General features: G+C 66.0%; 90 protein-coding genes, 4 tRNA genes and 2 pseudogenes (1 of these 96 running past the window's edge). 45 read left to right on the top strand and 51 right to left on the bottom strand.

Annotated elements, in window-relative coordinates; translation table 11 throughout:
- Together AB0L63_RS08250 and dusB are read right to left on the bottom strand one after the other, a co-directional pair.
- Positions 1 to 1,502, bottom strand: partial view of an LCP family protein gene (locus AB0L63_RS08250; protein WP_364496438.1) — the 5' portion only. Its footprint begins 358 nt before the window's first position; only the first 1,502 of its 1,860 coding nucleotides appear in the window; it begins with the start codon at positions 1,500 to 1,502; its stop codon lies off the left edge, out of view.
- 547 nt (positions 1,503 to 2,049) lie between these two features.
- On the bottom strand, positions 2,050 to 3,198 hold the full coding sequence (dusB, locus tag AB0L63_RS08245) for a tRNA dihydrouridine synthase DusB (protein WP_364496436.1): 1,149 nt from the start codon (positions 3,196 to 3,198) through the stop codon (positions 2,050 to 2,052).
- Positions 3,199 to 3,280: 82 nt separating this feature from the next.
- On the opposite strand from dusB, the gene AB0L63_RS08240 reads away from it, so the two are divergent.
- A complete protein-coding gene (locus AB0L63_RS08240; RefSeq protein WP_364496434.1) occupies positions 3,281 to 3,553 on the top strand; it encodes a hypothetical protein in 273 nt (90 codons plus the stop codon).
- A gap of 194 nt (positions 3,554 to 3,747) precedes the next feature.
- Here AB0L63_RS08240 and AB0L63_RS08235 read toward each other — a convergent pair whose 3' ends face one another.
- From AB0L63_RS08235 to AB0L63_RS08185, 11 genes are read right to left on the bottom strand one after another with little or no spacing between them, the layout of a single operon-like run.
- Positions 3,748 to 4,248, bottom strand: a complete 501-nt coding sequence (locus AB0L63_RS08235; protein WP_364496431.1) for a DUF4442 domain-containing protein — start codon at positions 4,246 to 4,248, stop codon at positions 3,748 to 3,750.
- Between the two features lie 24 nt (positions 4,249 to 4,272).
- Positions 4,273 to 5,742: a polyketide synthase gene (locus AB0L63_RS08230; protein WP_364496429.1), complete on the bottom strand. Its 1,470-nt coding sequence runs from the start codon at positions 5,740 to 5,742 to the stop codon at positions 4,273 to 4,275.
- Between the two features lie 17 nt (positions 5,743 to 5,759).
- The gene (locus tag AB0L63_RS08225; RefSeq protein WP_364496426.1) at positions 5,760 to 11,936 is read right to left on the bottom strand and encodes an SDR family NAD(P)-dependent oxidoreductase; all 6,177 of its coding nucleotides are present in this window, start codon (positions 11,934 to 11,936) and stop codon (positions 5,760 to 5,762) included.
- Positions 11,933 to 12,940, bottom strand: a complete 1,008-nt coding sequence (locus tag AB0L63_RS08220; protein WP_364496423.1) for an alpha/beta fold hydrolase — start codon at positions 12,938 to 12,940, stop codon at positions 11,933 to 11,935. The genes AB0L63_RS08225 and AB0L63_RS08220 overlap by 4 nt, the downstream gene beginning before the upstream one ends.
- On the bottom strand, positions 12,937 to 14,331 hold the full coding sequence (locus tag AB0L63_RS08215; protein WP_364496420.1) for an FAD-dependent monooxygenase: 1,395 nt from the start codon (positions 14,329 to 14,331) through the stop codon (positions 12,937 to 12,939). The genes AB0L63_RS08220 and AB0L63_RS08215 overlap by 4 nt, the downstream gene beginning before the upstream one ends.
- Positions 14,328 to 15,188 carry an SAM-dependent methyltransferase gene (locus AB0L63_RS08210; protein ID WP_364496418.1) on the bottom strand — a complete coding sequence of 287 codons (861 nt, stop codon included), beginning with the start codon at positions 15,186 to 15,188 and terminating at the stop codon, positions 14,328 to 14,330. The genes AB0L63_RS08215 and AB0L63_RS08210 overlap by 4 nt, the downstream gene beginning before the upstream one ends.
- Entirely contained in the window at positions 15,185 to 16,720 is a 1,536-nt protein-coding gene (locus AB0L63_RS08205; RefSeq protein WP_364496415.1) for an NAD(P)/FAD-dependent oxidoreductase, read from the bottom strand. Before AB0L63_RS08205 ends, AB0L63_RS08210 begins: the two co-directional genes overlap by 4 nt.
- Entirely contained in the window at positions 16,717 to 17,301 is a 585-nt protein-coding gene (locus AB0L63_RS08200; protein WP_364496412.1) for a hypothetical protein, read from the bottom strand. Before AB0L63_RS08200 ends, AB0L63_RS08205 begins: the two co-directional genes overlap by 4 nt.
- Positions 17,298 to 17,528, bottom strand: coding sequence for a hypothetical protein (locus tag AB0L63_RS08195; protein ID WP_364496410.1), 231 nt, complete (start codon positions 17,526 to 17,528; stop codon positions 17,298 to 17,300). Before AB0L63_RS08195 ends, AB0L63_RS08200 begins: the two co-directional genes overlap by 4 nt.
- Positions 17,525 to 18,481: a metallophosphoesterase gene (locus AB0L63_RS08190; protein WP_364496407.1), complete on the bottom strand. Its 957-nt coding sequence runs from the start codon at positions 18,479 to 18,481 to the stop codon at positions 17,525 to 17,527. Before AB0L63_RS08190 ends, AB0L63_RS08195 begins: the two co-directional genes overlap by 4 nt.
- A complete protein-coding gene (locus tag AB0L63_RS08185; protein WP_364496404.1) occupies positions 18,478 to 24,873 on the bottom strand; it encodes a type I polyketide synthase in 6,396 nt (2,131 codons plus the stop codon). The genes AB0L63_RS08190 and AB0L63_RS08185 overlap by 4 nt, the downstream gene beginning before the upstream one ends.
- 346 nt (positions 24,874 to 25,219) lie before the next feature.
- Between AB0L63_RS08185 and AB0L63_RS08180 the strand changes: the two genes are divergently transcribed.
- Genes AB0L63_RS08180 through AB0L63_RS08160 form a run of 5 tightly spaced genes read left to right on the top strand, consistent with a single transcriptional unit; the run spans position 25,220 to position 30,045 of the window.
- Positions 25,220 to 25,660 carry an SRPBCC family protein gene (locus AB0L63_RS08180; protein ID WP_364496402.1) on the top strand — a complete coding sequence of 147 codons (441 nt, stop codon included), beginning with the start codon at positions 25,220 to 25,222 and terminating at the stop codon, positions 25,658 to 25,660.
- Positions 25,660 to 26,385, top strand: a complete 726-nt coding sequence (locus AB0L63_RS08175; RefSeq protein WP_364496399.1) for an ABC transporter ATP-binding protein — start codon at positions 25,660 to 25,662, stop codon at positions 26,383 to 26,385. The genes AB0L63_RS08180 and AB0L63_RS08175 overlap by 1 nt, the downstream gene beginning before the upstream one ends.
- Positions 26,382 to 28,874, top strand: coding sequence for an FtsX-like permease family protein (locus AB0L63_RS08170; protein ID WP_364496397.1), 2,493 nt, complete (start codon positions 26,382 to 26,384; stop codon positions 28,872 to 28,874). The genes AB0L63_RS08175 and AB0L63_RS08170 overlap by 4 nt, the downstream gene beginning before the upstream one ends.
- A gap of 20 nt (positions 28,875 to 28,894) precedes the next feature.
- Positions 28,895 to 29,395, top strand: a complete 501-nt coding sequence (locus tag AB0L63_RS08165) for a hypothetical protein (RefSeq protein WP_364496395.1) — start codon at positions 28,895 to 28,897, stop codon at positions 29,393 to 29,395.
- 14 nt (positions 29,396 to 29,409) lie between these two features.
- Positions 29,410 to 30,045 (top strand): nuclear transport factor 2 family protein, encoded by a 636-nt coding sequence (locus AB0L63_RS08160; protein ID WP_364496393.1) that lies wholly within the window; start codon positions 29,410 to 29,412, stop codon positions 30,043 to 30,045.
- Between the two features lie 234 nt (positions 30,046 to 30,279).
- Here the strand turns inward: AB0L63_RS08160 and AB0L63_RS08155 are convergent, their stop codons facing one another.
- Positions 30,280 to 31,146, bottom strand: coding sequence for an SDR family oxidoreductase (locus AB0L63_RS08155; protein ID WP_364496390.1), 867 nt, complete (start codon positions 31,144 to 31,146; stop codon positions 30,280 to 30,282).
- 257 nt (positions 31,147 to 31,403) lie between these two features.
- Here AB0L63_RS08155 and AB0L63_RS08150 point away from each other — a divergent pair, with 257 nt between their 5' ends.
- The gene (locus tag AB0L63_RS08150) at positions 31,404 to 32,045 is read left to right on the top strand and encodes a hypothetical protein (RefSeq protein ID WP_364496387.1); all 642 of its coding nucleotides are present in this window, start codon (positions 31,404 to 31,406) and stop codon (positions 32,043 to 32,045) included.
- 123 nt (positions 32,046 to 32,168) lie between these two features.
- Here the strand turns inward: AB0L63_RS08150 and AB0L63_RS08145 are convergent, their stop codons facing one another.
- Together AB0L63_RS08145 and AB0L63_RS08140 are read right to left on the bottom strand one after the other, a co-directional pair.
- Entirely contained in the window at positions 32,169 to 33,131 is a 963-nt protein-coding gene (locus tag AB0L63_RS08145; RefSeq protein WP_364496882.1) for an acyl-ACP desaturase, read from the bottom strand.
- 641 nt (positions 33,132 to 33,772) lie between these two features.
- Positions 33,773 to 33,845: transfer RNA gene (locus AB0L63_RS08140), tRNA-Lys, on the bottom strand.
- Between the two features lie 848 nt (positions 33,846 to 34,693).
- Here AB0L63_RS08140 and AB0L63_RS08135 point away from each other — a divergent pair.
- From AB0L63_RS08135 to AB0L63_RS08100, 8 genes are all read left to right on the top strand, one after another.
- Complete coding sequence (locus AB0L63_RS08135) at positions 34,694 to 35,359, top strand: TetR family transcriptional regulator (RefSeq protein WP_364496384.1); 666 nt, start codon at positions 34,694 to 34,696, stop codon at positions 35,357 to 35,359.
- 93 nt (positions 35,360 to 35,452) lie between these two features.
- Positions 35,453 to 35,525: transfer RNA gene (locus AB0L63_RS08130), tRNA-Glu, on the top strand.
- 29 nt (positions 35,526 to 35,554) lie between these two features.
- Positions 35,555 to 35,628: transfer RNA gene (locus tag AB0L63_RS08125), tRNA-Asp, on the top strand.
- Positions 35,629 to 35,687: 59 nt separating this feature from the next.
- A tRNA-Phe gene (locus AB0L63_RS08120) sits at positions 35,688 to 35,761 on the top strand.
- 205 nt (positions 35,762 to 35,966) lie between these two features.
- Positions 35,967 to 36,170: a DUF6374 family protein gene (locus AB0L63_RS08115; protein WP_364496382.1), complete on the top strand. Its 204-nt coding sequence runs from the start codon at positions 35,967 to 35,969 to the stop codon at positions 36,168 to 36,170.
- Positions 36,171 to 36,738: 568 nt separating this feature from the next.
- Positions 36,739 to 36,966 (top strand): hypothetical protein, encoded by a 228-nt coding sequence (locus tag AB0L63_RS08110; RefSeq protein WP_364496379.1) that lies wholly within the window; start codon positions 36,739 to 36,741, stop codon positions 36,964 to 36,966.
- Positions 36,967 to 37,114: 148 nt separating this feature from the next.
- Entirely contained in the window at positions 37,115 to 37,300 is a 186-nt protein-coding gene (locus tag AB0L63_RS08105) for a hypothetical protein (RefSeq protein ID WP_364496377.1), read from the top strand.
- Between the two features lie 239 nt (positions 37,301 to 37,539).
- Positions 37,540 to 38,259 carry a polyprenol monophosphomannose synthase gene (locus AB0L63_RS08100; RefSeq protein WP_364496375.1) on the top strand — a complete coding sequence of 240 codons (720 nt, stop codon included), beginning with the start codon at positions 37,540 to 37,542 and terminating at the stop codon, positions 38,257 to 38,259.
- A 45-nt stretch (positions 38,260 to 38,304) separates the two neighbouring features.
- On the opposite strand, the gene AB0L63_RS08095 is transcribed toward AB0L63_RS08100, so the two are convergent.
- Together AB0L63_RS08095 and AB0L63_RS08090 are read right to left on the bottom strand one after the other, a co-directional pair.
- A complete protein-coding gene (locus tag AB0L63_RS08095; RefSeq protein WP_364496373.1) occupies positions 38,305 to 39,753 on the bottom strand; it encodes an HAD-IB family hydrolase in 1,449 nt (482 codons plus the stop codon).
- A complete protein-coding gene (locus AB0L63_RS08090; RefSeq protein WP_364496370.1) occupies positions 39,753 to 42,206 on the bottom strand; it encodes a glycerol-3-phosphate 1-O-acyltransferase in 2,454 nt (817 codons plus the stop codon). Before AB0L63_RS08090 ends, AB0L63_RS08095 begins: the two co-directional genes overlap by 1 nt.
- A 150-nt stretch (positions 42,207 to 42,356) precedes the next feature.
- Here AB0L63_RS08090 and AB0L63_RS08085 point away from each other — a divergent pair, with 150 nt between their 5' ends.
- Together AB0L63_RS08085 and AB0L63_RS08080 are read left to right on the top strand one after the other, a co-directional pair.
- The gene (locus tag AB0L63_RS08085; RefSeq protein WP_364496368.1) at positions 42,357 to 43,121 is read left to right on the top strand and encodes a DUF2127 domain-containing protein; all 765 of its coding nucleotides are present in this window, start codon (positions 42,357 to 42,359) and stop codon (positions 43,119 to 43,121) included.
- Positions 43,122 to 43,268: 147 nt separating this feature from the next.
- The gene (locus AB0L63_RS08080; protein ID WP_364496879.1) at positions 43,269 to 44,540 is read left to right on the top strand and encodes a salicylate synthase; all 1,272 of its coding nucleotides are present in this window, start codon (positions 43,269 to 43,271) and stop codon (positions 44,538 to 44,540) included.
- 137 nt (positions 44,541 to 44,677) lie between these two features.
- Here AB0L63_RS08080 and AB0L63_RS08075 read toward each other — a convergent pair.
- Positions 44,678 to 45,929: pseudogene (locus AB0L63_RS08075) on the bottom strand (AMP-binding protein).
- Positions 45,930 to 46,066: 137 nt separating this feature from the next.
- Here AB0L63_RS08075 and AB0L63_RS08070 point away from each other — a divergent pair.
- The 4 genes from AB0L63_RS08070 (at position 46,067) to AB0L63_RS08055 (ending at position 52,476) form a co-directional block, all read left to right on the top strand.
- Complete coding sequence (locus tag AB0L63_RS08070) at positions 46,067 to 49,573, top strand: amino acid adenylation domain-containing protein (protein WP_364496365.1); 3,507 nt, start codon at positions 46,067 to 46,069, stop codon at positions 49,571 to 49,573.
- A 39-nt stretch (positions 49,574 to 49,612) separates the two neighbouring features.
- Positions 49,613 to 50,491, top strand: a complete 879-nt coding sequence (locus AB0L63_RS08065) for an oxidoreductase (protein ID WP_364496362.1) — start codon at positions 49,613 to 49,615, stop codon at positions 50,489 to 50,491.
- A 121-nt stretch (positions 50,492 to 50,612) separates the two neighbouring features.
- Positions 50,613 to 51,083, top strand: a complete 471-nt coding sequence (locus AB0L63_RS08060) for a carboxymuconolactone decarboxylase family protein (RefSeq protein WP_364496359.1) — start codon at positions 50,613 to 50,615, stop codon at positions 51,081 to 51,083.
- 301 nt (positions 51,084 to 51,384) lie between these two features.
- Positions 51,385 to 52,476, top strand: a complete 1,092-nt coding sequence (locus AB0L63_RS08055; RefSeq protein WP_364496357.1) for a 3-deoxy-7-phosphoheptulonate synthase — start codon at positions 51,385 to 51,387, stop codon at positions 52,474 to 52,476.
- 38 nt (positions 52,477 to 52,514) lie between these two features.
- Here AB0L63_RS08055 and AB0L63_RS08050 read toward each other — a convergent pair whose 3' ends face one another.
- Positions 52,515 to 52,838 (bottom strand): hypothetical protein, encoded by a 324-nt coding sequence (locus tag AB0L63_RS08050; RefSeq protein ID WP_364496354.1) that lies wholly within the window; start codon positions 52,836 to 52,838, stop codon positions 52,515 to 52,517.
- A complete protein-coding gene (locus AB0L63_RS08045; RefSeq protein WP_364496352.1) occupies positions 52,819 to 53,400 on the bottom strand; it encodes a GNAT family N-acetyltransferase in 582 nt (193 codons plus the stop codon). The genes AB0L63_RS08050 and AB0L63_RS08045 overlap by 20 nt, the downstream gene beginning before the upstream one ends.
- 63 nt (positions 53,401 to 53,463) lie before the next feature.
- On the opposite strand from AB0L63_RS08045, the gene AB0L63_RS08040 reads away from it, so the two are divergent.
- Positions 53,464 to 54,384 carry a sigma-70 family RNA polymerase sigma factor gene (locus AB0L63_RS08040; RefSeq protein ID WP_364496349.1) on the top strand — a complete coding sequence of 307 codons (921 nt, stop codon included), beginning with the start codon at positions 53,464 to 53,466 and terminating at the stop codon, positions 54,382 to 54,384.
- Positions 54,385 to 54,433: 49 nt separating this feature from the next.
- On the opposite strand, the gene AB0L63_RS08035 is transcribed toward AB0L63_RS08040, so the two are convergent.
- Positions 54,434 to 54,637, bottom strand: a complete 204-nt coding sequence (locus AB0L63_RS08035) for a hypothetical protein (protein ID WP_364496347.1) — start codon at positions 54,635 to 54,637, stop codon at positions 54,434 to 54,436.
- A gap of 178 nt (positions 54,638 to 54,815) precedes the next feature.
- Between AB0L63_RS08035 and AB0L63_RS08030 the strand changes: the two genes are divergently transcribed.
- A complete protein-coding gene (locus AB0L63_RS08030) occupies positions 54,816 to 55,994 on the top strand; it encodes a pyridoxal phosphate-dependent aminotransferase (RefSeq protein WP_364496344.1) in 1,179 nt (392 codons plus the stop codon).
- Here the strand turns inward: AB0L63_RS08030 and AB0L63_RS08025 are convergent.
- Both AB0L63_RS08025 and AB0L63_RS08020 read right to left on the bottom strand, forming a co-directional pair.
- Positions 55,991 to 56,641, bottom strand: coding sequence for a trimeric intracellular cation channel family protein (locus AB0L63_RS08025; RefSeq protein WP_364496341.1), 651 nt, complete (start codon positions 56,639 to 56,641; stop codon positions 55,991 to 55,993). The genes AB0L63_RS08030 and AB0L63_RS08025 overlap by 4 nt on opposite strands.
- 34 nt (positions 56,642 to 56,675) lie before the next feature.
- Positions 56,676 to 57,320: a LysE family translocator gene (locus AB0L63_RS08020; protein ID WP_364496338.1), complete on the bottom strand. Its 645-nt coding sequence runs from the start codon at positions 57,318 to 57,320 to the stop codon at positions 56,676 to 56,678.
- A gap of 123 nt (positions 57,321 to 57,443) precedes the next feature.
- On the opposite strand from AB0L63_RS08020, the gene AB0L63_RS08015 reads away from it, so the two are divergent.
- The 5 genes from AB0L63_RS08015 (at position 57,444) to AB0L63_RS07995 (ending at position 62,673) form a co-directional block, all read left to right on the top strand.
- On the top strand, positions 57,444 to 57,884 hold the full coding sequence (locus AB0L63_RS08015; RefSeq protein ID WP_364496335.1) for a GNAT family N-acetyltransferase: 441 nt from the start codon (positions 57,444 to 57,446) through the stop codon (positions 57,882 to 57,884).
- Between the two features lie 292 nt (positions 57,885 to 58,176).
- Complete coding sequence (locus AB0L63_RS08010; RefSeq protein ID WP_364496333.1) at positions 58,177 to 59,835, top strand: DNA repair helicase XPB; 1,659 nt, start codon at positions 58,177 to 58,179, stop codon at positions 59,833 to 59,835.
- 49 nt (positions 59,836 to 59,884) lie between these two features.
- On the top strand, positions 59,885 to 60,553 hold the full coding sequence (locus AB0L63_RS08005; RefSeq protein ID WP_364496330.1) for a DUF3239 domain-containing protein: 669 nt from the start codon (positions 59,885 to 59,887) through the stop codon (positions 60,551 to 60,553).
- 39 nt (positions 60,554 to 60,592) lie between these two features.
- Positions 60,593 to 61,228, top strand: coding sequence for a LysE family translocator (locus AB0L63_RS08000; RefSeq protein WP_364496327.1), 636 nt, complete (start codon positions 60,593 to 60,595; stop codon positions 61,226 to 61,228).
- A 53-nt stretch (positions 61,229 to 61,281) separates the two neighbouring features.
- Entirely contained in the window at positions 61,282 to 62,673 is a 1,392-nt protein-coding gene (locus AB0L63_RS07995) for a M1 family metallopeptidase (protein ID WP_364496324.1), read from the top strand.
- A 3-nt stretch (positions 62,674 to 62,676) separates the two neighbouring features.
- Here the strand turns inward: AB0L63_RS07995 and AB0L63_RS07990 are convergent, their stop codons facing one another.
- Positions 62,677 to 63,492, bottom strand: coding sequence for a hypothetical protein (locus tag AB0L63_RS07990; RefSeq protein ID WP_364496321.1), 816 nt, complete (start codon positions 63,490 to 63,492; stop codon positions 62,677 to 62,679).
- A 316-nt stretch (positions 63,493 to 63,808) separates the two neighbouring features.
- On the opposite strand from AB0L63_RS07990, the gene AB0L63_RS07985 reads away from it, so the two are divergent.
- Positions 63,809 to 64,321: a hypothetical protein gene (locus tag AB0L63_RS07985; RefSeq protein WP_364496319.1), complete on the top strand. Its 513-nt coding sequence runs from the start codon at positions 63,809 to 63,811 to the stop codon at positions 64,319 to 64,321.
- Position 64,322: 1 nt separating this feature from the next.
- On the opposite strand, the gene AB0L63_RS07980 is transcribed toward AB0L63_RS07985, so the two are convergent.
- Positions 64,323 to 66,722, bottom strand: coding sequence for a helicase-associated domain-containing protein (locus AB0L63_RS07980; RefSeq protein ID WP_364496316.1), 2,400 nt, complete (start codon positions 66,720 to 66,722; stop codon positions 64,323 to 64,325).
- A 142-nt stretch (positions 66,723 to 66,864) separates the two neighbouring features.
- Between AB0L63_RS07980 and AB0L63_RS07975 the strand changes: the two genes are divergently transcribed.
- Positions 66,865 to 67,053, top strand: a complete 189-nt coding sequence (locus AB0L63_RS07975) for a hypothetical protein (protein ID WP_364496313.1) — start codon at positions 66,865 to 66,867, stop codon at positions 67,051 to 67,053.
- A 106-nt stretch (positions 67,054 to 67,159) separates the two neighbouring features.
- Here the strand turns inward: AB0L63_RS07975 and AB0L63_RS07970 are convergent, their stop codons facing one another.
- Both AB0L63_RS07970 and AB0L63_RS07965 read right to left on the bottom strand, forming a co-directional pair.
- A complete protein-coding gene (locus tag AB0L63_RS07970; RefSeq protein WP_364496311.1) occupies positions 67,160 to 67,786 on the bottom strand; it encodes a transglycosylase family protein in 627 nt (208 codons plus the stop codon).
- A gap of 366 nt (positions 67,787 to 68,152) precedes the next feature.
- A complete protein-coding gene (locus AB0L63_RS07965) occupies positions 68,153 to 68,395 on the bottom strand; it encodes a hypothetical protein (protein WP_364496308.1) in 243 nt (80 codons plus the stop codon).
- A gap of 201 nt (positions 68,396 to 68,596) precedes the next feature.
- Here AB0L63_RS07965 and AB0L63_RS07960 point away from each other — a divergent pair, with 201 nt between their 5' ends.
- A complete protein-coding gene (locus AB0L63_RS07960; protein WP_062988417.1) occupies positions 68,597 to 69,022 on the top strand; it encodes a cold-shock protein in 426 nt (141 codons plus the stop codon).
- Between the two features lie 196 nt (positions 69,023 to 69,218).
- On the opposite strand, the gene AB0L63_RS07955 is transcribed toward AB0L63_RS07960, so the two are convergent.
- The 3 genes from AB0L63_RS07955 to AB0L63_RS07945 all read right to left on the bottom strand — a co-directional run bounded on the left by AB0L63_RS07955 (position 69,219) and on the right by AB0L63_RS07945 (position 72,494).
- Positions 69,219 to 69,728 carry a DUF2771 domain-containing protein gene (locus tag AB0L63_RS07955; RefSeq protein ID WP_364496305.1) on the bottom strand — a complete coding sequence of 170 codons (510 nt, stop codon included), beginning with the start codon at positions 69,726 to 69,728 and terminating at the stop codon, positions 69,219 to 69,221.
- A 69-nt stretch (positions 69,729 to 69,797) separates the two neighbouring features.
- Complete coding sequence (locus AB0L63_RS07950) at positions 69,798 to 71,534, bottom strand: MFS transporter (RefSeq protein ID WP_364496302.1); 1,737 nt, start codon at positions 71,532 to 71,534, stop codon at positions 69,798 to 69,800.
- Between the two features lie 186 nt (positions 71,535 to 71,720).
- Complete coding sequence (locus tag AB0L63_RS07945) at positions 71,721 to 72,494, bottom strand: glutaminyl-peptide cyclotransferase (protein WP_364496299.1); 774 nt, start codon at positions 72,492 to 72,494, stop codon at positions 71,721 to 71,723.
- A 17-nt stretch (positions 72,495 to 72,511) separates the two neighbouring features.
- Here AB0L63_RS07945 and AB0L63_RS07940 point away from each other — a divergent pair.
- Positions 72,512 to 73,246: pseudogene (locus AB0L63_RS07940) on the top strand (DUF3027 domain-containing protein); the annotation flags it as partial.
- Between the two features lie 440 nt (positions 73,247 to 73,686).
- Entirely contained in the window at positions 73,687 to 76,818 is a 3,132-nt protein-coding gene (locus AB0L63_RS07935) for an ATP-binding protein (RefSeq protein ID WP_364496297.1), read from the top strand.
- A 116-nt stretch (positions 76,819 to 76,934) separates the two neighbouring features.
- Here the strand turns inward: AB0L63_RS07935 and AB0L63_RS07930 are convergent, their stop codons facing one another.
- Positions 76,935 to 77,549: a TetR/AcrR family transcriptional regulator gene (locus AB0L63_RS07930; protein ID WP_364496294.1), complete on the bottom strand. Its 615-nt coding sequence runs from the start codon at positions 77,547 to 77,549 to the stop codon at positions 76,935 to 76,937.
- A 128-nt stretch (positions 77,550 to 77,677) separates the two neighbouring features.
- Here AB0L63_RS07930 and AB0L63_RS07925 point away from each other — a divergent pair, with 128 nt between their 5' ends.
- Entirely contained in the window at positions 77,678 to 79,744 is a 2,067-nt protein-coding gene (locus AB0L63_RS07925) for a neutral/alkaline ceramidase (protein ID WP_364496291.1), read from the top strand.
- An 8-nt stretch (positions 79,745 to 79,752) separates the two neighbouring features.
- On the opposite strand, the gene AB0L63_RS07920 is transcribed toward AB0L63_RS07925, so the two are convergent.
- Positions 79,753 to 79,989: a DUF2530 domain-containing protein gene (locus AB0L63_RS07920; protein WP_364496288.1), complete on the bottom strand. Its 237-nt coding sequence runs from the start codon at positions 79,987 to 79,989 to the stop codon at positions 79,753 to 79,755.
- A 63-nt stretch (positions 79,990 to 80,052) separates the two neighbouring features.
- On the opposite strand from AB0L63_RS07920, the gene AB0L63_RS07915 reads away from it, so the two are divergent.
- Entirely contained in the window at positions 80,053 to 80,490 is a 438-nt protein-coding gene (locus AB0L63_RS07915; protein WP_364496285.1) for a MarR family transcriptional regulator, read from the top strand.
- 49 nt (positions 80,491 to 80,539) lie between these two features.
- Here the strand turns inward: AB0L63_RS07915 and AB0L63_RS07910 are convergent, their stop codons facing one another.
- From AB0L63_RS07910 to AB0L63_RS07900, 3 genes are all read right to left on the bottom strand, one after another.
- Positions 80,540 to 80,941: a YccF domain-containing protein gene (locus AB0L63_RS07910; protein ID WP_364496282.1), complete on the bottom strand. Its 402-nt coding sequence runs from the start codon at positions 80,939 to 80,941 to the stop codon at positions 80,540 to 80,542.
- Positions 80,942 to 81,362: 421 nt separating this feature from the next.
- Positions 81,363 to 81,530 carry a hypothetical protein gene (locus tag AB0L63_RS07905; protein ID WP_364496279.1) on the bottom strand — a complete coding sequence of 56 codons (168 nt, stop codon included), beginning with the start codon at positions 81,528 to 81,530 and terminating at the stop codon, positions 81,363 to 81,365.
- A gap of 58 nt (positions 81,531 to 81,588) precedes the next feature.
- A complete protein-coding gene (locus AB0L63_RS07900) occupies positions 81,589 to 82,794 on the bottom strand; it encodes a GNAT family N-acetyltransferase (RefSeq protein ID WP_364496276.1) in 1,206 nt (401 codons plus the stop codon).
- 326 nt (positions 82,795 to 83,120) lie between these two features.
- On the opposite strand from AB0L63_RS07900, the gene AB0L63_RS07895 reads away from it, so the two are divergent.
- Both AB0L63_RS07895 and AB0L63_RS07890 read left to right on the top strand, forming a co-directional pair.
- Entirely contained in the window at positions 83,121 to 83,924 is an 804-nt protein-coding gene (locus tag AB0L63_RS07895) for an RNA methyltransferase (RefSeq protein ID WP_364496273.1), read from the top strand.
- 10 nt (positions 83,925 to 83,934) lie between these two features.
- Entirely contained in the window at positions 83,935 to 84,246 is a 312-nt protein-coding gene (locus AB0L63_RS07890) for a DUF2537 domain-containing protein (protein WP_364496270.1), read from the top strand.
- Between the two features lie 106 nt (positions 84,247 to 84,352).
- Here the strand turns inward: AB0L63_RS07890 and AB0L63_RS07885 are convergent, their stop codons facing one another.
- From AB0L63_RS07885 to serC, 3 genes are all read right to left on the bottom strand, one after another.
- Positions 84,353 to 85,096, bottom strand: coding sequence for a hypothetical protein (locus tag AB0L63_RS07885; protein ID WP_364496267.1), 744 nt, complete (start codon positions 85,094 to 85,096; stop codon positions 84,353 to 84,355).
- Positions 85,097 to 85,406: 310 nt separating this feature from the next.
- The gene (gene sepH / locus AB0L63_RS07880; RefSeq protein WP_364496264.1) at positions 85,407 to 86,513 is read right to left on the bottom strand and encodes a septation protein SepH; all 1,107 of its coding nucleotides are present in this window, start codon (positions 86,511 to 86,513) and stop codon (positions 85,407 to 85,409) included.
- A 199-nt stretch (positions 86,514 to 86,712) separates the two neighbouring features.
- Entirely contained in the window at positions 86,713 to 87,837 is a 1,125-nt protein-coding gene (serC, locus tag AB0L63_RS07875; protein WP_364496261.1) for a phosphoserine transaminase, read from the bottom strand.
- A gap of 64 nt (positions 87,838 to 87,901) precedes the next feature.
- Here serC and AB0L63_RS07870 point away from each other — a divergent pair, with 64 nt between their 5' ends.
- Positions 87,902 to 88,651, top strand: a complete 750-nt coding sequence (locus AB0L63_RS07870; protein ID WP_364496258.1) for a hypothetical protein — start codon at positions 87,902 to 87,904, stop codon at positions 88,649 to 88,651.
- A 32-nt stretch (positions 88,652 to 88,683) separates the two neighbouring features.
- Here the strand turns inward: AB0L63_RS07870 and AB0L63_RS07865 are convergent, their stop codons facing one another.
- From AB0L63_RS07865 to AB0L63_RS07850, 4 genes are all read right to left on the bottom strand, one after another.
- Positions 88,684 to 89,274 carry an ATP/GTP-binding protein gene (locus tag AB0L63_RS07865; protein ID WP_364496256.1) on the bottom strand — a complete coding sequence of 197 codons (591 nt, stop codon included), beginning with the start codon at positions 89,272 to 89,274 and terminating at the stop codon, positions 88,684 to 88,686.
- Positions 89,271 to 92,036, bottom strand: coding sequence for an ATP-binding protein (locus AB0L63_RS07860; RefSeq protein ID WP_364496254.1), 2,766 nt, complete (start codon positions 92,034 to 92,036; stop codon positions 89,271 to 89,273). Before AB0L63_RS07860 ends, AB0L63_RS07865 begins: the two co-directional genes overlap by 4 nt.
- A 196-nt stretch (positions 92,037 to 92,232) precedes the next feature.
- On the bottom strand, positions 92,233 to 93,102 hold the full coding sequence (locus AB0L63_RS07855; protein WP_364496251.1) for a polysaccharide deacetylase family protein: 870 nt from the start codon (positions 93,100 to 93,102) through the stop codon (positions 92,233 to 92,235).
- Positions 93,103 to 93,458: 356 nt separating this feature from the next.
- Positions 93,459 to 94,607, bottom strand: coding sequence for a citrate synthase 2 (locus AB0L63_RS07850; protein ID WP_364496248.1), 1,149 nt, complete (start codon positions 94,605 to 94,607; stop codon positions 93,459 to 93,461).
- A gap of 225 nt (positions 94,608 to 94,832) precedes the next feature.
- Between AB0L63_RS07850 and pdxH the strand changes: the two genes are divergently transcribed.
- The 5 genes from pdxH (at position 94,833) to AB0L63_RS07825 (ending at position 99,030) form a co-directional block, all read left to right on the top strand.
- Entirely contained in the window at positions 94,833 to 95,537 is a 705-nt protein-coding gene (pdxH, locus tag AB0L63_RS07845) for a pyridoxamine 5'-phosphate oxidase (RefSeq protein WP_364496246.1), read from the top strand.
- Positions 95,538 to 95,594: 57 nt separating this feature from the next.
- Positions 95,595 to 96,878, top strand: a complete 1,284-nt coding sequence (locus AB0L63_RS07840; protein WP_364496244.1) for an MFS transporter — start codon at positions 95,595 to 95,597, stop codon at positions 96,876 to 96,878.
- A 156-nt stretch (positions 96,879 to 97,034) separates the two neighbouring features.
- Positions 97,035 to 98,339: a citrate synthase gene (locus tag AB0L63_RS07835; protein WP_364496242.1), complete on the top strand. Its 1,305-nt coding sequence runs from the start codon at positions 97,035 to 97,037 to the stop codon at positions 98,337 to 98,339.
- 42 nt (positions 98,340 to 98,381) lie between these two features.
- Positions 98,382 to 98,744, top strand: a complete 363-nt coding sequence (locus AB0L63_RS07830) for an FKBP-type peptidyl-prolyl cis-trans isomerase (RefSeq protein ID WP_364496240.1) — start codon at positions 98,382 to 98,384, stop codon at positions 98,742 to 98,744.
- A 64-nt stretch (positions 98,745 to 98,808) separates the two neighbouring features.
- Positions 98,809 to 99,030 carry a DUF397 domain-containing protein gene (locus AB0L63_RS07825; RefSeq protein ID WP_364496238.1) on the top strand — a complete coding sequence of 74 codons (222 nt, stop codon included), beginning with the start codon at positions 98,809 to 98,811 and terminating at the stop codon, positions 99,028 to 99,030.
- A 34-nt stretch (positions 99,031 to 99,064) separates the two neighbouring features.
- Here the strand turns inward: AB0L63_RS07825 and AB0L63_RS07820 are convergent, their stop codons facing one another.
- From AB0L63_RS07820 to AB0L63_RS07805, 4 genes are all read right to left on the bottom strand, one after another.
- Positions 99,065 to 100,237, bottom strand: coding sequence for a hypothetical protein (locus AB0L63_RS07820; protein ID WP_364496236.1), 1,173 nt, complete (start codon positions 100,235 to 100,237; stop codon positions 99,065 to 99,067).
- Positions 100,238 to 100,377: 140 nt separating this feature from the next.
- Complete coding sequence (locus tag AB0L63_RS07815; protein ID WP_364496234.1) at positions 100,378 to 102,219, bottom strand: ATP-binding cassette domain-containing protein; 1,842 nt, start codon at positions 102,217 to 102,219, stop codon at positions 100,378 to 100,380.
- A 47-nt stretch (positions 102,220 to 102,266) separates the two neighbouring features.
- Positions 102,267 to 103,454 carry a 3-oxoacyl-[acyl-carrier-protein] synthase III C-terminal domain-containing protein gene (locus AB0L63_RS07810; protein WP_364496232.1) on the bottom strand — a complete coding sequence of 396 codons (1,188 nt, stop codon included), beginning with the start codon at positions 103,452 to 103,454 and terminating at the stop codon, positions 102,267 to 102,269.
- 81 nt (positions 103,455 to 103,535) lie between these two features.
- On the bottom strand, positions 103,536 to 105,008 hold the full coding sequence (locus AB0L63_RS07805) for a cytochrome b5 domain-containing protein (RefSeq protein WP_364496229.1): 1,473 nt from the start codon (positions 105,006 to 105,008) through the stop codon (positions 103,536 to 103,538).
- A gap of 401 nt (positions 105,009 to 105,409) precedes the next feature.
- Between AB0L63_RS07805 and AB0L63_RS07800 the strand changes: the two genes are divergently transcribed.
- Positions 105,410 to 106,243 (top strand): LppX_LprAFG lipoprotein, encoded by an 834-nt coding sequence (locus AB0L63_RS07800; protein WP_364496226.1) that lies wholly within the window; start codon positions 105,410 to 105,412, stop codon positions 106,241 to 106,243.
- 408 nt (positions 106,244 to 106,651) lie between these two features.
- On the opposite strand, the gene AB0L63_RS07795 is transcribed toward AB0L63_RS07800, so the two are convergent.
- The 4 genes from AB0L63_RS07795 to AB0L63_RS07780 form a co-directional block, all read right to left on the bottom strand.
- Positions 106,652 to 108,040 (bottom strand): HAMP domain-containing sensor histidine kinase, encoded by a 1,389-nt coding sequence (locus AB0L63_RS07795; protein ID WP_364496223.1) that lies wholly within the window; start codon positions 108,038 to 108,040, stop codon positions 106,652 to 106,654.
- Positions 108,041 to 108,047: 7 nt separating this feature from the next.
- Complete coding sequence (locus tag AB0L63_RS07790; protein ID WP_364496220.1) at positions 108,048 to 108,764, bottom strand: response regulator transcription factor; 717 nt, start codon at positions 108,762 to 108,764, stop codon at positions 108,048 to 108,050.
- Between the two features lie 181 nt (positions 108,765 to 108,945).
- A complete protein-coding gene (locus AB0L63_RS07785) occupies positions 108,946 to 109,332 on the bottom strand; it encodes a hemophore-related protein (RefSeq protein ID WP_364496218.1) in 387 nt (128 codons plus the stop codon).
- Positions 109,333 to 109,478: 146 nt separating this feature from the next.
- Positions 109,479 to 111,545 (bottom strand): AMP-binding protein, encoded by a 2,067-nt coding sequence (locus AB0L63_RS07780; protein ID WP_364496875.1) that lies wholly within the window; start codon positions 111,543 to 111,545, stop codon positions 109,479 to 109,481.
- 347 nt (positions 111,546 to 111,892) lie between these two features.
- Between AB0L63_RS07780 and AB0L63_RS07775 the strand changes: the two genes are divergently transcribed.
- Positions 111,893 to 115,343, top strand: a 3,451-nt coding sequence (locus tag AB0L63_RS07775; protein ID WP_364496215.1) for an ATP-binding protein, incomplete at its 3' end; no start/stop codon positions are given.

The following is a 115,343-nucleotide window of genomic DNA, read 5'->3' as shown; positions in this document are numbered from 1 at the left end:
GTCTCCGAACCATTGGAGACCAGCAGCGATACCGTGCTCGGATCGACCGCGATCAGCTTCGGCGGTGCCGGCTGTGCCGACGGGATCGAACCGGGGGCCGGGGTCGACTTCTTCTCACCGGGCAGCGGCTGGTCATCGATGATGGCGCGGAAGATCGCCTTGATATCCGAATCACGCGGAATCTCGTTGCCGTAGGAGGTGGTGCCCGCGGTCGGGATGGTCAGGAAGGTGACCGCGCCCGCGTCGACCTTCTGCAGCGAACGGCCCAGGGTCAGCAGGTCGGTCGGTTGCACCTTATCGACGAAGGTGTGGGCGGTGAATGCGGAGATGAAGCCGTTCAACTTGGCGGGATCGAAGAGCACCCGGCTCGACAATGCGCTGCGCAGCAGCGAGGCCAGGAACCGCTGCTGCCGGTTGATCCGGTCGTAGTCGCTGCGTTCCTCGCCATAGACGTGTCTGGCGCGCACATAGTTGAGTCCGGTCTCGCCGTTGATGTGTTGGTGGCCCGAATTTTCCAGCACGGTGCCGAGGATGCCGTCGATGATCGGCTTGGGCGTGCAGACATCGACGCCGCCGACCTGATCGACCATCGCCTCGAATCCGGCGAAGTCGATGCCGATGAAGTGTCCGATGTTCAGGCCCGTCATCTTGCGGATGACATTGACCAGGCACTTCGGTCCGCCGAGCGCGTACACGGCATTGAGCTTGTCGCCCATGGCCGAGGGGAACACCTCATTGGTGTACTCGGCCTTGTCGTTGTCCCAGCCGTTGCACTGCGGCCGGGTGACGTCGAGATCGCGGGGGAACGAGACGACCACGACCCGTGAGCGGTTCTTGGGGATGTTCACCAGCATGACCGTGTCGGCGCGGGCGCCCTCGGCGTCGTCGACGCTGCCCGCGCCCACCTGGCCGTTGGCGCCCGCGCGGGTGTCGGTGCCGACGAGCAGGTAGTTCTCGTCGCCGAGCTGGGCGCCGGAGTCGAGCACGTCTTCTGGATGGTCGTCGAAGGCGGAAACCTGGGTGAAGCCATTGGCGGTCGAACGTAGATAGCTCCAGCCGCCGCCGGTGACCAGCAGTGCGACCACCGCAGAAATTGTCAGGGTGGCCCTGCCCGCGACCTGCAGCCGCTTATTGCGGCGCTGTCGACTCGCCGCGAGCCGCGAAAGGCCGACGCGAGTGGATGCGGCAGCGGTTTTCGGGGCATCAGAATCGGTGGTTGGCCAGCCGCTGGTGCGCGTCTTCGTGCGCGGGGTGTCCTCGATCGGGTCGATGATGTCGGTGACGACCTCGGGCGCCTCTTTCGCGCCGGATACGGTCGAGGCGCGGCGTTTGGCCGGACGCGCGGCCGTCGTCGGAGTGCCCGCGATGTCGTCGACGACCGGGGAGGCCCCGGACCGGCGGGCGGCGTCGGCCTTGGTGGCCGATGTGCGGGGTGCGTCGGCCTTGCGTGCGGCAGGGGTGCTCGACGTGCGGGGTGCGTCGGCGTTGCGTCCGGCAGGCATAACCGATGTGCGGGGCGGTGCGTCCGCTTGACGTGCGGATGGGCCGGTCGCTGTGCGCGGCGGAATATCGGCTTGTCGCGCGGCGGATTCCGGCGGCGTGGGAGCAGCCCGATTCGCGTGCGTGGGCGGCGTGTCCGGTGTCGTTGGTCGACGTCTGCGCCCGCTGCGTTCGTTGTCGACCCGCTGGACCAGGTCCTGAACGGTCAGCGGCGCCGAGCCGGAGTCGGGATCGTTATGTCGGGATCTGCGGGATGACCGTGCGCCGTCGCGGTCGGGGTAATCCTCCGTGGGAGGGCGCTCCCACGGGGCGCGACCTCCGGGCCGTGGCGACTGCCCGTGCCGATCGTCACCCACCTACGAACCTCGCTTCGTCTCTGCTGCCGTTCGGCCGCTTTCGACCGGCATGACCGATTCCGCCAATGATAACGATTCCGCCACGGTCAGCCAGCCCAGTGCGGACTCGACAGGCCGAGTTTGCCTTCGGCATACGAATGTGTGCTGGTCGGAGGGTACTCGAGGATCGGATAACGGTGCGATTGCGAAAAGGTCAGCCGCCGCTGTGCATCAGATCCGCGCCCGCGGGGACGGCCGGATCGTCGGGATCGTCGAGCCAGCCGTGCGGCAGCGCCACCTTGCCCGGCGAACCCTGGCGCCCGCGTGGGCCCTCGGCGTCGCGGGGGAACGGCGCGGTCGGGTCGAGTTCGCCGATGAGGTCCTGCAATTGAGTGAGGCTCGACACCGTGGCGAAGGAACGGCGCAGGTCCGCGCCGACCGGGAAGCCCATCAGATACCAGGCCATATGCTTGCGCAGATCGCGCATGGCCTTGTCCTCACCGAGGTGTTCGGCGAGCAGGGCGCCGTGCCGGTACAGCACCTCGCCGACGCGGCCGAGATTCGGCGCCTCGGGCAGTGCCTCGCCGCGCAGCGCCGCCTGCAATTCGGCGAACAGCCACGGGCGGCCGAGGCAGCCGCGGCCGACAACGACACCGTCGCAACCGGTTTCGTCCATCATGCGCACCGCGTCGGCGGCGGAGAAGATATCGCCGTTGCCGAGCACCGGGATCGTCGTGACGGCTTCCTTGAGCCGCGCGATCGCCGTCCAGTCGGCCTGGCCCGAATACCGTTGTGCGGCGGTGCGGGCGTGCAGTGCGACAGCCTGGGCGCCTTCGGCCTCGGCAATACGGCCCGCGTCGAGGTAGGTCAGGTGGTCGTCGTCGATCCCGATGCGGAACTTCACCGTGACCGGAACACCGGCCGGTTCGGCGCCGGAAACCATCGCCTTGACGATCTTGCTGAACAGCGTGCGTTTATACGGCAGTGCCGCGCCGCCACCCAGTCGTGTGACCTTCGGTACCGGGCAGCCCAGGTTGAGGTCGATGTGATCGGCCCAGCCCTCGCCGACGATGATCCGCACTGCCTCGCCCAGTGTGGCCGGATCCACACCGTAGAGCTGCATCGAGCGCGGATGCTCGTCCGCGTCGAAGGACATCATGTGCAGCGTCTTCTCATTGCGCTCGACCACCGCCCGCGCCGTGATCATCTCGCACACGTAGATGGACGTAGAGCTGCCGAACTCCCGGCACAACTTCCGAAATGCCAGGTTGGTGATGCCCGCCATCGGCGCGAGCACCACCGCTGGATCGACCTGGTAGGGGCCGATTCGCAGTTGTGGTCGGGTCTCGATGGCTGCAGTCACGGCTTCCAGTGTCGCACTCGGCAGGGGATGGCCGTCGTGGTGCACCGCTTCGCTCAGGAAGACCGGCGGAGGCACCTCGGCGATGACCCGGCTCGAAGCCGAGTACGGCCGGGTGCACCGAGCTCGCATCGCCTGGATTCTGTCCCGGATCGATGTACACGCCATTACTCGCGAAATCAGTGACGCCGCCGCCGAACTCCTTCGAGGTAACGGATTACACGGTCACAAGTACGCCATCGACGCCACTTTGGCCGCCATCGCCCGCGCCGGCGAGCGGCCGGTCACGATTGCCACCTCCGATCCGGAGGATTTGACGCTGTTGGGCGGCCCGGGGATCGAGATCATCAAGGTGTGACAGTAGCTTGCGTCGGCTACGACAACGATTGTCGGCGAGGAGGTACTCAACCGCTGGTTACGGGGATTGGCGATGGTTCGACGGTCTCGGTTGCACATGCGCGCGTGTGGGCGGCGGGTTGGGTATGGCCATAGTTCGCATCGACGTGATCAGAGCGAGAGTTCGCCGATGATGATCTCGACCGGTTCGGCCAGCTAGGCCGCGCGCACGTAAAGGCTCTGTGCTGCGCGGGCGACCAAAGTGCCTTCTGCGGAGTGGATTTCGGTTACGTGGGTGGTCACCGAACATCCCTCGGCTTCGATACCCGCGCGGATGATGTCGCTCTCAGCGGGGGTGAGTTCCATGGTGGCACTGACCGTTCCGCGCCCAGGGCACAAGAATTCGATGGTTCCCGTGGTATTCCAGATGTGGTGGCCGGGGCCGAGTTGGCCTGCCGCCATGACGGCGTAGAAGGGGTCGGTCATGGCGAAGAGCGTGCCGCCGAAGGCGGAGTGGTTGAGGTTGGAGTTCCAGGGGCGGACGCGGTGGGTGACCGTGATGGCGGTCCAGTCGGGGGTTACTCGGGTGACTCGAACGCCGGCGAAGAGCAGCGGTGGGTAGAGGTTCATCACGAGGCGGAAGCGGGCAGGGCTCGCGAGGGAGAGCGGGATGGGAGTGCGTTGCCGTCGGGGGAGTGGGGAATCCGATCCGGGCATGGCGCAGCCTTCCGTGTCGTTGGGTCAGGCGGGTACGGCGTATCCGGGCGGAGCGTCGCCCAGGAATGCCGGGACGCAGGGGACACGATTCCACTGTGGCCGGGGAAGGGCCGGGCGAGACGGGATCGGATCGGATGTCTGCGGGGCGGGGCCGACGATGATGTGGGCGTTGGTGCCGATGATTCCGAAGGAGCTCACGCCCGCCAGTGGGCCGGATTCGCTGGTCAGCCAGGGCATCGACCGATTGGAGAGCCGAATATCGTTGCCCTTCAGTTCGATTCGTGGATTCAAGGTCTCGAATTGCACCAGGGGCGGGACGGTTCGTTCACGGACCGACAACAGCGCCTTGAGCAGGCCGATCGCCCCGGATGCCGCTTCCAGGTGTCCGAAGTTCGTCTTCACCGAGCCGACGTGGAGGGGTTTGCCGCCATTGCGGGCGGCGAGCGCTGCCACGATCGCACTCATCTCGATGGGGTCGCCCAGGGCGGTGCCCGTGCCGTGGGCCTCGATCAGACCGAGATCGGCTGCGCCGCAACCGGCGTCGGCGAGCGCGGCTTCGATCACCCGGCGTTGCGCTTCGGCGTTCGGGGCGCTGAATCCGGAGGTGCGGCCGTCCTGATTCATTGCGACGCCGTGGATCACGCCCAGGATCGGGTCGTGGTCGCGTTCCGCGTCGGCCAGGCGTTTGAGCACGAGCAGGGAACAGCCCTCGCCGCGGACGAAACCGTTGGCGCGGGCGTCGAAGGTCCGGCACAGGCCGTCCGGAGAGAGCGAGCCGGTGCGGTTGATGGCGCGGGTGGATCCGGGCGCCAGGATGAGATTGACGCCGCCGGCCAGAGCGATGTCGACTTCACCGCGGCGCAGGGATTGCACTGCGTGCGCGACGGCCACCAGCGCAGAGGAGCACGCCGTGTCGAAAGCTACTGCGGGGCCGGTGAATCCGAAGGTGTAGGCGATACGACCGGGGGCGAAACTGTGGCCGTTGCCGAGTGCCCAGTTGGCGTCGGCGTGCTGGCCGGCCCAGTCGGTGTAGTCCTGGCGGCCGGTGATGCCGACGAAGGTGCCCACCTGTTCGCCGCGCAGCGTGGATGGGTCGATACCGCTGTCACACAAGGCTTCCCAGGCAACTTCCAACAGCAGGCGATGCTGCGGGTCGATTGCCTGCGCCGCACGGGGCGTGATACCGAAGAATGCCGGATCGAAATCGAGAGCATCATGGATGAAGCCGCCACGCAATGGCAGTTGGGCCCACTCGTCCTCGAACGGCCAGCGGCGGTGCATGGGCATCTCGCCGATCATGCCGCGGCCCTCGAGCAGGGCCGACCAATAGCCGTCGAGGTCGGAGATCCCGCCAGCCAGGCGCAGTCCGGCGCCGATGACCGCCGTCGGGCCCGTCTCGGAGCGCTGAGCCAGTTCGGCCCGCAATCGCTTGATGGTCTCGGTGGCGCGGCGCAGGGCGGCACCCTGCGGTGCGCCGGTCTCCGATTCGTCCATATTGTCTCTCCTGATATTCATGGGGCGGGCACCGGCGCTGCCAGCTGTTGTCCCAATGCGGTGGCGAGCGCCTCGGCCGTGCCGTAGGTCCACAGCACCGTCGGCGAAAGCCGCAGTGCGAAACTGGATTCGAGCTTGTTGCGCAGTTCCAGGCTCATCAGCGAATCCAGGCCAAGTGATCGCAGGGGCGTCTGAATATCGAGATCGGCCGGGGTCATGCGCAATACGCCCGCGGCGAGTTCGACGATCTTGCCAAGGACCAGACGGGGCCGTTCGGCATCGGCGACTTCGGACAGTGTCGAGCGGAACTCGCTCACCGCCGGTTGCGGGCCGGTCTCGGCGGTGCGCCGCAGGGCTTTCCAGCTGGGTTGCGCGGCGCAGTCGGGGTAGGCGTCGAACCAGCGGCGCGCGTCGAAGGACAGATAGCCGACGACCTGACGATCCTCGGCGAGGAATCCGCCGAGCGCCTCCCATGCTTCGGTCGCGGTAATGCTCTCCATACCGTGTGCGGCCAGCCGATTTCCTCGATTGTCCTGTGCAGCAGCCAATCCGATCTCGGCGAACGGGCCCCACTGAATGCTCAACCCCGGTCGGCCCTCGTGGCGACGGGCTACGGAGAGGGCGTCGAGGTAGGAGTTGGCGGCGGCGTAGGCAGCCTGACCCGGATTTCCGATGAGCGCCGCGGCCGAGGAGAACAGGACGAACAGGTCCAGCGGATCGTCGGCCGTCAGCTCGTTCAGATGCCGCGCACCGTCGATTTTCGGCCGCAGTACTCGTGCCATTTGGTCGGCGGAGAGCCCGAGCACGGTCGCGTCGTCGAGGATTGCGGCGGCATGGAAGATCCCGCGCAGCGGCGGAGCCTCGGCTCGAATCGAATTCAACACCGCGGCAACCGCTTCCCGATCGGAGACGTCAACCCGGCGACTGAGGATCGACACCTGGTCGGGCAGCATGTCGAGATCGAACTCCCGCAACGGAATCGGCCCGTCAGGAGCGTTGCGTCCGAGCAACACCACACATCCCGCACCGTGCTCGAGCAACCAGCGCGCGAGACTGCGTCCCAGCGCGCCGTGGCCTCCGGTGACGACATAGGTTCCATCCGCGCGGAATTGCCCGTCCGGCATGGGTTCCGGAGCAATACGGGAGACCGTATCCAGATGGTTGAGCACGAACTTGCCGATGTGATCCCCACGGGCCATGCGTCGCAGCACTCCTGGAGCCTCGGCCAGGGGGTGTACCGAGATGGGCAGCGGCGCGAGGCCGCCGTCTTGAACCAGCTGCCAGGCTCGAGACAAGGCCGCCGCGAACCGATCCGGGCGACGAGTCATCATTCCGGCCAGATCTATGGCCAGGAAGCCGATTCCCTTGGCGAAGGCGCGAGAACCCAGCCGCCGGTTCGCGTAAATGTCCTTTTTCCCGACTTCGAGGAAGCGGCCGTCCTCGGCGAGCACCTCGAGGCCCAGATCGATGGCGACGCCGGACAGGGAGTTGAGCACAACGTCGACACCCCGCCCGCTGGTCGCGGCAAGCACCTCATCGACCCAGGTCAGCGCACGGGAATCGAAGACGTGCTCGATACCGTGCTCGCGACGCAGATACTCGCGACGCTCGGCCGAACCGGCGGTGGCGAGCACCTGCGCACCGAGGTGGCGCGCGATCCCGATAGCGGCCAGACCCAATCCACCCGTTCCGGAGTGGATCAGCACCGTCTCGCCCGGGACAACGTGCCCCAGCATGGCCAGGGCGTACCAAGCCGTGGTCGTGACCATCGGCAGCGCCGCCGCGTCCTCGAACGGCATTTCGGCCGGGATCGGCGCGGTGTGATCGGCGCGTGCGGTGAGATGCGAGCCGATCGCACCGAATCCGCACACGATCACTCGATCGCCGACGGACCGATCGGTCACACCCGGGCCCACCTGGCGAACCACACCCGCGCCTTCGACACCGAACTCCCTCGCCCCGGCGGAGGCGTCCGGATAGGTACCCGCCGCCTTCATGACATCAATGAAATTGATTGCCGCCGCGGCGATTTCGACCATGATTTCACCCGGACCTGGCGTGCGCACCGATAGCGGCGCGAAGTGCAGGCCGTCCCAGCGCCGATCGGCAGCCGACCGCAGGCGGAAAGGCCGGTGCTGCGCCCGCCATGGCCGCGGCTGCGCACCTCCGGAGTGTTCGCCCTGCTCCAGCCGGCCGACGTAGCGACGCCCTGCCCGCAGCACTACCTGATCTTCGCCGGGCGCGGCCAGGAGTTCGGCGGCACACTCGTCGATCTCCCGCGCGCCCGCGATATCGACGAGGGTGGCGGACAGTTCGGGATGCTCTCGCCGCAGGACGCGGACGAAACCCCAGAACATCGCGCTCCCCGGATCGGGGCGATCATCGGATGTGGGTGATTCGGCATTCTCCGTCACGACGACCAGCCGCGGCGGTGTCGAGCCGGTGCTCGTCGCCGCTCGCACCGCTTCCGTGAGGGTCGCGAGCCGAGTTCGCTGGGCCTGGAGATCGCCCGAGGGCACGCAATAGACGAGCGTACCGCCCGCGTGCGCGGCACCGCCGTTGTGTACCTGCGCTCCGCGCCGGCGCAACGCATCGGCCAAGGCGGTATGCCAGGTCACGTCACCGTCCAGCACGATGTCGGCACCGCACCCGCGCGAGCCGTCGCCCTCGCGACCAGTCGTCTCCGAACGTTCGGCCGCATGCAGTACGAACCGGAACTCGCGGTCGAATCGGCGACAGACCGCATCGCCGCCGTCGATCGCGGCCAGTTGAAGCCCGCGGATCGTGGCGAGCGGGGTGCCCTGGTCGTCGAACACATGGATGTCCGCCGACGTATCGGAGCGCCGGACCGCGTACACCCGTGCGGTATCGATGAATGTGTCCGGCACGGCGTGCAGGCGCAGCTCCTGGACCGCCACCGGTACGACGGTTCGTGCGTCGTCGAACAAGGCAAGGGCCGCTTGCATCGCACTGTCGATCAGCGCTGTGTGCAACTCACCCCGATGCAGCTGCGCCCGGCATTGCTCGCCGAGTTCGATGTCGGCGACGACTCCACCGCCGACATGCCTGATCACCTGCACGCCTTGAAATTCGGGGCCGTAGTTCAATCCTCGCCCGGCGCACAACCGGTAGAACTCGGCACCGGAAACGTCAGCCTCGGGCTGTGTACCGCCGGGCAGCTCCGGGAGATCCATCGCTTCGACGGTGTGCATTACTCGGCCCCGGGCATGAGCGGTCCAGATCTCGGCCGTCGCGGCGAGTGAGCGGAGCTCGAAGCTCGCGCCGCCGGTAATGTCCTCGCGCAACGTCATATCGAGGCGCACCGGCGCGGCGGGCAACGTCAGCGCCTCGGTGAACCGGATGTCCAGCAGCGCCGCGGGCTGATGCCCGTATCGAGTGCGAGCGACCGCGATGGCGAACGCCATCATCATGGCGGCGGGCACCACGACCGCGGCCCCGACCCGATGGTCGCCGAGCCAGCCTTCGTGGTCGAGCGATATCGAGGTATCGGCCTGCCATGCACCGGATTCCATGACGCTGGGATACACCGGAGCCCGCAGTCCTTGCGCCCGCGTGCCCGCTTCGGATTCAGGCAGCCAGAACGAACTGCGCTGCATGGGATACGGCGGCAGCGTAACCGAGGCAGCGCGGGAGATATCGGCGAAGGGATGCAGCCCGCTCAGGTAAGCGCGGGCGCGACTGCGCTGCATCTCGGTGATCGGGTCCCGGTCGCGGTAGAGCGACGGTACCACCACCGGCGGGTGCGATCGGGTGGCGGATAGCTGTTCGAGAGCCGCGGTCAGCACCGGGTGCGGGCTGATCTCGATCACGTGGGTGACGCCGGAGTCGAAGGCAGACGTCATCGCCTCGGCGAACAGAACGGGGCGGCAGAGGTTTTCGATCCAGTAGTCGCCATCGACTGCGCCGGGTGCGCACGGCCGTCCGGTCACCGTGGACAGCATCTCGACCGATGTCGGTCCAGGTTTCACCCCGGCCAGCGCCGTCGACAGTGCGGGACGCAACCCCTCCATGTGCGGACCGTGCGAGGCGTAGTCCACCGCGACCATTCGGCAGAACACTCCGTCGGCCGAGAGGATCTCGTGCAATGCCTCGATGGAATCCCGATCCCCGGCAAGTACGCACGACATCGGACCGTTGTGCACGGCCAGTGTCACGGAGTCTTCGAAACCCGCTATCCAAGATGGAAGTTCATCGACCGGCAGTTCGACGGCCAGCATTCGGCCGGTGCCCGCCACGGCACGCAATGCGGCACTGCGACGCGCCACCACGAGCGCACCGTCCGCGAGACTCAGCGCACCGGAGAGGGTGGCGGCCGCGATCTCGCCCTGACTGTGGCCGACGACCAGATCGGGAACGATGCCCATGGCGCGCCACATAGCGGCGATACCGAGTGAAAGCGCCCACAGCACCGGCTGCACCTGATCGACGTGGTCGAGCCAATCCGGCCCGGCCGCACCGGAAATAACCGCGAGGGGATCCCAGTCGACGTGCGGTGCGAGCGCGGCGGCGCAATCGTCCACCATGGCCGTGAAGGCCGGGTCCGTGCCGTACAACGCCGTGCCGACGCCGTGCCATTGTGCGCCTTGTCCGGGGAAGACGAAGGCCACGAGACCGATTTCGCGGGTTCGCCCAACGAGGACCGCGGGATGCTCGGCAGCAGGGTCGTCGGCATGTCGCCGTAACTCCGCAGCCAGCCCGGCGGGCTCGGTACCGAAAACCGCTATGCGCCTGGGTAGTTGATGGGCTCGCCGGGCGAGGGCGGCCGTCACCGATCCGATTCCACTCGGATCGGTGTCCAGCAGGTCGGCGATGTCGTGGCAGCGCAGACGTAGCGCATCGTCGGTATGTGCCGAGAGGGGCAGGAACCCGAGATCAGAACCGGAAAGACGTGCTACCGCCGCGACTTCCGCGCGACTGAGCACAGCATGCGCATTGGTCCCGCCCCAGCCGAACGAGTTGACACCGAGATGTACCGGCCCGGCCTCGGGTAGGGCGAGGCGCTCGCGCACCACCGCCACATTCAGTGCGTCGAAAGCGATTTCAGGATTGAGCTCCCCCGCGTGCAGGCTCGGCGGGATCAGCCCGCGTTCCAGACACAGCACACCTTTGATCAGCCCAGCGATCCCGGCGGCGGCTTCCAGATGCCCGATATTGGTCTTGATCGATCCGATAGGCAGCGGCCCGGCAGCCGATCCACGCGCCTGCGCCAGCACCTCTCCGATCGCCGCGGCCTCAATGGGATCCCCTCGCCCCGTACCGGTTCCATGCGCCTCGACGTACGCCAGCCGATCGAGATCGAGTCCCGCGTCCCGGTAGGCTCGCCGCAGCAGATCCCGCTGCCCCGCCGTATTCGGCGTGACCAGGCTTTCGCCACCGCCGTCATTGTTCACCACGGTGGCGGTGACGAGCGCCCGCACCTGGTCGCCATCACGCACCGCCGCGCTCAACGGCTTGAGATACACCGCCGCCACACCTTCGCCACGAACGAACCCGTCCGCGTCCGCACCGAACGCGGCGCAGCGACCGTTGGACGACAGCGCCCCGAAATGTGTGAGCCCGATCGAAACATCCGGGGCCAGAATGAGATTCGCGCCGCCAACGATCGCAGATTCGACATCACCGGTGCGTATGGCCCGCACGGCGAGGTCGAGCGCTACCAGCGCCGACGAACATCCGGTCTCGACGACGAGACTGGGCCCGGTGAGGCCGAGCAGATACGACAGACGCGCCGCGATCACGTCGAGCGCGGTACCAACCAGACTGTGCTGGGTAGCGCCGATCCCCCGCTGCTTGCGCAGCGTCTCGTAATCGTGCCAGGACGCGCCGACGTAGACACCGGTCCGGGTGCCGCGCAGGGTATGACCCGGTATGCCCGCGTCTTCCAATGCACGCCAGGCGATTTCGAGCATGAGCCGCTGTTGTGGATCGATATCGGCCGCCTCGCGCGGCGAGATGCCGAACAGCGCGGCGTCGAACTCGTCTACCCCGTCGAGGAATCCGCCCACCGCCGGTACCCGCTTACCGCCGTCCAGGGGGGTGTCCGCATCCCAGCGCTCGGCGGGCACGGTACGGATCGCTGTACCACCGGAGCTCAGCAGCTCCCAGAGGGCGTCGACGTCGTCGGCCCCGGGGAATCGGGCCGCCATGCCGACGATCGCAATGGGCTCGTTCATGGATACCTTCCCGGTTCCGTCCCGAATCCGGCGACGATCGCCGCTGTGAGCTGCTGCGGGTCGGTGATTGGAGACCAATGGCCGGAGTCGATTTCGGTGAATGTCAGATGCTCGGCCGCGCCTTCGACGGCGCGGGTCTGGACCGCCGCACCGACATAGGGGTCGCGCGAGCCGTAGATCACGTGGATATCCGGCACCGCGAGTCGGCTGTAGGTGGGCGCGCTGATCCGGGAGGCGATATTGGCGCGATACCGATTCAGCGAGGCGCGGCCGTCGGCGGGCGGAACATGCGGTGGCGGGCCGCCTTCGAGCCGAACGAACCCATCCAGGACCGCCCCTGTGACACCGGTGTTCCACAGGACATCGGTGAGGACCGGCACATCCCACAGCGCGATGTAGGACGAGCGGACGGCTTGATCGACTACGGCTGGCAGGTCGGCGGGATCGCTCAGGGTACGCCGCAGCCACTGCCCCGACAAGTCGAGGTTGAAGCCGGAAATCGCGGTGAAGTCAATGACTTTCGCGGCGATCTCCGAAGTGGCAGCCGCTTCCCAGCCCTCACCGGCTCCCCAGTCCCAGCCGACCAGATGCACTTGCCGACCGGCAGCAGTGGCGTCGATAACCGCGGAGATATCGGCGGCCAGGACCGGGAGTGCGTAATCCTGCTGCTGCGCTGGGTGATCGCTTTCTCCATTGCCCCTGGTGTCGTAGGTGACCACGTGATAGTCCGGTGCGAGTCGGGCGACGACCTGGTCCCAGGCCCGAGCCGTGGACATATAGCCGTGCACCAAGACGACGGTCGGTGCTTGGTCACCGGCTGGACCATATTCGTGCACACGGAGCTGGACACCGCCGTCACCGCTCACCCAACTATCCGTCGACGCGGGTGCCGAAAGCAGCGGCGTGGCCGCGACAGCATCCGCCGATGCCACAGCGGCATTCGTGCCCAGTACCGCGCCCGAAGCCAGCATCCAGCACGCCACCCGCGTGATCGCGCGATTCATGCGACCCGTCCACCGGTGACGAACCCGCGCTCCCACGCGGTCAGCGGCGGCTCGGACCGCGCGGGCCGTCGCGGCCCGAGTAGTGCACCGGCGATTACCGCCGGATGCCCCATCGCCAGCGCGGGGCGGACCAGGAACATCACTTCCGAGACGACGGCTGCGACTGCGGGCCGCGTCGTCGCCGCCTGGAACACTCGCTCGCCGTAGCGCAATTGCACCCGCGCCAGCACGGAGGCCCCACGGCCCTTGGTGCCGCGGAACTGACGATCTTGGCTGGTCGCCATCTGCCAGGGATCCTGCGCCGCCCGACAGATCGACTGTTGCAGCCGGGCAGCGGCAGCCGGATCGACACCGCGCGCAGCGAATCCCGAACGCAGTACGTTCGCGCTACGCGCCGCCACTGAAAGTCCCTGGCCGTACACGGGATTCATTGCCGAGGCGGCATCTCCGGCTACCACCAATCCGCGAGGCCACGCACGCACCCGGTCGAATCGATAGCGCCTGTTGCACGTGCTGCGGGAAGTCATTGTGTCGCTGAGTGGTTCGGCTTCGGCGAGGAGTTCGCCGATCAATGGATGCGGCACGCGCTCGCACGCGAATTCCAGGAAGTCGTCATTGCTCGCGGGCATGCTCATGCCCCGGGTGCCGCCGATGGCTACGAGCCACTGCCCGTCCTCCACAGGCAGCAGAGTGGCATTGCCGCCCGGACTCCCGGACCGGCCGTCGGCCTGGATGAGGATCAGCGGGAAACCCGATTCGGCCCCCGGCCTCGCGCGATACACCCGGGTGGCATACGCGTGCCCGGAGTCGACGATCTCCGCCGCCGGAACGACGATCCCCAACTGGTCGAGCCATTGCCCGGCCTGCGATCCGCGCCCAGTGGCATCGATCACCAGGTCCGCCTCGAACACTTCGGTGGCTCCCGGCCGCTGCTCGCGCACCCGCACCCCGCGCACGGCACGGCCGTCGCCGAGCAGGCTCACCACATCGCACTCCGGTCGGAAGGTCACCCCGCCCCGCTCCCGGACCATCGTGCGCACCACGTGATCGAGCAATTGCCTGGTGCAGCTGATGCCGTAGCGCCCGGTGTCCTGACGGTCCAGCCAGCCACCGGCGGCGGGACGGAACAGTAGGTCGGCTCCGACGCCGATCCGATTGGCCCCCGCCGCCAGTAGCCGGTGCGTCGCGCCGGGCAGCAGCTGCTCGAGCCCGAGCACGCCACCGGGTGCCAGGAAGTGCGGATGGCGAGCCTGTGGTTGCCCGCGCCGCGGTTGCGGGCCCTCGGGAAAGACATCGCGCTCGAGCACCGTGACCTCGCGCGCATGCGGGCTCGCCGCGGCGGCCGCCAGCAGTCCGGTGAACCCGCCACCGAGTACCAGCACCGAACTCATATCCGTCCTCGTAGGTCACGGGGAGACAATCGCACTGCGCCGCACCACAACCGGGATCGGTCGAGTCGCGGGCCGGGTGCGATTTCGGGCAGCAGCGCCGTCGCGCGCAGCGGCAACGGCGAACGGCCCCACCGTGCCGCGGCCAGGAAGGTCGAGCGGGCGATCTCGGCCGACCACCCCGGAAAGAATCCGAGCGAGGCCGCGAAAGTCCATCGTGCCGAACCCAATTCGCGACCCATGGTCAGATTGACCATGCGCAGCATGGCGGGTGACCAGTGATCCATTACCCACCAACGCGTTCCGGCTGCCCGCAGCTGCTCGCTCAGGATCAGCACCTGGTGCGCCTGGAGATAGGGCAGCAGCCCTTCGGTTATGACCAGCGGCCTATCCGCCCCAGCACGCGCCTCGGCGAGGAATGCGGTGGTCGCGGCCGCATCGGTGATGTCGAGTGGCACGGCGATCCGCTCACACCGCGCCCGCCTACCTTCCAGTCGCGCTTCCTTGTACGCGACCAGGTCCGGCAGATCCGTTTCGTACCAGCGAATTTCGGCTGGTAGATCGAGCCGGAACGGACGAGTATCCAGCCCCGCCGCCAGATTGATCACGCGATCACACCCCTGGTCGAGCGCGCCGAGGATCACATCGTCGACGAGTCGGGTGCGGACCACCGTCGGCCAGTGATCGCGGGCCCCGCGCGGCAGTATCGCGGATTGCGCGAGCACACTCCCCTGCTCACCTGCGAGCACCGCAGCGAGTTCGTCGCGGAACAGTGCGTCCGGCCGCGCCGATTCCAGCGCGCGATAAATCGCGACCCAGCGCGCGGTATCGGAGACGTGCCCGATTGCCGGTGGTGTCATGATGCCCCCTGCTGCCCGGCCGGCTGCTCGCGCTGCCCGGCGGCCGCGCAGGTGCTGAAGGCGTAGTCCGCCAGTGGGAATCTGCGCATCCGCCACCAGGCTTCAACGCTGGTCGAGGGCCGGAACAGCGGCACGTCACCGTTCTGATCGAAATAGAAACTGCGGGCCTGCTCGCAGTTGGAGTTGTAGAAGATGGACCGCGCCTGCCGGGTGATCATCTCCTCGGCGAAGCGAGCATAGGGTTCGGCCTTCACCGCGACCCGGGTCGCCCCGCGCCGGTGCGCCTCGGTGATGCACCGCACGGCATGCGCGACCGCGTTCTCGATGGTCATGAAGAACGACCCGGTCATCGAGTACGGGCCGTGAATGACGAACGCGTTCGGGCAGGGTGGCAGGGTGACGCCCTCGTAGCAGACATTGCGATTGTCGTGCAGGTAGTCGCCCAGATCCACGCCGCCGGTGCCGGTGATCGGATAGCGGGGCAGGCTGGTGCGCTCGAATACCTCGAAACCCGTTGCCATGACCAGGGTGTCGAGCTCATGGTGCTCCCCGTCCGCAGTGCCGACCCCGGTCGCGTCGACCGACTCGATGTCCTCAGACACCAGCCGCACATTGTCGCGAGCGAAGGTCTTGTAATACCGGTTGGACAGCGTCAGGAACTTGCAACCAAACCGATAGTGCGGCAAAAGCCTTGCGCGTACTTCGAGATCGGGTACCTGGGCGCGCAGAGCTGCGCCCGCCAGCCACTCCAGGGCGGTCGCCGTGACCGGCAACTTGAACCGGAACACGCCGTTGTACAACAGTTCCAGCCACAGGAGCACGATCCAACGCGGAACCCGCAGCAGGAACGGGAACATTCGAAAACCCATGCGCAGCAGTCGCGGAATGCGGAAGTCGGGCTTGGGTATCACCCAGATAGGCGTGCGCTGGAAGACCGTGAGCCGCTCGGCCCGCTCGGCGGCCTCGGGAATGATCTGCACCGCAGAGGAGCCGGTACCGATCACCCCGACCTGGCCCGCCAGCGGTACCGTGTGATCCCACCGGGCGCTGTGGATCAACGCGCCCCCGAAGCTGTCCAGTCCCGGGATATCGGGCATCTTGGGATGCCCGAGTGCCCCATAGGCATTGATCACGAAGCGAGCCCGTATCGCCCCCCGCCCGGTCTGCAGGACCCACAGGTCGAGGTCTTCGTCGAACTGCATCCTGGTCACCTCGGTTCGGAGCCGCAAATGCTCACGCACCCCGTACTTTTCGACACATCGGGTGGCGTAGGTCCGTAGTTCATGCCCTTTGGCATAGGCATGCCGCCAGTCCGGATTCGGTTCGAACGAAAAGCAGTAACCCCAGATCGGAATATCCACGCCCACATCGGGATAGGTATTGTCCCGCCAGATGCCGCCCACATCGTCGGCCTTGTCGAGCACCACGAAGTCGTGGATCCCCGCCTGCCGCAGTCGGATCGCCGCGCAGATACCGGAGAACCCGGCACCGACCACGACCACCTCGAAGTCGGTTCGGCTCGCCGCGATCACGGTCGCCGCCCGATACCGCGCAGCAGACTCCGGAAACGGCGTGCGGGCACCACTTCCGGCTTCGCCGCCGGTGCGCGAACCTGACCGCCTGAGGTCATCACATAGCTGGTGAAGGTATCGACAAACAGATCGGCGGTGTCGAAGTCATCGCGCGCCATGAGTTCCGCCATCACACCGCTGATCAGCTCCGGTGAGGCCAGCTCCGCCAGCCGGCCGACGACGGCCGGATTGATGAAGGGCGCGGCATCGGCTACCACCACGGGATCGATGGCCGACAGCATGGCCAGCGAGGCCGCACTGCGCCCGTCGAGCAGTCCGGCCGACAGCGAGCGGCCCAGAATGCGCGGCGGCAGCACCCGGGTGGCCAGTGGTAGCGACAAGCGCAGCGGAACCCGCCGCGCCAGTGCCGAAAACCGCCGGTATTCACGCGGATAGCGGGTGTGCAGCACGCGCACGATCTCCTCGCGCAGCACCGCCAGCTGCTCACCGCCAAGGATACTCAGGTACTCGATGCGCGAACTGGGCACGTGCAGTGCGGCGGCCAGCTTCTCCAGCTGATCACGGGTCATCTTCTCACTCATCGCCGTCTCCTCAGCAGCACCGCCCGCAGCACGAATCGCAGCGTGCGCGGCTGGCGGGCCAGACTGTCGGCGAGTTCGGTCTCGGCCAGCGCGCGATCGCGCCGGGGCGCGTCGTCGAGCAGGGCCAGCAGGTCGGCACACTGGTCATCGGACATCAGGTCGACAGCGGCCAGCCCCGCACCGAGGGCCTGCTCGAGTCCTTGTCGCCCGGCGATTGGGTCGGTCATCGTGGCAGTGTTCCTTGTTCGTCGATTACTTGTCGGGATTCGTCTCTTCTGGCCAGACCGCGAGCGAGCCGCCACGCGCGGGCGGCGGCCCGTCGGCCCAGCGCAACTCCCGCACGCGGCGATTCAGTCCGGCCCGGAAGGATTTCCCGTAGCAGCGGTTCGGGCAGTCCCCGCCGCCGCCATTCCCGTGGATAGCCGATCGACACTTCCTCGAAGCGCACCCCGTCGAAGTGATCGGTGCGGCGAATGTGCAAGTGCCCGTAGACGACACAGCGCACGTTGTAGCGGCGATGCCAGTCGGCGGTCAGTTCGGTGCCGCACCACAGCGCGAACTCCGACCGGAACAACCGCTCGACCGGTTGGCGCGTCAGCGGGAAGTGATTGATCAGGACCAGCGGCATCCCAGGATCGAGCGCGTCGAGCCGCGCGCGGGTGTACTCGACACGCTCCCGGCACCAGTCCTCCCGTGCGGCGTACGGGTCGCAGGTGAGCAGTTGCTCGTCGGTGGCGACCGACCCGCGGGCCTCGGCCAGCGCGAGACCTTCCCGTTTGGTGCGCGCTCCCGGCGGCAGGAAGCTGTAGTCGTAGAGCAGGAACATCGGCACCAGCAGCACCGGGCCGCCCTCCCCCTCCCACACCAGGTAGGGATCCTCGGGTGTGACGATGTCCATGGCCCGGCATACGTCGACCAGATGCTGGTAGCGTCCCGTGCCACGACGATGCAGCGGATCCCTTGCGGTGGTCCACAATTCGTGGTTCCCGGGCACCCAGATCACCTTCGCGAACCGGTCGCGCAGTGTCCCGAGCGCCCACCGGATCGCGTCGGTCTTCTCCGCCACGTCGCCTGCCACGATCAGCCAGTCGTCCGGGGAATCGGGCCGGATCGCCGCCACCATTTCCCGATTCCCCGTATGACCGATGTGTAGGTCGCTCACAGCGAGCAACCGGGTCACGAAACCGCCTCTGGGGCAGCGGATCCACCCAGCCGACCGACCGCGCCGGAGAGTCGGGCCAGCAGTTCGCCGGGCATCTGCGTCTCACCGTGGATGGCGGCCAGGCGCTCCAGCAGCATTTCCACCTCGGCCACGATCGGATCCGCCAGTTCCGTGTCCTGCGGCGTCACCTGATCGAGCACGTGGCGGGCCAGCAGATTGACCGTCGGGTACTGGAAGATGACCGAATTGGCCAGCTTCACACCGGTGATCGCGCGCAGATGCGCGCCGAGCTCGATGGAACTGAGCGAATCCACACCCATCTCGGTGAACTCGCGATCCGGCAGCACCGCATCGGGTGAGTTGTAGCCCAGTACCATGGAGATCGGCGTCCTGAGCAGATCCACGATCACCTCATGCTGCTCGGTCGGGCTCAGCCCCGCCAGCCGCTTGGCCAGCTGCGAGGAGTCGCTCATCTGCTGGGTGGCGCGCGGCCGAGTGTGCAGCAGCGCCCGGAAGAACGGCGGCAGCTCGGTCACCTGGGCGGCCACCCGCAGCAGCGACAGGTCCATACCGACCGGCAGCACGTACGGGCGGCCGGTCCGTAGGGCGGCGTCGAACAGGTCCAGCGCCTCCTTCGTCGGCATGGGCGTCACACCCATGCGGGTCAGGCGCGCGCGGTCCTTCTCGTCCATGCCGCCGGTATTGGAGGTGTCCTCCGCCCACCAGCCCCAGGCCATCGACGTGGCGGCCAGGCCCCGGTGGTAGCGGTGCCGGGCCAGGCTGTCGGCGAACACATTGGCCGCGCCGTAGTTGGCCTGACCCGCGCTACCGAAAGTGCCTGCGGCGGAGGAGAACAGCACGAACATGGACAGATCCAGATGCTGGGTCAGCTCGTGCAGATGCCACGCGCCGTACGCCTTGGCCGGCAACACCACGTCCAGGTGCTCGGGGGTCAACGCGGCGAAGGTGGCATCGGCCAGCGCCGCGGCCAGATGCACCACGCCGCCGAGTGGATGCTGCGCGGGGATCGAATCGAGCACGCCCGCCAAGGCATCCCGATCACCGGCATCGCAGGTGGCCACCGTGACCTGTGCGCCCGCGGCGGCCAGTTCCGCGATCAGCTCCTCGACCCCCGCGGCCCGGGAACCACTACGGCTGGTCAACAGCACATGCTTTGCGCCGTAAGCGTTCACGAGATGCCGCGCGATGATCGCGCCGATGGTGCCGGTACCACCGGTGATCAGGACCGTCGACTCCGGGTCGAACGCGGGCGGCCAGGTGAGCACCACCTTGCCGGTATGGCGTGCCTCCGACAGCAGGCGCAGAGCCGACGATGCCTGACGAATATCGAAGCGGTGCAGGGGCAGTGGGGCCAGGTCACCGTTCGCGAACAAGTCTGCGAGTTCGGCGAGCAGGCCACCGAGCACATCCGCGCCGAGCGCGCCGAGTTGGAACGTCTCGTAGCTCGCGTCATGGTCGGAACGCACCTGATCGGCATCGCGCACCACGTCCCTGGCGATCTCCACGAACCGGCCGCCGGGGGCCAGCAGGCCCAGCGAGCTGTCGGTGAAGGTGTCCGGCAGCAGGTTCAGCACGATATCGACGGACAGATCCGCGAACCGGGCGGCGAATTCGGCGGACCGGGAATCGGCCAGATGAGTCTCGGCGAAACCCATACCGCGCAGCGTGTCCCGCTTGCCGTGGGACGCCGTGGCCAGTACATCCAGGCCGAGACGGCGAGCCAGGTTCACTGCGGCGGTGCCGACACCACCGGTGGCGGCATGCACCAGCACCCGCTCCCCAGTCTGAGCCGCGGCGACCTCACGCAAGGCGTACAGCGCGGTCAGGTAAGCCACCGGCGCAGCGGCGGCCTGCGCGAACGACCACGCCGAGGGGACCGCGGCGAGCAAGCGCCGATCGGTCACCACCGTCGCGGCGATCTCGTCGAACAGCCCGAACACAGGGTCACCGGGCGCGAGACCGGTCACATCGGGGGCGGTGGCGACCACGACGCCCGCCGCCTCGTGCACCAGCCGCGACGGAACTCCGGAGGTAGCGGCCAAGCCCCTGAGCGCCACCGGGAACGACAGTCCGGCCGCACGTAGGGCCACCGATACCGTGCCTGGCGGCAGCGCGGTGTCGCGTGCCGCAATTGCCTCGGCCAGCGTGACATCGTCGAGATTGCCCGAGGCCGGGATGTCGAGCCGCCACGGACCGGCCAATCGAGCGCCTGCGGTGGCCGCGCTGTCCAGACCCGAACGCAGGCGGCGGCCGAAGAATTCGCCACGGCGCACTGCCAATTCGGGTTCGTCCAACTGCACTGCGGTGCTGAGCTGATCGAGACCGATATCGTCCTCGTCCAGATCGATCTGCTGGACCCGGTCCTGGAACTCCGATTGCGCACTGCGCACCAGTGCCCAGACCGTCGCACCGACCAGATCGGAGACATCCTCGGCCAGATCCACGCCCTGTACGCCGCGGGTGAGCACCACTAGCTTCGTCTCGGCGAAGCGCTCGTCGGCGAACCAGCCTTGCAGCTGAGTCAGCATGCGGGCCAATTCATCCCGGACCGCCGTGGTCACCTGCGCACCCGGCTCGGCGCCGGCGGAGGCAGTCAAGCGCGGTAGCAGCACCACCTTGGGCACCTCGGTTCCCGTCGTGATCGCCGCGCCAAGGGCATCGAGATCGGGGTAGGAGGTCAGGGCGGCATCGGCGGCGATGCCGGACAATTCGCGACCGACCACCACCCATTCGCCCTGGCGAGCCGAATACCGCACGCGCGGTGCGGAAACGGCCAGCCAGTCCACCCCGAACAGCGAATCCTGGCGGCCGGACAGGCCACGCGTGGCCAGCGTGCCCATGGAGATCGAGCGCACCTGCAAAGTGCCGACCGCCACCACGCGACCGGTGCTGTCGGCGAGCACCCAGCGCAGCCGATCGTCACCAGCGGGAGTCAGCTTGACGCGCAATGCCTTCGCGCCCACGGCCCGCAATTCGACGCGCTCCCAGGCGAAGGGCAGCCGGATCGCACCGGCCTCCGACGGCATGAGCGCGGCAGCGGCGGCGCCACACTGCATGGCGGCGTCGAGCAGGGCCGGATGCAGACCGTACTTGTCGGCATCGGACACCGAATCCGGCAGTGCCACTTCCGCGAACACATCCTCGCCGCGCTTCCACACCGCCTTCATGCCCTGGAACACCGGACCGTACTGGTAGCCGAGCGCGGCCAGGGTGATGTACGCGTTCTCCGGCTCCATACCCGGTTCCGCGCCGACCGGCGGCCACAGCTCCAGGCTTTGCACCTCGGCATCATCGGATTTCGTTGCTGCGGTGAGGAATCCGTCGGCGTGCAGGCTCCACTGGCTCGCGCCAGGAGCCTCGTCCTTGACCTCCGGCCGCGAGTAGATGGCCACCTTGCGACGGCCGCTGCGCTCCGGTTCACCGACTACTACCTGTAGGTGAATGGCATCGTCGGCGGGCAGCGTGACCGGTGTGTACATGGTCAGCTTCTCCACCCGCGGGCTGCCGAGCTTGTCGCCGGAGTGCAGCGCCAGCTCCAGCAGCATCGCACCAGGGACCAGCACATTGCCGTGCAGCGCGTGATCGGCCAGCCAGGGATGGGTTGCCAGCGCCAAGCGGGTGCTGAATTGGTAGCGGTCCGCGCCGGGCAACTCCGAGATCGCGCCCAACAGCGGATGACCCGCCTCGGCCAGGCCGAGTCCGCTGGGCTTGCCGCCGCCGGTGCCGGAAACACTTGCCAGCCAATACTTCTGACGCTGAAAGGCGTAGGTGGGCAGCGGCGCCGGGTGCGCGGCACCTGGGGGGTACAGCGTGGACCAGTCCGGCGACACACCCTGCACATGCGCTTCGGCGACGGCGGTCAGGAAGCGGCGGATACCCGCTTCCGCACGCTTGAGCGAGCCGACGATCAGGCATGAATCGGCGAAAGAGCCGAACTGTTCCAGGGATTCGTGCATCGCCGAGGTGAGCACCGGGTTCACGCTCATCTCGAGGAAGGCGTTGTAGCCGGACTGGAAGGCGGCCTGAAAGCCCGCCTCGAAATCGACCGGCTCACGCAGATTCCGGAACCAGTAGTCGGGGCCCAGCTCCTCGCCCGGCAGCACGTCACCGGTGACGGTGGAGAAGAACACCACATCGGTGGCCTGCGGCACGATCGGCGCGACCGCGGCCCGCAGCTCCTCGCGCAGCGGGTCGAGGTGCGGGGTGTGCGCGGCGTAATCCACCGGAATTCGCTTGGCGCGCACATCATTGTGCTCGGCCAGCGCGACGATGGCGGTGACCGACTCCGCGCCACCGGCCACCACCGTGGTGGACGGCGAGTTGATTGCGGCGATGTAGAGATCCTCGAGCCCGGCCATCAACTCACGCACCCGGGCGACCGGAGCATTGATCGAGGCCATCCCGCCGGAACGGGGCAGGCTGCGCAGTGGCTTACTGCGCATGGTCACGATGCGAGCGGCATCGCCGAGCGAGAGCGCGCCGGCCACGTACGCCGCCGCGACCTCACCCTGCGAATGCCCGAGCACCGCCGCCGGCTCGATGCCGTACGAACGCCACAGCGCCGCAAGGGAAACCATGGTGGCGAACAGGGCGGGCTGCACCACATCGACGCGTTCGATGGACGGCGCGCCGTCTACCTGCCGCAGCACATCGGTCAGCGACCAGTCCACATAGTCGGCGAAGGCCGCCTCGCACTCGCGAATCCGCTCGGCGAAGAACGGGGATTCCTCCATCAACTGTGCCGCCATGCCCGCGTACTGCGCGCCCTGGCCCGGGAAGACGAACACCACCTGGCGGTCCATGGCCTGCCCGCGAATCGGCCCGACCGGCTTGTTCTCGGCCACCTCGGCCAGACCGGCGAGCAGATCCACCCGATTGCTGCCCAGCACCACCGCGCGATGCTCGAAGCTCGCGCGAGTCGTCCCCAGCGCGCAACCCACATCGCGCAGGCTGAACTCCGGGTTGGCCTTGACATGTTGGGTCAGGCGCATCGCCTGATCGGCCAGCGCTTCGGCGGTCCGGCCGGAGATCGGCCACACCGCCACCGGCACAACCGATTCCGGGGCAGCCGCGGGTTCCGCGACGACCTCGGGAACCTGCTCGAGAATTACGTGCGCATTGGTGCCCGCGATACCGAACGAAGACACGCCGGCACGGCGTGGACGGCCGGAGTCCGGCCAGGCACCGTGCTCGGTCACCAGTTCCACCGCGCCGCTCGACCAATCCACCGCACCGGTGGGCTCGCCGACATTGACAGTGGCGGGCAGCTCACCGTGGCGCATGGCCTGAATCATCTTGATCACCCCGGCCGCGCCTGCCGCCGCCTGGGTGTGGCCGAAATTGCCCTTGATGGAGCCCAGCTTCAGCGGCCGCCCGTCGGCGCGGTCCTGACCGTATGTGTCGAACAGCGCCCGCAGTTCGATGGGATCACCTACCGGAGTGCCGGTTCCGTGTCCCTCTACCGCATCGATATCGGCGGCGGTCAGACCGGAACTGGCCAGCGCAGCCTGGATCAACTTCCGCTGTGCGAGTTCGCTCGGTACGGTCAGGCCCTTGGTTGCGCCGTCCTGATTGACCGCCCCGCCGCGTATGACGGCCAGCACGCGGTGACCATTGCGGCGCGCGTCCGACAGCCGTTCCAGCACTAGCATGGCCACGCCTTCGGACATGCAGAAACCATCGGCATCGGCCGAATACGGCTTGCTGCGACCGGCTTTCGAGATGGCGCCGTGCTGACCGAGCGCGAAGAATCCGGTCAGCGTGGACATGATCGAGACGCCGCCGACCAGGGCCAGCGAGCACTCCCCGGCCTGCAGCGCCTGGCCGCCCAGATGCATGGCCACCAGTGAGGACGAGCAGGCGGTGTCGATGCTCATGGTGGGGCCCTGCAACCCGAGGATGTAGGACACCCGCCCGGACAGCACGCTCTGGCTCACACCGAGTGAGACGTACCCGGGATCCAGATCCTTCTGCCCGGGAATCAAATACGCGTAGTCGCCGCCCATTGCACCGACGTAGACGCCGGTATCACTGTCGCGCAGCGTATTCGGGTCGATGCCGGCGTCTTCCAGTGCCTGCCAGGTGGATTCGAGCACCATGCGTTGCTGCGGGTCCATGGCTTTGGCTTCGCGAGGACTGATCCCGAAGAACTCCGGATCGAACAGGCCAGGTTCGTCGATGAAGCCGCCCATGGGGGCCATGGCCGCGGCGACCTCGGGCGACGCCATATCGGCCAATTCCGTCATGGACCGATCTGACGGAAACTTGCTGGAGACATGGCTCCCCTCGGATAGGAACCGCCACAGCGATTCCGGAGAGTCGATACCCCCTGGAAAACGACATGCCATTCCAACAATGGCGACAGAATCCGGCGAGAGATTTTCATCCATCGCGAAATCCCCCCTTCCCCAGCATGCGAAAACAGCATGCAGATAGAACACGTTCTTGTAGATTTCGGCCGACAAGGCCATAGAGAGACCTATTTGTGTGACTGATCTCTGAATCCCCGCAGTCACGGTCACTGTAATCGACGGCCTGGATGCATACAACACGTTTCAATTTTTTAATTGATGTGACACGCGGTCACTTGTACCTTGGCGGTGAGTCATGAACACTCACAGCCAGATTCACGCCAAAGCACCACTTCCTGGGGGAGCCGGGACCCGCGTCCCGTCCAGCTGCCGAAGCCGATTCGGAGAGGAAGTTTGCTGCGTAATTACAAGGGAGGGCGCTTTCATGGCCAAATTCGAGGTCACCAATGCATTGGAAGTCAATCCGATGCGGCTCTACACCATCATCGCGGACACCTCCAGGTGGGGAGATTGGTTCCAGCTGCACGGCGGGTTTGCCGAAAATCCGCCCGAGCACATCGGCGTGAACTCGATGCTGGCGCAGAACATCCGGATGCTCGGCATGACCCAGCGGCTGGACCTGACCATCACCGCATTCAAACCGCCCATGGAACTGACCCTGTCCGGCCGCAGCCCGGCCGGGATCACCTGCGAGTTCACCTTCGCCATCGAACGCCGCCCTGGCGGGTGCCAGCTCACCATCTCCGGTGATTTCGCGGGCCCGGTGCTGACCGGGCAGCTGTCACAGGTGATCGAGAACGACGCCCAGGCCCAGCTGGTCAAATCCATGGCCAAGCTACGCGAGATCGCCGGATCGGCCGCCTGATGCTGGTACTCGACAGCGTCGTCCGGACCTATCGGATCGGCGGACAGGGCGTGCGCGCCCTCGACGGCATCGACCTGACCATCGAAGCCGGCCAGTTCGTCTCGGTGGTCGGCCCGTCCGGAGCCGGCAAGAGCACCCTGCTGCATCTGCTCGGAGCGTTGGATCTCCCCGACAGCGGGTCGATCCGGTTCCGCGGCAATGAAATCGGGAAGCTGAACGACGATCAGCAATCCGAATTCCGGCGGCATCACGTCGGATTCGTCTTCCAGTTCTTCAACCTGCTGCCCACGCTTTCGGCATGGGAGAACGTCGCGGTGCCGAAACTGCTGGACGGCACCGGACTTCGCGCCACCAAGGCGCGCGCACTGGAGCTGCTCACACTGGTCGGACTCAGTGATCGCGCCGAACACCGGCCTGCGGAACTCTCGGGCGGGCAGATGCAGCGTGTCGCGCTCGCCCGCGCCCTGCTGATGGACCCGCCGCTCATCCTCGCCGACGAACCCACCGGCAATCTCGACTCCAAGACCGGCGCGGACATCATGGCCCTGCTCGCCAGGATCGCCCACGAGGCCGGGCGCGAACGCGCGGTCATCATGGTCACCCACAACACCGAGGCCGCCAGCACCACCGATCGGGTGATCACACTTGCCGACGGTCGCATCGTGCGGGACGAGACCCTCGGCACACCAGTGGTTTCCGAAGAATTCGCCGGAAAACTCCAGTGACGGCGCTGTTCGACCGCTGGCGGCTGTTCAGCCTGCGGGAATTCGCGACCCACCGCGGCCGCACCCTCGCCTCGGTGATTGTCATGGCGGTCTCGGCCGCGTTCCTGGTGTCGGTGTTCGGCATTTTCGGCTCCCTCACCGGCTCGGTTGACCGGCTGGTCGGCGGGCTGGCGGGTAATGCGGCACTCGAGGTCACCGGGGTCACCGACTCCGGATTCCCAATCTCGATTCGCGACGAGATCGCCAAGACCCCTGGCGTCGAGCAGGCGGTCCCGATGGTCCGCACCCAGATCGATTCCGACACCGGGCCTTTGCTGCTGCTGGGGACCGACGCGTCCGCTACGGCGCTGGGCAGTGATCTGCAGGCCACCGTCGAGCAACAGTTCGCTGCCCTTATCTCGACCCCCAACGGCGTCTTGGTCGGACCCGGTATCGGCGCACAGGCCGGCGATACGTTGCGCTTGGGATCGCGCCGGGTCAAGGTCGCGGGCGTGACCAACGGCGGCACCGCGGCGCGGCTCAATGAAGGCCACTACGTCCTCACCACACTCGCCATCGCACAACAGGTCAGCGAGCATCCAGGGCGACTTGATTCAGTGCTGGTCGTCGCCGCGCCGAATACCGATTCGGGTTCGCTGCGCAGCGCTGTCGACGGCGTGGTCAACGGCCGGGCGCTGGTCGCCCAACCCAGCGTGCGGGCCGTGCAGACCGGCAACGGCGTGCGCATTCTGCAATACATGACGCTGATGGGGGCCGCGCTGGCGTTCATCGTGGCGGCGTTCCTCATCTACACGACCATGACGATGGCAATCGCCCAACGGCGGCCGACGATTTCGATGCTGCGGGCGATCGGCGGACGACGGCGGACCATCGTCACCGATCTGCTCACCGAATCCGCCATCGTCGGATTTCTCGGCGGCGCACTGGGTTCGCTGATCGGAATCGGGTTCGGCCATATGGCCATTCGAACCCTGCCGGTCGCGCTCATGCAGGCGGTGGAAGCACGTACCACGTATTTGCTACCCGCGTACGCGATTCCGATCGCCATCGGCGCGGCCGTGTGTACCAGCGTCGCCGCCTCGGCCGTGGCCGCCTACCAGGTGTACAAGGTGTCGCCGATCGAAGCGCTCGCGCCGGTCGGCGCATCCGTCGCCGATCAGGTTCGGCCGTGGCTGCGGCTGGCGGCGATCTGTGTGACGGTCGGCGGCATCACCGTCGCCATCGGGCTGGTGTGGCTGCGGTCGGGCAACTTCCTCTTCTCCGGCATCGCCCTGTCCCTGTTCTTCGGTGCGGGCATCGCGGCCTGCTTCGCCGCCATCGGCGCACTGGTGCGGGCGGCGGCCTGGGTGGCACGGCAGTGCGGTCGTGCGGGCGACCTCGCCGCGGCCACCCTGGAACGCGCGCCACGCCGGATCTGGGCGACCATGATGACCGTCTTCATGGCGGTCGCGGTCACTGTCACCATTACCGGCGCGAACAATGACCTGCTCAATGCGGTGCGGACCTCGCTCGGATCGGTTGGCGACGTGGACGTGTGGGTAGCCTCGCATCCGCCCGAAGAGTTCCCGACCGGCGTGCTGCCCTCCGGGCTGGCCACCGATATCGCCGCACTGCCGGGTATCGAGCACGTCACCGAGGGGCAGCTTGCCTACGCCACGCTCGGCGACGAGAAGATCATTCTGTACGGGATACAGGACGGGAGTGTCAGCCCGCTCTACCAGCAGGTGTCGGCGCAGACCAGGGCCGACCTTGTCGCCGGGCGCGGCGTGGTGCTCTCACGTGACCTCAGCCGGTCCCTCGGCGTGCGTACCGGCGACGAACTCGCTGTTCGCACACCCCGTGGGCTGCAACATATCCGGGTGCTGGAGGTGGTGTCGTACTTCTCGGCGCTGACCGGGACGGCGGGTATCGGATTGCCGCTGATGCGCGACTGGTTCGACCGGCCTGGGGCCACCCTGTTGCAGATCGACGGCCGTCCAGGAGTGGACAAAGCCCAACTGCTGCAATCGATTCGGGATGCGAGTCCGGCCGAGGTGTACGTGTACTCCGGTGCGGAATCGCTGGCCGGTGTCGAGGGGGCCATCCGGCAGGGCATGGGCGTCGCCAATGCCGTGTGGGTGATCATCGTCCTGATCGCTGCGGTCGCACTGCTGAACACCCTCACCCTCTCGGTCCTGGAGCGACGCCGGGAAATCGGCGTGCTGCGAGCGATGGGCGCGAGCCGGCGCGTCACGCTGCGAATGATCCTCGCCGAAGCGGCGGGTATCGGCGGCGTCGGCGGCGGGCTGGGATTGCTGTTCGGACTGGCCAGTCAGTACTTCTTCGACAGCGTCACCCCCGGCATCATGAATATCGACGTCGGCTACTCCCCGAGCGTCACGGCCATCGTATTCGCCGTAGCCGCAGTGGGTTTGAGCCTGCTCGGCTCCATTCCCCCCGCGATCCGGGCCTCCCGGCTCAACATCATCGACGCCGTCACCATCGAATGACGAAGCAGGAGAACGTATCCATGAAGACGACTCGTGTCCGGGTGGTAGCGATCATGCTCGGTGCGGCGCTGGCGCTCACCACGGCCGCATGTGGCGACTCGGAGAGCGACAGCTCGAAACACGCTGCGGTGCAATCGACTACGAAGGTTATCGTCGACCAACCGCCGATCCCGCTGCCCGGTCCGGGCGATCTCAATGTGGGCCTCATGATGGCGCTGGACCCGAACACCTCCCGCGACCAGAAGATCGGCGCGGTCCAGGGCGCGGATATCGACCCCGATCTGGTAGACAAGATGACCCAGGCCGGGGCCGCCAACAAAGTCACCATGACCGTGACCGCGGTCGAATACGTCGGCGATGGCGTCATGCAGGCCAGCACGACCCTCACGCTCAATGGCAAGCCGGTGGAGGGGCAGGCATCGATCCCCTTCGTCGCCGAGGGGGGGCGCTGGAAGCTCCAGAAGGCATGGGCCTGCCAGATGCTCGCCAACGCGCAGCTCACCTCGACGGCCTGCAACTGATCCGGGGTTCCACCGTGACGAACCTCGAGCCCACCCTCGTCGACGGCATGACCTCTCAGCAACTCGCCGCCGCCATGCCCGAGTTGGTGTCGTCCTTCGCCGAGCGTGCCGCCGAACAAGCCATCATGTGGCGAGACTGGTCCGTGCGCTGGCTCGATGCCTGGGACCGGCACGATCTCGACGCCGTTGTGGCCCTGGTCGCCGAGGACATCCGCTACGAAGACCCGTCCCTGTTCGGCGAATACCTCCTCGGCAAATCGGCTCTCCGCGAGGTCGTCACCATGACCTGGCAAGCCTTCCCGGACGTCCGCTTCGAACTGGCAGGCACCCCCTACCTCGCCATCCTCGGCACCGGCATGGCCGCCCCCTGGCGTATGCGCGGTACCTTCGCCGGCGATATGGGCGGCGGTCCTTCCCCGCTCGGAATCGCGCCAACCGGCCACTACTTCGACACCCGCGGCGTCGACATCTACGAACTGCGCAACGGTTTGCTCACCCGCTGGTCCACCACCACCGACCTGTTCGACCTGGCCCGCCAGGTCGGCCTGCTCCCTGCCCCTCGAACCCGCCTGTTCCAACTGGTGATTCGCCTGCAACGCCTCGCGGCCCCGGTGCTGCGCGCCCTGCACAGATACCGTACGCGGAGCTGACCTGCGGCCTCAGCCGAAGTTCCGCTCCAGCAGGGTAGGGTTCGTGCAGCACGTGAGTCCCGGCGATCGTCGGTCTGCGTGCGCACCGAGCGGATGGAGCCCACAGCCCGCGCCATGATCGCGAACCCGTATCTGCACCGGACCGTACGCACAGAAGTTCGCGGGGTACCGGTGTGCGGGGCTACACCGCCCGCTCCAGCGGCCTGCCGATGAGGTCGAGACGTGTGCAGCGGCCTATTCGCCGCGGAGTCTGCGGTGGTAGATCTCGCGCACCGCGGGGTCGGGTTGGGTGAAAGCCGTTGTCGCTCCGGTGAATTTGGCGACGCGCGGTTGTGCACGGTAGGGCAGCAGCTGCGCCGATTTGATGATGGCCGCGAGTCGGCGCGGCACGGTCACCAGCGGTTTGTCCTGCTGTACCAATTTCACGATCGTCTGCGCGACCTCCTCCGGATCCACCGTGGTCAGCGGTGAAATCCAGGCAGGCATATTGGTGCCGGCGGACAGTTCGGTGCGGACGATGCCAGGCAGCACCGCGCCGACGTGCACGCCGTGCTCCTTCATCTCCCAATGCAGCGCCGAGGTGAACCCGACCACCGCATGCTTGGTCGCACAGTATGTGGCCAGACCCGGAAAGCCCTGTGTCCCAGCCAAAGACGCGATATTGATCAGGTGTCCGCTGCCGCGGTCCTTGAACCGCTTGACGGCGAGCCGCGAACCGTGGATCACTCCGTTGAGATTGATATCGATGATTCGATCGGTCATCGCCTCGTCCTCATCAACAAACAGACCGGTCGGCATGATGCCCGCATTGTTGACGAGTACATCCAATGGCCCGAGTTCGCTGTCCACGGTGTCGAGGAAGGCGGCGAACGAGGCGCGATCGGTCACGTCGAGCGGTAGACCGACGACCTTGGCGTCCGGGTCCGCACCCAACTCCGCCGCTGTCTCGGCCACCAGCTCGACATCGATATCGCCGATCGCGACCGCGGCGCCCGCCGCCAGAAATGCCTCTGCGGTGGCGCGTCCGATACCGCGCGCGCCTCCGGTGATCGCGACAACCCTACCGGTGAGCGCCCCGTCGTCCTTCGATGTGCTGGACATGTCCTCGGCCTCCTACGGTTCTCTGAGCTTTGGCCGGTCGGCGCGGCGGGCCGTCGGCGGCCAGCCGCACCGCCGGTTCGGCGGCGATACCTCCAGTGTCGACGCTTTAGGGCCGGATCGTCGGCGGATTCGGAATGGGGCTCGAGCCGCCCGGCCCGCCTCGTGCGCCGAGGGCGCTACGACCTTCTCAGACGGCCTCAGTAGCCTGGTATTTGCGGGTAATCGCCCGTGACCACCAGAATCATCGGATAGGGCGAATGACGGAACGGATCGGGGACAACAGATCGGGCGGGGACGACGACTCCAACGTGGAGTTGGGCAAGACTGCCGAGACGAAGGCATCCGAGACGAAGGCCGACACGTCCGGACGACAGTCGGGAACCGTTTCGGTTCGCATCTCCACCATGGTTCTCGGCGCTACCGTCGGCGCTTTGGTAGTCGCGGTCTGCGTGTCGACCGGATTTCTGTGGTCGGCGCGTCGCGATCTCGCCGATCGAAACGATCGGGCGGCCGCGGATAATAAGGCCGAACAGGTGGCCACCGAATACGCGGTCGGCGCGGCCACCGTCAATTATCAGGACATCCCATCATGGGTTGCCAAGCTGAAGGCGAATACCGTTCCGCAGCTGGCGAATAAGTTCGATGCGACCGCACCCGAGCTCGAACAGATTCTGGTTCCGTTGAAGTGGACCTCCACCGCCGCGCCGATTGCCGCAAAAGTGAGGTCGGAGCAAGGCGGTATCCGCAAAGTCGATGTGTTCGTCAATGTGATTTCGACGAATGCCCAGAGCCCGAAGGCCGCGCAGACAACGGTTGCCTACAACGTCACGCTGGACAAGAACGCGAATTGGAAGGTCGCCGATGTGGGCGGTGTCGACGGTGCACTGCCGGTTAAGTAGCGCCGCAACGAGTTTGGTGGTTGAACCGATAAGTTCGCCGCTGAGAGCGGCGTTGCCGAACATAAACGCGCCGCCGTCGGAGAAATCCGGCGGCGGCGCGTTTACGTTCGCTGGAGGTCGGGATCAGCCGGCGATCCCGGCGAGCTCGCGCTTCTTCGCTTCGCGGGCGAGCATGCGGTCGCGCTGCTCTTCGAACTTGACGACGTCCTCACTCAGCTTCTCCAGGAACAGCCCGAGCCGCTCGCGAACGGCCTCGCCGCGCGCGGTGAAGTCGGTGCGCTCGAAGACATTCCACTTCTTCAGCACCGGCTGCACCACCTCTTCGAGGTGCTGGCGCAGATCGTAGATGCCGTGCTTGGCCATCAGCACGCCGTTGCGGCGGAAGTTGGGCATGCCGGCGCCGGGCATCTGGAAGTTCTCCAGAATCAGCGTGATCGCCTCGAGGGCCTGGTCGGGGGAGAGGTCGAGGGCCGCGCCGCACATGTTGCGGTAGAAGATCATGTGCAGGTTTTCGTCGGCGGCGACCCGCTGCAGCATACGGTCGGCGATCGGGTCATCACAGACCTTGCCGGTATTACGGTGGCTGACCCGGGTGGCCAGCTCCTGGAAGGTCACATACGCGACCGAGTGCAGGAAGCCCGCGTCGGCCTCGGTCGGCGACGCGAATCCATTGGTCATGTGGATCATGCGCGCCTCTTCGAGCGCGACGGGATCGACACCACGGGTCACCACGAGGTAGTCGCGCATGACGATGCCATGGCGGTTCTCCTCGGCGGTCCAGCGGCCCACCCACGTACCCCAGGCACCGTCCTGGGAGAAGTTCTCGGCGATCTCGCGGTGGTAGGAGGGCAGGTTGTCTTCGGTGAGCAGGTTGGTGATCATGGCCGCCTTCGCGACCTCGCTCAATCGGGACTGCTCAGGGTCCCAGTCGATTCCGCCGAGTGCCGCGAAGTTGCGGCCCTCATCCCACGGGACATAGTCGTGCGGATGCCATTCCTTTGCCAGGGAGAGGTGCCGGTTGACGTTTTCTTCGGCAACCGGCTCCAACTCCGTGAGCAGCTCGAGTTGAGTCAGATCCCTTGCCATATACAAGCCCTTCATGTGTGTGCGCTCTTGCAGGTCAGTTCCCCGGGGTGGACCGTGTGTCGATGCGGCCATACCTTACGGCACCGTAGGTGTGATGCGAAACGCATCGGGCTGACAGGTGGGACCTCGTGATAGAGGTCATACGCCGATGTCGGCGTTCGACAGCCACACCGAGTGTAGGGGGTCGGCCCGCAACGAGGGGTTTATCGCTACCGGCCGAGAGTTGTTAGCACGGCGTGCGGTAATGCACACAACCGCTGATGCCGCACCCGCCCGACTGCGTATGCGGGCCGCGTCATCGCCGAGCCGCTCGGCCGGGTAGGCCAGCTCGACACCGATCCGATCGACATCCACCGTGCCCTCTCTCGACGAGTTCGCCGTGCTGATCCAGCGCGCCGCCCGAAGCGGCCGCACCCTCGGGCGCGGTCGCGTTGGCCGGTAATCCGCCGAGCAATGCCGCCTTTACCGCATCCGTCGCGGTGGCCTGGTCGACACCCAATTTATCGGCGATCTGTGCGATGGGAACCTGGGAGAAAGCCCGCACGGAATGTGGTGTTTCACGGCCGGACGGATGTGCGTTGTCAAGGGCGTTCGGACCAGGAAATGACTCAGGCGTCCGGTAAACCGGACGCCTGACGCGGTGCCCCCAGTAGGGCTCGAACCTACGACCTGCGGATTAAAAGTCCGTAGCTCTACCAACTGAGCTATAGGGGCGCGGATGGACAGTGTAGTTGGCCGAGCGCGGATCGGGTAACCGGGGGCGGGGGTGCGTCAGCTCGGGCGTGGTTCGGTTCGCTCCGGTTGTCAGGCGTCGGTACCGAGTCGTCCTCGCGCGCCGGGTAACACGACGCATGCGGGTAGCGATGCTGCCGGTAAACATTTGGCACCCAGCTTTGTTCATTCCCACCGAGCCGGGATACCATCCAATCATGTTGCGTACCAATGTCTTTGGATTTGCGGGAGGGGTAGGGCCAGTGTGTGAGGGGACGCAGCGCGGCGGCGGGCCGGTGTCGCGCGGTCGGCGCCGCGGTGATCGGGCCGTTGGTCGAGTCGGGTGAACGGTGCTGCGTCGCTGTCGAATTCGGAAATCCAAGGCAGCACTTTGCTTGATTGCGTGAAGTTAGCTGTAACAGATATCCAGATGTTTCGACGGCCGGAGTCCTCGGTTTGCCGCGTGTCGGATGGCGTTTCCGGGTACCGTGGCGGCTTGGTGAATTACGGAAGAATCGCCGACTTACCCGGCGATCCGGAATTCGGCTTATCGTTGATGTGCCCGAACGTGTCGTGGCCGGTACGACCGATCGCGACTTCCTACGAGTCGACGGCGGGGGAGGCGGATTCGAGACCAGGTAATGCCCAGGTGCGCACCCCCTGCGGCGCACCTGGGCGGCAAAAGTATACCAGCTGGTGTATTTGAGGACTTTCGCAAGTTTTCGTACCGAAAGTTTGAAACGGGGCGAAATCCCGGTTTGAAGTATTGATAAACTCGTAAATTCGCGCCAAGAGTCTGTTCTTTATGGGGCACCGATTGGCGACGAGTAGGCTTCGGAGGCGTTTCGAGCATGGCACGGCAGCAAGAGCGGGCCCGCCGGACACGCGCGGCGATAATCAGGTCCGCCGCCGTTGAGTTCGGGAAGAGCGGCTATGCCGCTGCATCGCTCAACCGCATATTGGAAGGTTCACGCGCCACCAAGGGCGCCATGTACTTCCATTTCGATTCCAAGGAAGATCTCGCACGCGCGGTGCTCGAGACCGCGGTCGACCGATACCGCACATCGGCCGAGCGTTGGCTTGCCAGAGCGGATCTCGGTCCACTCGACGTCCTGCACGGGATGGTCGACGAGGTGGCATTGCGACTCGAGCACGACATCATCGTGCAGGCCGAATTTCGATTGATCATCGAACCGGACTTCTATCGCGATGTGCAGACCGGTGGCGGTCGCATACTCGGCCGCGCCACCAGAGTGCTCGCGGTCCGTGCCATCGATCAGGGGCAGCTGCGCGCCGACGCCGACCCGGACCGCTTCACTCGCACGATTTCCGCCGCCCTGGTCGGCCAGCGCTATCTGATCGACACCCTCGGCAGCGGGATCGATCTGCGTGCCCGGTTCCAGGAGGCGCTCGAGGTTGTGGTCGAGGCGATGGCCACCCCGGAGTGGGCCGAGAAGTTCCGCAAGGACGGCTGGCGGGCGCAGGCCCGACTCGAAGAGCTCGGTTTAGGAGCCTGAGCAGCCGATTTGGGAAACGTGGCCGGTCTGTCATAAGCTATCCCAGCTCCCAACGGACAGCCGTTGAAGCCGGTCCGGAGAAATCCGGGGCGAGCCCCCTTCGTCTAGCGGCCTAGGACGCCGCCCTTTCAAGGCGGTAGCGCGGGTTCGAATCCCGTAGGGGGTACGGTCTTCGGACCGTTGGAAGCAACGTAAGGCCCTGTGGCGCAGTTGGTTAGCGCGCCGCCCTGTCACGGCGGAGGTCGCGGGTTCGAGTCCCGTCAGGGTCGCAAAATAAGCGCCGGAGCAATCCGGCGTTTCGCGTATGGCATTCACCACGGGTGCCTGCGGCCAGGTAGCTCAGTTGGTACGAGCGTCCGCCTGAAAAGCGGAAGGTCGCCGGTTCGATCCCGGCCCTGGCCACCGAATCCTCCCGCCCAATCACCTGGTCGGGGGGATTTTTGGTTTCATACCTAGCGCAGGTATCGGGTCATTGTTTGACCGCCGATAGCCGAGGCTGGTCGCACGTAGATCACACGCCCGAATTGTGATGTTTGCCTCTTTGGTGGGTTCGCTCATCGATAACCCACTATCGAAAATTTGTTCGATTCGGAGTAATCTCCCGCCTATGCCGGAACTCTCTCGCCTGGACTGGGCACGGATGAACCTGGAGCAGGTCCGCGGGCAACTTCTCGACGCTGCCGCGTTCGGCAAGCGCATGACTCCCGACCAGCTGGAGAACGCGGCGGGGAAGATCGCCGAGGGCATGCGGATCTATGTGGAGGAGACTCGGGGCCCCGCAGATAGAGTCGCCAACCCGTCCGGCACCTAGTTCGGATGACCGAACGGATTTTGAGGTTCGACGTTTGCGGAATTGGTGGGTGTTCGGCATACCGGCCAGACCGATTTCGAGAAACGTCTCGGCCATCCCTCCGGTGCTGCCGCGATGCGGTACATGTACGCCGTCGACGGGCGGGACAAACAGGTCGCAGCACAGCTGAGCAAGCTCGCGCCCGGGGCGATGCGGCCGGGCAGCCTCGCACGATTGTCGTGCAGCACTGACCGGGGGATAACGCACGTATATCGCACGACTCCAGAAATGGTGCTGCTGACCAGTAGTTATGTGCCTGACTGAAAAGCGGTAGGTCACCGGTTCGATCCCGGCCCCTGCCACTAAATCTCCCGGCAAATCACCTGGTCGAGGGGGTTTTTCTGGCTAGGCTCGGCTATCGACTTCGACCGAAGTGACGAATGTTCCGGCTCCAGTGCGTATGTTGGAGCCTGCAACTCAGGGGGTGAGCTTCGTCGGCTACGTCGGACGGGCAAACTCCGAACACATCAGGTAAGTGAAACAGGTGTCGAGCAGAACCGTAGGACTGCGATTCGAAGGAGGAAATCTCATGCGATTCGTCAAGACCGGTGTTCTCGCTGTAGCGCTGGCCGGTGCTGTCATGACCGGGGCCGGCATCGCGCACGCTGACGAAAGCGTCAACGTGGACGCCAAGTTGCTTGGCTGCGCTAGTCAGGCCGGGATCAGCTCATCCGACCTGACCGAGGCCAATATCGGCCGGTCTGTCACTGTCTCCGATCAGGTTGCCGCCCAGCTCAAGGCGAGTGGTTGCATCTAGCTAGCCCCTCCCGCCGGTCGTCCTGGCTGTCACAAGCCAGGACGACCGGTTTTTCGACTGTGCGACAGCCGTGCCCCCAAGACGGTGGATCTCGGGGTTGGGGTGGAAAACGGGGGTCTGTTGATCATGGCGGTGGGATGCTGGGGGAATGGCGGAGAAGTGGTATTACTGCTTGAAGCATCACCGGGCCGAGAGCGGGAAGCGGTGTTGGTTTCAGGATCGGATGGGGCCGTATCCGGACCAGGCCACTGCTGAGCGGGCGTTGGAGATCGTGCGTGCGCGCAATGCTCGCGAGGATGCGCGGGATCAGGAGTGGCGCGAAGGGGATAAGTGAGGGCGCGTCAGTGGTGGTGTGCGGCAACTGATTTCGGTGCGGATCGGGGGCGGTCGGCGGAGGTAGCGGCGCGATGTGCGAGGTAGTCGGCACGTCCGGGGTATTCCGGTGGCGGCGGGAGCATGCGGGCGCTCAGGTGGTCGTCAGGTCGATCAAGTACGGTTCTTGACAATCAGACGAGTGCTCCGGGTCCTGTCGTGGGTCTGCGGGCTGGAACAGGTGAGCAGGGAGGGCGACCCTTGAGGGTTACCGTTGTTGTGCCGACCTACAACGAGCGGGAGAATCTGCCGGTTGCGGTGGAGCGGCTGACGGCGCTGCCGGTGCCCGATCTGCATGTGCTCGTGGTGGATGACAATTCACCGGACGGGACCGGTGAGGTCGCCGACAAGTTGGCGGCGGAGCTGCCGAATATCGTCGGCGTACTGCACCGCACCGAAAAGGACGGGTTGGGCCGCGCCTATGTGGCCGGGATCACGCTGGCACTGGACGAGGGTGCCGATGTGGTGATCCAGATGGACGCCGACCTGTCGCATCCGGCCGAGGTCATTCCGGCGATGCTGGAGAAGCTGGACACCACCGATGCCGGTGTCGTGCTCGGGTCCCGCTACGTGCCCGGCGGTTCCACCGCCGAGGAGTGGAAGTGGTATCGCCAGGCACTGTCCGCTTGGGCCAACTTCTACGTGAACCTGATCTTGCGTCTGCGCGTCAAGGACGCGACCGCCGGATTCAAGGCATGGAAGGCCGATACGCTACGCGCCATCGACGTGGCCTCGATCCGCAGCAATGGCTACTCCTTCCAGGTCGAGATGAACTACCGGACGGTCAAGAAGGGCATCACGATCGCGGAGGTGCCCATCCGGTTCGAGGAGCGCACCCTCGGCGACTCCAAGATGAGCCTCCAGGTGCAGCTGGAATCCGCGCTGATGCCGTGGAAGCTGCTGTTCGGCCGCTCGGTCTGACACCGCACCCCGTCCGGCAAGCGGGCACCCGGTGTACAGACGGCGTCAGTGGTCCGGTGGCCAGTTCAGCTGGGTATCGGTGTACAGCTGGCGGACGGCTTCGATGTTGTCGTCCATGTTGTTCGGGTCCCAGTCGCTGACATCGATCGGGGGAAGAATGGCCACGTCGACGGTGCCCTTGCGGGCGATCATCGAGTTGCGCCAGTTGACTTCACCGGCATTGCGGATCACCACCGGGATCACCGGCACCCCGGCCCGAATCGCGATATGGAAGGCGCCCTTCTTGAACGGGCCGATGCCCGGCGTATACGACCGCGTGCCTTCGGGGGCGATCGCGATCGATAGCCCGCCGCGCAGCGTCTGCACCACCGGCGCCAGCGCCGCCTTCGCCTGCGTGGTGTTCGCACGATCGATGAAGGTGACTCCGACGAACCGCATCAGCGGACCGAAAAGCGGATTCTTCGTCAGTTCCTTCTTGCCGATACCGGTGACCCCGCCTCCGAGCACTTTGGGCAGGATGATCACGTCGAACTGGCTCTGATGGTTGAACAGGAATACGGCAGGCCTCGGGGCGCGGGCGTTGTTCGCACCGCTGACGCGCAGCCGGATACCCGTCACGCCGAGCGTGCCACCGGTTCCGTACGCCATCAGCGCATCGGCCATCTTCCGGCGCTGGCGCGTGTACGACTTGCTCAGCACACCGAACAACGCACCGATCAGTAGCCCGGCGAATCCGGCGACGGTGCGCAGATAGTCGGCCGGGCGCGGTGGTTGGCGCGGACGGAATGTCAGTACCGGCCAACTCTGTTCGGCGGCAACGGTACCGAGCGTGCGATCGGGACGCACCACCACCGGATGCCCGACCACCGAAAGCAGTGGCAGATCGGCGATGCTATCCGCGTAGCCGTAGCTGCGGGTGATATCCAGCCCATGCGCCGTGGCGAACTCACGAACCGCATCGGCCTTGCCATTGCGCCACAGGGGTTTTCCGGCCGCATAACCGGTGAGCACACCATCGGTAGTCGCCATGCGGGTGTAAAGCACATGCTCGATACCGAGTGCGGCCGCGGCGGGTTCGACCTGGAATCGAGTCAGTGCGGTGGCCAGTATTACGGTGTGCCCGGCGGCCTCGTGCATACGGATCAGCTGCCACGCTTCGGGATACAGGTGTCCGTAGATCTGCTGCCGGAACAGCCGTGTGCCCAACTCATCCAGCTCGGCTTCCGGCTGACCGGCCAGTGTCCGCACGGCCTGTTGCAGAAACCGGCCGTATTCGCCGTCGGTGAGGTCGTTGCGAATGCTGCCGAGCAAGGTGTCCTCGGCGGTTCGGCCCCTATCATGCTGTAAGGTCCGCCATCGCGAACGCGGCTCGAGACCATCCACAACGGTGGCGAAGTCGAAGACCGCGGCGATCTCCGGACCCTGCGGCCCGGATCGGATCGTGGCGATGGCCGCCGCGAGATCCCTTGGGACCGAGGGGCGCAGTTCTGTCATCAGGCTCCCCGTACGGGCATATTGGACGGATCGAGTGCGGCGGCCTGCGAGATCCGGGCCGCGATGGTGCGCAGCTGGTCCGCGAATTCAATTCTGCGCCAGGTCAATTCCGCCCTCGACTTAGCAGAATCGTGACTCACCCGAGTCAACAACCCGTGGTTGTCGGCGAGTTTGAGTGCGCTGGTGAATAATTCGGTAGAGACCGATTCCGGACTGTGCAGTCGCTGCTGCAGCAGCATCTGCTTACCGACCGCGACGCATTCGTCGATGAATTCCTTGCGATCGATCTCCTCGGCGCTGTCGCGGGCCGCCAGCCGCTCGGCCACCACCAGCTGCGCGTCGACGAACGCGCGCAGCGTTCGGTGCGCCATCATGAATCCGGATGCGGTGAGCTTGTGCAGAATATCCTCGCCGAGGGTGTCTTCCGTGGTGTGCTGGTACCAATCCGGGTCCACCAACAGCATTTCCTCGGTCATCTGTGCCGAGAACTCGGCCCGCTCCGGAAAGAAGAATTCGAACTTCAGCAGATCGCGCAGCCGGAAGGCCTCATCCCAGCCCGCCCGCAGCTGATCCGGCGCCTGCGTCTCCACTGCGGACAGGATGGATAGTTCGAGGATGGCGCGATTGATGAACCAGTGCACCGCGCTATTGCGATAGAACGCGGCCTCCAGATGCGCACCCGATTCGATCGAGTACACCGGTTCCAGCCCACCGCGATACACCGTCACGACCTTGGCCAGCGACAACTGCTCGAGCACCACCGCGAGACTCTGTTCGTCACGCAACGCGGCCAATTCGCCGCGTGGCAACTCGCGCTTCTCGATATACCGCAGCACCGGGGCCAGTACGGTACGCACCTCGCCGAGGGTGAGCGCACGCTCGTGCACACCGAGTAGTGCCAGGGTGACCAGCGCGTTGACGGTGATCGGGGTGACCGCGTTGATACCGACGGCGACTTCGAAGGCCAACCGCTGCACGGCCTTTCGCTCCAGCTCGGTGACTTCCGTCGACGCGGCGACATTGTTCGGTTCGGTCCCCGTCGGTTCGGTGCGGTGCAGCGGAATGATCATCGGTGCCGGAATGAGTGGATCCCCATATGCGGCAAGGCGATCGCGAGCCGACAGCGGTTCGCCGAAGCGGACATAGACGTGCCCGGCCGAATGCTGTTGGCTGCGTACATAACGCGCCAGCCAGGCCAGCCCCTCCGGCTTCTTCTTCCCGCCCACCTGTTCGGTGGCGATGGCGCTCAGTTCGTTGAGTCGCTCATAGGTGATCGAGACCGGGACGAGCAGGACATCGTCGATCCGATTCGAACGGACCGCGGCGGCAAGATAATTCAGCAAGCCGTAGCGCGGCGGGCGCAGCTTGCCGGTACGGGTGCGGCCACCCTCGAAGTACCATTCCATGTTGAAGCGCTTGGCCAGCAGGTAGGCGAAGTACTCCTCGACCACCGCCTTGTAGACCTCGTCGTCACCGAAGCTGCGGCGGATGAAGACCGTGCCGGTGCGCCGGGCGATCGGCCCCATCGGCCAGAAGCTCAGATTCGCGCCGCCGATCACATGATTCGGTGGAAAGTCATTGCGGGCCAGCACATCACCGAGGACGAACGCATCGACATAGGACCGGTGCGAGGGCAGGAAGACCAGCGGATAGCTCCGGTTCAACGCGCGCAACCCGTCCAGGCCGGAGTCGTCGGAGTCGACCTTCCAGGTCGAGGCGTGGATCGGGCGCATCGCCTGGGTGAACAGATCCGTGACCAGCCTGCTCTGGGCGGCGACGAGTTCGTTCAGTGCCTTCTCCGCCCGCCGGTACACCTCATGCGGACTCGTCCCGAGCTGATCGGCGATGAGTTCGAGTCTGCGCAGGAAGTCGGGGGAATCGAGGATCTCCTCGGCCACGAGCCGCGGCACCTTGTACCGGTCACCGATGACGGAACGTTCGGCGCGTTCCAGCGCGACGACGGCGGCGCGCACGATGGTGCGGGCGAATGGCTCGGCGGAGCCCTTCATGAGCAGTGCCGCGGCCTCCGGATTATTGGCGCGCAGCTCGCTGAGCAGGGCCGGCTGCCCGGTGAGCACTACATGGCGGTCCGATTTGCCGACCAACCGGCGCTGTGCGAGTCGATTCGGCTTGCGCGGATTGGTCAGCAGGGCCATATCGGCGAAGGTGACGCGGCGGACCCCGGCACGCTCCGGCGGCAGCCACACCACCCGGATCGGCACCACCAGCGGATCATCGCGCCGTCCGACCAGTCGATCGCCGATCGCACCCGCATCCAGATCCAATTGGGTGACGGGTGCGTCGACGCCGAGCTCATGCTCGATGCCGCCGCCGGCCAACCAGGCGCCGACGAGTTCGCGTTCCACGCCGGAGCCCGCATCGATCAGTGCCACCACCGAATCCGGTGCCGCCGCTCGAGCCGGAGCGGGCGAATCCCCGCGGTGATCGATCATGACGCCAATGTCCTTTCTCGACAGGCCGCCGCGACTGCCGATCCTCCTATTCAAGCCCGCCGGTGCATTCCGCGCAGGAACTCCGGCGGGTGAGTTGGGTATCGGCGTTTACCATCGCGGCCGATCGCCATGGCGAACTAGGCTGCGCGCATGGACTGGGCGTTACGAGCGTGCGGCTGGCATGGCCATTACACCTATGCGCCGGACGAGCCGGAACTGGCGGAGCGGTTGCATGTTCAGACGGTTGCCGGTGTCGCGTGGCGGTGTCTGCGCTGCGGTACTTTCGTGCCCGGCGAACCGGTCGGCCGCGGGCCCGCCGACCACGCGCCGGAGGTGCCGCGCGGGCGACTGCTGCGGGACCGCTGGTTGATGCGGGCGTTGGCGATCGAGCGGGTGGTGCGCGGCTTGCTCTTGGTGGTGGCCGCGCTCGCCGTCGTCAAATTCCGGTCCTCGCGCGAGGATATGCGTGCGGTCTTCGACGAGGATCTGCCGCTGCTGCGACCGCTGGCCGAGCAGATCGGCTGGGATATCGACCGATCCAAGATCGTGCAGCTGATCGATGACGCGTTCTCACTGTCGAGTACGACCCTGTTGTGGGTGGCCGTCGGCATCCTCGTCTATGCGGCACTGCAGGGGGTCGAGGCGGTGGGGCTGTGGTTGGTCAAGCGTTGGGGTGAGTACTTCGCGGTGGTCGCGACCAGTATTTTCCTGCCCTTGGAGATCTACGAGTTGACCGAGAAGATCACCGTGCTGCGCATCGGCGCGCTGTTGATCAATGTCGTCGCGGTGGTTTGGCTGGTCTACAGCAAACGGTTGTTCGGGGTGCGTGGCGGCGGGGCCGCATATCACGCGGAGCACAGCACGGAGAGTTTGTTGAGCGTCGAGCGGTCGGCGCTCGCAGTGCCCGTCGGGTAGCCGATTTCGGTGCTCTGCGCCACCCTGGCGATCTAGTCAGGTAATGCTAACCTTACTTTCTCTGAATTAGGTGAGCATAACCTTGGAGGATCGTTGTCGACCGCGGAGCGCTTGTGCGTTGAGTATGTGACCGATCCGGCGGCGGCGATGTCCCGGCTAGCGGCGGCCGAGCGCTTCGGCGAATACGTGATGTACGAACGGCCCGGCGAATGGGTATTCGCGGCGGATCCACTCGGCGGCGTCGAACTCGACGCGAACGAATTGCGGGTGTCCTGGGACGGGCGCGCCACCGCGAGTGCCTGGGCGGGGAGCCCGGCGCAGGTCATCGACAACGCGCTGGCCACGCTGCCGCTCGGCGGGCGTCGGGCCTACGGCTGGATCGGATTCGAATTCTGCGCATGGGCATTGGATTTGACGCGGCATCTGCATCCGGGCACCGCACTGGCCCATCTGATGATTCCGCGCATCGAGGTGCGGGTCGGCGAGTTCGGCGTACGGATTTCCGGCGCGACACCGGCCGAGGCCGCTGACATTCTCGATCTCATTGCCGCCTCGCAGGAAACCGAACTGGCGCAGGCGCATCCGGTCGACGTCCGTCTCGATCCGACCGGATACCGGGATCGGGTCGCCGAGGCGGTCGCGGAAATCCGTTCCGGCCGTTATCAGAAGGTCATCCTGTCCAGGAAGGTCGATCTGCCGTTCGTGGTGGATGTGCCCGCCAGCTACCGGCTCGGCCGCGCCAATAACACTCCGGCGCGCTCGTTCCTGCTTCGCCTCGGTGGACTGGAGGCGGCCGGATTCAGTCCCGAGTTGGTCGCCGCGGTCGACGAGGATCGGGTGGTCACCACGGAACCGCTGGCCGGAACGCGCGCCTTCGGACTCGGCGAGGCCATCGATATGGCGGCGCGGGCCGACCTCCTCACCGATCCCAAAGAGATCGTGGAGCACGCGATCTCGGTGCAGACCTCCTTCGCCGAGATCACCGAGGTGGCCGCTCCCGGCACGTCCGTGGTCTCCGATTTCATGGCGGTTCGGGAACGAGGCAGCGTGCAGCATCTGGCCTCCACGGTGCGCGGGCGGCTGGCCGCGGACCGTTCCAGCTGGGATGCACTGGAGGTTTTGTTCCCCTCGGTTACGGCATCCGGTATTCCGAAGCGGGCGGGTGTCGATTCGGTATTCCGTCTCGACGGTGCGCCGCGCGGCCTGTACTCCGGTGCTGTGGTGACGATTTCGCCGAGCGGCGCGATGGAGGCGACGCTGGTGCTGCGTGCGGTCTACCAGACCACCGAGGGTGCGTGGCTGCGGGCGGGCGCCGGTATTGTCGGGCAGTCGCGGCCGGAGCGGGAATTCGAGGAGACCTGCGAAAAGCTGGGCAGTGTCGCGCCTTATGTAGTCCGTTCACAGTTGCGCGGCGTGTAATCTGCCCACGTGCTCCCGCGCACGTGGGGATGATCCGATGGGTCCGCATTCCGAATCATCTGGTGGGGCGACCTGGCTATTCGGGGTTCGGATCGGGGGTGGCGAGATCGGACTCGCGTCACCCCCGACCGTTCCGGTCACCCGTCGGCGTGCAGGGCCTTCTTATCGATCTTTCCGACGGCGGTTATCGGGAGTGCGTTGGCCTGGCGGAGCAGATCCGGGAGTTTGTAGGTCGCCAGGCCGCGGTCGGTGAGGAAGGATTTGAGCTGCGCCAGGGTGGGCATCGCGCCATCGACAACCAGCACAGCGCAGACCTTTTCACCCAGTGCGGCATCGGGAAGGCCGACGGCGGCGGCCTGCCGGACGGACGGGTAGGCGAGCAGATGTTCCTCGAGTTCGTCGCAGGAGATATTCTCGCCGCCGCGGTTGATCACGTCCTTGATGCGGCCGCAGACGATCAGATGGCCACTCGGCAGGCGGCGCACGAGATCGCCGGAGCGGTAGTAGCCGTCGGGGGTGAACGCGCGGACGTTGTGTTCGGGGGCACGGTAGTAGCCGCGGATTGTGTAGGGGCCCTTGGTGAGTAGTTCGCCCGCTGAAGGTGACGGCCGCGCCGACCGATACGGCGCCCAAGATGCCGGGGCAGGCCAGTGGGAAGTTGTGTGCGGCGGGCAGCGCCGCGAGGTAGACGTCGTCCTCGGTCAGCCCGCAGACCCGCGCGCTTGCGGTGGCGTTGTAGACGTAGTCGTCGTGCGTGCGTGCGATGAGTTTGGGCAGGCCAGTGGTACCGCCGGATACCAGCATCAGGGCGATATCGCTCGGGTCGATGTCGGGGAGTGAACCACCGTCGCGGGGAATCGAATTCAGATCGGTGAAGGTTCCCGGATCGCCGAGGACGAGAACGTGGCGCAGGGTGGGTACGGCCGAACGGACGATTTCGGCCAGTTCGCGGTAATCGAAGCCGCCGAGTCGACCGGCCACGATATAGGCGACCGCCTCGGAGAGTCCGGCCAGATGCTCGATTTCGGTGCGGCGGTGGGCGGGCAGGGTCAGCACCGGAATGATTCCGGCGCGCAGCAAGCCGAACAGGACTGTCAGGAACTCCGGCGCATTCGGCAGTTGGACGACCACCCGATCGCCCGGCTCGATGCCGAGTGTGAGCAAGCCGTGCGCCATCCGGTCGGCCTCGGCATCCACCCACGCGTAGGTGTGCGCGCTGTCGGCATCGAGCAGGGCGGTGCGGTGCGGGTGCCGGGTCGCGGTTGCGCGCAGCAGGTCGCCCAGCGGGCGGCCGGTCCAGAAACCGGCCGCCCGATAGGCGGCGGCGTCGGCGGTCGGGAACGGGACATAGCCGTCGCGATGGGCGGGCGAGGTGGATGTTGAAGTCACGGTCGGCCTCACAAGATCTACTGCGCGATTAGGGTGTCATAAACATAGGTTAGGCAAACCTATGTTGATAGGCTAGGCTCTCGCCGAGCAGTCTCGATCTGCCGGATGCGGCGGCGACCAAGGAGTGACAGCGCCAGATGGAGCCAGCACAGCGACCACGGGACGGGGCGGGGACCAGGATCGACCGGGCAGAAATTCGCGCGGCCATCGCCGAGCAGCTCGACGTATCGGTCGAGTCGATCGCCGACGGTGCTGATCTGATCCAGCTCGGACTGGACTCCATTCGGACCATGAAATTGGCGGGCGGCTGGCGCAAGCGCGGACTGGAGATCAATTTCGCGCAGTTGGCGGCGGCGCCGTCGGTCGCGGAGTGGGCGCGGTTGCTCGGCGTCGACGAACCCTACACGGCGGCGCGGGAGGCGCAAGCCGCTGCCGAAAACGTGGCTCCCGAGGACGAATTCGCGCCGTTCCCGCTCGGACCGATGCAGCACGCCTATTGGATCGGTCGCCGCGAGGAACAGGACCTCGGTGGTGTCGCAGCGCACCTGTATGTCGAATTCGACGGTGCCGAGGTCGATCCCGAACGATTGGCGCGGGCGGTGGCCGATCTCGTCGGGGTGCATCCGATGCTGCGCACCAGGTTTCGCCCGGACGGCACCCAGCAGACCATCCGCACTCCGGGTCGTCCGGTGTTCGCGGTCGTCGATCTGCGCGCGCATACCCCGGCCGCGGCCGAGGCCGAACTGGAGCGGTTGCGCGACAGCAAGACTCATCAGCGACTGGCCATCGAGAAGGGCCAGGTGCTCGATGTGACGCTGAGCCTGCTGGCCGACGGCCGCACCCGGCTGCATCTCGATGTCGACATGATCGCGGGTGATGCGATGAGCTATCGCGTGCTCGTCGCCGATCTCGCCGAGCTGTACCACGGCGGCACCGTGCCGCCCCAGGGCTACAGCTATCGCCGTTATCGCACCGAGCGCGTGGTGGATGCCGTTGCCAGGGAACGCGATGAGCAGTGGTGGCGCGATCGGCTGCCGCAGCTGCCCGGCGCGCCGGCGCTGCCAACCATTCCGATCAGCGAGCGCGCCGAGCCGCATCGGACCGTCCGCTACAACCATTGGCTGGCGCCCGAGGCCAAGGAGCGGCTGCTCGCCGCCGCGCATGCCCGCGGCATTACCCCGGCGATGGCGCTGGCCGCGGTATTCGCCGAAACCATCGGGGGCTGGTCGGCGCAGAGCCGCTTCCTGCTGAATGTGCCGCTGTTCCACCGGGAACCGGTGCATCCGGATATCGATCGGGTGATCGGCGATTTCACCTCCTCGATCATGTTGGAGGTGGACGTCACCGAGAACGTGACGGTCACCGAGCGGGCCAGAGCGCTGCAGCGTGCCATGCACGAAAGCGGCGCGCACACCGCGTATTCCGGACTGGAGGTGCTGCGCGATCTGGGCAGGCACCGCGGCGAACCGGTGCTCGCGCCGATCGTCTACACCAGCGCGCTCAACCTGGGCGAGCTGTTCGCCGTGGCGGTCACCGAGACCTTCGGCGAGCCGGTCTGGATCATCTCGCAGGGGCCGCAGGTGCTGTTGGACGCGCAGGTCACCGAGGTGCGCGGCGGGCTGCTGCTCAACTGGGACGTGCGCGAATCCGCATTCCCCGCGGGCATGATCGACGCGATGTTCGCCAGCTATACCGAGGCGATCGGCCGGCTGGGCGCGGGCGCGGCGGGCTGGAGTGCGGAGGCGGCGGTGCACCTGCCGGTCGCTCAAGCCGCCGTGCGCGCCGCGGTGAACGCGACTGACGGACCGGTCTCCGGACGGGTGCTGCACGAGGGTTTCTTCGACCATGCGCGCAGCACACCGGACGCACCGGCCGTGCTGTGGCGCAACGACGGCGCGGCTGGTGGCTGGAGCTATGGTGAGCTTGCCGCACAAGCGCTTTCGGTTGCGGGCGCGTTGCGTGAGATCGGGGTGCGGCCCGGCGAAACCGTCGCCGTGCAGCTGCCGAAGGGGGCGGACCAGATTCTCGCGGTACTCGGTGTGCTCGCGGCGGGTGCGGCCTATGTACCGATCGGTTTCGATCAGCCGGTCGAGCGGCGCGCGGCGATCCTGCGCACCGGTGACGTGGTCACGGCGCTCACCGTCGACGGTGCCGATATGGGTCACCCGGATATCAGCTGTCTGCCGCTTTCGGCCGCGCGTGCCCATCCGAATCCGTTGGCCGAGCCGGTGATTCCGGATCCGGAGTCGATCGCCTATGTGCTGTTCACCTCCGGCTCCACCGGTGTGCCCAAGGGGGTCGATGTGCCGCACCGCGGTGCGATGAACACCATCGACGCGGTGAACACATGGTTCGAAGTCGGCCCGTCCGACCGGGTGCTCGGACTGTCTGCGCTGGAGTTCGACGCCTCGGTCTACGACATGTTCGGCATGTTCGCCGTCGGCGGTTCGGTGGTCGCGCTGTCGCCGGCGCAGCGCGCGGAGGCCACCAGCTGGGTGGAACTGCTGACCCAGCACCGGGTTTCGATCCTCAATTGCGTGCCGAGCATGCTCGATATGATCCTGGAGATCGGCGGTGATCGGCTGGGCGATTCGCTGCGCGCGGTCACCCTCGGCGGCGATTGGGTCGGCGCGGATCTCGCCCGGCGGCTGGCCGCGCAAGTGCCCCGCTGCCGGTTCTCCGGTTTGGGCGGCGCCACCGAAACCTCCATCCACAACACCATTTGCGAGGTCGTCGACCCGCCCGCGCACTGGGCCACCGTCCCTTTCGGCGTGCCGCTGCGCAATGTGCGCTGCCGTGTGGTGAATTCGGCGAGCCGCGATTGTCCGGACTGGGTGCCGGGCGAATTGTGGGTCGGCGGGGCGAATGTCGCGGCCGGCTATCGCAACGATCTGGAGCGCACCGCGCAACGGTTCCTCGTTCATGACGAGCTGCGCTGGTACCGCACCGGTGATATGGCGCGCTATTGGCCCGACGGCACCATCGAATTCCTCGGTCGCGCCGACCATCAGGTCCAGATCCGCGGCTACCGGGTGGAATTGGGCGAGGTGGAAAGCGGACTGCGTACTGCGCCGGGGGTGCGACACGCGGTGGCCGCCGTCGTCGGCAAGGGCGCGCCGAAGCTGGTGGCGGCGGTCTCGGGTCAGGTCGATTCCGTCGAGGAGATTGTCGCCGCGGTGCGTGATCTGTTGCCCGGCTACATGATTCCCACCCACATCGAGATCCTCGAGCCGATGCCGTTGACCGGTAACGGCAAGCTGGATCGCCGCGCGGTGGTGGCGCTGCTGGAAGCCGATGCGGCCGAAGCGGTGGACGGGCACCCGCGCACGCCGCTGGAGGCCGCATTGGCCACCATCACCGCCGAGGTGCTCGGTGTCGAACGTATCGGCGTGCACGACGACTTCTTCGCCGCGGGCGGTGACTCGGTGCTGGCTACCACCGCCGTCGCCAGGATCCGCGAATGGCTGGAGGTCGACCATGCGCTGGTCGCCGATCTGCTCGTCGGGCGGACGGTGGCCGGATTGGCGGGACGGCTGGTCGAGCGGGAGGCCGGGCGCGGCACGCCCATTCGCCTGGATGCCGTCGCGAAGCTGTACCTCGAGGTGGCGGCGATGACCGACGAGGAGATCCTGGCTCAGGCGTGAGCCGTGAGAATGGTGGCGGCGCGAACTAGACTTCCTGATGTGAGCCATTGGGATACCTCGAACATCCCGGATCAGAGTGGCCGCACGATCATTGTCACCGGGGCGAACAGCGGCTTGGGGGCGGCGGCCGTGCGTGCGCTTGCCGGGGCGGGTGCGCAGCTGATCCTGGCCTGTCGGAATGTGGCCAAGGGTGAGAAAGTGGCCGGGGAGATCGGTGCGCGGGCCGAGGTGCGCGAACTCGATCTCGCGGATCTGGCCTCGGTCCGTGCGTTCGCCGACGCGGTCGACCGAGTCGACGTGCTGATCAATAACGCCGGCGTGATGGCGCTGCCGGAGCAGCGGACGGTCGATGGCTTCGAAATGCAGATCGGCACAAACCATCTCGGTCACTTCGCGCTGACCGGGCTACTGCTGGACAAGATCTCGGACCGGGTGGTCACCGTCTCCAGCAGTGCGCACCGGATGGGCAAGATCGATCTGGACGATCTGAACTGGGAGCGCCGCAAATACCAGCGCTGGGCCGCCTACAGTCAGGCGAAGTTGGCGAATCTGATGTTCGCCTACGAACTGCAGCGCAGGCTCACCGTGGCGGGTTCGTCGAAGATTTCGGTGGCCGCGCATCCTGGTTATGCCGCAACGGAACTGCAGTCGCATACCGAATCCATCCAGGACACGGTGATGGCGCTGGGCAACCGACTGCTGGCGCAGAGCGCCGAAATGGGTGCGCTGCCCGAGATCTACGCGGCGACCGAGCAGGTCGATCCGGGCGCGTTCTATGGTCCGGACGGATGGGGCGGCATGCGCGGCTACCCGGGACGGTCCGGTTCCAGCGCGGCATCCAAGGACGAGCGAGGCGCGCGCGGCCTGTGGGAGCTGTCGGAGAAGCTGACCGGCGTCACTTACACCTTCGATAAGTAGCGCGGTGCAGGTCGACCCGGAATGCGCCCTATCGTGTGATGCAGGTCACATTTGAGATGTCACACTGGGCCGGGCTGCATCGTCCTCTCTGTGAACCCAACCGAATGGAAAGGCACAGATCATGGAACAGCGCTTCAACCTCTACGCCAATCCCATCGCAGTTAGCTACGTCAAGCGCCTCAACACAGCGGGCAAGGTCGTCGACGGCTCCTCCCTGCCCGCTGCCACCTACGAGCTGGTCAAGATCCGCGCCAGCCAGATCAACGGCTGCGGCTTCTGCACCGATATGCACACCAAAGATGCCGCGCACGCGGGTGAGACCTCGGTGCGACTGAACCTGGTCGCCGCCTGGCATGAGGCCACCGTCTTCACCGAGGCCGAGCGCGCCGCCCTCGCCCTCGCCGAAGAGGCCACCCGCATCGGTGACGGTCGCGGCGTCAGCGACGAGACCTGGGAGCAGGTGCGCAAGCACTACGACGACGATCAGACCGCCGCGCTCATCGTCGCCATCGCGACGATCAATGCATGGAACCGGCTGAACGTGATTGTCCGCACCCCGGCCGGTGGTTACGTTCCGGGCCAGCTGGGCTGACCGCACGGCTGCTGTTCGCGCCATCCCAACCCGCACCGAGCGACATGCTCGAGCCTCGACCATCCGGCGTTGGGTGCAACAGGTGCCGAACGGCCGCCGCGCCCGCGCGGCCAAAAACACAGCCCTGGTACAGTCACCATCGTGCAGCGCGTCTATTTCTGGTTTAGCAAGCCGGCCCCGGGTGGGTCGGTCTGCGGCAACCATTTGCGCTGACCTCACCTCCACCCCGAGCCGGATGATGGACCGGCTCGACGGGTTTCACGTCCGTGGGTCGGCCTTGAAGTAAAGGAACCCACAAACGATGACTACCGCAGCCGACATCGACGCGCGGCATTCCGATCTGGACGATCAACGCACTCTCAGTGTGAGCCCGTTGCGCTCACCTGCCGAGGTGCGCCAGGTACGCCCGATCACCGATCCGCTGGCCGACGTGGTCCGAGCCGGTCGTAAAGCCACCGTCGATGTGCTCAACGGTTCCGACGATCGCCTGATGGTGATCGTCGGACCGTGTTCGGTCCACGATCCGGTCGCCGCGCTGGATTACGCCCGCCGCCTCGCCGCCAAGGCCGCCGAGCTCGACGATCGGCTGCACATCGTGATGCGGGTGTACTTCGAGAAGCCGCGCACCACCCTGGGCTGGAAGGGGCTGATCAACGATCCGCACCTGGACGGCTCCTTCGACGTCAATACCGGCCTTGGCATCGGCCGCAAGGTACTGGTCGACATCACCGCGCTCGGTCTGCCGGTGGCCTGCGAGTTCCTCGACCCGATCACCCCGCAGTACATCGCGGACCTGGTCTCCTACGGCGCTATCGGCGCGCGCACCGCGGCCAGCCAGGTGCACCGCCAGCTCAGCAGCGCGCTGTCCATGCCGGTCGGCATCAAGAACGGCACCGACGGCGATGTGCAGGTGGCGGTCGACGGTGTGCGGGCCGCCGCGGCCAGTCACGTATTCCCGGGCACGGACCTGGACGGCCGCTCGGCGCTGATCCGCACCACCGGAAATCCGGACTGCCATGTGATCCTGCGCGGCGGCAGCACCGGCCCGAACTACGATGCCGCCTCGGTCCGCGAGGCCTGCATCCGGCTGGAGAAGGCGTCGCTGCCGCAGCGGATCGTGGTGGACGCCAGCCACGGCAACAGCAATAAGGATCACAACAAGCAGGTCGATGTGGTCACCGATATCGCGGGCCGGTTGGCCGCGGGCGAGCCGGGCGTAGTCGGTGTGATGCTGGAGAGCTTCCTGGTCGCGGGCCGCCAGGATCTGACCCTCGGGCATGCGGACGCATTGACCTACGGCCAGTCCATCACCGACGCCTGCATCGATTGGGAGACCACGGCCGACCAGCTCGACCGCCTCGCCGACGCGGTGCGGCAGCGCCGCGAGCGCTGAATCCCGAGCCGGTCGCCCCGGTGAAAGCCGGGGCGCGGCTATGGATTTCGGCGCGGCCTCGCGACGACGCAGCGGATATCGCCGGAGCCGACGGTGGCACCGTCGAAGCCCGCGGTGGCCAGATAGTCGATGAGATGTCCGGGTGCGGGCTTCGGGCCGACGCCGGCGGGTCCGGCCGGTTGTCCGTATCCGTAGAACAAATACAGCGTGCCGTCGGGCACGAGGACCTGCCGGATCAGGGCCAGTTCGGCGGTCGGTCGTTTGGTCCAGAACAGATTCACGTTGACGGCGACAACCTTGTCGAAGCCACCCGTCGCCCGACCGCCACCCGTTATCGAATCGCTACACGATGTCGAATTCACCGGCCGGCCAATCCGGGGCCGGGCCGGGCGGATCCGTCGCCAGCCGCCCGGCCAGCCAGGTATCGCGGCGGCGGTCGCGCTGCATGCTGCCGAGTCGCGCCATGCCCTCGTAGCGAAAACCGTTGCGGCGGACCACTGCGGCCGAGGCATGGTTGCCGACGAAGGCGCGCCAGCTGATTCGGCTCAGCCCCAATCCGTCTGGCTGGAAACCGAATTCGCACACCAGGGCGACCGCACGCGACATCAGCCCGCGGCCGCGTAGCGCGGGAATCAACCAGAAGCCGATCTCCGATGCCGATTCGTCGCGCGCGTTGAGACCGATCATGCCGACCACCGGACCATCGGCCCGCGTCCGCAGCGCCCAGATCGGGCTGCGGGTGGCCCAGCCCGGCGCGATCATGTCGGCGAGGAAGGATTCGGCATCCTTCCGGTGATACGGCACCGGAATCGTCACCCACTCGGCAATGCTGGGCTCCTGACAGCAGGCGGCGATATCGTCGATATCGGCCTCGGTCGGCCGCGTCAACCAGATGGTTGTGTCGGATAGCGGGTGATCCTCCATGTAGGCATGGTGTCATGCGACCGGCTCGTCGGGGCCTTCGGTGCGGAACGTAGAATCAGCTCAATGGTTGCCGCTCTTCTCGCCGACTTGTTCGAATCGCATCGGGCGCATCTGCTCTCGGTCGCATACCGGCTGACGGGCAGTGCGAGCGATGCCGAGGACGCGGTGCAGGAGAGTTGGCTGCGGCTGGCCGGTGCGCATCAGTCCGAGATCGAGGATCTACGCGGCTGGCTGACCACCGTGGTCAGCCGAATCTGTCTGGACCACTTGCGCAGTGCCGCGGTGCGCCGGGAAACCTATGTGGGGCAGTGGCTTCCGGAGCCGGTTGTCACCGGTATCACACCATCGACCATGTCGGATCCGCTGGAGGCGGTGGTTCGCAAACAGGAGTGCAGCCTCGCGGCCATGGTGGTATTGGAGAGTTTGACGCCGCCGCAGCGGGTGGCAGTCGTTCTGCATGACGGGCTTTCGGTGCCCTTCGACGAGATCGCGGAAATCCTGGGCATTTCGGTGGAGGCGGCGCGCCAACTGGCGGTGCGGGCCAGGAAGTCCGTCGCGCAGGCACCGCCGCCCGTTCCGGATGTCGAGCACGCGGCCGCGGTGCGCATGTTCATGGCCGCGCTGTCCGCCGGTGATATCACCGCGATAACCGCTGCGCTGCACCCGGATTCGGTGATGATCGGCGATGCGAACGGCACCACATCCACCGCGATCAATGTCATCACCGGTGCGGACAAGGTCGCCCGTTTCTTCCTCGGGCTGCTGCGCAAGTACAGTTTCGACGGCTCATCGGAACCGACTCTGGAATCCGAATTCGCCACGGTCAACGGGCAGTTGGGGTTGGTCGTGCACCGGGTCGGCCCGGGGTATGGGCGGCTCGAGGGTCCGCCCCGCGTGGTGGGATTCGCGGTTCGCGACGGATTGGTCTGGGGTATCTACGATCTCGCGAATCCGGACAAACTGTCCCACGTCCGCCTGGGGTGAGGCGGTGCCAGGCCGTGCCCTCATCGCCCGACCTGACACCGCCGCTGGGTTACGGCGTAGCCGAGCCCAGGAACCAGTCCCCGGTCGACGATCCGGTGCCGCTATTGCCGGTCGATGAGCCGCTGAACCAATCGCCGGTGGAGGAGCCGAAGCCGGCGATCAGGTCGTGTGCGACGTTGCGTAGGAAACCCAGTACCGTTCCGGCGACCTCCGACGCGGCCGGCTGCAGTACCAGGTCCAGATACGAGGCCATAAAGCGCCCCTTTCAAGATACCGCCGCAGGACGGCGGTTGTGTGAGGTAGAACACGGCGAGGCTAGCCGTCGTTGAGAAAACGCACAACCATGCAGGTAGAAGGCTCAACTCAAAAGTGAAATATAGCTGTTCGCTATCTGATGGCAACAATAGCGATCGCTGGGCTACCCTCCGGATATGTCCTCGCAACCCGCGACCGTCGCCCGCCTGCGCCCCTTTGCCTCCACGATCTTCGCGGAGATGACCGAGTTAGCCGTCCGGTACGAGGCGATCAACCTGGGTCAGGGCTTCCCGGATACCGACGGCCCCGCGGGCATGCTCGAGGTTGCGCGCCAGGCCATCGCGGACGGGCTGAACCAGTACCCGCCCGGCCGCGGTATGCCGGTCCTGCGGCGCGCCATCGCCGCCGACCGGGCCCGCCGCTACGGCACCGACTACGACCCGGACACCCAGGTCCTGGTCACCGTCGGTGCGACGGAGGCGATCAGTGCCGCTGTGCTCGGTCTGGTGGAGCCCGGCCGAGAGGTTGTGCTGATCGAACCCTATTACGACTCCTATGCCGCCGCGGTCGCGCTGGCCGGAGCGCGACGGCGCACGGCCCATCTCGTCGCCGACGGTGACCGCTTCGTACTCGACCTGGACAGTCTGCGTGCCGCCATCACGCCCGCGACCAAGATGCTGATCGTCAATTCGCCGCACAACCCGACCGGCACCGTACTCGACCGCGCCGATCTGACCGCGATCGCGGAAATCGCCTGCGAATACGACCTGTTGGTGCTCGCCGACGAGGTATACGAACACCTCGTCTACGACGGCAACGAGCACATCAGCCTCGCCACTCTGCCCGGGATGGCCGAGCGCACGGTTGTGGTGTCCAGCGCGGCAAAGACTTTCAGCGTCACCGGTTGGAAGACCGGCTGGGCACTCGGTCCGGCCGAACTCGTCGACGGTGTGCTCGCGGCCAAACAGTTCCTGACATTTGTGGCCGGTGGGCCGTTTCAACCCGCCGTCGCGCACGCGCTGAAAAATGAACTCGGCTGGGTCGCCGGACTACGAGACACGCTGTCGGACAAGCGACTCCGGCTCGCCGCCGCCCTGAAGGACACCGGTTTCGGCGTGAAGCAGAGCGCGGGGGGCTACTTCATCTGCGCGGACATCACGTCGATGGGCGCAAGCGACGGCTTGGCCTTCTGCCGGGAACTACCGGCTCGCCTCGGTGTCGCGGCTGTGCCGATCAGCGTCTTCGCCGATCATAGCGAGGCATGGAATCACTTGGTGCGCTTCACATTCTGCAAACGAGACGAAACCTTGGACGAGGGCGTGCGCCGACTCCGGGCGGGCGTGCGAGTGAGCTAGGCCCGGTCCTGCGGGCGCCGCCGCGCCTGCGGTGCGTGCCAGTCGTATCGCAGCGCGAGCAAGCGAAATGCGATGGCCCCGAGTGCTGCGCCGGCGCCGGTGATCGGGTTGAAGGCATTGAAATGCAGTAGTGTCGCCGTCGCGGCGGCACCGAATAGCGCTGGTACCGCATAGATCTGCTCGGGTATCAGCACACTCGGCGTCTGCCCGCCGAGCAGGTCGCGGATCACTCCGCCACCGATCGCGGTGACCAGTCCGAGCAGTGTGGCCGAAGGCGCGCCGAGACCGTGGGTGTAGGCGATCACCGTGCCGGTCACACAGAACAGTCCGAGCCCGAACGCATCGGCCACCTCCAGCGGACGGCCGGTCACGCGCGGCGACGGATGCCAGAAGAAGATGACCACGGCCGCGAGCAGCGCGGTCCACAAATAACTGAGATCGACGAACGACGTGGGTGGCGTCCGGCCGATCAGCAGATCCCGAATGACACCGCCACCCAGCGCCGTACTGCAGGCCAGCACCACGATCCCGAACACATCGAATCCGCGCCGCACGGCGAGCAGTGCCCCCGACGTCGCGAAGGCGACGACGCCGAATAACTCACCGACATGCTGAGCGGTATTCACCGCGGAATCGAAATGCGCCATGCGCACACGATCACATACTTCCCGGGACCTGGGTTCACGCAGGCATCGGCCGCGCACGGTCGGTCGCGAGCAGCACCGCGATTGCGCCGAGCATGGTGCCCATGACGTAGCGCTGCACCCGCAGCCACAGCGGCCGACCGGTGAGGAAGGCGGCGATCCCGCCCGCTCCGGCCACGATCAGTCCGTTCACCGTCAATGCCACCGCGATCTGCACCGTGCCGAGGCACAGACTCTGCAACCACACCCGGCCGTGCTCGGGCACCACGAACTGCGGAATCAACGCCATGTACATGATCGCGATCTTCGGATTCAGCAGATTTGTGACCAATCCCATGGTGAACAATCGCCGCGTCGGATCCGCTGGCAACTCCGCCGGCGCGAACACCGAGGTCCCGCCGGGCCGCACCGCCTGCCAGGCCAGCCATAACAGATACCCGGCACCCGCCAACTTCACCGCCAGGTAGAGGCCGGGCACGACGGCGAACACCGCAGTAATCCCCGCCGTCGCCGTTGCCAGATAGACCCCGAACCCCGCCGCGACCCCGCCGAGTGAGACCAATCCGGCCCGCCGTCCCTGCGAAGCACTGCGCGACACCAGATACATCATGTTCGGGCCCGGCGTCAATACCATGCCCAACGCGGCCGCCGCCACACCCAGAATCGCCGTGGTTTCGATCATGTCTCCGATCCTCACGCACGCACGGCGCACCCGTCTCGGTCCAGTTGAGCGGCGGTGGACCGGCAAGGTGGCGTCGAAACTCGGTGGCGTTGGTACGGCAGTTCTCGGTAGAACCGGGCTGTGATGACGACAGTGCAACTTGAACATCTTGGTCGACAGAACTGGGAGGAAGTGGCTGAACTCGACGTCGCTGACGATCAGCGCGGGTTGATTGCCTCGAACCTCTACTCGATTGCTGAGAGTCGGTTCCTTCCCGGCTTCTTGACCAAGGCAGTGGTATTCGAGGGCGACATCGTTGGTTTTGTTATGTATGGTCCGGACCCCGATGACGGTCATGTCTGGCTCTATCGGCTGATGATCGACCACCGTTTTCAGCATCGAGGCTTGGGTCGTGCCGCGCTTCGCGAGGTGGTCCGTGAAGTCCACGAGGAACTCGGAGCACAGGTGCTACGCCTGGGGGTCGCTCCCGAGAATGTCATTGCCAAGTCACTCTATAAGTCGTCCGGATTCCTGCCTACCGGGCAGTCCATCTGTGGCGAAGAGATTCTGCAGTTCCAGATCTAAACCGGGACGCATTAGCCGCGGGCTTCACGGGATTCCGGAGAGGCGGTCAGCACATTCGCCCCGGAACAAAACAGGCCGCTCGGACGCTGTATGTGCGGAGCCGACGCGAGCTACGCCCGTCGGGCCGGTCGATGCCGCATCCGACGGACTGTCGGTGGTGTCGGGGAGAATGGACCGGAGTCGCACGAGCGATCGGGCAATGAGCCGGACGCCGTATACGAGGAGAGATCGTGATCGAGCGCAGCGAGGAAGCCATAGGCACAGCACCTCCGGTCGCAGCGGAGGCGGAGCTGTGACCGACGGTCCGCTGATCGTTCAGAGTGACAAGACGCTGCTCTTGGAGGTCGACCACGAGTTGGCCGGGGTGGCGCGGCAGGCCATTGCGCCGTTCGCGGAATTGGAGCGGGCGCCGGAGCATGTGCACACCTATCGGGTGACGCCGTTGGCGCTGTGGAATGCGCGAGCCGCGGGGCATGATGCCGAGCAGGTGGTGGATGCCCTGGTCAGCTACTCGCGATATGCGGTGCCGCAGCCACTGCTCGTCGACATCGTGGACACCATGGCCAGGTACGGCCGGCTCCAGCTGGTGAAGAATCCGGCGCACGGGCTGACTCTGGTCAGTCTGGATCGTGCGGTGCTAGAGGAAGTGCTGCGGCACAAGAAGATCGCCCCGATGCTCGGCGCTCGGGTGGATGAGGACACCGTCGTCGTGCATCCGTCCGAGCGTGGCCGGATCAAGCAGATGCTGCTGAAGATCGGCTGGCCGGCCGAGGATCTGGCGGGCTACGTCGATGGCGAGGCACATCCGATCGAGCTGGATTACATCGGCGGCCAGTGGCATCTGCGCGATTACCAGGAGATGGCGGCCGATTCGTTCTGGGCCGGTGGTTCCGGTGTCGTCGTGCTGCCGTGTGGTGCGGGCAAGACGATGGTCGGCGCGGCCGCGATGGCCAAGGCGCAAGCCACGACGCTGATCCTGGTCACCAATACCGTCGCCGGACGGCAGTGGCGGCGTGAGCTGCTCGCGCGAACCTCGTTGACCGAGGATGAGATCGGCGAATACTCCGGTGAGCGCAAGGAGATCCGTCCGGTCACCATCGCCACCTATCAGGTCATCACCCGCCGCACCAAGGGCGAGTACAAGCACCTCGAACTCTTCGACAGCCGGGATTGGGGCCTGGTGATCTATGACGAGGTGCACCTGCTGCCCGCCCCGGTCTTCCGCATGACCGCCGATCTGCAATCGCGGCGTCGGCTCGGTCTCACCGCGACTCTGGTGCGCGAGGACGGCCGCGAGGGCGATGTGTTCTCGCTGATCGGCCCCAAGCGCTACGACGCACCGTGGAAGGACATCGAGGCGCAAGGCTGGATCGCCCCCGCAGACTGTATCGAGGTCCGGGTCACCCTCACCGATGCCGAGCGGATGGCCTATGCCACCGCCGAGCCCGAGGAGCGCTACCGGCTCTGTTCGACCGCTCGCACGAAAATCCCTGTGGTGGAGTCGATTCTGGCCCAGCACAAGGATGCGCAGACCTTGGTGATCGGTGCGTATCTGGATCAACTCGATGAACTCGGCGCGGATCTCAATGCACCGGTCATTCAGGGTTCGACGAAAACCAAAGAGCGCGAAGAACTTTTCGACGCCTTCCGGCGCGGTGAGATTCCGGTGCTGGTGGTGAGCAAAGTTGCGAACTTTTCCATCGATTTGCCCGAAGCCTCTGTCGCGGTACAGGTTTCGGGAACATTTGGTTCGCGCCAGGAAGAAGCGCAACGGCTCGGTAGGTTGTTGCGGCCGAAACACGATGGCGGCCAAGCCCACTTCTATTCGGTCGTCGCACGTGACACCCTGGATGCCGAATATGCCGCGCACCGGCAGCGTTTCCTGGCCGAACAGGGTTACGCCTATCGCATTACGGATGCCGATGACTTGCTGGGACCGGCCATCGGATGAGCGGAGGAATTAGCTCCGATACGTCTGCTGGGGATGATAGGAATGAGACGTGCGACGCTTCGAATTCGCGGTGGATCGGCAGCACGCCCATGCGGTCAACGAAGTCTTCGCCGACCTACGTCGGCTGCGTTTCATGGCGATCGCGGCTGCCGTCGTCGCCGCGACCGGCACCGCTCTCCTGATCTGGCTGAACCATCCGTGGGCCTATCTGTTAGCTGTCGCATTCGCGCTCGGCGCGGTGGTCGCACTGTGGGTGGCGTTCTGGACACCGCACCGATCCAACATCGACAAGCTCTATGCCGATGGTGAGCTGGTCCCCGCGGTCGTCTCCGAAACGCATCCGAGTGGGGTGGTGCTGCTCGCACTGGTCGATATCTCGAAGCCGGAGACCCCTGACCCGCGCTATGCCCTGGTGATCAGGAAGGTCAGGGATCTGCCAGGGCATGAGAAGCGCGCGGGTGAACGGGTGCCGTCGGTCGCGGTGCGCACCGATCGGGCGCCGGGTCAGGTCGGCGAGCGCTGGCAGTCGGTCAGTGCCATGCCGATCGCCTGGGGCACCCGCGACGGCACGGTCATCGATCGGGCTCGCGCGGCCATCAGCGAGGTCGAATGGCGGTTGCTCACCGATAATCTGGAACTCGCCGACAAGGTGCGGCGCACCTCCGCCAAACGGTTGCTGCTCGACCCACACCAGCTCCCCGGCGACCTGGGCTCCTGATCAGCCGAATTCACTTGCGCCGCCGAATACACTCGGTAAATGATTCCGGCGTCCAACCTGCTGGCTTTCATCGCCGCATCGATCGTCATCATCGTCATCCCCGGACCCGGTGTGCTCTTCACCATCGGCCGAGCTCTCGCACTCGGCCGTCGCGCCGCCCTGATCTCGGTATTCGGTCACTCCGCGGGCGTTTTCATCGCGCTACTGCTGGTCTCGGTGGGGCTCGGCACCCTGCTCGCGGCCTCGGCGCTCGCGCTCACCGTGGTGAAGTTCGCCGGTGCGCTCTATCTGATGTACCTCGGGGTCCAGGCGATTCGCGAGCGCAAGGCGTTGCGGGCGGCACTGAACGCCCAGATGGACCCCGCCGATGCCAAGGTGTTTCGGCAGAGCGTGTTCGTCGGGCTGACCAATCCCAAGGCGATCGTCTTCTTCTCGGCGGTATTGCCGCATTTCGCCGTACCGTCGGCGGGTTCGTTGCAGCTGCAGTTCCTGATCCTCGGTACCATCTTCTTGGTGATCGCGCTGGTCTCCGATAGCGCGTGGGGCCTGCTCGCCGCATCGGCGCGCGCCTGGTTCGCCCGTTCGACGCAACGACTGGAGGCGGTCGGTGGTGTGGGTGGTGCGATGATCTTCGGCCTCGGCGCGTCGGTGGCGCTGAGCGGTAGCGCGGACTGAAGCGGCTACCATCCACCGAGGTCAGGTGGGGCCATGAAAAGGGTGGTGGTCGTATGAGGTTGGCCGGCTGGTTGTGTGTGGCCGTGATCGGCGCACTGGTCGCCGCCCCGGTTCCGGCGAATGCCGATCCGCTCGTCGGCGCGCCGGGTCTCGACGATCCGTACTATCCGCTGGACGGCAATGGTGGCTACGATGTCGGCCACTACGAGGTCACCATCGATTACGACCCGCCCAGTCATCAGCTCACCGGTACGACCAGAATCGACGCCACCGCCACGCAGCCGCTGCGGATGTTCAATCTGGACTTCGACGGCCCGGATGTGCGCATGGTCTCGGTGAACAACCTGCCCGCCGCCTTCGATCGCAATGGCGCGCACGAACTGACCTTGACCCCCTTGCTGCCGCTGCTGCCCGGTCTGCCCTTCACCGTGACCATCGACTACTCCGGGCAGGCCAGGAATACCGAGGGCGCGGGCTGGACCTATGCGCCCAGCGGCGGCGCCGTCGTCGCGGGGGAACCGCATTCGGCCACCACTTGGTATCCGCTCAACGACACCCCGCTGGACAAGGCCACCTTCACCCTGCACGCGTCGGTTCCCGAGGAATGGGAGGTGGTTTCCAACGGGGTGCGCGCCGAAGACGTGGTCACCGGTGCCAAGCGCAACGTCACATGGGAAACGCATCAACCGGTGCTCGGGTATTTGACCACCATCGCGATCGATCATTACAGCTACCTGGAGCAGCGCCGCGCCAACGGCGCCCCGCTGATCAGCGCATTCGCTCCGAATGCGGAGCGCAACCGGGATATCGAACAGCGCCTGCCCGAAATCCTCGATTTCGCGGAAGCGCTCTACGGTCCCTATCCGTTCGACGCCGCGGGTGGCATTTACGTCGACGCAGATCTTGAGTTCTCACTGGAGACCCAGACCCGCCCGATCTACGCACCGTGGACCGATCTGCCGACTGTGGTGCACGAAATCGCGCACCAATGGTGGGGTGATTCGGTATCGGTGCGGCACTGGTCCGATATCTGCCTCAACGAATGCTTCGCCAGCTACACCGCCGACTATCTATGGCAGGAGCGCATGGATGGCAAGGACGTCGACGCGGGCTACCGCGAGACCATTCGGCAATACGGTGCCGACCAGAAATTCTGGGATATCCCGCTGGAAAACCCGGGCGTCGGAAATGAATTCACCTCTGTCTACTATCGCGGTCCGCTGTTCCTGCACGCCCTGCGTAAACAACTCGGCGACAACGTATTCTTCGCCGCTGTCCGGGAATTCAACGCCGCGCATGCCTACGGCAATGCCTCGATGCCGGAGTTCCGCACCTTCATGCAGTCGAAATCCCCTACCGACCTGAGCGGATTCTTCGACGCCTGGCTGAACCGCACCGCACTGCCCCCGGACGAATATCTCTACCCGGGCGCACTGCGCGGCTGACATTCAGTCGACGCGCTCGCGGGCCCGTTCCACCCGGCGCTCGGCCCGATCGAGCCGTTTCTGGGCCGCGCGCAATTGCTCCTGCGCACCACGATCGGCGGTGCGTGCGAACTGCTGCTGCTGTTCGGCGTGTGCCAGCTCTTCGCGCAATGCCGCGATGCGGGATTCGCTCTCGGCCAACCGGTTTGCCGCCGAATCGGCTTCATCCTGTGCTGAATCCCTTGCCGCACGGGCGGATTCGAAGATCTCACGTGCATCATCGAGTTCCTGGCGCGCGTTGTCCCCTGCCTCGGGTTCGGCGGATTCCGTTGTGCCCGTTCCACTTACCGAGGTGAGTGTGGCACCACTCGGTCCGAAATCTGCATACCTCGCCGATGTCACCAATGTTCCGCTGCGCACCTGCTCGGCGACCGCGTCGTCGGCCAGTGCGGCGGTAAGTGTCTGGCCCACCTCACGCAGCGCCCCCTCGGTGACCGGATGTCCGCGATCGGCGGCGAGTGCGCCCGCCCGCTTGGCAAGCGCATTGACAACCTGCTGCCGCTGTGTGGTCAATGCGCGCAATTGATCTCCGGACAATTCCCGTTGCGCCGTACGCAGCGCGGCTCCGAGCTGTAGTAGCGCATCGACATCATCGGGCGCGGAGCGGGCCAGCAGATTCACCGTCCAGGCAACCACCGTCGGCTTGCGCAGTTTGCCGACGGCGGTCGCGAGTTCCCTATCGCCCGCATCCTTGGCCTCGGCCACACGTACCGCCCTGGCAGCTATGAACTCACCAGGGTCGAGTCCGTACAAGTCGACGGCGACCTCTTCGAGCCTCATGCTTGCCAAGCGTAACGACCGGGTCTCCAGAAGCGACAGAGTGCACGTACTGGATAAACGTACACGTGTTTGGAACGCGAAAGGCATTGATAGTGAACAGTTTCGGCATCATGGTCCTGGCCAACCTCATCCCGAAATTCGTCGGTCTCGCGCTGATGGGGCTGACCGGACTCTACGGGCACTGAGCTGCGCTTCGGTTTGGTCGGTCGTCCGAACTGCTGATGCGATTCGGGTGACCGTGACGGTATCCTCACGGCGTTCACGACTTGCGTGAACAGGTTCGGTTAGAGAGGGTTTCACGTTGAAGTTCCCAGGAATGAGGCTGCTGGCACGCATTGTGCTCGCCCTCCTGGCGGTGGGCGCATTGGTGGCCGTGGTGACCGGTTGTTCGGCGCTCGACAATGCAAGCAAGTCCGAGACCGCCAAGGCGAAGGTCGGTGAGTGCATCAATGTCACCGACAGTTCGTCATCGGCCACCAAGTCCGAGCCGGTCGACTGCTCGTCGCCGAAGGCGGTTTACAAGGTCTTCCAGACCGCAGACAAGAAGCTCGATTGCGCGGCCGAGTACACCACCTACACTGAGGATCTGGTCAGTGGCGGCCAGGCCCACATGTGCCTCGCGCCGAACTTCAAGCAGGGCAGCTGCTACGCCGATGTCGGCACCAACCCGTACAAGTATGTGGACTGCTCTTCCTCCGAAGCCACCTTCAAGGTGATGAAGCGCATCGACGGTCAGGCCGACGAATTGCAGTGCGGCGCGGACGCGACCAGCTTCGTGACAGTTCCGGACCCGAAGGTGACCTTCTGCCTCGGCGCCACCAAGGGCTGATCTACTCGAGTAGCGCGACCGACGCGATCCGGTGCAAGGTGAAATGCCGGATCGCGCCGGTCACCGGGTCCAGCGCGTCGAGCTGACCGTTGCCGACCTTCAACGGTTCGACCACGCGCTGTGACGCGACGCCGCTGGCGTCGACATAACCGATATTGACCGACCGCCGCACCCGCGCCGCCAATTGCAGCAGCGCCAGGGTTGCGGCGGTACTGGTTCTGGTGCCGTCGGGGCGTACCGACTGGCCATGGCGGGCGCTGGCGGCCCGCTCACCCGCGCGCAGTTCCGCGACGAGCAGGGTGAGCTGTTCGGTGCTCGGCGGCGTCGGACGATACGGCTGCCTGGCATGTGGGCGCACCGCGATGCGGGCGCCGCGCGGGCGTAGATCGACAATGGTGCCCGCGGAATCCTCACCGGCCGGCGCGAATCCGGCCGCGCGCAACCGTTCGAGCAATTCGCCGAGCGGGGCCTGGGCGATGGCGACGGTGGGTGCGATGGCTCGCAGCGCGAGTTCGCTCGCCACCGGCGAGCTCAGCACCTGTGCGAGCAGTGTCGGATCGTCACTGCGGACGAACGACTGCGCCATACCGGCCCGTAACTGGCCGTGCCTGCGCGCGACGTCATCGATCAGATAGGTCAGCGATTGCGGGATCGGGGTGCGGGAGTGCGTGGTGAACAGCGTATGCAGTTCGGCTGCGGTCATCCCGGCATCCAGCGCGCGCCGCACCGACGTTTCGCTGATCCGGTAAACCGTTGCCGCACCCGCGGATTCGATATCGGCCATGAGTGCTACCCGGTTCTGTAGCTCCGGGGTCAGCGGACCGGGCGCGATGATCGTCAGATCCGCCTGAACCAGCACGTGATCGATCGGTTCCGGCAGCGCCGCTTCCATCTCGGCCTCGGCATCGGACGCACTGGCCGGGGAACCGTGCAGCAGTGCCCGTGCCGGTGAGCCGAGCGCACCGCGTCCGAGGAAACCGAGCGCCGCGGCCTCGGCCAGCGTGTGCTCGACCGCCTCGGCGCGAAAGTGTCTGCGCCACCGAGGTTGCCGCCAGGCCAGCAGCCGGCCGATACCGGCGGGGTCGAGTGCGGTGCCGGTCGGATATTCGGCCAGCAGATTCAGCACGGTGCGTCGGTCGCGTGGTGCGTGCGGGGTGCGCAGTTCGATCGACAATGCCGCCAGTGGTTTGTCGTTCGCGTCGCGCATGCCGATCATCCACGGCATGCGGTCCAGGTCCAGCCAGGCCTGTGCCAGCGCCACCCAGCGGCGCGCCGGCAGTGCGTCCCGCCAGCCGTCGGCGGCCGGTGTCGGCGCCCAGAAGTCGTCGGTGGAGTCGAATTCCGGTGGCGGGTCCGGCGTACCCTTCTCGACGAGTTTGGCCGCGGTCAGCAGTTCGACGAGCAGTCCGGCGCGCGGTTCGTCGATACCGGTCTGCTTGGCGATGCGGCGCAACTCCCGCACACCGAGCCCACCCGCGCGCAATGCGGGCGCGGGCGCTTGCCCGAGCGCCTCCAGAATGTCGGCACAGTGCCGCAGCAGCTCGCCGACTTCGCCCGCCGCGACCGCATTCACCTCGGTGGGGGTGTGCTTCGCCGGTGTCGGCTCCGGTGGTTTCAACGCGTGCGGATGGGTCACCGGCTCCCGGCGCAACACCTGGCCGACGGTGATCGGGAGTTCGACCGTCTCGTCGTCGATCCAGTGCAGTAATCGGCGGCCGAGTAGTAACTGGATCGGGCGGTCGGCCGGTGTGCCCGATGCGGCGTCCCTGGTGCGTCCGCGCGGGCCCGTGGTGGCCAGCTTGTCCAGCAGCGCGCGTTCGGCGGGTGAAACGGCCGCGAGGGCCGTGAGCACCTCGGGCTCGGTCAGCGCATCCGGAATTTCGGTGGTGCTGCCGATCGGCCACGGTAGCGCCTCGGCGGTGGCCGGGACCAGATGTAGGTCGTCACCGTCGTTCCAGACCAGCGCACGATCGGACAGCCGGGCCAGCGCGGCATCGATCGCCGCGACCTTCACCCGATCTTTCAATCGCACGCGCAATGCCTTGCGACTCATCGCCGTCCCGCCGGAGCCCGTCGCCCGATGCACCGCAAGGGTTTCCACGATCGCGAACTCGAGTGTGTCCAGGTCATCGCTGGCACGCAGGACCGACGCGCGCTGCTCGGCGCGGGCTGCGAGCACCGCCATGGAGGAGGGCAGTGGCACGGCCAGATCGGGCCGGAGTTCGAGCAAGGCCACCAACTGCGCATCGCTGCGGGCCGCGAGCCACCCGGCCAGGGATTCGGTCGCAGGCTCCCCCGCCTCCGCGGGCCGTTTGCCGGTCGTTGGTGCTGCGTGACTGCCGTCGCGGGCTGGCGGGCGTGTGCCCGGTCCGGCTTTGGGAGTCCCCGACGAGTTACCCATGTGCTCTCGAGATCAGTCGTTGCGTCGCAGGCCGAATGTTGTCGATTTTGTCAGCCTAGTGGATGTCGTCTATCCGTCGCCGGGTGCGGGCAGCAGCGGAGGGCACAGTGCTGGCGGGTCGTTCGCATGCCACAATGTGGTCGTGGTGAACAAATCGAAGAAACCCTATGTCGACAATGGCTGGCCCGCGGTGGAGGACGGTGGCCACGCGGTCACCGAACTTTCGTCGACGCGTTCCGGTGGGCTCTCGCCGTTCGGTGAGGACACCGAATTTCCGGTTCCGGCCGATCAGCTGCCGTACATGCACCCGAATACGGTGATCAACCGCTGAGCGGCACACCGCTCGGCGCCCGTACGGAAAACCCGCGGATACGAAGAAGGTCCCCGCATCATCTCGGATGCGGGGACCTTCTTCGTATGGTCTGCTTCGTGGCGACTCAGGAGGGCAGCAGGCCCTGGTTCGCCTCGTAGAAGTTCACGATGGCCGGGTCGAGCTGAGTGCCCTTGGCGGCATTGAAGAAATCGAGGGCTTCCTGCGGGATCTGCACGCCCTGGCCCTGTACGACGGCGACGGCGCGGTCGATCGCGTCGAAGACCTGCTGGCTCGGGTCGGCGGCGGCCTGCTGCTGCGGAGCGGCGGGGACCGGGTTCCAGCGCGGGGTCTCAGGGGAGGAGGGGGCGGTGCGCGGGGTCGACGCGCTGCTCAGGCCGAGCGAGGACGAGCAGGAGGGCCAGGCGCCCCAGCCCTGGCTGGCGAGGACCTTCTCGGCGACCGCGATCTGCTGTTCGCGGGAGGCCTGGTTGGCGGTCGCGGCGTATTCGCCGCCGCCGTGGGCGTTCCAGGTGCTGGGCGAGAACTGCAGCCCGCCCTGGAAACCGTTGCCGGTGTTGATGCCCCAGTTGCCGCCGGCCTCGCACTGTGCGAGTTGATCCCAGTCGGAGTCGGGTGCCGCGCTGGCGTTTCCAGCGAGTGCCACACCCGGGAGGCCGATGATCGCGCCGGTGACGGCGACCTTGGCTACGGTGCGCCCGGTGGAGGTTGGCTTGCGATGGCGTCCACTCATTACGGGTTCGTCTGCCTCTCGTACGCATCTGCAAGTGGTCCGGACGGAGAGGTCGTCCGTCCCGCCCTCACCCCTGCTTCCTTGGGGTTCCGGTACCCGCGGGGCGAGGTTCGATGCGGCGGGCCGGTGGTTGCCGGTTGTCCCGGCTGGGTAAGACGGTACGACGATTGCCGCGAAAAATCACTATTTGGTAACCGGCGGGTCTGCTCGGGTCTCGGACCGGTATCGGTTGCGTCAGAGACGCTTCCGCGCAGTTGAGAGCTGGTGCGGACGAACCGTTCGCCGGCCGCCGCCGCTTCGTTATCGCGCCGTGATGTGACGAGGATCACATCCGAGATTCGGTAACGATTAGCAGGGTTAAACGGTTTACCGCGATCGTCGGCCGGACCACAGTGCGAAGACGACCGCGCAGAGGAAGCCGAGCGGTGCCAGCATTGCCAGCAGATACAGCCACAGGCCCGGGGCGGAATCACTGAGGACCGGCGTCAGGAATATGGCGACGATCGCGAGCAAGCCGATCGCGAACAGACCGAGTGCCACGTACAGCAACCGGTCGCCCGCGCGGCGCGGTGAGCGGCTCGGGGGCGGTGGCGCGGATGGGTTCGTCACTGCTCGACCGTAAAACTGATGTGCTTGCGTTATTCGCACCGGGGTAGACTCGGTGTGAATCGCGTCCTGCACAGCTGTGGGGCGCGTTCTTTTCGCAAACTGACAGGAGCTGTCCGAGGCGGTATGCCGGACGAGCACCTGGGCAGACGGATGTGCTCGGGTCGCTGGGGCCCGAGTTTCGATGACGAACGGGTGAGTGCAGTGCCGACCGGCAGGGTGAAGTGGTACGACGTCGAAAAGGGCTTCGGCTTCCTTTCCCAGGACGAGGGTGAGGACGTCTATGTCCGTTCGTCCGCGCTGCCCGCTGGCGTCGATGGGCTAAAGCCTGGTCAGCGCGTCGAATTCGGCATGGCCGCCGGTCGTCGTGGGCCGCAGGCGCTGAGTCTGAAGGTGCTCGAATCGCCGCCCTCGGTCCGTCAGGGCCAGGACCGCGATCGCGGGGCGCACAAGGAACCGGCCGCGCGCAAGCACACACCGGATGAACTGCACGGGATGGTCGAGGACATGATCACCTTGCTGGAGGCCAAGGTGCAGCCGGATCTGCGCAAGGGCAAGTACCCGGATCGCAAGACCGCGCAGCGCATTTCGGAAGTGGTGCGGGCGGTCGCGCGCGAACTCGATCACTGACGTTCGCGGATAACGCATTTCGCGCGCTGCCCGGCCTGCCGAGCAGCGCGCGAATCGTTTTCAGGCTGACCCTCGAGCGACCTGCGAGCAGTCGCTACTGACCCTTTCGAGCGACCTGCAAGCAGTCGCTACTGACCCTTTCGAGCGACCTGCAAGCAGTCGCTACTGACCCTTTCGAGCGACCTGCAAGCAGTCGCTACGACGAGGTACTGATCGACCAAGCCGCGTGCGGAACGTAGAACTCCCGGCCGGTCTCGTCGCGCGCGAGGATCGGCAGCTGCAATTCGACACCGACGAGCCGCAACTCGGGCTCCGGCTTCGAATCGATGGTGATAGCGAGGGCGCCCTCGGGAAAGTTGTTGCGGCTCACCACCCGGTCCACCTTCTCGCCGGTGGGCGTGACGTAGACCAGCTGCGCCAGCCAGGGCGCGTTGGCGATCCGCTTCGGCAGGGACAGCTGCAGCGGATATCCGGCGGGGACGTCGAGGGTGACGGTCTCGCCGTACTTGCAGTTCTCCATCTTCACTGTGCAGTACAGGAATGGGGACACCGTGACGGTCTTGCCGTGGGCGTACGCGGTGACCGTCGGGTCGGGGTGGTCCGCCCGGCGGACGAGCACCGTCAACACGCCGGCGAACGCGAGGGTGAACACCAATAGGGCCGCCACGCATAGCGCGACAATGGTGCGAGTACTCGGCTTGTTCACGACTGCGCCTCGCTGGCGCTCGGCTCCATCGCGAACAGAGTCGCTGTGTCTTTGGTTCGTTCGCTGCGATCACTCACAGATCGGGTCTCCTGTGCCTCGTTGCATGTGCTTAGTGTCGCTATCGCGTTCCCGGCCGCGTTGCGGGGCTCGGTCGGCGTCGGTGTGTCGGGGTGGCGCGACTTCCTGCTCCGCATGTTCCGGGCGATGGCCGCCCAGGCCGGGCAGCAGGGAGTGGCCGCGGTCGCTTATGAAGGTCTGCAGCAGCCCGAACAGCAGGATCGCGGAGATGAACGCGAAGCCCTGCCAGTAGGTGGTCGGCATCAGCACACCCGCCGCGCCGCCGAGGACCCAGCTGAGCTGCAGGACGGTTTCGGACCGGCCGAAGCCGGACGCGATCGATTCCGGCGGCAGATCGTCCTGGATGGAGGCATCCAGCGAGACCTTCGCCAGTGCGCTCGCGGCCGCCGCGACCAGAGTCGCCAATGCGGCGCCGAGCAGATTGTTGAGGAAGACCGCGAGCATGGCGACCGCGCAGCAGGCGGCGGTGCAGCCCAGCACGATCAGTGACGGCTTGCCGAGTTTGATCCGGGCGCCGGTCGCATTGCCGGCGAAATTGCCGACCGCCGCGGCCACACCGACCACGCCGAGCATAGCGGCCTGCTGCCAGCCGCCGTGTTCGGTGGCCTTGGCGACGAAGGCAACATAGAACGTCAGGAAGCCGGTCAAGACACGAATGGCGCTATTGCCCCACAGCCCGGTCACGACCGCACGGCCGAGCGGCTGCCTGCGCTTGCGCGGTGGCACCGTGGCTTCGGTTGCCGGACTGAGCACTTCGGTTTTCGCGTGATAGCTGAGGGTCGCCGGGACCTCGCCCTCGGTCACCTCGACCCAGCGTGGGATGCGCAGGCTCAGGTAGGTGCCCGCGATCGCGATCGCGATGGCCAGTACCAGTGCGCCATTGGAGCCGGCGATCACGGCGGCGAGTGCGGCGACTGCGCCCGCGCCGATGGTGCCGCCGACCAGACCGAAGACGGTGAGCCGAGAGTTGGTGCGCACCAGATCGATTTCGGGTGGCAGCACGCGCGGCGTCACCGCGCTCTTGAGCACCGAGAACGATTTACTGCCGATCATCATGCACAGGGCGAGCGGATACAGTGCCCAGCTGTCGAAGGCGATGATCAGCACCACCGCGACCACCGCGCGCAGGCCGAACGAGGTGGCAAGTGCGAGGCGGCGACCGCGCTGCAGGCGGTCCAGCATCGGTCCGATGAGCGGGGCGATCACCGCGAACGGGGCGATGGTGATCAGTAGGTACAGCGCGACTTTGGTTTTGCTCTCCGCGGTCGCGCTTGCGAAGAACAGGGTGTTGGCCAGGGCCACCGCGATCGCGGCGTCCAGCGCGAAATTCGCCATGGTGGCGTAGGTCAGCGCGGTGAGGCCGGATTTATCGGCACCGTCGGCCTTGGCGGCACGCTGGAAGGTGGCGACGCCGCGGGATGTGAGTTCACGGCCGCGCATGGCGGCGACCCGGGTGACGGTCAGCTTGCGGGGTATGCGCGGCGGCTCGGCCGGGGTTTCGGGCTCGGGCGGGTCTGCTGGTTTCGCGGAACCGCCGGGCAGTGGTTTGGTCGGCGGTGGTTCGCGGCGTTGCGGCGGTTCGGGCGGCAAGGGCGGAAGCGAGGACCGACGAGGTGCGGTGTGGGGTGGCGGGTAGCGGTTGTAACCGGGGTGACGCTGGATCGGTGGGGACTCCTCGCCATCCCACGGACCACGGTCGGAACCGGAGGGATCGCGGGGAGTAGTCACGGCTTCAATTCTGTCGTACATCGGCGACTTGGGTTCACTTGCCGGTCCAACCCGTCCGGAAAGGTGACCTGGCTGGCTCATGCCTGCACCTTGCTGGCGCTCGGACCGGCATGAGCGAGTGCTCGGCTGTGTTGCTGGTTCGCTCGCTGCGCTCAGCTGTGTTGTTGGTTCGCTCGCTGCGCTCACTCACTCCGGCACGAATCGGACCTCGAAGATGGTCGGCCAGTATTTGCCGGTGATCAGGAAGTGGTCCGTGCCGGGCAGTTGGGAGATGCCGTTGAGCACATCGGTGCCCGCGCGCACGGTCGCGGGCAGCAGTCCGCTCGCGTCGATGACCGCGAGGACGCGGCCGGTTTCGGGATCGATGTGCAGGATCTCGTCGGTCGGATAGGCATTGGCGTAGACGGAACCATCGGCGGCGCAATCGAGTTCGTTGAGGTTGGCGCGGTTTCGGGTGGTGAGGGTGACGGTGCCGGTCGGGGCGAAGGTGACCGGATCGCGGAAGGTGAGGGTATCGGTGCCATTGCTCATCACCAATGTGTCCGCGCGGGTGCACAGGCCCCAGCCCTCGCCGTCGTAGGAAGCCCTGCTGCGTTCGGCCAGTGTCACCGGATCGCGGGCGATCGCCACCCCGTCCCGCCAGGTGAGCTGCCAGAGGGTGGTACCGGCTTTGGTGACGCCTTCGCCGAAGTAGGGCGCGGGCAGTTCGGATCGGGTCAATTCGTCGCCGGTGGTCAGATCGGTGACGCGCACGCCCGACGCGCCCGGCATGCCGGTGGCTTCGTAGAGCACGGTGCCGTCGACCTCGAGACCCTCGGTAAACGCCCGCGGATCGTGCGGACGGGTGCCGACCACTTCGATGCGCAGTCGCGGCGGATCGTCGCCGGAGCTGCCGCATCCGGTGATTCCGAGCAGGCTGACCAGGACAACGACGGCCAACGAACGCCGATTGTGCTTCATACGGCAAAATGTAGGTCGTGAGCGCAGTATCTGTTTCGCAGTCCGGCGTGCGGCCGATCCTTGCCGATGCCGTCGACGTGGCCCGCCGTGCGCTCCTGGAGCTGGAGCCGACCGGCGTCGGCGCGCATCTCGGTGTCACCGCGGAGGACGAGGCCGCGGCAACCCACCGATTCGAGGCCAGCCTGCCCGGTTACCGCGGCTGGCAGTGGGCGGTCGTGGTGGCCGCCCCGCCCGGCGCGCAGTACGCGACGGTGAGCGAATCGGCGCTGCTGCCCGGTCCGGACGCGCTGGTAGCACCCGATTTCGTCCCGTGGGAGCTGCGCATCCGCCCCGGCGATCTGGCGCCCGGGGACCTGCTTGCCCCGCCCGCGAACGATCCGCGCCTGGTGCCCGGCTACGTTGCGAGCGGCGATCCGGCCGTCGACGAGGTCGCGCTGGAAATCGGCCTCGGCCGTACCAAGGTGCTCAGCCGCGAGGGCCGTGACGAAGCCGCCGAACGCTGGTACTCCGAATTCGGCCCCGACACCGATATGGCCAAGGCCGCCCCCTCCACCTGTGGCCGCTGCGGCTTCTACCTCCCCCTCGCCGGCGCCCTCCGCTCCGCCTTCGGCGTCTGCGGAAACGCCATGGGCGCCGACGGCCACGTAGTCCACGCCGAATACGGCTGTGGCGCGCACTCCGATGTAGAAGTCCCGACCGGCGGGGGATCGCCGCTGTACGAGGCATACGACGACGCCGCTTTCGATGTGATCCCGCCGCAGGCATTGCGCAAGCCCGCGACCGAAGCCGCGCCGGATTCGGTCACCGGTACCGAGGACGAGTCGACGTCCACCGCCAGGGACACCAGCAAGGCCGCGAGCATAGCCGAACCGAATGATCGAGCCGCATCTGAAGCCGTGGCCGAGCCGCGCGACACAGCGTCGGGCGATGCTGTGACGGATTCGACCAGCCCGGCGGAATCGGCCGCAGAGGCAGTGACGATTGGCATGGTTGGCGACACGGCTGCCACCGAGTCGAGCGCCGGAGTGGCGGTGGCTCAGCCGGAATCGGATGCAGAGCCGGCCGATTCGGACAGTGCGGCTGCAGATGATGACGGTGGGCGGGACGACGCTGACGGCGGAGCTACGGACGCTGCGGGTGGCAGTGGGCCCGGGGCTGCGGCTCGGCCGGAGTTCGGGTCATCGCTGCAGGGATGAGCGCGGAGGGCGGAGCCGGGGATCCGTTCGGGACAGCGCGGCTACGGGCGGGGGTTCTTGCGGCTTGGGGTGATTCGCCTACTCGGTTGCGGGAGGATGCGGCGACCGAGGCGGATCTGGTGCGGGCGGGGTATCGGGATCGGCTGCTGACCGAGTTGGCGCAGAACGCCGCGGATGCGGCGGCCAAGGCCGGTGTGGCGGGGCGAGTGGTCGTGCGTCTTGTCGACCGCGCCGTGCACATCTCGAATACCGGTGCACCGCTGGATCTTTCGGGTGTACACGCGCTGACCGCGCTGCGGGCCTCCGGCAAGGCGGATCCGGCCGCGAGCGTCGGTCGCTTCGGTGTCGGCTTCACTGCCGTACGCACGGTCAGCGACGAGATCGAGGTGCGATCGACCACCGGCTCCCTGCGGTTCTCCCACGATCTCACCGGGAAAGCCCTGCGCGACAACGCGATCACCATCCCCGGCCCCGCCGAAACCTTCACACCACCCGTCCTTCGGCTGGCCTGGCCGACCGAGGCCGCTCCGCCACCCGACGCAGACACCGAGATCGTCCTGCGCCTGCGCCCCAGCATCGACCCCCAATCCCTCCTTGCCGCCATGCGCGCCGAGGCCGCAGACCTCCTCCTGGAACTGCCCGCCCTACAAAGCATCCACATCGGCGACGACGAGATCACGAGCACAGTCACCGATCTGAACAACGAATACCTGCCAGGCAGCGAGGATTTCGACGCCGGCGATTCATATCCGCGCGGCCGAAAAGGCACGCTCGACGGCAGTGGTGATACCGTCGCGAACCCGAGCGGCGAGCAGATGGACCGGAACGGGTCGCAGGAAACTCGAGATCTGGTATTCGGTGCAGACCTGAGCGAACGCCGATCCGCAGGGCTTGGGCTCAGAGAACTGCGTATCGATGGCCCTGGGGCGCAGCGGCGGGTTTGGTGGGAGTACCGAACTGCGCGGGCGCGCTGGTTGTTGCCGCTGCGGGATGGTAGGCCGGTGCCTGCCGTGGATGATGTGCTGCGCGCGCCCACGCGATCCGACGAGGAGTTGTCGCTGCCGGCGTTGCTGATCGCTGACATTCCCATGCAGCCGGACCGTCGGCGTGTCCTTCCTGGTGCCCGCATTGTCGAATTTGCCGAGGGTTATGCCGATTTCGCCCGCGCGCTTCCGCCACGCGACCGTCTCGTCTTGGTCCCCACCCCGGGCTTTGCCCGCAGCGAGGTCGACGGCATCCTTCGCGAGGCGCTGATCCGCGAGCTACAGACGCATTCCTGGCTGCCGGTCGGCACCGCTTGTCCGAAAAATGAAAGCACCGCGCATTCGGGGGCGGCCGATTCGGCCGCGGACCAAGTCTTTTCGGAGACCGTAACAGCGGGAACAGATGCCGAGCACAGTAGTCGGCTCGGCACCGAACACACCGACGGCCGAACCGCCATGGACATTCCCGGCGACGTGCGTGCGTCCACACCACAGACAATCCATGACGCAACGGCAGTTCCGACGCGAGCGAGCGTATTCACCGGTCTGACGCGGGAATTGGCCGACTTGCTCGATGACATCGTGGGACCACTCGTAGTGCCCGAGTTGTCCGGGCGCGCACATACCGATGCCCTGGGTGTGCTGGATGTGCACAGACTGGGACTGGCCCGACTGGCGGAACTTTCGGGCAGGCTCGAGCGGTCCCCCAAGTGGTGGCAGTCGCTGTACGCGGCGTTGGAGCCATACGTTATCGATCCATTGGCGGCCGAGGAGCTCGGTGCGCTCGCGGTACCGCTCGCGGATGGCCGACTGGTAACCGGTCCACGCACAGTGGTTTTGGATGATCAGCTCGATGTCGCCATACCGGTGCACTGGGCGCGCTTGGTGCATCCCGAGGCGGTTCATCCGCTGCTCGCGCGACTCGGCGCACGTTCGGCCACCGCCGAGGATCTATTGAGCGATCCTGGATTGCGCGCCGAACTGGAGGATCAGCCGGGCGATCTTGATACCACCGACGCCGTGCTGCGGCTCGCCGCACATGCCGAGCGGTCGGCACTCCCGTCCTGGCTCGGCCTGCTCGAATTGCCCGATACGACCGGCGAATTGCTCCCCGCCGACGAATTGCTGCTCCCCGACGCACCGCTGAGCGCATTGCTGGTGCCGGATTCGCCATTCGGCACCGTCGCAACGGATCTGCTGGACCGCTACGGTGCCGAGGCGTTGCGCGCGGTCGGCGTCGGCTGGGATTTCAGCATCGTCATCGAAGCCGATCCCACCGGCCCCGACCACCACCTGGATGACGAGGAGCGCTGGTGGTCGGGTCTGCCCGAGGAACGGCCGGAGCTGGCGGCCGTGCGCGACTTGGACCTCGTCGACGAGTCGTCCTGGCCGGCGGCCTTGCGGCAGTTGGCATCCAGTCCGCGTACCCGCGAACTGCTCACCGATCCCGACGGCTACACGGCTTGGTGGTTGCGCAGACACGCGCGTATCGACGGCACACCCCTCGGCCTGCTCCGCCACCCTGCCGATCCCGAATTCGCCGGTCTACTTCCCGAATTCGAGCTTTCCGACCTGGAAGCGTTACGCGCAATCCTGGCGAACCCGAATGCCATCACCCAGGAACTGGCCGCCGCACTACTGGACGCCCTCGCCGATCCATCGAAAACCCCTACACCCGAGGTGGTTTCCCGAACCCACGCCCGCCTCGCCGCCGCCGTGGATCACCTCGACCTGACCGAACTCGAACTTCCCGAGCGGGTGCGCGCCCTGTCGTCGGCGGTCGTCGACCCCAACGACGCGTGGGTGCTCGACCAGCCGTGGTTCGGCCTCGCCGTCCCCGCGGATCACCTGGTAGCTGGCGATACCGCCACGGCATCCGCCCTCGCGAACTTGCTCGATCTCCCCATGGTCTCCGAGGTGATCACCGCTGAGGTGACAAGCGAGGGTCGCCACACCACGTGGTCGGCCGAACCGCTGGGAATCGTTGTCCGCCAACTGTTCACACTGCCCGACCAGCAGGGCGACCTGGTGCTCCACGACGATCTCCGGATCCACCTGCGCGGTGCCTTGGAAGCCACCGTCGCCGTCCCCTGGTGGCGCGAAGGTACAACCACCCACATCCAAACCCCACACCACCCGGCCTGATTGCTTGGGCTCCAGCCGCAAATCCGTACTCTCCACCCGTGCCCATGAACCGTGCGGATCCCGACAAGGGTACGAATCATCGAGCATCCGTACGCATTCCGGCACGGAAGCGGTATCTACTCCGCGTAGTTCGCAACCATCTCGCTGACCAGATCCAGTTGTCCGCGCACACTTTCGCTGTCGTTGTCGACCAACCAGCGCAACACGACACCGTCGATCACGTTCAAGGTGAAGCGGCTCAGCGTCGGCACCGGCACGGACCACCGGCAACCGGTCGCATCGCGGGCATGGTCGAGGATGTCGGCGACGGTGGTGTCGTTGAATGCGTACTGTTCGCGCGCGATCGCGAGTTTCGCGGGAGTCGATTCCCCTTCGCGTAGCGCATATGTCGTGGTTTCGTAGGTGAGTAGTTGTCGCTCAGGTGTGGCTTCAATGTTGAGCCACATCAGTTCCAGTCCGGCGCGCACCAATTTTTGAAGCGCTTCTTTTCCACTTTCGACGTCTTGCCAAACTGTTTCGTTGGCGTCGACGGAATCGCGTAATTCCATCGACAGCGCCTTGACCAGTTCGGTCATCAGCGCGTCCTTGTTTTCGAAACAGTAATGCACCACACCGAGCGAAACGCCAGCTGCCTGAGCGACATCGCGCGTGGTCACGCCCGCGACACCCTTTTTCTCGGCAAGGCCGATGGCTGCCTCGATAAGGTGGGCCCGTCGTTCTTCGACGCTCAATCGGGAGGACACCCAAGCGAGTTAAGTCCGCAAGTCCGTCGCAGTCAATTCGCAGGGCCGAAAATCTCGGACTGGACGTCTGTCCAGTTGTGTGGTTCGCTTCACCACGGGATCGAAGGGAGACAGGTATGCCGGTGTCACGCAGAACGGTGCTGGCCCGAACCGCGGTGGGTTCCGCCGTGTTCGCGACAGCCGCCGCCGCGGCCACGGCGCCAGGGGTGACCGCGGCGCTCGGCGCACCGGCCGCCGCGGCTCCCGAATCCGGTGGCTACCGGATCGGACTCGGTCTCTCCGATATCACCGGCCCGGCCGCCGAATGCGGAATGATGGGCTATTCGCAGTTCGAACAGCAGACCGCGGGCATCCATCTGCGCCCGCGCGCTCGCGCATTCATCATCGACAGCGGTGAACGTCGAATCGTGTTAGCGGTCGCGGAGAACGGCATGATTTTCCAGTCCGTGCATCGCGGCGTCATGCTCGAACTCGCCCGCCGCTTCGGTGATCTGTACACCGAACAGAACGTCCTGCTCACCTCGACGCATTCGCATGCGACCTGTGGCGGCTCCAGCAACGATTACGCGTACAACCTGTCGATTCTGGGATTTCAACAGCAGGTCTACGACGCCGAGGTGAACGGCATTGTCGAGGCTATCGTCGCCGCGCACGCCGATCTCGGACCGGGCACGCTTTCGCTGGGGCGCGCCGCACTGCACGACGCAAGCGTCAATCGATCGCGAGTTGCCTTCGAACGCAATCCGGATGTGGATAAACAGCACTTCCCGAATGCGATCGACCCGGCGGTCACCGCGCTGGCATTCGCCAAGGGCGGCAAACAAGTGGGCGCAATCACCTGGTTTGCCACGCACAACACGTCGATGACCAACCAGAACCGACTCATCAGCGCGGATAACAAGGGTTACGCCTCGTTCTCCTATGAACACACCGAGCACGGCGTTCGCTATCTCGATGGCCCGGTCGATTTCATCGCCGCGTTCGCGCAGACCAACGCGGGGGATATGTCCCCGAATCTCAATCTGCAACCCGGTTCGGGTCCGACCGAGAACGAGTTCGATAACACCCGCATCATCGGCGAGCGCCAATACCACGCGTCGAAAACAGCATTGGCGGGCGCACAGTCCATCAGTGGTCCGGTCGATTCAATGCTCTGTTATATCGACCTGGCCGATACCGCCGTCGACGGTAGATTCACGCCCGACGGCCAACCGCGCCACACCGCGCCCGCCGCCGCGGGTGTCTCGCTCATCGCGGGCAGTGTCGAGGACGGGCCGGGTCTGCCGGGTATCCCGATCCCGGAGGGGGTGCGCAACCCGTTCATCGATGCGCTCGGCGATCCGTGCCAGCCCGCACCGTCCTGGCTCGCGGATGCGCAGGCGCCCAAGGCGATCATTGCGCCGCTCGGACTTTTGCCGCCGGTACCGTGGGTGCCGAATGTCGTGCCGATCCAGATTGTTCGGATCGGTGAGCTCTACTTGGCATGCGGCGGTGGCGAATTCACCATCGTCGCCGGACTGCGCATCCGTCGAGCCGTTGCCGCCGCGCTCGGCGTTGCGCTCGAGCAGGTGCTGATGCAGGGCTACGCGAACGCGTACCACGAATACGTCACCACCCCCGAGGAATACGACTCCCAGCAGTACGAGGGCGGCTCGACCCTCTTCGGCCGCTACACATTGCCCGCCTACCAGCAGGAATTCACCCGTCTGGCAACGGCTTTCGCCGCCCGTCGGCAGGTCCCGCGCGGACCGGCGCCCCGCGATGTATCCAACCTGCAGCCGAACTTCCAACCCGCACCCGGTCCGGATGCCACACCGTCAGGCCGTGGTTTCGGCGATGTCCTGACCCAGCCCGCCGCCGCGTATGCGCGCGGCACCCAGGCCGCCGCCGAATTCGTCTCCGCCCACCCCAAACACAACCCCCGTCGCAACGGGACCTTCCTGGAAGTGCAGCGCCGCGATGCGTCCGGCGACTGGGTCCGCGTCGCCAACGAAGGCGAATGGGCCGTCCGCTTCTACTGGAGCAAGCGGGGGCTCGCCGAATCCGTGGCCCGCTTCACCTGGGACATCCCCACCGACGCCACCCCCGGCACCTACCGCATGCAACACTTCGCCGACAGCTTGACCCCGGACGGCGCCGTGCACCCCTTCACCGGCGCCACCACCGAGTTCGAAGTGAGCTGAGACGGGGGTCACAATCCGGTTTGGGCGCCTTTGTCGCCGCGACGGGCGCTGCGGCGCTGGATCGCGAAGATTATGTAGCCGAGCAGGCCGACGCCCAGCCCCATCAGGCACACCGGGCGGGCGGACTCCCAGCGATCGCTGGTCCACACGACGATGGTGGCGATCAGCCAGAGAACGCTGCCGACCGCGAGGACCGGCCGTGGATCGGTCAAGCGCGGCGGGATCTGCGGGACATTCTGGGGCACAGTCACAGCGTAGCCGTGGGAACAGCGGGTCACCGGCCAGCGTGTCCCGTATCGTTCTGCTCTGTGACAACGCCATCCGATGTTCGAGCTCTCGCCGGTGAGCTGTCGCTTGCCGCGGTGCGCTTGACGCGTCATCTGCGGGGGCGGCGCGCTGACGCGCAGATTTCGCTGACGCAGCTCTCCGCGCTCGCCACCCTGCATCGCGAGGGGACGATGACGCCGGGCGCATTGGCTGCCAAGGAGCGCGTGCAGCCACCCTCGATGACGCGCGTGATCGCCTCGCTCAGCGATCTGGGATTGGTCGAGCGCAAACCGCATCCGACCGATGGCCGCCAGATCATCGTCTCGCTCTCGGATGCGGGCCGCGCACTGATCGCCGACGAAACCAGCGCCCGCGAAGCCTGGATGACCGAACAGCTCTCAACTCTCACCGAGGAACAACTGGTCGTGCTGACCCGCGCCGTCGCCATCATGAAGCAACTCGTCGACGACTCGGAGTAACCCGAACAAGCTGCCCTGATTGCTGGCGAGGTGCGTAGCCGCCGCGGGCTTATCGGGCGCCGAATGGTTGGTCGCTGTCCACGATTTCGCGGCCGAGGGGGAACAGGGAGATCGGGATGAGCTTGAGGTTTGCCCAGCCGAAGGGGATGCCGATGATCGAGACGAACAGCGGGATGCTGGTGAACAGGTGGCCGAGCGCCAGCCACCAACCGGCGACGATGAACCAGATGATGTTGCCGATCATCGAACCGACCCCCGCGGAAGGTTTTTCGACCGTGGTGCGTCCGAACGGCCAGAGCACATAGGTCGCGATCCGGAACGAGGCGATACCCCAGGGGATCGTGATGATCAGAATGCAACAGATGATGCCCGCCACTATGTAGCCGAGCGCCATCCAGAACCCGACGAATACGAGCCACAGGATATTGAGGACCAGCTGAATCGGCTTCATAAATCAAGCATGCCAGCGCGCGGCATATCCGGACATCACTCCGGAGTACGAGGTGGACTCAGGGGAATCCCCGATCGGCGACACCCGGCCCAACCGAACCGGTAGAACCAGCCCCAACGCACGGGATCCAGCCCATACCGACCACGACCTCGCACGCGGATGGACGAAGCGACAACTTCGATCCAACCCGGGCGAGGTCCGCGCTGACGGCCGAACAGCGGTTCCGAGCGCATGCTGCGCGGCGCGAGATCAATCCTTGCGCATCCAGGCGAGCAGGATCCGGGCTTCGCGGAATCGCCAGCCCGCGGGCATACCACGGTGCCGACCAGTCGCAGGCCGCCGGTCTGGTGGGGCGGTCGACCATCGCGGTAGTAGTACACCACAGAGTTCGCTGTGGCCGCGGCTTGGTCGCCGTCGAGAGTCACCAGCAGGTCAGTGTTCGTGTGCTGGGTGTGTGCTCGCCCTCGACCTCGGCCGGTCGCATGTAGTCGACGACCTTGTCGATGCCGCGGACTTGGATTCGCGGCGAGTTGACCGCCATATCCTTGGTGAAGACGGTGGCCGCATCCTCTTTCGTTGGGGACTCCAACTATTTGCGTATTCATTGGCTGCGCCAACAATGCCTGGCGGCTGCCTGAGCATTCGGCTCAGAAGAACCAGCCGAGCACGGCGTCGCGTTCCGCGCCGAATGCCTCGTCAAGGACGCGTAGTCGCCCGGCGTCCTTGGCTTGCAAACGGTTGGCGGCCGCGAAGACTCGGGCCGGGTATGCGCCGAGGTACATGGAGGCCAAGACGTCGATGCCGAGTTCGAAATCGGGTGGGCGGGTGGTCGGTGCGCATTCGGCGATGCCGTCGCGCACCTTCAGCGCGAAGGTGCCGCCCGCGTTGCGGAATGGATCCTGCACTGCGAGAACGACATCGAGGTCGTGCAGGTACGTGCGAGCGGTCAGGGCGGCGGGAACATCCATGAGCCGCAACCACAGTGCGTCGTAGCGTGCCTTCGTGCGCACGAGTCGCAGATCGGTGAGCAGATACGGGAGCGGATCGTTGTCGCTGATCGCCGCCTCGACGTGGCTGCACAGTTCCAATCCGAATAGCGCCCGCCACAACGCGATACCTGCTTCCGAGGTCACCGCGCGCATGTCCGCGACCACCGCGACCATCCCATGTTCGCGACGGTGATAGCGGTACAGCGCGTAACCATCCGGGTGCAGGAATGCGAAAAGATCGGTGCCGCCGTCGCGGAACGCCGGCGGATCGGCGAGCTCCATTTGCCATCGCGCCTCGGGACGCACTTGCGCACCGGGCACCAGGCGTCGCCACCGGTCGTAGATCGCGCGTATTGGCTCGCCCGCGTCGGCCAAGGTGCTGAGCTCCACGCCGCCCGGATCCGGTGCCGACGGCAGGAATTCGACGAACCGCCGATCGATCGAGACCGCATTCTCCCGAATCGTCGGCCCATATCCGAACCGGCCGTAGATGGCGCCCTGACTCGCGGTGAAGATGGTCAGTGCGAGTCCGGCCGCCTCGGTGCGGCGATGCTGCTCGGTGTAGATGGCTCGCAGAATCCCGCGCCGTCGGTGCGGCGGCGCGACCCCGACTCCGGCGATTCCGCAAGCAGCGACAGTGCGTTCGCCCGGCACCGTCAGCGTCATCCGGGTCGACCTGGCATGTCCGACGACTCGTCCGTTGTCGATGGCGATGATCGCGTCCTCGGTCGGAAAGAGCCGTGCCCGCAATTCCGCGTACGCTGAGTCGCTGCGCATCCCGAACGAGGTGTCGCCGAGCAATTGGATGTCCGCCACATCATCGTCAGTGGCCGACCGAATGGTGATGCCTGGTATCCGCGTCATCCCTCGACGATCGCATGTGCGCGACCACCCCGCAGCCGATTTTCGGCGCTCCGGCGTGCTCATGCCGTGTCCGGTCCGTACGACCGAACGAACGCGTTGAACTGGGCTCTTCCTGCGCCCGGCGCCATCATCCGTTGCCCGTTGCCCGTTGCCCGTTGCCCGTTGCCCGTTGCCCGTTGCCCGTTGTCCGTTGTCCGGGTTCCGTTGCCTGTCGCCTGTAGCGCGTCGCGTGTTGCCTCCAATAGCGTTCCGGCCGGACGGTCGCCGGATCCGAGCAGTTCGGCACCGGTTTTTGCGGTGATATCGGCGCCCGGCAGGATGTAGCGGTGGCCGAAGTGATCGATATCGACGACCCCGCTGACTCGCGGGTTGATGACTTTCGCGACCTGAAGTCCGCGGATCGGCGGCCGGATCTGCCCGGACGCAAGGGGCTGGTGATCGCGGAGGGTGTGGTGGTCGTGCAGCGGATGCTCGATTCGCGGTTTCGGCCGAATGCGCTGTTCGGGGTGGAGAAGCGGCGCGCCGAACTCGCCGCCGAGTTGTCGGGCATCGACGTGCCGTACTACCGGACGACAGCCGAGGTAATGGCCGAAGTGGTCGGCTTCCATCTCAATCGCGGGGTGCTCGCGGTGGCGCGGAGGCCCGCGGAGTTGAGTGTGGCCGACGTCATCGAGCGGGCCCGCACGGTCGCGGTGTTGGAGGGCGTGAACGATCACGAGAATCTCGGCTCGATGTTCCGGAATGCCGCCGGACTGGGTGTCGAGGCGATTCTGTTCGGCGATCGATGCGCCGACCCGCTGTATCGACGTGCGGTGCGGGTGTCGATGGGACATGTGCTGCGGGTGCCGTTCGCGCAACTGCCGAAGTGGCCAGAGGGCCTGGATGTGTTGCGGAGCAAGGGTTTCCAGCTTATCGCGCTCACTCCGAACCCGGCAGCGGTGAATCTGGCGACAGCGATGACGGGGGAGCGGGTGGCGCTGCTGCTCGGCGCGGAGGGACCGGGATTGACCGAGGAAGCTATGCGAGCCACCGATATTCGAGCCCGCATCCCGATGTCACCCGGCACCGATTCGCTCAATGTGGCGACCGCGGCCGCCATGGCGTTCTATGAACGGGTGAGGACGTCATGAGGGTGCGGTCGTGAGTTACTTCCCGAACGGCGCGTACCGGCCCTACCAGCCGTATCAGGATCCGACCCCGTGGGCCGCCGGTCTCACCGTCGCGACCATGGTTGCGCTGCTGACGGCCGTCGCTGTGTACGCGTTCGGCTCGGCGCTGGCGGACGTCCATCCGCTGCTCGCGATCGTGGTCAACCTCATCGCGGTCGGCGGCGCCGCCCCCACCGCGTGGCGCTGGCGTCTGGCACCCGTGACCCGCTGGATCATCGGTGGGGGCGCCGCCGGTGTGCTGCTCGGTTGGTTCGTCCTTATCATCGGCGGTCTGTCGAGCTAGCAGGCTTCGTAGCTCGCCGGACCACGACCGCGAGTTGGGGACCCGGGTCGCGGCGCCAGTCGGGTGGGCGGTCGATCTTTGGGACGGTAAAGCCAATAGCACCGGCTCACGAGACGCGATCTATGCCCCGCAGCCAGTTGAGCAGACCTCGTCTCGGTTTCGTATCGCCGTTGCGCTCCTCCAGCGGTATCAGGTCGGCCGGGTCGGGGGCTTGGCCCTTGGGGTAGAGGGTGAATCCGCAGACCGCGATATCGCCTGGTACCAGTGCGCCTTCCGGGGATGGGGCGCGGTACTGGAAGCCGAGCCATTCGTTATTGGCGGCGTCGGCGAAATCGGGCGGGTCGAAGGGGAGGGTTTGTGGGTTGGGCAGTTCGCCGGCCTGCCACCGCACCGGATGATCACCGGCCCAATATGAACGCTCCCACACCAGCGGAAGGCCCTCGTCTTCCAGGATGTTCACCCGCGTCGAGCTGAACGAGCGCCGGAATTCGCCACGCTCCCAATGGGCGAACGCGCCCCAGCCGTAATGGGCGTCGAACGAGATCAGATAGGTGTGTTCCGAGGCGAGTGGGCGAACCAGCAACTCCGGCAGTGCCGTCGGATGCACCCGCGCCGCCTGCGCCGAGCACACCACTGTCACCCCGGGATAGCAGCCGATATACACCTCGTCGGCAGCCGGCCCGCCGCACCCACCCAGCGTGCCGACCATGATCGGCATGACATCGCGGTCCGTGTGCAGCTGTTTCGCCAGCGCGAGCGCGGCTTCGGGATCCGGATCGTGGTTCGCGTGGAGTACCGCCAACGGATCCTGTGCGTCGACGTACCAGAGAGACGAAGCCTTGGACAGCATTTTCCGGCACCTCCCGATGGTTGCACCAAACAGCTCCGCGAACTTCTAGCAACCCACGGCGTCCGCTAGCAACTCCCGCCACCGTGAACCGCCCGACGTCGACTGACGAAGTCGACAACACACCAAAAAATCTACCCGCACTGCCGCCCCAACGTCGGACCTTCCGCATTCGAACACGCCAGCAGGCCCCAGACCTGGAATCAAGATCAGGTGGAACCTGTGGCGGCATTGCCCGAGAGGTCCCACCACCATGTCCACCTGATCTTGATCAGGAGTTGATGCGCGCGGAACCTGAGCGCGGGAACGGGACTCAGTGCCCCGAGCTGCGTACCCCGAGCAACACGTCCTCCCACGACGGCATCGGTGCTTTTCCGCGCTTGTTTCTAGCCGGCTTCCCAGGTGGTGCCTTCTTCGGCGCTTCGTCCGCGGCGGGCTTCGCGGCCTTGGCGGGCGCAGCGGGTGCGGACGGGGCGGTGCCCGCACCGGCCGGAGTGCTACCGGCGACCGAAGTCGTATTCGTCCCGGCGGTGACCGGACTGCTGGCGGCCGGAATGACATTCGTGCTCGCGGCGGCCGGAATCGCGGCCGCCGCACCGCTCGCACCGACCGGGGTACTGCTGCCCCCGACCACAACGGAACGCTGCTCGTAGTACTCGTCCAGCGTCGGCTGGGTCCGCGCCGCCGGACGTGTTGGTGCCGCGACGGCCTCGCGCGCCGGACGCGTCTCGGTGGGACGAGTTTCCACCGGCCGGGTCTCTACCGGCGGTTCGGGCGCCGCGGGCGCCTCGATCTCCGCCTGTGGCGGCAGGATGGTGGCGAGTCCGCGTAGCGCACGACCGAAGTCGGGATCAATAAGATCCGAGGCCGGATCGTCGAGCGGGGAAACCGAACCGCCGTGCGCGTCGGGCTGATAGCGCCAATGCGCCGCTATCTCGGAACGGCCGTTCCGCCATTGCAATTGCGCGACCCAGAAGCCTTTTTCGTCCTTCCAAGCATCCCACTCGGCATTCTCGAGTGTGTGCCCGCGCTCGGTGAACGCGGCGGTGATGATATCGATGAGGGTTTCCACGGCCGGACCGTCGGCGCGCACCGGATGCGCCTTCTGCGCGAGTTCGGCGGCGCGGGCCCGCTCCAGCAGCACCGGATAGGCGAATCGCTCCACGCGACTCAGCGGCATACCGGATTCTTCGGTGACCTGTTCAACGGATGCCCCGGCACGGATACGAGCTTGAATATCGCGGGGACGCATAGTTGCTTCCATCTCGATCTCAATCTGGCCGAATCGGGCAAGGTCTCCGCGTGCGGCGGCTCGAAGCTTGTCGTCGGCGGGCAGCCGGTACTTGTTGCCGGTCTCGGTGTCGATACACACGATGTGCGTGGAATCGGGCGTCACCCCGATCACTCGAAGTTCACGCACCGTTACCTCCTTATCGCGTCGGCTCGCGACACCGCCCACTTTCCGAAACAGTAGTGCACTACTGATGATCTGGCGGCAAGACACGCGGGGCGGAAATCTGCGAAAGACCCTGCGCTCCCCGCTAATCTGCTCTATTCAACTCGCAGCGCTGGAGATACGGCGTGTCGAAAGTGGGCGTGTCGCAATGACCGAGCTCGATTTACCCCAGCTTTTCGACAACCCAATCGATGCTGCGCGTCAGCTGCGAAACATCCTCGGGGTCGATGGCAGGGAACATACCGACGCGCAGCTGGTTGCGGCCGAGCTTGCGGTAGGGCTCGGTGTCGACGATTCCATTGGCGCGCAGCACCTTGGCGACGGCGGCCGCATCGACCGAGTCGGCGAAGTCGATGGTGCCGACCACCTGTGAGCGATGCGCCGGATCCGCGACGTACGGGGTGGCGAAGGAGCTCGACTCGGCCCAGGCATACAGCCGCGACGACGAATCCAGCGTCCGCTTGGCCGCCCAATCCAGGCCGCCGTTGCCGTTGATCCACTCGATCTGGTCCGCGAACAGCAGCAGGGTGCCGAGCGCCGGGGTGTTGTAGGTCTGATCCTTGGTGCTGTTGTCGATCGCGATCGGCAGCGAAAGGAAGTCCGGGGTCCAGCGACCCGAGGCCTTGATCTCCTCGACCCGGGCCAGCGCGGCCGGGCTCATCAGCGCTACCCACAGGCCGCCGTCGGAGGCGAAGCACTTCTGCGGTGCGAAGTAGTAGACATCGGCATCGGTGATGTTGACCGGCAGGCCGCCCGCGCCGGACGTGGCGTCGATGGCGATCAGGGCGTTCTCCGAACCCGCCGGGCGTTGCACCGGGATCGAAACGCCGGTGGAGGTTTCGTTGTGTGCCCAGCCGATGAGGTCGGCCGACGGATCCGAAACCGGCTCGGGCGCACTGCCCGGCTCCGCCGAGACCACGATCGGATCGCCGATGAACGGGTTGCCCTTGGCCACCGCGGCGAACTTCGAGCTGAACTCGCCATTGGTCAGGTGCAGCGAGCGCTCCCGGATCAGGCCGAAGGCGGCGGCATCCCAGAACGCCGTGGTGCCACCGTTGCCCAGCACCACCTCGTAGTCGTCGGGCAGCGTGAACAGCTCGCGCAGGCCGCTGCGCACCCGCGCGACCACATCCTTGACCGGCTTCTGCCGGTGACTGGTTCCGAACACCGAGGCGCCGACGGACACCAGAGACTGCAACTGCTCCGGGCGGACCTTGGAGGGCCCACAGCCGAACCGTCCGTCGGCGGGTTTGAGATCGTCGGGAATGGTCGGGAACTCAGCGGTCATGGCCAATAGGGTAGACGGTGGTGTTGCTGTGACTCTGACCACACTCCGGCTAACGTTATCACCCATGAATCTGGCGTCGGCTAACTCGGGGTGGCGAGCGCGCAGTGGGGGACCGCGGAACTTCGGACTGCGCGCGGGTGCGTTATCGGATGCACAGCGGCGCGAGTTGCTCCTGCGCGGGGTGATCGGCTCGGCGACCATCCTCGGTGTGCGGCAGAGTTCGATGGCGTCGTTCGTGCGGCCCTTCGTGCGCGTGTATGCCTTGCCCAGCGCTGTCTCGACGGCCCCCCGTGGTGCCTCCGGGCCTGACACGAACGTCGCGGGGCGCAGTAAACCCGGACACGTTTTCTGGGTTCGCGTGCAGGTAGAAGGTGTGCTGCCATATGAAACCCGGGTACGGCAGCGGATGCGCGAGGACGACTTGGAGCGGATGCAACCCGGTGATGTGATCGGCTGCCGGGTCGATCCCGGCGATCGCGACCGCATGGTGCTCTATGTTCCCGACATCGCCGATACCGGCCGGATGAGCATTTCGAAGATCCTCTCCGACGGCCGCCGCGCCGATGCGACGGTGCTCGCCGCCACACCGGTCGCCGCCGACTATGCCGGTCGCGACGACCCGGTGCTGCGCCTGGACCTCGAACTGCGCGCCTGGGACGAGGTGAAGCCGTGGCGCGTGCGCCTGATCCAACCGGTACCGCTGGCCGCGATCGGCCTCGTCGATCTGGGCCAACACCTCGAGGTCGCCTTCTTCACCGTCGACCGCGGCGAATCCGTCGCGGTCGACTGGCTCGCCTCCCTCGGCGAGGAATAGCGAGGCGGCTCGGTGCACGAGCCGCCATTTCGCTAACTCTTGGCTTTCACCCGCGCCAGCGCATGGCCGGTCAGTGTGATCAGCGCGGTCTTGGCGGACTCTCGATCCCTCGCGTCGATCGTCATCACCGGGACATCGTCGGATAGCGAGAGGGCATCGCGGATGGCCTCCTCGGGAAACTTGGGGGCATCCTCGAATTCGTTGACCGCGACCAGGAACGGTAGTCCGAGTTCCTCGAAATAGTCGACCGCGGCGAAACTTTCGTCCACCCGACGGGTATCGACCAGCAGGATCGCGCCGATCGCGCCGAGGCTCAGGTCGTCCCACATGAACCAGAATCGGTGCTGGCCGGGGGTGCCGAACAGGTACAGCACCAGACCATCGTTCAGGGTGATCCGGCCGAAATCCATGGCCACCGTGGTGGTCATCTTATCCGGAACCGCCGAGGTGTCGTCGATTTCGGAGCCCAGATCGGTCATCAGCGCTTCGGTTTTCAGCGGAACGATATCCGAAACCGCGCCGACCAGCGTGGTTTTGCCGACGCCGAGCTCGCCGGCTATCACGATTTTCGCCGAGAGCGCGCGGGAGGCGGTTTCGGGTGGTGCTTGTTCAGGTGCGGTCATCGAACATCCTCGGCTGCAAGGGTTTTCAACTTACCAGTGGCTCTTCCGTCACGTACCCCCCGTTGATACCGGTTCAATCCTGTGCGGATCGTATCCGGGTCGCGGCGCGTGCTCGCCGCCGATTCCGTTGCCGCCGACCCCGATTCGGCCCCTCCCGGCACCAACTGATTCCCTGGATCTCGTTTCGGTAGCCCGGATGTTGTCCTTTCTGTGATCGTCGCATCCGCCGCCCGCTTTGCCGCGGACCAGCCCTCATCCGCCGCGGAATGCCAATTTGTCACAACCGGCAGCTCCCCTGTGGTCGGATCAGCCAACCACGCCGACATCATGCCAGCGAAAACGGGCGTCGCCGCTTCCCCCTCGGTCTGCTGCGCCGACCCGTTCGAAGTGGATTCGACGGACTCCGCCGAATCCTGCTCTTCGGAGTGGAACAACGAGGCCGTCTCGGCCACCCGCTCCTGCGGCCCGGTCGGAGGACCCGAACCGGCGGTTGTGCTCGGCGACGTCGCGGCAGCCCCGCCTGCCTTGCGACGTCCCTTGCGATTGACTCCCGGAACCCGTTTCGGCAGACCATAACTGGTGATCACCGGCGGTGCCGCGGCTGCATCGGCCGTGGGCTGCGCCGGCTCCGCCGATTTGGGTGCGGGCGAGGGCGGCGCACCGATCCGCCGCGCCGCGGGTGCGGACTTGGCAGAGGGTCGCACCGTATTGGCCGTTGGTGTGGCAACACCCGCGCTTGCCTCGGCCGCCGCCTTGGTGCCGAGCGTGTCCCGATGCACCGGAATCACCGGTTCCAGCGTCGACGGATCATCCGAGTCCTGCGACGGCACCTCGATCAGCGCGGGCGGAATGTGCAGGCTCGCGGTGATTCCCGGACTGAGCGCGCGATCGTGTGTCCGGCGCAGGCGAACGGTAATGCCGTGCCGGTCGGCGAGCTTGCCGACCACGAACATGCCCATCTGCCGGGTCGTCGCGACGGTGACCGCGGTCGGCGTCGCCAACCGCTCGTTGATCTCGTTCAGTTCCTCCGCCACTATGCCGATGCCCTCATCGACGACCTCGATGAGCAGGCCGCCTTCGGAGGTCCGGCTGTAGCCGAAGGTGACATCGCTATCGGGCGGCGAGGCCCGCAGCGCGTTCTCCAGCATCTCCGCGATCAGATGCACCACATCGGTGGCCGCGATGCCCGCGACCCAACCATCAGGTGTGGCACCGGATTTGACCCGCTGATAGTCCTCGACCTCGGACACCGCGGCGCGCAGAATGTCGCGCACCTCGACCGGTCCGGACCGATCGTGGCGTGACCGCGTCCCGGCCAGCACCAGCAGATTGGCGCTAGTGCGCCGCATGCGCGCGGCCAAGTGGTCGAGTCGGAACAGGTGGCCGAGCCGCTCGGGATCCTTCTCCTCGAATTCGAGCGCCTCGATCATGCTGAGCTGGCGATCCACCAGCGTCTGATTGCGCCGCGCCATGGTCTCGAACATGCCGTTGACCTGATCGCGCAGCAGCTGCTGCTGTGCCGCGAGTTTGAGGGCCTGGGTGTGCAAACCGTCTACGGTGCGGGCGATTTCGCCGATCTCCTCACCGGTGTGCACCGGCACCGGTTTCACCACGATGTCCGCGAGCTGAGCGCCGCGCATGATCCGCTCGACCTCACTCGGGAGGTCCTTCTCGGCGAGTTCGCTGGCGCCCGCCCGCAGCCTGCGTAGCGGCTGCAGCAGCGAGTGTGCGACCCACAGCGCCAGTGCGAGCGCCGCGATGACGGTCCCGAGCACCACCAGGGAGGCCTGCAGAGCTGCGGACTGGGCCGTGGCGACCTTGTCGTCGACATCGCGGATGACGCCCTGCACGATCTGGCGCGTCAATCCGGTGAAGACATCGCGGGATTCGATGGTCATCCGCCGCAATTCCGCCAGATCGACGACGTGGGTGCGCATCGCGACCTCGATCATGCCCTTCAGCGCGAGGTTGTTGGGGCGCACCACCCGATCGAGATCGGGCTTGGCGGTGGGCAGTACCCGCTCAACCGCATCGGCCGTGGTCAGGAAGCGCCCCTGCGCGATAGCGAAACCTTCGGCCTTGGACGGCTGTTGGATCGCCGACATGGCCGCCATCAGCCAGTTGAAGCCCTCGACCTTGGCGACCAGCACATCGGAGACCTGCGCTTTCGCGGCCACGACGGAGCCGACGCCGATCGGGGTGAGCAATTTGTCCACGGTGCCGATGGCATCAGCGACGATCGCATTGTTCAGCTCGACGGCCTTCACCGGATCGCCGCCGCCCTTACCACCTGAGCGGATGACCTCGCTGGTCACGGTCATCTGCTTCAACGCCCTGGCGACCGTCGCGTCGATACCCTTGCGTCCCGCGCGCACTGTGGCTTCGGTGATAGCCGTTGACAATTCGACCAGGTCCTGGTCGGTGGTGGTGCCGTAGACCTGCCCGCCGGCGACGGTCGAGGCGGCCGATTCGAGTGCGGTGATCGCCGGAATATCGGAGATGCGATCGGCCGCCTTGTCGTATTCGGAGTAATCGCCGAAGAAGACCGTCAGGCGCAGACAGCCGAGCAGAATGGCCGCGGCCAGCGGAAGCGCAACGGCCGCTCCGACTTTCCAGCGGACTCGCCACTGCTCGAGATTTCGCCATCGAGTGTGCGCGAAGATTCCCTGCGCCACCCTAGCTACCGCCTTCCGCGCGGATCGGGCCGATCCGGTCACCTCGCGTTGGCGAAATGCCCGGTGCACGGCGATGATCCGTCTCACCATTGATTTTCGAGCGACCGGCAGGCGGTCGGTTGACGTCGGGACACAAGTCCGCATCGGTACCATACTGGCTCGCCGCCGAGGGTTGCGCCTTATTGGCGCGATCCCGGAGACGTCCATTCCAATCCGTGATCTTCGGTCCCGCGATGCGCCGGGCCAACGCCGTGCCGACCTGGACTATCGGTGGCAACGGTGCTCAGAGATGAACAAAGGTGAACCCCGCTGAACGCAGTGTGGGCAGCGCCGCCGTCATGCCGGCGGCCGTTCCGGAATTCGGCCGGTGCATATGCGCCAGCGAGATCGCGCCGGGCGCGGCGGCTTTCATCGCATTCTGGACCTCCGCCGCGCTCGCGGTGGCACCGTAGTCGGCATTGATGCTGAAACCGACCGGCCGTTCACCCAACTCGTTGACGATCGCGACCGCGACATCGTCGTAGTGCGCGGTACCGGGGCGGAAGAACCGCGGCGGTTTGCCGAGCAAGGTGGTGAGCCGTTCGTGATTGGCCCAGACCTCGTCGACGGCCTCCTGCGACGAGCCCGTCCCCGGAATCTCATAGGCGGCCCGGCCGGTCACCGAGAGCGGCTTGTGTGCCACACCGTGATTCGCCAGCTCGAACAGCGGATTGGCCGCCAATTGCGCGGCGCGGCCAGGGTTCGCATCGATCCAGCGTTTATTCAGGAAAAGCGTGGCCGGAATCTGCTGGGAGATGAGCAGATTCAGCAATGTCTCATCGATATCGTTGTTACCCGGCCCGCCGCATGCGTCGAAGGTGAGCGCCATCTGTTTGCCGGTCGCCGCGAAAGTGCTGGTGATGCCATCCATCTCCATGCCCCACCGCGTCGGCTGCGCGCCCGCGTGCCGGGCGGCCACCGCCGCCGGGGAGTTGGCCGCGGGCGCCTGCTGCAACGGGGATCTGGGAATGGCCTGCACGTCAACGGCGTTCGCGGTCGTTCTCGATTGCGCGGTAGTCGTATTGCCCTTATCGGTACCGCAACCCGCGACGAAGGCCGCAGCCGCGGCACCGAGTCCGATCAGCCGCCGCCGCGAAACGTTCCTATCCAGCATTCCCCGTTAACTCTCTCTCCCAGCCATTCACCCGGGGATGCTACGCGGTGTCGATTTGCCGCGCCTACAGCGCGGCGGGTGCTGTGTTTTTGGCCGCGCGGGCGCGGCGGGTTCGCGGCCCCTGCAGTCTCGCGTCCGAGCCGTCGAGACTCGCGACTGCGTCGCATGCGCTTCGACGACTCGGCTGTGTTCGATGGCCGCGCCTACGGCGCGGACGCGAGACGGGCCGCGAACTCCTCGTTCGTAAGACTCGGTCCGTGGTGGGCGAGTTGTCGGGCGAGGCCGCCGCAAATAGCCGGACACCATGGTGGGTAATGGATCCCACTACGGTGTCCGGTGACCGGCTCGGTCGCGCGCTACACGTGCGCGACGGCGGACCAGCCTGCGACTTCCTGCGGCTGGCGCGGGCCGGGGCCGGTGTAGATGGCGGCCGGGCGGACCAGTTTGCCGAGCTGCTTCTGCTCCAGGATGTGCGCACACCAACCGGCGGTGCGGCCACAGGTGAACATCGCGGGCATCATGTGCGCGGGAACTTCGGCGAAATCCAGGATGACCGCCGCCCAGAATTCGACATTGGTCTCGATGGCGCGGTCCGGACGACGTTCGCGCAGTTCGGCGAGCGCGGCCTGCTCCAGCGCGGCGGCGACCTCGAAGCGCGGGGCGTTCAGGCGCTGCGCGGTGGCGCGCAGCACGCGGGCACGCGGATCCTCGGCCCGGTAGACCCGATGGCCGAAGCCCATCAACTTTTCCTTGCGGTCCAGGATGCCCTTGACCAAAGCGCGTGCGTCACCGGACTTTTCGACGGCCTCGATCATCGGCAGCACGCGCGCGGGTGCACCGCCGTGCAGCGGACCCGACATCGCACCGATCGCACCGGACAGTGCCGCGGCGACATCGGCACCGGTCGAGGCGATCACCCGGGCGGTGAAGGTGGAGGCATTCATGCCGTGCTCGGCCGCGGAAACCCAGTAGGCGTCGATGGCCTCGGTGTGCCGCGGATCCGGATCGCCCTTCCAGCGAGTCATGAACCGTTCGGTCACCGTGGTGCACTCGTCGATCTTCTGCTGCGGCACCGCGGGCTGGTAGATGCCGCGCGCGGACTGCGCGACATAGGACAGAGCCATCACCGAGGCGCGCGCCAGATTCTCCCGCGCGGTCTCGTCGTCGATATCGAGCAGCGGCTGGTAGCCCCAGATCGGGGCGAGCATGGCCAGCCCGGCCTGCACGTCGACGCGCACGTCACCGGTGTGCACCGGCAGCGGGAACGGCTCCGCGGGCGGCAGGCCGTGGCCGAATTCGCCGTCAACCAGCAGTGCCCACACATCACCGAACGTCACCCGCGAGCCGACCAGATCTTGGATATCGACACCGCGGTAGCGCAGCGCGCCGCCGTCCTTATCGGGTTCGGCGATATCGGTGGTGAATGCCACCACGCCTTCCAGGCCGCTGACGAAATCAGCGGGTACGGCGGTCTGCCCACTGGGCACCGCATGGCTGGTAGTCATGTTGTGACTCTCCTTGCACTTCGGTTCGTTATCCGTAGCGATTGCTTGCAGGTCGCTCGAAAAGGTCAGCAGCGGCTGCTTGCAGGTCGCTCGAAAAGGCTGTTCTCGTCGATGAGGGGTGCGGCTCGCCGAGTACATGCCGATCAACAAAACCTTAGCTCTCTGCTACCGCAGAGTAACGTCTGGCCCATGCGTGACCTGGACAATTCATCTCTCGGTCAGGAAATGACCGCAAATGATCGGATTGTGTTCCCGGCGACCGATCTGGCCGCCATGCGAGTCGACTATGGCGGTATGCCATTCGGCAGCGGTGAGGACACCGATCTGGACGAAACCTGGCTGGCCGGCGGCTGGGAGCCGCTGCTTCGGCACTGGATCGAACAGGCCACCGCCGTCGGCATCGCCGAGCCCAATGCAATGGTGGTCGCCACCGTCGCACGCACCGAAGCCGGGCCGCGTCCGGTCGCCAGGACGGTGCTGTGTAAAGGTCTCTCACCGGAAGGTGTGACTTTTTACACGAATTACGACTCGGCCAAGGGCAACCAGCTGGCGAGCGTTCCATTCGCGGCCGCGACCTTCGTCTGGCCCGCGCTGGGGCGGCAGGTCCACGTGCGCGGGCCGGTCGAACAGGTCTCGGCCGAGACGACCGCCGTCTACTGGCGCTCCCGCCCGCGCGATTCGCAGCTGAGCGCCTGGGCCTCGCGGCAGTCCCGGCCGATCGCCTCGCGCGCCGAACTCGATCGCACCCTCGCCGAAACCACCGCCCGCTTCGCCGACGTGGACGAGATTCCGGTGCCGCCGCACTGGGGCGGTTACCTGATCCGCCCTGATGAGGTGGAGTTCTGGCAGGGCCGTCGGGGTCGGCTGCACAACCGGATCCGGGTGCGGATCAGCGACGACACCATGACAGTCGACCGACTACAACCCTAGAAATCGTGGCGGCCCCAACATTGTTGGGCCGCTGACCGACTCATTACGCTGCGGTCGGTGAAACTGCTCGCCGACACCACCCCGCTGCGCTATCCCGATTTCCGACGGTTGTGGACCAGCAACATCGTCACCGTCATCGGTTCGCAATTGGCTGTGGTGGCCGTCCCGCAGCAGATATTCGAGATCACTGGCAGCTCCGGCTATGTCGGTCTGGCGGGGCTGTTCGGCCTGATCCCACTGATCGTGTTCGGTCTGTGGGGCGGTGCGCTGGCCGATGTGATGGACCGGCGCAAGCTCATGCTCATCACCAACTGCGGCACCGGTGTGACCGCGCTCGCCTTCTGGGTGCAGGCCGCGGCCGGACTCGACAACGTCTGGATCGTGCTCGGCCTGTTCGCCGTGCAGCAGGCGTTCTTCGCGGTGAATCAGCCGACCCGCAACGCCGCCATTCCGCGGCTGCTGCCTACCGAACATCTGGCCGCGGCCAGCGCGCTCAGCATGACCGTGCAGCAGACCGGCGCCATTGCCGGACCGGTGCTCGCGGGCGTGCTGATCCCCGTTGTCGGCCTGTCGACCCTGTATCTGATCGACGCGATCGCGCTGCTCGCCACCATCTGGGCGGTGTGGCGGCTGCCCGCGATCGCGCCGACCGGCACCGCGCGCAAGGCCGGATTCCGCACCGTCCTGGACGGTTTCGCCTATCTGGCGACACAGCGCGTCCTGCTCGCCTCGTTCGTGGTCGATGTGATCGCCATGGTCTTCGGTATGCCGCGCGCCCTCTATCCGCAGATCGCGCACGAGACCTTCGGTGACCCGGCCAGCGGCGGCGTCGCGCTCGGTCTACTGTTCGCGTCCATGTCGGTCGGCGCCGTGCTCGGCGGGGTGTTCTCCGGCTGGATCTCGCACGTACGCCGCCAAGGTCTGGCGGTGGTGGTCTGCATCGCGCTCTGGGGACTGGCCATGGTCGGCTTCGGCATCGCCGTCGGCTGGAGCGGTCACGGCCTCGGTATCGGGCCCGGTCTGTGGATCGCGTTGGCCTGCTCGGCCTTCGGCGGCGCGGTCGATATGGTCTCGGCCGCGCTGCGCATCGCCATGCTGCAGACCGTCACCACCGACGAGATGCGCGGTCGCCTGCAAGGGGTGTTCATCGTGATCGTCGCGGGTGGGCCGCGCATCGGTGATGTTGCCCACGGTTTCGCCGCGGCGGGCCTGGGTACCGCGGTCGCCGCGGCGGGCGGCGGTGTGCTCGTCGTTATCGGGGTGGTCCTGGCTGCGCTGGTGTTCCCGGCCTTTGTGCGCTATCGCGTCGCCGGTTCGCACTCGATGCCGGTGTCGGGATGAGTAGCAAACCACACCGGTCGCGAAGTTGTTTGTGAGCCCGGCCGCTGGGCACCCTCGTTCTCGGGCCGCGCGAGCAGCGACTAGCGTCTAGATGAGTGCACCGTCGTGCCAACCGCACCCCGATGCCGACGGTCCTAGCCTGAGAGGGATCCTTCCGTGCCCGAAAAAGACCACATCAACGACGCCAAGCCGGTTCTGAGCTACCCCGGCGGCGAATACGCCATGACGATCGCCCAAGCCCAAGAAGGCAATGACGGCATCGACCTCGGCAAAATGCTGGCCAGCACCGGGTATGTGACGTACGACCCCGGATTCATGAACACCGCGCCGACCAAGTCGGCGATCACCTACATCGACGGCGAAGCGGGCATCCTGCGCTACCGCGGCTACCCGATCGACCAGCTCGCGGAATCCTCGACCTTCATCGAGGTCAGCTACCTGCTGATCTACGGCGAGCTGCCGACCCAGGCGCAGCTGGACGATTTCACCGACCGGATTCGCCGCCACACCCTGCTGCACGAGGACCTCAAGCGGTTCTTCGACGGCTTCCCGCGCAACGCGCACCCGATGCCGGTGCTGTCGTCGGCGGTGAACGCGCTGTCGGCGTACTACCAGGATTCGCTGGACCCGAAGGATCCCGAACAGGTCGAGCTATCGACCATCCGACTATTGGCGAAGCTGCCCACCATCGCGGCCTACTCGTACAAGAAGTCGGTCGGCCAGCCCTTCCTCTACCCGGACAACTCGCTGAGCCTGGTGGAGAACTTCCTGCGGATGACCTTCGGCTTCCCGGCCGAACCCTACGAGGTCGATCCGGAGATCGCCGCCGCGCTCGACATGCTGCTGATCCTGCACGCCGACCACGAGCAGAACTGCTCCACCTCGACTGTGCGCCTGGTCGGTTCCTCCGACGCGAACCTGTTCACCTCCGTCTCCGGTGGTATCAACGCGCTGTGGGGCCCGCTGCACGGCGGCGCCAACCAGGCCGTGCTGGAGATGCTGGACGGTATCAAGGCCCAGGGCAGCAATGTCAAGGACTTCATCCGCAAGGTCAAGAACAAGGAAGACGGCGTGAAGCTCATGGGCTTCGGGCACCGTGTCTACCGCAACTACGACCCGCGCGCCTCGATCGCCAAGAAGCATGCCGACGCGATTCTGTCCAAGCTCGGCGGTGACGACGAATTGTTCGATATCGCAAAGGCTCTCGAAGAGGCCGCGCTTACCGACGAGTACTTCATTTCGCGCCAGCTGTACCCGAATGTCGACTTCTATACCGGTGTCATCTACAAGGCGATGGGCTTCCCGACCCGCATGTTCACCGTGCTGTTCGCGATGGGCCGGCTGCCGGGCTGGATCGCGCACTGGCGGGAAATGCACAGCGAGCCTTTGAAGATCGGCCGTCCGCGCCAGATCTACACCGGTTCCGGTCACCGCGACTACCACGAGATCAACAGCCGCTAATTTCCAACCGATTCACCATCACCTATCAGAGGGGATAGCCGAATGACCAAGCCGGAGATCGAATTCCAGGCGGGCCCAGCTCCCACCGAGCTGGTTATCAAAGACATCGTCGAGGGCCAGGGCGCCGAGGCCGTGCCCGGCGGTACCGTCGAGGTGCACTATGTCGGTGTGGAATTCGAGTCCGGTGAGGAATTCGACTCCTCCTGGAGCCGTGGCGAATCCGTCAAGTTCCCGCTGCGCGGCCTGATCCAGGGCTGGCAGGACGGTATCCCCGGTATGAAGGTCGGCGGCCGCCGCCAACTGACCATCCCGCCGCAGCTCGCCTACGGCCCCGCCGGCGCCGGTCACCACCTCTCCGGGAAGACCCTGGTCTTCGTGATCGATCTGATCGACGTCATCAACTGAGCTGAAACCCCTACTGCGGCCCGTGCTCTCGTAAAGCACGGGCCGCAGTCGTTCGCTCAGCCGGTTGCATTCATTCCTGCGGCCGGATCGACAGCTCGTTGGCGATCACAGTGTCCAAGTCGCGTCGGAGCTCGTCGTAGTCGAGTATCGGAGCGTCGAAGTCGCGTTCCTCCAGGAAGGGCACATTGGTGTTCGCGACTCCAAGAATCCGACCGGCTCGGCGCTGGTTTTCACTCTCAGAGCACTGGGGGTTTCGTCGTTTCCGTATCCACCTCAACTTCCGTGAAAGCCCACGCCCACCGCCGTATGGCGCGCTTCTATCAGTTGCGGATTACCTCGACCGGGTCGGTGAGCGCTAATGCGAGCGTGGACTGCTGAGCGCTGCTGCGCTGGGGCAGCGCTGCGACGGCCTTGTCGGTCTGTTTGCTGAGATTGGTCACGATCTGCTGGAGTTGGGTGACGCCGCCGGTGAGTTGGCTTATGGCGCTGGCCAATTGAGCGCCGCCCTGATCAGCGAGCTGAGGCAGACCCTCGGCGAGTTTCGCGCCCTCGGCCAATTGCGCACTGGCGCCGGCCAATCGGTCCACCACGGTGCGCAGCAATGTGCCGAGATCGGTGCTCGGATCCACCGCGCTGCCGACCAAGCCGCCGAGACCGTTCAGCTGGGATCCGGCCTGGCCCGAAACATTCCGTAGCCCTTCGAGTTTGGCGATAATATCGGCAACCCGGGGATCGCCCGCGAAAGGCAGCGCACGCATCAGCGGCAGGATCTGGTCCAGACCGCCGCTCACCGTATTCGCGGTCTGCTGCACCTGGCCGATCGTGACGCCGGTCGAATCCAACGCCGAGGCCAGCTGATTTGCCTGTGCTGCGGCGCCGGAGACGGTCGAGTTCAGCAGTGCGATCGCCGAAGTAAGTTGTGCCGAGCCGTCTTTGGCGTAGGCCAGGAAGCCGAGCATTTGATCCGCGCCCGAGCTGAACTGATCGGCGCCGGCGGCCGCGGCATTCACCCCGGCATTGAGCAGCTGGGTGGTCAACTGCACCGAGGTCATCTGGGTGCGTGCCTGCGCGACCGCCGCCAGGGCGGCATCGACACCGGCCGCGCCGACTCGGTGTGTCACCGTATTCACCGCGCCGTTCACCACATTCGCGTCCGCGCGCTTATGCGTATCCACCGTGACCTTGGCCCGTTTCGGCTGTGCACTCGCCAGTGTGCCCATGGATTCGGTCAGATCGGTGGGCAGGGTGATCACCGCCGCGTAGTCATCCGCGTCGAGTTCACCCGGCTTACCGACGGTCCACTCGTAACCGCCGCCGTCCTGCTGCAGCCCCTGCGCGATGCGCGCACCCGTCGGCCCGGTATCGGCGTTCACGAGTGCGATACCGCCGGGTGCACTGGCTGATCGGGAACAAGCGGTGACGGTGCCACCGAGCGCCCCGGCACTGACAACGGCAACGGCGAGCAGTGCCCAGCGGGCGCGATTTCCAGTCACGACTGCGCCTCGACCGGCAGTGCTGTTTCTTTGATTCCTTCGCTACGCTCAGTCACGCTGCCGACCCTAGAGTTCCGAATTGGCATCGCCGCTTACCGAACTCTGAGAGTTCGGTAAGGGCCGCAGCTGATTTCGTCGGGTCAGGAGAGCTCGGCGCCGGTGCGTTCCGCAGCCCGCTGCGCCGCGACCACCCGGCCGAAATCGAGCTTGACCAGCTGGTCCGCGTGGTGGAAGTAGCGATCGTCATGGGTGATCACGATGACGGTCTTCCCGCGCTGTTTGAGCTCGGTGAGGATTTCCTGATAGAAGACGTCGCGGAACTTGGGCTCCTGGTCGGCGGCCCACTCGTCGAAGACATAGATCTGCCGGTCCTCGAGCAGAGCGGTCAACAGCGCGAGCCGTTTGCGCTGGCCCTGCGACAGATCGATGGTGGACAACCGCCCGTCCTGCACCGTCACCTTGTGCGCGATCTGCAACTGCTCGAGATGGCGGCGCACCACACCGTCGAGTCCGGGCCGATCGAAACCCAGATACTCCTCGAACAGGTGGAAGTCAGTGAAGATCGCCGAGGAGTTCTGCCGGAACCACTCGATGTTCTCGTGGTCGATCGGCTCGCCATTGAGCGACAGCGCGCCGGTCTGCGGCACATACAGTCCCGTGATCAGCTTGGCCAGCGTCGATTTACCGCTGCCGTTACCGCCGACGATGAAGGTGATCTGCCCGGGTTCGAAGACCAGATCCAGCGGGCCGAGTCGAAATCCGGACTCGCCATTGCTCGGCTCCGGTGGCGGGCCCAGTGGCCTCGGCCGTTTGTCGTGTCCGCGGTGGTCGACGAACCGATGGCCGTTGACATCCGGACGCGGCCCGCCGGGACGTGGACCCCGACCTGGCGGATGCGCGCCACGTCCCGGACCACCGGAGCCTGGCGGCGGCCCGCCGGGGCCAGGCGGGAACGGCGGTGGCGGCTCCATCCGGTAGCTGTAGGTGACATTCGTCAGCTCCAGCCGCGCCGCATCGACGGCGGGACGGTCTCTGAACGGCAACCGCTCCTCGTCGTGCATGGTTTCCATGGACAGATTCATCGCCCTGATCTTCGCCAGCGCCACATCACCGCGCAGCAGATCCGGAATGCGGTGCATGAAGTTCTGCATCGGCATCGCCAGGAACGTCGTCACCAGGACGTAGCCGACCATCACATCGCGCGAGAGCTCGAGCGGCGCGACGAGTACGAACAGGATAAGTGCCATGGTGCCGAGCTGCAGCGCTTGGCCGAATCCCTGTGCCACCGAGAATTTGGATCCGGCATCGACATTCTGCGCACGCAGCGTCGCGGCCGAACCTAGCAGATGCCGCTGCATGAAATCCCGGCGCCGCCCCCGATGCAGCTTCAACTCTTTGATGCCGAGCGTCACGGCCTGGTACGACCGCAGCAGCGCGTCCTCGTTCTCCCGCGCCTCGCGATAGATATTGCGCACCCGTCCGAGAATCAGCTCGACACAGCCGATTCCGAGCAGTGTGCCCGCCACGGTCACCGCGAACAGCGGACCCGACACCACGAGCAGGAAGGCGAAGCAACCGACAATGGTGGCCACGTCGACGCAGATGCTCGGAATGGCGGTTACCGCCTGCGAGAGCGAGCGCACATCCTCGGTCAGGGTGGCCATCAGGCGGTGCATGCCGAGCCGTTCCAGATGCTCGAGCGGCGCCGAAACGATTCCGGAACTCAGATCCGCGCGCAGCCGGTAGATCGCCTCTTGGGCAAGGCGAACCAACAGTACCTGCGACACCACGCCACTGACCACAATGACCAGCGCCGTGAGGGCGAAGCTCTGGATATTGATGTGCGGATGCGGTTCCGGCGACACCACGCCCCTGATGAGGGTCACCAGATAGGTATTGGCCGCACCGCAGATGAGGCCCGCGACAATGACGGTCGCGATCCGCATCCAGGAGATCGAGATGAGGAATCGGATGAGTTGCATGGTTGTTGCGCTCCCCCAACGGGCGAATTCGGCTGAGGCAGGTGCTCTTACCGGCGAATGATGTCGAAGATCATGCCTTCGAGGGTGACTCCCGGCGCGAAGGAAAACGCCACACCGGTCGAGATCGGCTGCGCCGCAGCCTGCTGAATCATTTGTTCCAGCACAAAAATGAGCGACACGCTCAGCATATTGCCGAACCGGGCCAGCACATCCCAGCTCAGCGCCGCGCGCTCCGGCGCGATTCCGAGCGAATGCACGGACTCCTCGATGATCTTCGGCCCGCCCGGGTGGATCGCCCACAGATCGACATCGGCCTTCTGCAATCCATTACGGCGCAAGACCTCGGTGACTACGGGATCGACCCCGGTATAGATGTACTTGGGCAGATTCTCCGACAGCTCGCAGGTAATGCCGTTCTGGTTGACACCGAGCACGATGCCGTCCTCGGCACCGTCGAAGAGTTGGCTGAAGCTGTCCCGGATCACCACCTTGCCCGGCGCCAGCGGCTGCTGGACCTGACTGGCGCCGATGACCAGCGCACCGCAGCCGTCACCGAACAGGCTGTGGATGATCACATCGTTGATATTGTCGTCGAAGACGGCGTTCACCGAGCTCAGCTCGATGCAGACGAGCATCGCCTTCTTATCCGGATGCGCCCGAACATAATCCACGGCGGTCCGAATGCCGTTCATCGCGGCCGCGCAACCCATGAAGTTCACCACGACTCGACCGACCGATGGCGACAGGCCGAGCTGCTTCACGACCGCGACATCCACGCCCGGCGCGATGAAACCGGTGCTGGTCACGAAGATCAGCAAGCCGATCTCCGCCGCCGCGTCCTCGATACCGGCGAGGGCGCGGCCAGCGACATCGACGGCCAGCGGCACCGCATGGCGGTAGAACAGATTCATCCGGTCCCGGATCGTGCCGCGCTCCTGTCCGAACCGCAGGAACTCGGGATCCAGCGGATCGACCACCAGCCGGCGGCTGTCGATCTTCGTCTTCTGGTAGATGCGCGAAATCCGTTCCCGCTGTTGCGGATCGGTGAACAGCTCGGCTACCCGATCGGCGGCGTCGGCCTGGTCGACGAGTCGACCCGGCGCACCGGTCGCGATGCTCTCGATCACACCGACCGTGGTCGGCGGCGCGGGCGGCAGACCGTGCTGCACGAGGCCGTGGCCGTGCTCGTCCCCATGACGAGTCGCCGACGTTCCCTCATCGATAGTGATTGACACGAAATTCTCCCCGTTCTTGTGAAAAATGATCATCGGCGCCGCCTTGTCCAGCGGTTCGATCGGTCGATCTCCGGAATCGGTTCAGACCGTGCCGATTCCGGTGAATCCCTGCACCGTGTAGATCGCACAGGTTTTCAGCGCCCCGGGCGAGCAATGCTCGCGGATGAAGCCCCAATTACGTTCCTCGGCTTCACGCGACGGCGACAAGAGGTAGGTGCGGCAGAGTTTCGGGAACCGATCGGTGAAGAAACTCTTCGCCGGCAGCCACTCGACACCGAATTTCTCGGACTCCTCGCGCAATACATCCTCGGTGGCGATATTGGCGAAACCGCTGCGCTGGAACGGCAGAACGTGATGGACGCGATGTGAACTCAAACCGGCCGCGAGAAAGCAGTCGATATATCGATTTCCGATCACCTTCAGATCGTAGGCTTGTTCCACCTGATTGACGGCCCAGTCCTCGGTATCGGCGGCGGGGAGTTCCTCGGTCTCCACCTCGAAATCATGGCTCGCGACGACCAGGAAGGTACTGATCCACAGCGTCACCACGAATTGCAGTGCCCAGGCCCAGAAGTCGCCCGCCAGCGTGAATACCACCAACTCGCCGAGCAGTAGCGCGCGGACGCCGAACGAACCGATGAAGTGCGGCAGCGCACCACCCCAGGTTCCGTACATATCCTTGATGCCGACTTTGCGGGTGAGGCGGCAGACATCGAGGAGTCGAATGGTCATGCCGGTTACCGTGTGCCCGAATTTGTGGAGGGTGTGAATCGGCACCCGATACAGCCGGGGCACCCGCATCATCATGGTGAAGACGTTCTTCTTGATATCGACTTCACTCTGGGTATGCGGGTGGTGCAGCAGCGCATGCCCGTCCGCGGTGACGAAAGCCAGTGCGACGTAATTGAAATCGAAGGTATTCGTATAGATCTTGTTGAGACCCTTTTGCGCGCGATGGATCGCGTAATGGCCGAATCCGGCCAGTGAGCTGCGCAGCAGCACCATGAGGACGACGAAGACGGGCAGCGGCATCCAGCTACGGTCGAACAGGCGCAACCCCTGCACCGCGAAGTACGCGACGGCCAGCACCGCGACCACGATGTTGAAGATCGTGTCCATGCGCTGCAATCGCGCGGCCAGCTCCGGCTCTTTCAGCCGCGCCTTGACCTTGTGCAGCAGATCGTCTTTATTGTCGAATCGGTACTTCGGTGTGTCCTGCCAGCTGTCGAAACCCTCTTTGAAGAGGAAGTCGGGTGCATTCGCCTTAGGATGGATGTCCTCTGGTAATGCGTTGCGCCCCAACGCATACCGCTCGAGCATTCGCCCAATCCGCTCCGGATCGCGGTGATAGGAACCGATGATGGAGGTGATATCGCGATTTTTCGTTCGCCCGATGAAGAACTCGCCGCCGGGATGCTTGGAGATCCAGTCGCTCAGATCGTAGGCTTTTCCGTTGTAAACCCACACATTTGAGAGTTGCGGGCTACCGCCGGGCGGCGGGCCGGGCGGTCTACGGAAGTCCCGCTCCTCCGCTTCCGGCTGGCTGTTCGTCATCACATTCCTCCGTGTCTGATCCGCGTTTCGGTGGCCGTTGTCGGCCCCGGGGTTATGGCATGTATCGCGAACAGGCACGAGGACACTTCATCCGGCGAACCGGATGTCCCCCCAAAGTCACACACACCGTCTGAGGCTTCGGTACCGCATGATGCTTCCAGCGCCTTACATCTCACTAAACAAACCCTTAACCCGGTAACTTTCGCGTCGGATTCCCCCCGAACTCTGCGAGAAGACCGAACCAAGGGTAACGTCGGCACCCGCGGCATGCGCGGCTCGCCTCGACTTCACATTGCGACCCGGGTCGAATCAACCTGCGAGACAGGCTAATCTGGCGGGCGAAATGCTGCACTACATCAACCCGGTCGTACCCGACCTCGCACTCTTCTGGGGGCAGAACATTGAGTGATCTGACAGCGCGAGCACGCACCTCGCACCGAATCCGACTCCGCCGACCGGGACTCGTGCCCGCCGTGGTCACGGCGTCGATGTTCGCTGCACTGGTAACGGGCTGCGGCTCCAGCTCCGATTCGAAGACCACCTCGTCCGCGCCGCCCTCGGGTCAGCTGCCCGATGCCGCGCAGATCGTGCAGGAGTCCGCAAGGACCACCCAGACCCTGCAGGCCGTGCACCTGAATCTGAAGGTGGACAATCTCACCAACCTCCCGGTCGAGACCGTCTCGGCCGATGTGACCAACCAGCCGAAGGGCGCCGGTCAGGCGATCGGCGAGGCGAAGGTCCGGACCAAGCCCGAGGCCGACTTCATCCAGGCCAAGTTCCTGGTCGTCGACAAGGAAATGTACGCGCAGACCGGTGGCTCCTCCGCCTACGCCAAAATCGGTGCGGCGGAACAGATCTACGACCCTGGTGTCATCCTCGACAAGGACAAGGGTCTGGCCAACCTCATCGCCCAGGTGAAGAACCCGAAGGTGGAGGGCCGGGAGAAGGTCGACGGGACCAACACCGTCAAGCTGACCGGAACCATCGACTCCACGGTCATCGACCCCATCGTGCCCAAGTCGGGTGACCCGGCCGGCACGTTCCCGATCACCTTGTGGATCGCGGATGTCGCGCCGCCGTCGGGGGGTTCGGCATCGGAGCTGCCGTCAACGGCCGCGTCGCCCGGCACCGGCCCGAACCTGGTTCAGGCTGTCATCAAGCGCGACCCGGGCACCATCAAGGTGACGCTGTCGGCATGGGGTAAGCCGGTCAAGGTCACCGCACCGCCGAAGTAGGCATAAATACCGCGAACCGGTCCGGGAATGCATGACGATGGCAGCAGCCGTCATCGCACTCCCGGACCGGTTTTCGCGTTCCCGACGGTGGTTGGGCGTTCCGGAAGATCCAGTACGAGGCGTACATCGCCCGACTCCGCTACCCTCGCCTTCGAGGGCTACAACGAACTCGACTCCCTCATCGCGCTCGGCGTTCTCAACCGGGATCGCCCGCCTGGAAAGTATCGAAGCGGCCGAAAGCGCTCTGCACTACGTTGCTCCGGTCGGCGAGAAGCAAGACTACGTGGCACGTGCGATGCGCGATATCAGCCCATACCTGCACCAGGAACTGGCCTCTGTGTCGGCTGACCGGTCTCGTATGCATCATCAGCTTGGTGCGACGCGAGCGGGAACGGCAGGTTTCGCATCTCAGGTGGTGGTTCGGCGTTCTGGAAGATCGAGTACCAAGCGCACGCCGCCGAGCGGACTTTCGTCGAAATAGGCTCGGCCGCCGTGTAATTGGGCCTGCTGGGCGACCAGGGCGAGGCCGAGGCCGGAGCCGCCCTTGCTGGCCTGGCTGCCGCGGAAGAAGCGTTCGAAGACGGCGGTGCGTTCTTCGACGGGGATGCCGCGGCCATTGTCGTCGACGGTGATCAGTATGTGTCCGCTCGGGATTCGGTGGGCCGCGACGACGGCTTCGGTGGCGCGGCCGTGTTTGACGGAGTTCGCCAGCGCGTTGTCGATCGCGAGGCGCAGTCCGGCGGGTAGGCCGCGGGTGATCAGTTCGGCATCGGTATCGATGCGGACGGTCATGCCAGGGAAGTGGCGCATGGCATCGTGGGCGGCTTGATCGCACAGATCGCCGACATCGGTGTCGACGTGATCGCGTTCGTGGGTGAGGTCGCCCGAGGCGAGACGTTCCAGTGCGGTCAAGGTGGTTTCCACGCGCCCCTGGCTGCGTTGCACGTCGGCCAGGATTTCGGCGCGCTGGGCCTCGTCCAGGTCGAGGGTGCGCAGCACCTCGAGATCGGTGCGCATGGCGGTGAGCGGGGTGCGCAGTTCGTGGGCGGAGACGGCGGCGAAATCGCGTGCGGTCTCCAGTGCGGCGGCGGTTTCGGTCTGTGCCTGATCAACCCGCTGCAGTAGGGTGTTCACCGCTTCGGCGAGTTTTTCCGCCTCCCGGACCCCGGAGCCGTCGACCGGCGGCTGTGGATTGTCCGGATCGCGGTAGCCGCTGCGCGCGCCGACCTGTCGGGTGAGATCGACTATCGGGCGCACGGCGCGGCCCGCGAGCAACCAGCCGAGTGCGGCGGCGGTGGCGATCGCCAGTCCGGCCCAGGCGAGGACCAAGCGCTGTTGCTCGGCGGTGGTGCGAGCTGCCTCGGCAGCCGGAATGCCAAGGGAGACAACGCGTCCCGCAGGTTGGTTCTCGGTGGTGGTGAGCACGCGGAACGGGGTGCCGTTCACGGTGACGGTATGCGATCCGATCGGCTGTTCGGGCAGGCGAATGGGTGTGCTCGCGACGATCGTGTTGTTGTCGCGGACCGTCACCGCCATGTCGTAGGTTGGACCGACAAGCCCCAACACGCCGACCGCGAGCACCGAATCGATCAGCACCAATCGGGAGGCGATGGTCAATTGCTGGTCGGTCTGAGCCAGGTTGTTGCGCTCGATGGCCTGTGCGGAGATCCCGCCGATGAGCGTGACGATGATGATCGCGCCGACCGCGGCCGCAGCGGCCACCCGGGTGCGCAGCGAGAATGTCCGCCGCCGCCGTTTGCTGGCAGCGGTTGTGTCGGAAGAGGTCTGCGGCGTCATCGCCAACTCACTTGGGTGCTCGCAGCACGAAGCCGACACCGCGGACCGTGTGCAGCAGCCGCGGCGTGCCCTCGACCTCCAGCTTGCGCCGCAGGTATCCGACGAAGACATCGACCACATTCGTGTCGGCGGCGAAGTCGTAGCCCCACACCAATTCCAGGAGCCGCTCCCGGCTCAGCACCACGCCCGCATTGCGGGCCAGGGTGGACAGCAATTCGAATTCGCGCTTGGTGAGCTCGATTTCGCGGCCGTCCAGCAATGCGCGGTAGCCGGCGACATCGACCTGCAGCGAGCCGACCGCAATCGCGCCCGGTGTGGCGGGGGCGGAGATGTCCGAGCGACGCCGCAGCAGCGCCTTGATCCGCGCCACCAATTCGGCGAGGACGAACGGCTTGGTCAGATAGTCGTCGGCGCCGGACTCCAGTCCGGAGATCCGGTCGTCGACCGAGGCGCGAGCGCTGAGCACACAGATAGGGACTTCATTGCCCAAGGCGCGCAGTGCCGTCACCACGCCCGCACCATCGAGTACCGGCATATTCATATCGAGCACCACCGCGTCGGGGGCCTGCTCGGTCACGCTGCGCAGTGCTTCGGCGCCGTCGCGCGCGACCCGCACCTGGAAGCCGGACAGGCGCAGGCCGCGCTCGACCGACGCGAGCACGTCCTCGTCATCGTCGACGACAAGGACGGTCGGGTTCGCGCTCCGCTCGGTCACATCACTCATTGTGCGCTCCCCCGCCTCCCCGGACCTGCAGGCCATACCAGCGGGTGCCGCCATGTTCTCGTACAGGTCCTGCGTTGTGTGCCTCAGTAATTTCGGGCGCACCCGGCGAGTTACCCATGTTCTTGCGAGACCAGTCGGCCAGCGGGCATCCGGAAAGTCGCCTCGGAGTGTCGGGTGGCTGTCAGTAGCTGTGGCAGGTTTCGGCCACGGTGCGGATGGTCTCGGCCAGGCCGGCGGAACGCGGGTCGTTCTCGTTGTCCTTGGCGGCGCCTGGGTTTTCGTCGATGGCGGCCTGGAGTTCCGCACGACGCTGCTCGACCGGCTGGTCGAACTTGCGCTGCAGTTCGGCCTTCTGGGTCGGGTTCGCATCGAGCATTGCCGCCAGCTGTGGCGCCTTGGCGTGTAGCGCCGCGTCGACCTGAGCGAAGCTGCAGTCGGAGTTCAGCAGCGGCTCGGCCAGTGTCATCGGATCCGCGGCCGCAATGGCCGGGGAAAGCAACACGGCCACGCTGGCCATCGCGCCCGCGGCGAGAGCGGCGGCGGCCGGGCGACTGTGGAAGAGCTTCATGTGTATGCCTCCAGATTGTCGAGAGGTGCTGCGTGTTCGATTGGTGCTGTGCGTCCAGCGCTCTAGACGCTATTGCCCAGCACTGGCACCGGTGTGAACTATCCCTGAGGATTCTCTGAGGAGTGAAACGAAAAGCGATCGCAAAGCTATGGCGGCACAATCGGATCGCCGTTGGGCGCAACAACTTCCGGGCCGGGATCCTGCGGGCGGCCGGCCCGGATCTGTACCTCCAGTGCGGCGAGCACCGAGGCATCTTCGATGGTGGACGGCACCTCGTAGGTATCGCCCGCGGTGATCTGCCGCATCGTCTTGCGCAGGATCTTGCCCGATCTGGTCTTGGGCAGTGCGGAGACGACGACGGCGTCGTGCAGTGTGGCGATCGCGCCGATCTGCTCGCGCACCCGGGCGATCAGTTCGTCGCGCAGCCGGTTCGGATCGATCTCGACACCGGATTTGAGCACTACGTAGGCGATCGGCCGCTGGCCCTTGAGTTCGTCGGGCAGCCCGATCACCGCGCATTCGGCGATGGCCTCGTGTCCGGCGATGGCGGCCTCGATGCTGCCCGCCGACAGTCGGTGCCCGGCCATATTGATCACATCGTCGCTGCGGCCGAGTACGTAGAGGTACCCGTCGTCATCGAAGTATCCGGAGTCGCCTGTGACGCAGTGGCCGGGAAACGCCGACATATACGAGCGTTGGAAGCGGTCCTCGTCCCGCCATAGGCCGGTCAGTGTGCCCGGTGGTAGTGGCAGGCCGATGACGATATTGCCCTCGGTGCCCGGTGCGACCGGATTGCCCTCGGCATCGAGTACCCGCAGGCGGTAGCCGGGCACTGGCACCGATGCCGAACCCGCCTTGATCGGAAGTTGCTGCAGGCCGAGCAGATTCGCGCAGATCGGCCAGCCGGTCTCGGTCTGCCACCAGTGATCGACCAGCGGGCAGTCGGGCCGATCAGCGAGCAGTGTCGCGGTAGCCCATTCGTAGGTGGCGGGATCCAGGCGCTCACCGGCGCAGAACAGCGCGCGCAGCGAGGATAGGTCGTAGGTGTGGGCGAGTGCGGCTTCTGGATCGGCCTTGCGGATGGCGCGCAGCGCAGTCGGGGCGGTGAACAGCACCCGCACGTTGTGCTCGGCGACCACCCGCCAGTACGCGCCGGCATCCGGCGTACCGACTGGTTTGCCTTCGTAGAGCAGCGTTGTCGCGCCGACGAGCAGTGGCGCGTAGACGATGTACGAATGTCCGACGACCCAGCCGACATCCGAGGCGGCCCACATCACCTGGCCCGGCCCGACGTCGTAGATATTGCGCATGGACCAGGACAGCGCGACCGCGTGTCCGCCATTGTCGCGGACCACTCCCTTGGGCTTCCCGGTGGTGCCGGAGGTGTAGAGGATATAGAGCGGATCGGTCGCGGCGACCGGAACTGGATCGGCGGGTTGCGCATCGCGAATGGCGTCTTCCCAATCGAGCCATTGAGCAGCGACGGTCTCGGTGGAACTCGGAAGTGATTCGGTGGCGGGCTGCGGCGGCGGGAAGTGGATGGTCGGAAATTGCGGCCGCTGCTTGACGATTACGTGCCGCGGCGCGCTCGTCTCGGCCAGATCCAAGGCTTGCAACACGATCGACGGGTATTCGATCGTACGGCCCGGTTCGAGACCGCCCGAGGCGGTGATGATCAACACAGGTTCGGCATCATCGATGCGGGCGGCGAGTTCGGGTGCGGCGAAGCCACCGAAGACCACCGAATGCACCGCGCCGATGCGGGCGCAGGCCAGCATGGCGATCACCGCCTCGGGGATCATGGGCAGGTAGATGATCACGCGGTCACCCATGCCGACACCCAAACGCGCCATCGCACCGGCGAACTCTGCAACCTTCGCCAGAAGTTCGGCGTAGGTGAAAACGACTCTGGCACCGGTCATAGCGGAGTCGTATATTAGTGCGGGCTGATCGGCTCGGCTCGGCTCGTCCGCAGTGTCGCTGCCGTGCACATGCCGGTCGAGGGCGTTGAAGGAGGTATTGAGGCGAGCGTCCGGAAACCACCTGGCCATCGAGCGAGCAGTGGTGTCGACGATCTGAGTCGGCGGGGTCACCCAGTCGATCGCCTCGGCAGCCTCGGCCCAGAACTCGGCGGGGTCGACCAAGCTGGTCTGATAGACCGGCCGGTACGCCTGATTCTCCGGCCCACCCGTCGCCCTGCCACCACCCCCCACGGAATCGCTACGCGATGCTGTACCCAAAACTTGTGACTCCCTAGCCTTGCCTCGATGCCCGCCTCGATAGATCAGCACGATTGTGGCAGACTTCACGCGACGCCCGGGTGGGTGCCGCGACCTTTGGTTTTGCCAATTATCGGCAGGTCAAGGCCCGTAGCAACACTCAACGTCACCCAAGCTGTTATTGATCCGTTAGAATCTGATGTCACTTATTTGGGCCGTCGTAGACGCAATTTCTCGGCCAGCCGCAGTTCCTCGGCCAGCTCTGCCTGTCGAGCCAGCATGCGATTGTCTAGGTTCGCTGATGGCACGTGGTTGGGGCCAGTTTGGAAAGTGAGTGGGAGATGCGTGACGCCGCAAGGTCCGGCAGCAAACGCTGGGCGCTCGGCAACTGGGACCTGCGCTGGAAGGTTACGGCGGTCCTGGCCGTTCCGCTGGCAGTCGCTGTTGGGCTCGGCGTGTCCAGGATTACCGCCGAGTTCGCCGACGCGAACCGACTGGACAGTGCCGCCAAGAACATCGAGGCAATCCCGGTCGTCTCCGCGCTGAGTGCGCAGACGGCGACAACCGCCGGTTCGCAGATGATTTCGATCATGCCGAATGTGTCGATCGTGTCCGACAAGAACCTGGCGGACCTCGACAAGGTGATCGCCGATGCGGAGAAGTCGGTCGGCAAGCTCAACGGTGTTGCCGGCGCGCGCGCGTCGATGGACAGCATGATCACCCAGGCCAAGGCAGTCCGCGCCCAGGGCAAGAACGTCTCTACGCAGACACCTGCCGAGATCATCGGAATGATCGACAAGGTGCGCAATGACAGTGTGCATATCGTCGAGACCACGGTCGGCCAGGTCAGCGACCAGGCCATCGAACAGGCGAAGCTGCGGCTGGTCGACTCGCTGAACACCCGTGCCGCGCTGGTCGGTGAGGTCGCCGCATTCCCTGAGGTGCTGCGCGGTTCGGCGGCGGGCGTGCAGAGCGCGATCACCGCGGCCAATACCGAGCGGGCGATGCTCAACGTGCTCGCGCACCGCTTTTCCGATGGCGATACCTCGATCGCCGATCTGCGGGCCGGTATCGATACCCGGATCTCGCTGCTGACCAGCCCGGAGGCGCAGTCCGGCAAGATCCCGGTGGGTGATCTGAAGAACTCGCTGACCGGCAGCCTCGATGTTTACGAGCGTGTGGTCAACAAGTCCACCAAGGACATCGACTCGGCGATGAGTTCGCTGGTGTCCAAGGCCAGTACCGGCGCGTGGACCTACACCGCGGTCGTCATCATGACCATTCTTGCCGCGCTGTTGCTCGCGGTCTTCGTGGCGCGCTCGATGATCGTGCCGCTACACCGGCTGCGGCTTGCCGCGCTGCGCGTGGCCGAGAGCGATCTGCCGCATGAGGTCGCCAAGCTGCGTAACGGCGCGTCCCCCGAGGATGTGCCGCTGGAGCCGATGCCGATCCGCAGCCATGAGGAAATCGGTCAGCTGGCCCGCGCTGTCGACGATATCCACGGCCAGGCCCTGCGTTTGGCCAGCGACCAGGCGCAGATGCGTGCCCAGGTCAACGACATGTTCGAAACCCTGGCCCGGCGCTCCAAGTCGCTCGTCGACCATCAGCTCAGTTTGATCGAGGCGATGGAGTACGACGAGAAGGATCCGCGCCTGCTGGAAAACCTGTTCCGGCTGGACCATCTCGCGGCTCGTATGCGCCGTAACGGTGACAACCTGCTCATTCTCGCCGGTACCCGGCAGCGGCGCAGCAAGTCCGCGCCGGTCGAGATCGCGGACGTGCTGCGTGCGGCGATCTCCGAGGTCGAGGACTACGAACGCGTCAAGCTCGGTGCGACACCGCGTGGTTCGCTGGTCGAGCCCGCCGCCTCGGATATGGCGCATCTGTTCGCCGAGTTGTTGGACAACGCGCTGCGCGCGTCGCCGCCGGAGACCGACGTGAAGTTCACCTTCGCGCAGGGACATGACCAGGTCATGCTCATCGAGGTCGCGGACCGCGGCATCGGTATGCCGCCCAACGAAATGGCCGATATCAACCGACGGCTCGAGCAGGCCGCCGAACCGGGTCCGGATACCGCGCGCCACATGGGTCTTTTCGTGGTCGGCCGATTGGCCGAGCGGCACGGGCTCACCGTGCGCCTGCGCCCGACTTTCGATACCGCGCGGGATCCCGGCGTGACGGTCACCGTGCACGTTCCGATGAGTCTGATCGTGCTCGGACAGGGCCAGAGCACCGCGATGCCGCAGGCGGCGCCGCAGGTCGCCACGGCCGGTCCGCAGCGGCCTTCAAGTGCGGCGGCGATGCAGACGCGCGCGATCACCAGGACGCCGGGTGGCAATGTCATGGTCACCGTCGATCCCGGTGTGAGCGGGCCGATCCCGACGAGCAGTCCGGCACCGGCCGCGGGCAGTGGTCCGATTCCGACGGCGGGCGGGCTGCCGCAGCGCTCGCCCGGCTCGACCATGGCCTCGGGGGCTTCCGGATTGGCTCAGGACGGGGCGCAATCGAGTCCGACCCTGCGGCCGGCGGCCGGATCGGCGTCGAGTGGTCCGCAGCGCGGCAAGCTCGCCGCGGCGAATCTGCCGCGGCGCAATGTCACTCCGGGCGGTCCGCCGCCGAGTCGGCCGGGTGCCGAGCCAACGGTTTCCGGTGGTGGTCTGCCACCGCGGAATCCGAACTCTGGTGGACTGCCGCAGCGTCAGCCCGGCACGAACGGTGTGCCGCAGCCGGAGGGCGGTCAGCCCAGCGGTGGTCTGCCGCAACGTCAGCCGGGTACCAATGGGGTGCCGCAGCGCGAAGGCACGGGTGGTCTGCCGCAGCGTGCGTCGGGACCGAACGGTCTGCCGCAACGCGAACCGGGTGCCGGTGGCGTGCCGCCGCACGATACCGGTTCGAGCCAGCCGCAGCGTGCTGCGTCGGGTGGGCTGCCGCAGCGTGAGGCCGGTTCGAACGGTCTGCCGCAGCGGGAGCCGGGTGCGACCCCCGGTCTGCCGCAGCGTCAGTCGCCTGCCAATGGCCTGCCGCAGCGGGATTCGGCCTCGAATGGTTTGCCGCAGCGGGAGGCCGGTCTGACGGGTGTCCCGCCGCGGGACACCGGCTCGAGCTTGCCGCAGCGGGAGAGCACGGGCGGTTTGCCGCAGCGTGATCCCTTGGGTGGTTTGCCGCAGCGGGAGAGCACGGGTGGTCTGCCGCAGCGGGAAACGTCGAATGGTCTGCCGCAGCGTGATCCCTTGGGTGGTCTGCCGAAGCGTGATGCTCTGGGTGATCTGCCGCAGCGGGAGAGCACGGGCGGTTTGCCGAAGCGTGATGCTCTGGGGGGTTTGCCGCAGCGGGAGAGCACCGGCGGTTTGCCACAGCGTGATCCTTTGGGTGGTTTGCCGCAGCGGGAGAGCACAGGCGGTTTGCCGAAGCGTGATGCTCTGGGTGATCTGCCGCAGCGGGAGAGCACGGGCGGTTTGCCGAAGCGTGATGCTTTGGGTGATCTGCCACAGCGGGAGAGCACGGGCGGTTTGCCGAAGCGTGATGCTTTGGGTGATCTGCCGCAGCGGGAGAGTACCGGCGGTCTGCCGCAACGGGATTCGGCGTCGAATGGTTTGCCGCAGCGGGAGGCCGGTCTGACGGGTGTCCCGCCGCGGGACACCGGCTCGAGCTTGCCACAGCGTGATGCTCTGGGGGATCTACCGCAGCGGGAGAGCACCGGCGGTCTGCCGCAACGGGATTCGGCGTCGAATGGTTTGCCGCAGCGGGAGGCCGGTCTGACGGGTGTCCCGCCGCGGGACACCGGCTCGAGCT

Origin of the sequence: Nocardia sp. NPDC051990 (assembly GCF_040680755.1) — a bacterium.
Classification (GTDB): Bacteria; Actinomycetota; Actinomycetes; order Mycobacteriales; family Mycobacteriaceae; genus Nocardia.
This window is presented reverse-complemented; position numbering and strand designations above follow the sequence as displayed.

Coding starts and splice junctions, on each gene's coding strand:
- AB0L63_RS08070 (WP_364496365.1), top strand. CDS start 46,067: ATGGAGCCAGCACAGCGACCACGGGACGGGGCGGGGACCAGGATCGAC.
- AB0L63_RS07985 (WP_364496319.1), top strand. CDS start 63,809: ATGAGGCTGCTGGCACGCATTGTGCTCGCCCTCCTGGCGGTGGGCGCA.
- AB0L63_RS08025 (WP_364496341.1), bottom strand. CDS start 56,641: ATGGCGCATTTCGATTCCGCGGTGAATACCGCTCAGCATGTCGGTGAG.
- AB0L63_RS08060 (WP_364496359.1), top strand. CDS start 50,613: ATGGAACAGCGCTTCAACCTCTACGCCAATCCCATCGCAGTTAGCTAC.
- AB0L63_RS08220 (WP_364496423.1), bottom strand. CDS start 12,940: ATGAATCGCGCGATCACGCGGGTGGCGTGCTGGATGCTGGCTTCGGGC.
- AB0L63_RS08040 (WP_364496349.1), top strand. CDS start 53,464: ATGGTTGCCGCTCTTCTCGCCGACTTGTTCGAATCGCATCGGGCGCAT.
- AB0L63_RS08105 (WP_364496377.1), top strand. CDS start 37,115: ATGGCGGAGAAGTGGTATTACTGCTTGAAGCATCACCGGGCCGAGAGC.
- AB0L63_RS08045 (WP_364496352.1), bottom strand. CDS start 53,400: ATGGAGGATCACCCGCTATCCGACACAACCATCTGGTTGACGCGGCCG.
- AB0L63_RS08180 (WP_364496402.1), top strand. CDS start 25,220: ATGGCCAAATTCGAGGTCACCAATGCATTGGAAGTCAATCCGATGCGG.
- AB0L63_RS08000 (WP_364496327.1), top strand. CDS start 60,593: ATGATTCCGGCGTCCAACCTGCTGGCTTTCATCGCCGCATCGATCGTC.
- AB0L63_RS08195 (WP_364496410.1), bottom strand. CDS start 17,528: ATGACCGACCCAATCGCCGGGCGACAAGGACTCGAGCAGGCCCTCGGT.
- AB0L63_RS08135 (WP_364496384.1), top strand. CDS start 34,694: ATGGCACGGCAGCAAGAGCGGGCCCGCCGGACACGCGCGGCGATAATC.
- AB0L63_RS08035 (WP_364496347.1), bottom strand. CDS start 54,637: ATGGCCTCGTATCTGGACCTGGTACTGCAGCCGGCCGCGTCGGAGGTC.
- AB0L63_RS08165 (WP_364496395.1), top strand. CDS start 28,895: ATGAAGACGACTCGTGTCCGGGTGGTAGCGATCATGCTCGGTGCGGCG.
- AB0L63_RS07925 (WP_364496291.1), top strand. CDS start 77,678: ATGCCGGTGTCACGCAGAACGGTGCTGGCCCGAACCGCGGTGGGTTCC.
- AB0L63_RS07980 (WP_364496316.1), bottom strand. CDS start 66,722: ATGGGTAACTCGTCGGGGACTCCCAAAGCCGGACCGGGCACACGCCCG.
- AB0L63_RS07935 (WP_364496297.1), top strand. CDS start 73,687: ATGAGCGCGGAGGGCGGAGCCGGGGATCCGTTCGGGACAGCGCGGCTA.
- AB0L63_RS07900 (WP_364496276.1), bottom strand. CDS start 82,794: ATGACGCGGATACCAGGCATCACCATTCGGTCGGCCACTGACGATGAT.
- AB0L63_RS07785 (WP_364496218.1), bottom strand. CDS start 109,332: ATGAAGCTCTTCCACAGTCGCCCGGCCGCCGCCGCTCTCGCCGCGGGC.
- AB0L63_RS07795 (WP_364496223.1), bottom strand. CDS start 108,040: ATGACGCCGCAGACCTCTTCCGACACAACCGCTGCCAGCAAACGGCGG.
- AB0L63_RS08095 (WP_364496373.1), bottom strand. CDS start 39,753: ATGACAGAACTGCGCCCCTCGGTCCCAAGGGATCTCGCGGCGGCCATC.
- AB0L63_RS08085 (WP_364496368.1), top strand. CDS start 42,357: ATGGACTGGGCGTTACGAGCGTGCGGCTGGCATGGCCATTACACCTAT.
- AB0L63_RS07910 (WP_364496282.1), bottom strand. CDS start 80,941: ATGAAGCCGATTCAGCTGGTCCTCAATATCCTGTGGCTCGTATTCGTC.
- AB0L63_RS07990 (WP_364496321.1), bottom strand. CDS start 63,492: ATGAGGCTCGAAGAGGTCGCCGTCGACTTGTACGGACTCGACCCTGGT.
- AB0L63_RS07885 (WP_364496267.1), bottom strand. CDS start 85,096: ATGCTGTCCAAGGCTTCGTCTCTCTGGTACGTCGACGCACAGGATCCG.
- AB0L63_RS08225 (WP_364496426.1), bottom strand. CDS start 11,936: ATGAACGAGCCCATTGCGATCGTCGGCATGGCGGCCCGATTCCCCGGG.
- AB0L63_RS08030 (WP_364496344.1), top strand. CDS start 54,816: ATGTCCTCGCAACCCGCGACCGTCGCCCGCCTGCGCCCCTTTGCCTCC.
- AB0L63_RS08210 (WP_364496418.1), bottom strand. CDS start 15,188: ATGACACCACCGGCAATCGGGCACGTCTCCGATACCGCGCGCTGGGTC.
- AB0L63_RS08055 (WP_364496357.1), top strand. CDS start 51,385: ATGACTACCGCAGCCGACATCGACGCGCGGCATTCCGATCTGGACGAT.
- AB0L63_RS08185 (WP_364496404.1), bottom strand. CDS start 24,873: ATGGATGAAAATCTCTCGCCGGATTCTGTCGCCATTGTTGGAATGGCA.
- AB0L63_RS07865 (WP_364496256.1), bottom strand. CDS start 89,274: ATGACCGCACCTGAACAAGCACCACCCGAAACCGCCTCCCGCGCGCTC.
- AB0L63_RS07790 (WP_364496220.1), bottom strand. CDS start 108,764: ATGAGTGATGTGACCGAGCGGAGCGCGAACCCGACCGTCCTTGTCGTC.
- pdxH (WP_364496246.1), top strand. CDS start 94,833: ATGACCGCAAATGATCGGATTGTGTTCCCGGCGACCGATCTGGCCGCC.
- AB0L63_RS07970 (WP_364496311.1), bottom strand. CDS start 67,786: ATGAGTGGACGCCATCGCAAGCCAACCTCCACCGGGCGCACCGTAGCC.
- AB0L63_RS07815 (WP_364496234.1), bottom strand. CDS start 102,219: ATGCAACTCATCCGATTCCTCATCTCGATCTCCTGGATGCGGATCGCG.
- AB0L63_RS07945 (WP_364496299.1), bottom strand. CDS start 72,494: ATGAAGCACAATCGGCGTTCGTTGGCCGTCGTTGTCCTGGTCAGCCTG.
- AB0L63_RS07850 (WP_364496248.1), bottom strand. CDS start 94,607: ATGACTACCAGCCATGCGGTGCCCAGTGGGCAGACCGCCGTACCCGCT.
- AB0L63_RS08145 (WP_364496882.1), bottom strand. CDS start 33,131: ATGGCAAGGGATCTGACTCAACTCGAGCTGCTCACGGAGTTGGAGCCG.
- AB0L63_RS08235 (WP_364496431.1), bottom strand. CDS start 4,248: ATGCCCGGATCGGATTCCCCACTCCCCCGACGGCAACGCACTCCCATC.
- AB0L63_RS08200 (WP_364496412.1), bottom strand. CDS start 17,301: ATGAGTGAGAAGATGACCCGTGATCAGCTGGAGAAGCTGGCCGCCGCA.
- AB0L63_RS08115 (WP_364496382.1), top strand. CDS start 35,967: ATGCCGGAACTCTCTCGCCTGGACTGGGCACGGATGAACCTGGAGCAG.
- AB0L63_RS08020 (WP_364496338.1), bottom strand. CDS start 57,320: ATGATCGAAACCACGGCGATTCTGGGTGTGGCGGCGGCCGCGTTGGGC.
- AB0L63_RS08215 (WP_364496420.1), bottom strand. CDS start 14,331: ATGAGTTCGGTGCTGGTACTCGGTGGCGGGTTCACCGGACTGCTGGCG.
- AB0L63_RS08155 (WP_364496390.1), bottom strand. CDS start 31,146: ATGTCCAGCACATCGAAGGACGACGGGGCGCTCACCGGTAGGGTTGTC.
- AB0L63_RS07830 (WP_364496240.1), top strand. CDS start 98,382: ATGACCAAGCCGGAGATCGAATTCCAGGCGGGCCCAGCTCCCACCGAG.
- AB0L63_RS08090 (WP_364496370.1), bottom strand. CDS start 42,206: ATGATCGATCACCGCGGGGATTCGCCCGCTCCGGCTCGAGCGGCGGCA.
- AB0L63_RS07995 (WP_364496324.1), top strand. CDS start 61,282: ATGAGGTTGGCCGGCTGGTTGTGTGTGGCCGTGATCGGCGCACTGGTC.
- serC (WP_364496261.1), bottom strand. CDS start 87,837: ATGACCGCTGAGTTCCCGACCATTCCCGACGATCTCAAACCCGCCGAC.
- AB0L63_RS08150 (WP_364496387.1), top strand. CDS start 31,404: ATGACGGAACGGATCGGGGACAACAGATCGGGCGGGGACGACGACTCC.
- AB0L63_RS08015 (WP_364496335.1), top strand. CDS start 57,444: ATGACGACAGTGCAACTTGAACATCTTGGTCGACAGAACTGGGAGGAA.
- AB0L63_RS07805 (WP_364496229.1), bottom strand. CDS start 105,008: ATGACGAACAGCCAGCCGGAAGCGGAGGAGCGGGACTTCCGTAGACCG.
- AB0L63_RS08080 (WP_364496879.1), top strand. CDS start 43,269: ATGTCCCGGCTAGCGGCGGCCGAGCGCTTCGGCGAATACGTGATGTAC.
- AB0L63_RS07855 (WP_364496251.1), bottom strand. CDS start 93,102: ATGCTGGATAGGAACGTTTCGCGGCGGCGGCTGATCGGACTCGGTGCC.
- AB0L63_RS08175 (WP_364496399.1), top strand. CDS start 25,660: ATGCTGGTACTCGACAGCGTCGTCCGGACCTATCGGATCGGCGGACAG.
- AB0L63_RS07870 (WP_364496258.1), top strand. CDS start 87,902: ATGAATCTGGCGTCGGCTAACTCGGGGTGGCGAGCGCGCAGTGGGGGA.
- AB0L63_RS08110 (WP_364496379.1), top strand. CDS start 36,739: ATGCGATTCGTCAAGACCGGTGTTCTCGCTGTAGCGCTGGCCGGTGCT.
- AB0L63_RS08230 (WP_364496429.1), bottom strand. CDS start 5,742: ATGGACGAATCGGAGACCGGCGCACCGCAGGGTGCCGCCCTGCGCCGC.
- AB0L63_RS08240 (WP_364496434.1), top strand. CDS start 3,281: ATGACCCGGCTCGAAGCCGAGTACGGCCGGGTGCACCGAGCTCGCATC.